Raw genomic sequence first — 112,870 nt, 5'->3', positions numbered from 1 at the left:
AGAAAAGCCAGAATAGCGTATTGAATAACCCCCAGAATATGAATGGATTAAAAGGAGTAGAAAATAGGCTGGCTAGTTTTCCAGGAATAGGGGAAAGACCGGTAAAGGGAAGAGCTATTGCGCTTAGGGTGCCATACCATGGGCTGCTAAGCATAGTTGTCCCCAGTACTTCAGATCTAATTTCATTGATTGGAACTGAACTTATACCAAGATAACTGATCTCCACCCCTATGAAACTCTGGTTCTTATATGAAACCCTGTTTGCTGAGGGATCATACTGTGCATAATAGTTGTACTTTGATCCTGTGACTAACGTGTGATTCTCAAATGTTGAAGATTTTCCATTGGTATAGGTCAGAGTGGACATTGTTATATTATTGCCAGGTGGGATGTGATCTAGAATACTGGTGAGTTGTGTTGTGTTGTAAATATGAGTACCGTTTATTGAGTAAATTATACTTCCCAGTGATATATTTTTGTAAGCGGAAAACCCTTTTATAGTTCCTACAACAACAAGGCCCGCTGGAACCTTCTCTTTCACAAGAGAGATCCCGTTAAATACGGTAACGTTAGTCATTTCTCCCGGCGTTATTGTTGCATTTTCTAGTATACTGTTCAGATCTTCACCAGAGAAGTTTCCGACGGAAGTTATCTCGCTTTGGGCTCCAATTTTGCTGTAGGCTGAGTTTGCCTGTACACTTTCAACGTATAAACCCTGGTGTATGGGTGTTGCAAGGGGTGCCATTGCAAAGAGGAGAATTAACAGGGCAACAAATGCTATAACTATATTTATCCCTGGACCCGAAGCAAATATCCTTCTTCTAACGACTGGATTCGCCTCAGTTACCTCTTTCTCATCAGGCTCCACAAATGCTCCTATTGGCACTATGAAAAAAAGGGCCCCCACAGCCTTCACAGTTATGTTATGTTTCCTTGCAACTATGCCGTGAAAAAATTCATGAATTACAACTGCGGCAATCAGCGAAAGTGTTCCATAAACTATTGGGATTGCAGGATTGATTCCCGGTAAAACCAGGTAAAGAAGAAGTGAAGGCGGTCTTACATTATGCTCAATGGTGGCCAGATAAGACCCGTATAGGAGAAATACCATTGCAATAACGGATGATATTATAACCAGAACCACTGATAAACGGGAGAAAATTATGCCCGGAAATTTTGATGATACCTTGTCCATTATTTTTCTGTTTTTTACAGCCTTCACCATAATGGCAGGACCCATGAATGAAAAATGTTTTGACTTTCTGATAAATGGTGCGGCTATAGCAAGTATAAGCACCCAGGCAATTATAATCAGTATTACAATCAAAATAGGATTGAGCATGAACAGGCATAATAGAACTTTCAATTATAACTCTTTTCACCTGACCCAATAAGGTAAATACACTAAATACCGATGTTCATATTAAAAAAATTCGTTGATTGCCTAATTAAAAAAAGTGTATACGAAATATTTAAATCCAGATTTAACTAATTAAAATCATGAAAACTACAATATCGCATATAAAGGCAGACATTGGAAGCCTCCCAGGTCATTCCAGTGTATACGAACCAGTAGTTCAAGAAGTTGGGAAATTTATAAAAGAACACGGAAACGGAATCCTGACAGATCATTTTATTTCCCACGTAGGAGACGATATACAGATAACTATGATACATAATCGTGGTGTGGATAACTCTGAAATCCATGAACTTGCATGGGACGCATTCATTGCAGGCACAGCAGTGGCGAAAAAAGTGGGACTGTACGGAGCAGGTCAGGATCTACTGAAGGATTCATTCTCAGGTAACATTAAAGGAATGGGTCCGGGTGTGGCCGAGATGGAAATAAACGCAAGAAAATCTGAGCCTTTTATCATATATATGATGGATAAGACCGAACCTGGCGCATTTAACTTCCCCATATTCAAGATGTTTGCCGATCCATATAATACTCCAGGACTTGTTATAGACCCAAATATGCATGACGGGTTCAAATTTGAAATATGGGACATAATTGAAGGTAAGAAAATATACCTCGACACACCTGATCATATGTATGATATCATGGGCATGATAGGCTCAAAGAGTAGGTATGTAATTAAGAGAGTATTCACAAAGAAAAATCATGAAAAACTTCCGGATGAGAACGTATCGGTTATAACTACCGATAAATTATCATTTATCGCAGGTGAATATGTCGGAAAGGATGACCCAGCAGGAATTGTAAGGATACAGTCAGGGTTGCCTGCTTCAGGTGAGTCACTGGAAGCATTTTCCCATCCGTATCTTGTTTCAGGATGGATGCGGGGATCATTCAATGGTCCGCTTATGCCCGTAGGAATGAAGAATGCAAACATGACAAGGTTTGACGGGCCACCAAGAGTTGTAGCACTTGGATTCGTCTTGAAAGATGGAAAACTCACAGGTCCTATGGACATGTTTGATGATCCGGCCTTCGATGGTGCAAGGAAAACAGCAGTTGATGTGGTGGATTATCTCAGAAGAATGGGTCCATTTGAGCCACACAGGCTTCCAGAAGATGAAATGGAATACACTTCTCTGCCAAAAGTACTGGAAAGACTGAAATCTCAGTTCCAGCATATAGATATGGAACCGGCAAAGAAGAAACTTAAAGTTTCTACAAAGGACTTTGATTGATCAAAAGTTAACTTTTGGTCTTTCTTTCTTTTAAAAAATTTCTAATATCATAAAAGAAAATATTATCATAAGGGCATGCCTCCAGGCAGGAACCGGCACCAACACATTTTGTACTTTTGAACTCGCCGGTCTTTATAAACTGACCTGCGAGGTCACCTAACCCAACTTCGCACGCTGATACGCAGTCCTTTGTGGGACATGTAACGCAGGTTTCTGGTTCCTTTACCTTCAGTTTGAACAGTCCAATCTTACTGAAAAAACCGACAAATGTTCCTGTAGTGCACCACCCATATCTCCTGCAGGGGCTCATCCCAACAAACGGTATTGATATGAAAAATATATACCAGAGAAAATTCCAAATAAAAAAGGAAAAGTAAACTGAAACATCAATTCCATAAAGGTCGAATGTTCCAATTTTGGATGTAGTAAAGTAGGATAAGATAGATACTGCAATCATTATTACCCAAAGTGAAGAAATAACCGAAATTACCCATCCCTTGAACCTGCTTCCGATATTCTTTCTGCTGAATCCTGATTCATAGTTGAAGGAGATCATAGACTGACTCAGGCTCCCGCCATACATCACTGCAGAAGGGCAAAGTGTGCTGCAATAACTTCTCCTCCCAAAAAGCAAAGCCAGTATGGCGTAAAGGGCATAACTTCCAAGAAGAGAGGCAACCATATATGGATATAGTGGTGCAAGGGCACCGACATTGGCCCACAGTGGAAGTTTGGAATATGTTGCATTCCCGATGAAATTTGGATATATGGTGGTATAAAGGGCGAAGGCTATGAGGGCAAGTGCAAGGTTTACCCTTTTTTCCTTCCACTGTATGGTTCTCATTCTGAATATGACAAGAGCGCCCATTTCTAATCCCATTATAGTCAAAAAGATGTAGTAGTTTGGAATTGCTCCAAAAATATAGAAAATGTCTACTATTACAGACCTGGTAGTGAAAACTGTCACGCCCCCCAGCATGTTGGAAAATATAACTAAGTTTTGAAAACCAGTTGCAAAAGAAGGGGCATATGCTTGAAATTCTATTGCTGCTGCAAGGAACCACTCCGAGATAAACGACGTAAGAAGAATCAGGAATACAAATTTTGGATTTTTTATCCAGCCTGTACGCTTTTTATCAGGTTCTCCTATGGGAAAGTGAATATGCAGATAAAATACCATACCTGCAACCATTGCTATTCCATACGGGAACCATCCAACGTAAAAGGGGCTGTGGTAAAGCGTTCCAATAAAAATTGAAGCGCTCATCAGGGTGTAAAGGAGGAAAATATTTCTCATCTTTCGCATATCAGTAAGGAATAGCGCTGTTCTGCCTTTTGAGATACGCTCGTAAAATATAACCATGAATGCGATCATGCTGCCTGTTCCAAGTATGATCCCCAGCAGAACAAAATTCTCGTTCCCCAGAAAAGTAGGGCTAAAAACGCTCTGTAACATTATACTCAAAGAGATTAGCCTGTTAAGTGAATTTTCAACAGTTATGGCAATAATCACTGCCATTTCAACAACCATTGGGACAATGAAAAGGTATGAGTTTAAGCTTGAACTAATAACCGAAAGAACATTGGAAAGCAGAGGATAATCAGAGGAAGTTGGGTAATATCCGAAAGCGATAAGCCTCAGAAAAATCCCCATTGAAACCTCATTGAACACTATAAGAAATATCAGTGTGTTAGAAACAGTCCGGTTATAGCCTATGAATTTTTTTGAAAATGAGATCCACAGGAGGTAAATTACAGCGATTGACATTTCAAACATTGATATGTTAAGCGCTATGACGGCATTCAGGAAAGTTACCGGAAATGCCAAATAATAAGTTATTGAATCAAGCATACTTGCCATCATTGATAGTGCTATGACTGCTATGGAAAAGTCACGGTATGTAAACCTTTTCCTTTTTTTAAGGGAGAAAAATATAAGATATGATATGAAGGCTGTCATCAAAATTTCTGTCAGTATAACAGCAATGAAGATTTTCATCCGGCAGTTAATGATATTATCTATTAATACCGTTTCTATAAGGTTTGGTTTATTTCTCAGGAACTATTATTCCTAAATGTGCTACTGAAACGGCAAGTATTTAAGTCATACAGAAATTAAAACCTATGGAATTAAACTATCAGGACATACTAAAGATGAATAACGAAGAAAGAAAAGACACAATTACAAAATTCCTGGTCGATCTGCTTGGAAAAAAAGAGGAAGACCAGATCAGCGAATTCAAAAAAATGATCGGGCATATGGTGAAGGAATACAGTGATGAAGAATACGTTGAATTTTGTGAGTTATTCCTTGAAATTATCTATTCAATGGATGAAAAAAATATAAAATCAATTATGGAAGCCAGACTGGAAGCGCAATTCGAAACCGAAGATTTGTTCCAACGAAAAATAGACAGTACAAACTTACTTGCGGCAATTAAGAAAATCCCCATCGAGGATCATATTATTGAGATTTTAAAAAAATACAAAATAATGCCGTAATGCCTAGGAATTGCTGAAATAATACCTTTTGGACCCTTTAAAAAATATAGGGAAAAAATCTATTTTTTATATTAAAAATGCGCTGTATATAATGCTTAAATACCAAGACAATACTGGAAAACATTAAATAAATTGGTCACAATACCTTGTTATGAAAAATGACCAAAGAGTTGTGGTCAGTTTATTGATAGTTGGTGTTATAGTTGGGGTTGCTTCATATTTCCTGTTATCCTTTCTAATGGCGGGGTTTTTTGCTGGGGATCCTGGTGTACAGGCAGAAAAAATATTGGCACCTTACATGGCTACTGGAATAGCTGTCACCGTTTTTACAATAAGTATGTTGTTCTACCCTGTCTACAAAAAAGGTGATAAGACACATAAGTGGGAGGATTACAGATGAGTCCAAAAGGGAAAACAGAAGTAATGTGGCTGTTGGGTGTTGCAGCAATTCTGATTGTATCAGCAGTTGTGAATATAGCTTTTATTGACTCACACACTTCAAACATAGCACAACCAACTGATCTTCAAACGGTACCTGCAAATTCAACAATTATAAATGTCACTGGTTCACAATGGGTTTGGGAATTCCAGATAGGAAACAAAACCTATTTCAATTCTGGGAATTCACATAGTGGTGCTCTGCCATTGATAGTTAACCATAATTATACTTTTGAGGTAACTTCGAAAGATGTTATTCATGATTTATTAATACCGGAATTTGGGGTTCAGTCATATGCGGTTCCAGGTCACGAGAACCAGGTTTCATTCAAACCTACCAAGTTAGGCTATTATTACTTTGAATGCGTTGAGTACTGCGGATTCGAACACTATGAAATGAGAGGTTATATAGATGTCACAAATGGAGGGGCGAGCTAAATGTCATTTATGCCATTTTCCTATTCAGCCCTTCCAGGAGTTGTCCAGGGCGCAACTCATTATGTACTTGAAGTAATGATAATCTTAACCATCCTAGGGGTCCTTACTTTTTACATTTACTATCTTATATCTTCAAGAAAAGAGGCAGTAGAAGATGCAGCTAAGGAAGAGGGATATTCTGACCCATCCGAATATGTAAGGGATAAGCTTTATGGAAGAAAAAGGAAAGCAGACTTTTCTATTTTCTTGTACGACGATGCAAAAAGCATTGGTTTGAGGTACCTCTTTACAGGTATAGCATTTCTTTTCCTAGCAGGTTCATTTGGTGTAATGATGCGGGTAAGTCTGGTAGACCCAAATCCTGTTGTTATAAGTCCTGTCCTTTATGATATATTCCTCACACAGCATGCAACCCTTATGATATACATGTTTGCAATTGGGGTTTCATTCGGCTTTGCTTACTATCTATTGCCGTCATATCTGAAACTTAAAAAAGACAACATGGGTACACTGTCATCTGTGGCTTACTGGATCTGGTTGCTGGGAGGAGCACTTTTTGTGGTATCCAGATCATCAATGAGGTGGTATATGTACCCCCCACTGGCCCTTCAACTCACGCCTTATGGTGCAGGTATGGCTAATTGGCTTGCAATTATTGCCATGGAGTTTATATTCGTTGGTATAACACTGGCATCTATAGTGGTCCTCAAAATTATATTTCTGGACAGGGCTGATGATATGCCTCTATCCAAGATGCCTATATTTGCATGGTCAATAGTATTTACGCTCATAATGATTGTATCGTCAGATCCACCATTGATGGTTGGACTGGGGATGCTGTTCTATGATTTCTTCAACCCGGTCTTTTTCACTGCATCTTCCAATACAGTACTGAATTTCGCAATCCTCTTTTGGTTCTGGGGTCACCCTATTGTGTATATAGCTGTACTGCCATTCTTTGGACTTATGTATGAGATCATTCAAAAATTCACGGGAGGTAAGGTTTACAGTTATTCTTCTGCAATAATAGGTATGGGTACTCTGCTTATATTCAGTGAACTTGTATGGGGGCATCACCTCTTAAATTCAGGTCTGGGTGTTGATTGGGTTCTATTCTTCACGACAACTTCCTTTGTGGTGGTTATACCGTCTGCCATATCTGTATTCAACTGGATTGCAACGCTATGGACTGCAGGTAAAATAAGGCTTTCAACCCCAATGCTATTTGTAATCAATTCAATATTTGACTTCGTTATAGGCGGAGTAGAAGGTGTAATGCTGGCAAATGACAGTTTCAATGAAATAGCCCATGGCACTTATTTCGTCACTGGTCATTTTCACTTTATATTTGTAGGTATGACTTTGGGAGTGACAATGGCAGCATTCTATATGTTGTATCCGACACTTTCAGGAGGCAGAGTTTATAACGAAAGGCTTGCAAAATGGCACTTTTATATAACTGCTTTTGGGTCTTTCTTGATGTCATTTGCATGGTCCTTAGGAGGTTTCCTAGGGATGCCAAGGGCTGTTGCGGGATATTTCCCATTTTTCCAACCATATCAGGACAGTGCTATCCTTGGTGGTGTGATAATAGGAATCGGTCAGTTGGTCTTTCTTTACAACATTGCTACCAGCTGGTTTAAAAAACCAGTCACAGATACAAACAATGCATTTGAAACTGTGGAGGATATTCCAGCTGCAGTATCCAGTGCAGTCCCTGCGGAATCTGAGAGTCAGGCAGCTAATGGTGGTGAATAAAAATGGAAGGAAATAAAGGCGGAGTAACATTGGCATTGGTAATAATTGTAGTAATTGCTCTAGGAATGACATATATACTTTCTGCTCCAACTATAGAAGGTATAACCCCAACAAATTTCAGCCATAAGTACGTGGCATATGTGAATCTTGGGGCGGATGCAAATGGCTGGGATTTCCCCGTTGGATCATACAACTTTGACAACGGCACAGTCAACCCAACATTCTATTTCAAGGTAGGGACGCTTGTATACTTCAATGTAACTGAAGAGGATGATCTTCCTCACACTCTCACCATTGGTTATGATGGTTCAGCATCTTCAACAATGGGTTCCAGTTTGATAGCAAATCCCGGTTTGATAAAGAAGAATCCAACTTCATATGAAATTACCAGTAAATCATATACAGCCATCACAACATCACAGCTAACACAGGTTCCGGGCCATACTGCATCAGGTAAATTTCCATTTAATACAGCCGGCGTATACACATACTGGTGCACTGTGCATCCCACAACCATGTACGGTCTTATAATTGTAAATGCAACATCGTCTGGTACAAGCATACAATTTCACCAGCTAAACAATTCCCCGGTACCTCAAAATTGTTTTAATTCACTACACTCATTTAATTTCAAATACTCGTCTACAATCCCACTTTCAATCAATTACACTAGAGGTGAAAACTTCGCCGAAGGGTGTTGCTGTTGCATTTGATTCCTCTAATAATTATACCAATCAATTACATTACCGGTGAAAACTTTGAAGATCAATGAATTTTTAAAAATTTCCAAGTTTGAAATAACTTTTTTAGTTGATATGGTTGCGGTTGCCGGCTTTCTTTCTGTTAAATCTAGTTTAAATCATTTTATTCTTTTAATCCCACTCCTCTTAGCCGGTACACTGGCTTCAATGTCTGCGTCTATTTTCAATAACGTCTATGATATGGATATCGACAAGAAGATGAAACGTACCTCCAGCAGGGAATCAATTATCAACAGTAAAAATTTTAAAACTATATCAGAAATCTCAGGGTTTATGCTTCTTGCAGCCCTTATCATAGGCATTGTTTTCATAAATGTTATAAGCACAATATTCATATTCGCGGGATTTGTAAGTTATGTAGCCCTATATACAATGTTACTGAAAAGGAGAACCAGTTGGAATATTGTTATTGGTGGCATTGCAGGAAGCTTTCCAGCACTGGCAGGTAGCACAGCCATTTTTGGAAATATCACTATTACATCAATATTCATAGCGTCTCTGGTATTCATGTGGACACCCACACATTTCTGGACTCTGGCAACAAATAATGTTGATGACTACACTGCTGCAGGGATACCAATGCTCCCATCAAAGATAGGAATAAAGAGAGGGGCATTCTGGATTCTTGTCAATACAGTTGTACTGGTTTCTTTGAGCATACTTCCCTTTTTCTTCCGGGAGATAAAGGTAGGGCTGCCTTATTACGTTCTTGCAATAGTTCTGGATGCTTATCTTCTCTACTCAGTTCTACAACCTTTCACTCACAATTACGCAAAGACATATTTTAAAAAAGCTTTTCATTTTTCCAATATTTACCTTCTTCTTCTGTTAATAGCTCTATTTTTTGTTAACGTTGTGTGAGTACGCCTATGGAGAAGAATAATATAAAATACATTGCTTTTTATTACGTATCTACCTCTCTTTATTTTATTCTGTCAATTAAGTTTAACATACTCCACGTTTCATATCTCGTTACGGACGAATTCATTATAATGGCTTCTCTTTTCTTTATTTTTCCTGGAATTGCGGTGTTCATCAACCATTTTCCTTTATTAAGAAAGTATTTCCTTTTTACCTCTATATTGCTGACCATTTTCCTCATAATGATCACATTCTTCTACACATACCTGCTTGTTTTTCCGGTTTTTTCATTCCTGGCTCTTCTGGAAATTATGAAAAACAGCAAAGAATACCTAAGCCGTGATTATAAGAAGTTGATAGCCTTCTTAGCTATATTCTCTTTGATATACCTGCTTGCAGATCTCATAAGGATGGGGAATGTACCGGCCTATGTAGGTATTACATTCTCTTCAATATATGACGATATATCGCCTATTGGAACACCCTTCTTATTTTATCAGGGAATAGTGATTTATGATCGCCTTTTAGTTGTTTCTATAAGTGGTGCAACATTTTTCCTTTTTACAGTGCTTTCAGCCCTGCTTACAGAAAACTATTTTCTAATTTTTTCATTTGCCGGAAGGGAGAAGCAGAATCTCATCAGCAGCACAGCTTCAGGATTAGTATCAGCTTTGAGCTGTCAGTGTGAAAGCCTAACAATATTTTATCCAACTTTTGTGGCATTCCTACTAACATTCGCAATCATTCCACTAATTGTTGAAAGTATTCTCTTCGCACTCCTGACAAACATTCTTCTAAATTATTATTTCAACCGCGGCAAACAGAATAAAATTCTTGAGAGTATGTGGCCCAAAGCAGGAAATGTGAAAGTTTTGCTGGGGGGCATAATCATACTTCTAGGAATGCCCATAGTTGAAACTATTGGAATAGCCTTGCATCTTGAGAAAGTCCTTTACTTTTATAGCTGGATTAATATGGGAATGTTTATTGAAGGGGTTTTTCTGGTAATTATCTTAAATTTCATCTTCAAACCTAAAATTGAAAAATACTCATTTCTGTTCAAATATGTGGGAATTCCCGCTTCCATAATTTTTATGTTTATTTGGTACGTCCCGTATTTTACAGCATCTGCTTACATAAATCCAGTAACTTTTTCATTAATGAGTATATCTTCAATATTGGCTGGATTACTAACAGGACTCACTTATTATTCTCTAAAGCTTGTAAATAGAAGAATTTTTTACGAATTTGTTGCAATGATGTTCAGTATGTTTTCCATAATCATATTTTATATTTCCATAGTGGCAGGCATTACTATATGGGAGGAATTTGGACTTGAACAGCAGGTTATTTTCAGCATAATAACATGGGCAGTATCTCTGCCTTTTATGTGGTTTGGAACGAATATAACTTTTAGTGATTCAGTTGGGAGAAAGCTTTATGGAAAAACAGAATCTGCATGAAGCTTTTTTATTTGTTACAATGCAGATCATTATTTTCTCTTTTTTTTACTTGAGTCTCTCCGCTTTCGCAGACATTTTCTTCTATCTCTATATGGGTATAGCCCCGGTCATCTTCGTAATTCTTATTTCAAAAATAAGGATACTGAGAGAGAATGCGGTTAAATCGCTTGCCTCTAAAGACATGATTATTTTCTTCTCAGTAATGGTAGTTTGGCTTTTTATTTACCCCATTCTGCATCAGTATCCCCCATATGTTCTGGAAATATCGTATTACCCCGTAATCCTTGAAGAAATAAACTTCAGGTTTATAATCGCAAGGTACATAGGCAAGTTCACGGGGTTAAGAAAGGCAACAATATTTCAGGCTGTTCTGTTTGCCCTATTTTATCTCTCCGTTCCAATTATGGAGCCCTATTCCTACCCAGGAATATATCTGCCTCTATTTATATTTGATACATTTGGTATAGGCCTGGTCTATGGTGCACTTTATTACATCAGGAAAAATATATACCTGAGCGCCTCTCTTCATCTTGCGCTATACGCCATCTCACCAATAATCCCCGCGGGATGGGGCTTTATTCCTTATACTCTCACCGAAGTATAAATATGTCACAATTCCTCGAATCATATGTTTCATTAACTAAATCTTGAGATTAAGGGATTGATTAAAATCCATTTTCAGTCTGCAAGGAGATCTTTTATGAACTGTGGAACTGGCACTTTGCTGCCATCCTTCATCGCCACTGCCACTGCAGTCCCATGGCAATAAACGTCTTTGCCCTGTTCTGATAATATAATGTGGTCAAATGTAAAGCTAGTTCTACCTACTTTTACTATTCTGGTTCTAAGTATAACATCGTCAAACAGGTGCAGTGTCTTTAAGAAATCAATCTCCATGTGAGCAATAACAAAATTAATAGAATCTACTCTGTAATCATCAGAGTTCAACCTGAAAAGTCCAATTCTGCCAATTTCGAAATAGCTCAGGAAAACAGCATTATTAACATGACCCAGACTGTCGATGTCACGATATCTAAGTTGAAGTTTTATCTCATGTACCTTCCTGATCATCTCCAAGAAATGTTTTCAAATGACTAAAAAATTGTGTTTTCCTTGCCAGCATGTCTTCTCTGGAGGTACCGGCCATGTTATGCAGGCTGGACCCGGCAATAAGATCATGATATTTTCTTGACGAAAGGGCAGAAGGCGTTTTAGAATTTCCAGAATAGAGAATAAACGTGGGTATTTCTACTTTTGAAAGCTTGACAGCAATTTCAGGAAAGAAAACAGGATTCAGCAATATTATTTTCGAGATATTGTAATTCTTTAAGTAGATCATTAAAGAGATGACTGCCAGTTCATCAAGTGCAATTAGTGTAATCTCAGGCGATTTATTAAACAAGGTCATTTCACTATAGATTTTGCCCAAAACCATATTTAGATCATCAAACTCCATAGTTCTTATCCTTTGAGTTTCTTCATTAGAGACAGCACAGAAAACTGCGTCATATCCCCATTCTCCAACTTTATCTTTGAACCGTATTCTTTGAAACTGTTCAATATAAATCTCCGGTGTGATCAAAAAAACAACTTTTTCTTTATCTAGATTTCCCATAACCTTAAATCCACAGTCATCTTTTTTTAATTCAGGTTCAGACATATGATATATCACTGTCATGGCATAACAAATTTTTAACGTTTGTTTGCATTCATTGGTCGACTGGACATGATTGATAAATTTTCTTCACTTGACATACATGCTTTCATAAACATAAATATGGACAAAATAAAGGGGTCTTTCATTAAAAAGATATATCAGGTCTCTCCCAAAATATTCCTGTTCAATCTTTATGGACAGGGTGAGGGTAAATTTCCATTTTATGTGGATCTGTCTAGAGTCATAGCATTCTACGATCCAGAAAGGCCGGAAACTCCATCACAGGTTACAATGGTATTGAGGAAATCGCTGTCAGAGAGGAGAATAGTAAATGTGGAACAGTTGAATTTTGACAGGGTCGTAAAACTAACTATGCATACAGGGCAGGAGATTATATTTGAACTTTTCAGAGAAGGTAACCTGATCGTTACCAATTCCGGGAAGATTGAATTTGTACTCAGCCCCAGGGAATGGAGAAATAGAAAATTGAAAGTCGGCGAAATATACATACCGCCTTCACAGAACGATCCTTCCAGTATGTCAGATGAGGAGGTCTGGGGAGTGCTGAACCAGAGCAAAGCTTCCCTGGTGCAGACTCTAGCCACGAGAATGAATCTTGGTGGAGAATACTCGGAGGAACTCATATCAAGAATTGGGATGGAGAAAAGTGCAATGCCTCCGTTTGAAAAAGTTCAGACCGATAAAATCCTTGAGGGCATAAGATCACTTATGCGGGAAAGCACTCTGAATAAATCTTATATTTACTCTGAAAAACGGCTTTTTTCTCCTGTTGAAATGAAAAGCATAGTTTCAGAAGTCCCTATTGTTTTTGAGAACTTCAACAAAGGCCTTTCTCATTATATATTAAATTTCAAGCCTCTGGACAGGGAAAAGAGTCCTCTGGAGAGGAGGATTGAATCACAGCAGAGGAGTATAGAGGAATTCAGGAAGATAATGGAAGATGAGAATAACAAGGGCAAGATAATTATCTCCAATATGCCTCTAATAAACAATCTCCTCAGTAGGATAAGGAGATATGAGAAGGAAAAAGCCCTCAAGTTTCCTTTGAAGATGGAAGGGATGGACATAGATCTTGCAGATCCGGCAAAGAAAATAGTCCAAATAGACCTCGGCGGTGATCGGGTTGAGCTATTTTACAACAAATCTCCTGGTGAGAACTCAAGCTATCATTTTGACAGGTCAAAGGAATACAGATCGAAGATTGAAGGCGCGCTTACAGCTATACAGGAAACACAGAAAATGATGAACGTTAAAAAAGTCGAGAAAAAGAAAGCCAGAAGCAAACAGTGGTTTGAAATCTATCACTGGTTCATAACATCAGATGGATTTCTAGTAATAGGTGGAAAAGACGCAAAATCCAACGAAAAAGTCGTAAAAAAACACATGGGTGATAACGATTATTATGTTCATGCAGACATACACGGGGCACCAAGCACCATTGTAAAAGCCGAAAATGGGGTTAAACCAAGCGAAAAATCTCTCAATGAGGCATGTGCATTTGCACTTAGCTTTTCAAGGGCATGGGCCGCAGGTATGAGGTCAGGTTCTGCATACTGGGTCACTCCACTACAGGTAAGCAAAACCCCCGAATCTGGAGAATTTATATCTACTGGTTCCTGGGTCATCAGGGGAAAAAGGAATTATATATTCGACCTTCCACTTGATCTCGAAGTCTCAACCATAAATTACAAAGGAAATGATATTCCGGAGATTGCCCCGACAGGTGTGATCAGGAAGGAAGAAGGTAAAAATATTGTCAGAATAACACCTGGAGATGTAAAGAGAAACGTCATAGCCAGGGAGATATCAAAGATCCTTGGAATTGGAGTTGAGGAAATAGAATCAATACTTCCCCCTGGTTCATCTCAAATTATAAGTTGAAAGTTTATCTTATGAGGCTTTTTAGGTGCTCAATTGAACTTACGTCTCGTGGGTCCATATTTCTTATCATAGCAGTTTCAAGTGAAATATAATCCCCGAAATGAATAAGGTAAAACATTTTCTCTATGTCATCAATCCCCAGAGGCTCAACTTTATGGAATGTCGTTGATGTGACCTTCTCTGTTGCATCTATTCTTCTGCTTATTTTTCCGGAAGAACCGCCGAATGTAATAAAGAAAAAGGTCTCCTTCAGATAGGTATCCCTGAGAGACATTGTATCGTTGTGATTAAGTTCAGGGAAATAATTGTTTATTGCCATTAATTTTGAATTCTCATTGAACTGTGTCTTCCACCTGTAAGCCACATACCTAAATGGCGAAAACCCATAAATTACAGGTATCTTCTTTTCATTGGCAATTTCTTTTCCAAGTTGGGAAGCTTCTTCATGATGTAGATCAACCCCGTTAATTAAATTTGAAATGCTATTCCTTTTTTCAGCGTCAATATTTAGAAAAGTGTTGAGAAGCGGCATAAGCATGTATCCTATGGCAGATCTCGGCTGCAATCCGGATGGGATCACGATCCTTTCATTACTCAGCTTGGAGAGATCACCACCGCTTGTGATTACGAACACATGTGCCCCCTTTTTCAGAGCCTGCTTAGTGCATGAAATGGCCTCCTCTGTATTACCAGAATAGCTTATTCCTATAAACACAGTATTTTTTCCAACAAAATCAGGTATGTCATAATCGTCAAGACATATTACGGGTTTTAGGTGGTATAGTTCGGAAAACAGCTTCCCAACTATTCCTGATCCACCCATACCGGAAATCACTATATTATCAAAATGTTCCGGAATTTTGAATGAATCACTTATAAGGACTTGGGTCTTCAGTGTCTTTAGTTCCTCAATAAAATCCATTTAAACACCATCATTTAAGTCAAAACGGATGAATTACCACAAGGTAGCCAAAGACAGCTGTAACTACGGCAGAAATGGTAAGCGCAAACAATATTTTTTTATCGGTATCCATGATATTTGATTTCTAAGAAGTATAAATCGTTTATCCACAGACAGTTAATATTTCTGACTAAAACTTCAGAAGAACCGTGAGAAGGTTTTAACAAGGTTTATTATTGCTTTCCGTCGACTACCAAAACATATATACTTTGCAATGTATTTCCCTTCTAAGCAATAAAGAGGATTTAGTTTAAATAAATCTTTGGCATTAACGCGAAGAAAAAAGAATATTAGGTGAAGATAAATGGCACAACAGAAACCACACATGAACTTGGTTACGATAGGGCATGTCGATCATGGAAAGTCAACACTTGTAGGAAGACTTCTCTTTGAGCACGGAGAAATTCCAGCCCATATTATAGAGGAATTCAAAAAGCAGGCAGAAGAGAAAGGGAAAGCAACTTTTGAGTTCGCATGGGTTATGGATAGATTCAAGGAAGAGAGGGAAAGGGGAGTTACAATTGATCTGGCTCACAGAAAATTTGAGACTGACAAATATTACTTCACCCTCATAGACGCACCAGGGCACAGAGACTTCGTAAAGAACATGATTACAGGTACAAGCCAGGCCGATGCAGCAATGCTTGTTGTATCAGCAAGAGATGGCGATGGTGTAATGGCACAGACAAGAGAACATGCTTTTCTGTCAAGGACACTTGGTGTTCAGCAGCTGATCGTACTCATAAACAAAATGGACGCAACTCAGCCCCCATTCAGCCAGGAAAGATATGAAGCAGTTAAGAAAGATGTTGAAAAACTTCTTGCCTCAATAGGGTACAAGAACGTTCCCATTATACCGATTAGCGGTTACAAAGGAGACAATATTCTCAAGAAATCAGAGAATCTTAAGTGGTTCAATGGACCAACACTAATACAGGCACTTGATGAACTGAAAACTCCAGAAAAACCAACCAGCAAACCGCTCAGAATACCTGTACAGGACGTTTACTCCATTACTGGTATTGGAACAGTTCCAGTTGGAAGAGTAGAAACTGGTGTCGTAAAAGTTGGTGACAAGGTAATATTCCTTCCAGCTGACAAGCAAGGTGAAGTAAAGACAATTGAAATGCATCACGAAAATATGCCAACCGCTGAACCAGGAGACAACATTGGTTTCAACGTAAGGGGAATTGCAAAGAATGACATAAAAAGAGGGGATGTATGTGGCCCAGTAACCTCACCGCCAACAGTTGCCAAGTCATTTACTGCACAGATAGTTGTTCTGAATCACCCCAGCGTAATAGCTCCAGGTTACAAGCCGGTATTCCATGTGCATACAACACAGATTGCGTGCAGATTTGATGAGATAGTAAAGACACTCAATCCAAAGGATGGAACAACACTTAAGGAAAAACCTGACTTTATAAAGACAGGAGATATCGCAATAGTTAAGATCGTCCCTGATCGTCCTTTTGTGATTGAGAAGGTGTCTGAATTTTCTCAACTTGGAAGATTCGCAATAAGGGATATGGGACAAACCGTTGCCGCCGGTCAATGTATTGATATAGAAACAAAATAAGGTGAAGACATGGCATCATACAGGGCAAGGATCTCATTGAGCGGCACTGAACACAAAATAGTCGACGTAGTATGCGACGAAATAAAGGGGATAGCTAAGAGAACAGGCGTAGAGGTCCACGGTCCTGTACCTCTCCCTACCAAGAGGCTAGTAGTACCAGTAAGGAAGAGTCCTGATGGAGAGGGATCACCAACATGGGACAGATGGGAAATGAGGGTTCACAAACGACTCATAGATGTGGACGCAGATGAGCGAACACTAAGGCAGTTAATGAGAATCCCAATACCAGATGGAGTTCAGATAGAGATCCAGATAAAGAGTTAACAAATTTTTTAAAATCATTGTTAAATAATTGTTTTTAATACCTAAACTATTAAAATTTAAAGGTGAATTTATGGGGCGAAAGGAAGATAATATCGAAAAAGCAACAAAACTTATTGAAAAACCTGAAAAAATAAGGAATATGGGAATAGCGGCTCATATTGATCATGGTAAAACAACATTAAGTGATAATCTCATAGCCGGAGCTGGAATGATGAGTGAAGAACTGGCCGGCAAACAGCTGATGCTGGACTTTGACGAACAGGAGCAGGCTAGGGGAATAACGATTAACGCAGCAACTGCTTCAATGGTTCACGGTTTCGGGGACAATGAATATCTTATCAACCTGATCGATACTCCAGGGCATGTGGACTTTGGCGGAGACGTAACAAGGGCAATGAGAGCTGTGGACGGAGCCATTATCGTTGTTGATGCGGTCGAAGGTGTAATGCCTCAGACTGAGACTGTAATACGGCAAGCCCTAAGAGAAAGGGTGAAGCCCGTACTGTTCATAAACAAAGTTGACAGGTTAATAAATGAACTTAAACTCAACGGAGATGAAATGCAGAAGAGATTTCTGAAAATTATCACTGATGTTAACAGGCTTCTTGGAAAATATTCTCCACCGGAATTCAGGGATTCATGGCAGGTAAATGTTCAGGATGGAAGAGTGGCTTTTGGATCGGCATATCATAACTGGGCTATATCAGTACCAGCAATGGCTACATACAAAATAACATTCAAGGATATCGTGGACATGGTCAGGGAGGGAAAGCAGAAAGAACTGGCCAAGAAAGCACAGCTTCATAAAATTATACTGGATATGGTTATAAAACACCTTCCGAATCCAAAGGAGGCCCAGAAATACAGAATACCTCAGATATGGAAGGGAGATATAGAATCTCCAATTGGAAAAGCAATGGCGAACTGTTCATACGACGGACCTGTAAGTATGATGATCACCAAGATCATCGTTGATCCTCATGCCGGTGAAATTGCAGTTGGTAGAGTTTTCAGTGGAGTTTTGAGGAAAGGAAGCGAACTGTATGTTTCTCTTGCAGGAAACACAAAATACAAGGTGCAGCTGCTTTCCATGATGGTTGGACCTGATAGAATATCGGTTGACGAGATGGCTGCAGGAAATATTGCTGCGGTGGTAGGCCTAAAAGCCGCCATAGCCGGTTCCACTGTGTCATCAATTCCAGATATGGATCCGTTTGAACCCATGCAGCATTATACAGATCCAGTTGTGACACTTGCAATTGAAGCAAAACATACATCGGATCTTCCAAAACTTATAGATGTTTTGAGAAGTGTTTCAAAGGCAGATCCATCCATACAGATAGATATTAATCAGGAAACCGGAGAACATCTAATTTCTGGTATGGGAGAACTTCACCTTGAAGTTACACTCTACAGAATCAAGAATGACTACAAAGTTGAAGTCCAAACTTCAGAACCTCTGGTGGTTTACAGGGAGACTGTGGACAGAAAAGGCGGGCCTTTTGAAGGAAAATCACCAAACAAGCATAACAGGTTCTATTTCGAGGTTGAACCTCTTGATGACAGCGTACTTCAGCTCATAAAGGATGGAAAGATACCACAGGGTTCAAAATTCAAGGACAAAAAGGCATTACTGGAACTACTGGCAACAACATCACTTACGAGGGAAGAGGCGAGAGGCCTTGAGGCTGTTGATGGAAATAACATTATGGTTGATGTTACCAAGGGTATTCAGTATCTGGATGAAACAATGGAGCTGCTCATTGAGGCATTTGGAGAAGTTATGCGCCGTGGACCTCTGGCAAACGAAAGAGTAAGCGGTCTAAAGGTAAGACTTGTTGACGCTAAACTGCATGAGGACAGTATTCACAGAGGGCCGGCTCAGGTTATACCTGCTGGAAGAAACTCAATATACGGTGCAATGTGTCAGGGAAGGAGAATACTCATGGAACCAATTCAAAAAGTTTACATTAATGCTCCTCAGGAGGTCCTGGGTTCAGTCACAAACGAAATCCAGCAGAGAAGAGGAGTGGTTGAGGAAATGAACCAGGAAGGGGAGGACATAGTTGTCATAGCAAATGTTCCTGTTGCCGGTATGTTCGGATTTGCATCAGCAATAAGGGGAGCAACTGGCGGTAAGGTTCTGTGGAGTTCTGAAAACAGTGGATACCAGAAAGTACCAACTGAAATGCAGAGGGATATCGTGGCAAAGATACGGGAAAGAAAGGGTCTCAAGCCAGAACCATACGATGAGGCCTATTACGCTGGCCTCTGATTCCAATTTTTTTTAATATGAAAGGAATCTGTTATAATTGTGGGAGTAGCAGGAAGGGCATAGAAAACATTTGCTCAAACTGTGGATCCTTTTTTACACTGAAACCGGATTTTAAGTTCAGAACTTCCATAAAGGAAAACTATCCCTATATATCAGATTTTATAAGCCTTGGGGAAGTTGAGACTCCAATTTTAAACCTTGATGGATTTTCTCTTAAGTTGGACTATTTCTCACCCACCTTCTCTTATAAAGATAGGGGATCCAGATCTCTCGTATCCTATTTGAAAGACGTTCTTCCGGTGAGGGGCATCACGAAAATAAACGAGGATTCATCAGGAAATGCCGGTTCTTCAATGGCTGCCTATGGCAGAAAAGCTGGTTTTGACGTTAACATCTTTGTCCCCAGTAAAACAATGCAATCCAAGGTTAATCAGATCAAAAGCTACGGAGCCAATATAATAATGGTCAAAGGAACTCGAGAGGATGTGCAGAAATCGGCAGAAAATGCTCATGGTTTTTATGCAAGCCATGTCCTCAACCCAGAATTCAGGGACGGAATAAGGACACTCGCCTATGAGATATTTATGCAGTCGGAACATATGCCGGAAAGAATATTTGTTCCGGTATCTGCCGGAACTCTTCTGCTTGGGCTAGTTTCAGGATTGGAACATCTGGTGGAATCATGTGAGATTAAAGAGGTTCCAGAGATCGTTGCAGTCCAGACTGAACTGGTATCACCTCTATATTCTGAGGTTCAAAAGATACCATTTGTTGATCAGCCAGACAAAGTCTCAATAGCAGATGCTCTGGTTTCAAAAAGGCCACTTCTTTTAAAGCCAATGGCGGAAGCTATTGAAAAATACGGGAAGTGCGTAACTGTCAGTGATCCTGAAATAATTAAGGCAAGAGATGATATGGCATTATCAGGAGTCTACGCTGAATATAGTTCGGCAACTGTTTTTGCAGCCTTCAGAAATTTAAAAAGAAATAAGAAGAGCCTTCTGGTTATAACGGGTAACGGTCTAAAAACTCCATAAGGTTATTCATCAACCAGTTCAGGCTTTACACGGTCCTCTATCTTTTCTCCGTTTACTATGAGTGTATACCTGAGGTCTGCACCACCGCGGTTAACAATTATTGAAACACTGCAGTATTTGGTAAGAGAGAGATTTATGGCCTTTTTAACTTTTAATGGGTCCACTTTTCCATTTATATCATAAGTTATGTTAACAAATTTTAATATTTTTGGATGTTCATCATTCCTCTCGCCATAAACAGTTACATTATAGCTGTCGGGATTAATTCTCATCTTTTTAAGGATGGAAACCACATCATCACTGGAGCAGGTGCCCATTGCAAGAAGCAGCATCTCTGTGGGGCTATAGTGTTTTTCCTGCCCTGATATTGAATTTTTGAAGTAGATAGAATCTTTATCCAGTGTTGTTGTCTGAAAGCCCTGGGTGGCATCAAGTTTAAAAGACACTTCCATTCTTAATACGCCCCCTCAATCTTTCTCTTGATCCTGAACTGTTCGCAGTGCTTTACCAAGTGCCTTTAATGCATTCATAACAGCAGTAAGTCCAGATGAAATTTCAGGGTCTTTCATTAATGCCAATAGTTTGAAAATAGAGAAACTTTCAGGGTTCTTTGCCCCCGTCACCATTGCGTCCATTATACTGTCTGTGTTAAACATAACTGCCTTTACCGCATCTCCTGATTTATCACTGGAAAGTGCATGGATAAGGCTGGAGAAAACATTCACAGATTTTATGAGGCCAATGGTAAATTCCTTGGAGGTGAAAAGGTTCATTATATACTCTATGTCAGCAGGCATATAATCAGATGTCATATTTTCTACAATATCTATAAAACCTGCATCAGAAGCTCTCTTCATTAAATCTACCACTTTAAGAAGTGAATCCTTGTTTTCCATCAGTCCTTCTATTAAAGGCTCGATATCATCTTCATCCTCGTGATTTTCCTTGGTTTCAACAGTCTTTATCTTATCTACCATATTATTCACCTCACAAAACTCCTCTGACAAGGCTTGAAAAGTATGTATCAGAAGATGTATACTTCAGTAGGAAATCGGATTTATTGGGAATGGTTGTATTGGGTATTTTCTCATAGGAAGAGTGCACGGTAAATGCCTTATCTATTCCAGCCAGAGTGGTTAAAGATAATTTTCCATCATATTCAAAATCGTACAGGCCCCCTACAACCTCATGGGCAATCCTTGATGCCAGGTATGTTGCCTGATAATGGGCTCCTGATCCTGTTTTAACAACTGGAAGATTGGCAGTGTCCCCTATGGCAAATATATCATCGAATTTCCCATAGTTGAGTCTCCTCTTATCCACATCCATATACCCGAAGTCTCCGGCCATTCCAGATTCCTCAATGAATTTCTGTCCACGATGTGGAGGTGGCATTACAAGCAGCGAATATTTCTTGGAATCTCCATTTTCAGACACTATCTCCTTGTTTTTAGAGTTAATCGACTTTGGTGCAAAACCAGTAGCGTATTCTATATTACATTTCTCAAACGCCTCTTCTGCAAAGCTGGAAATTGCAGATACCTCAGATACATTCTCTTCCGGCGTTGTATATGTAATGGACACTTTATCCCTTATACCTCTCTGCTCCAGGTGCCCATTCAAAAGCAATGCAAATTCCACCAGCGAAGGTGAATACTGCAAGGGGCCTTTAGGTTGTGCAATAAGAACGTTTCCTGATGATGTTGTGTCAAGCGCCATTTTTAGCTCCATGGATTTATTCAGATCAAAGAAATGTTTTGCCTCTCCTTCATAACCTGGCATCTCCTCAGGTGCCAATCTGTTGCCTGTGGCAACTATGAGATAATCATAGACGAAGGTCTTTCCAGATTTGAGATGTACCACCCGGTCTTCATAATTTATTTTTTCTGCTTCATCTCTGAGATAATCCACACCACCATTAAGGAGAAACTTGGAATTTTTAAGACTTCCTCTATAATTCTTCAGGCCGAATGAGACAAAGAGCCCATCCGCCTTGTAAAAATGCCTCTGCGAATTTCCTATTATTGTTATTTCGATCTCGCCGGGAACAGTAACTTTTCTGAGTTTGTTCGCAAAAGTTATGCCCGCACTTCCATCTCCGAGTATTACAACCCTTTTTGCCAATACCATCTGATCACCTTGAAATCTATATACTACATGCGCAAGCGCATTCATTGACCCCTAATTTTTATTATGCGCTCACGGTTTTTATTGTGTGGTAATCTTTTGAGTCTTTATAGTTTTTTTCCACGATTTATATTCGCGACATTGCTAAATACCTTTTTGAGTGAGTGTTGAAATCATCTATAAACATATTGGAGGCACAACAAAAGTCACAGGCAGTTTTAGAATACAAAAAAATAGCAGGTACAGATACAACTGTCTGCCATATAACAATATTTTTATACTTCATCATAATGATTATTAATAATGGATGTAAACGGTATTATTGTCATAATCCTTGCATTTGTGGATGGGTTATTCTTCGGGCTCGCAATTAAAAAAGGAGTGGTATCTTTTGTTTTGCTTTTCGTTGCTTTCTTCCTTGCTGCCTATGTGGGATTTTCATTCATTCCAAAGATATCTTTCTCGGGTATAATTTCAAAGATTATATCTTACCTGGTCAGTCATATATCAATAATAACAAATTCATTGGCCATAGGTACAGCCGGATCCTTTTCCCTGCTTATAGTATTATTCATAGTCGGTTTGGCAGTGGGTTTGTGGAAAGGATAAACAGCTTTTGACATTCAGGTTAGAAGAAATCTTACTTTTTGACATTCAACTCTCTATGATTGGTTTTTAAAAAATAGAGGGGAATAATAAGATTTATGAGTGATCCTTGATTACGTTATTCAACCTAGCATGACCTTAATCATAGACGGAGTGATCCATCATCTGGATTCCGATTTAAGCCATAAACTGGCTTCCAAGACATATCTATCAATCCCCAAGAAAGTAATAGGCTTCACATACAATGCAGTATCCGGGTCAATAGCAAGCGGGCGTTTAACTGATATATCGCCATGTCTGGAGAGAGACAGAGCCACTGAAATCGCTGTTCCTAAACTTGAAAGTCTTATTGGCATGAAGATTGATACTATTTACTTTCCAGGTAAGGAAGACTTTGATTTTCTTTTTATATCAGCAAAAAACTGGGAAATATTGAAGGAATATGCTCTTTTTCCTGAAGAATACAGTGTGAGGCTTGAACTAAACACACTGGTGGTTAAGCATAAGAAATACAAACTATATTCTAAGGGTACTGTTGTATATAAGACATAACGGTTAAAATCAGATTGAGGTAAAAAAATGGAAAAATATGATACAGACCGGGAACTGGAACAGGTTAAAAAAATATTGGAGATTGCAATCAAATACGAAGCCATGGGTGAAAAGGACAAATCGCAGATATATTATCTCAAGGCGTACAACGCAATGCTGAAAGTCATTGAGAAGTCAGAAGGTGAAACAAGGCAGAAACGTATTAAGCAGAGCGAAGCAATAATGAAAGCCTACCGGAACGTAAAGGGTAATGCTGAACCGGTAATGGAAAACAAGAACCAGAATGCAGGAGAGAAAATCCTGGAGGAGATAGGGCTTGAACGACCAATGATACCAAATATTACATTCAACGATGTTGCCGGCCTAGAAGATGTAAAGAATGAGATAATGGCCAAGATCATATATCCCATGAGAAACAAGGAACTTTCGGAAGAATATAACGTACAGTTCGGAGGCGGCATGCTCCTTTATGGTCCACCAGGCACTGGAAAAACTCACATTGTTAAAGCCATTGCAAATGAAGTCAAGGCCATGTTCATAAATGTGAATCCTTCATCCCTATACAGCGAATGGTTTGGTAAATTTGAGAAGAATATAAGTGCACTTTTCAAGGCGGCTTACGAGCTTTCGCCTTCGATAATATTCTTTGATGAAATAGATACTCTAGTCCCAAAGAGGGAAGGGACAAAGACCGATGTGGTAAGAAGAGGCGTTTCTCAGCTCCTGACAGAAGTGGGTGGCATAAATGCACAGAAAGGAAAGAATATATTCATCATTGCAGCCACAAACAACCCATGGGAGATAGATGACGCAATTTTGAGGCCGGGAAGATTTGATGTAAAGATTTACGTTCCACCGCCTGATGAAAACGGGAGGAAGAAGATATTCCAGTTGAACCTTTCCAAGGTGAAACAGATTGGAGATATCGACTATGACCAGCTTTCAAGGATCAGCAAAGGATACAGCGGTGCTGATATTGAATTCGTCTGCAAGAAGGCAACCCAGAATGTTTTTATGGATGCTGTTAAAAGCGGAAATAAGCGGCAGGTCAACACGGATGATATTATTGCAGTGCTTATGCAGGTAAAGCCTTCTATTGATCCAAAAATAATTACGAGATATCAAGAATACAAATCATAACTGCAGTGAAAGGTTTAGATTATTCTTTTTTCTAAAGTCTGTTCTTGACTATTTATACCTCTTAACCTCACAAAAGAAAACATTTAAAAGTCAGATTTGTATGTTAATTTAGTTCTTATGGTCTCAATAAAATTTGGAAAGAGTGAAGAGGAAAAACTTATAGAAAGAAGGTCAAGAATCAGCAAGTGGAAATCTGATATCGACAGAGCTATAAGGCAGTATGAGAGAAACAGGGATTCAAATATACAGAACGCCAAAATTGCCATCAAGGATAATAATTTACCAAAGGCCAAGTTATTTGGAAACAATATAATGTCTCTTGAAAGTGCCATTAAAGGCCTTAAGGATTATAAACTGTTCCTGGAAAATATAGATCTTAACCTCCAGTTTTCAAAAACAACAAAGGATATATGGGCATCGCTTAAACAGGGTTCCGAAGACCTTGTTAAAAGCCAGCTCTCAGAAAAACAGATGGCCCAAATGCAGACCAGCATAGATAGAATTGTAACTGCATCTGACCAGATACAGGAGAGACTTAGCGGACAGCTTGACCAGATCTCTACTGCCGTCTATCAGAGAGGGGAAATAAATCCTGAAAGCGTGGATTCTATACTTGAAAAACTGTCAGGTGAATCAGGGGGACAGAAAACAGAAAAGGAGAAGGAAGCAAAAAGCCCAGAGGATCAGAAAATTGATGATATCCTAAAGGGCCTTATGAAAGAATAAGTATATTTCAATACCAAATTATTTTATAAAGTCAAGTTAACGATTCAGTTTATTTTGTATATGAAGTCGGGATAAACAAACAATAATAGGAGTTTTTAAATAAATAGACTCGTTAAGTATTACCATATGAAAACCGATGATGGAAGAAACATTTCTAAAAATGACTATTTTCAGGAACTTAAGACAGAGATAGATAAATTAAGGAGTGCAAACCTGTCCTACGACAATCAGGTAAGGATGCTCAAGGCAGAAAATGATACACTTAAGAAAAAGAATATTGAGAAGACAAATGAGATGGGCATCCTCAAAGAAAAACTAGAATCTTTTGAGTCCACTAGAGATGTTGAAAGGAGCGAAAACAAAACACTTCTTGAAAAACTCAAGTCAGTGGTCCAAAAGAATCAAGAACTTGAAAAGCAGCTTGAATCCTTGAGTGAAGTTGTTTCGCAGCTTGAAAACATGAAACAGGAAAATGCAGATCTTCTGGAAAAAATTGAAAAACAGGAGATTGAATTGAAACAATTCACTGAACGGAACTCTGAACTGGAGATTGAAGCATCTCGTTCTATGGAAATAGAGGAAGCCAATACTCTTCTGAAAAACCAGATCAAGGATATGGAAGAAAGAGTTCAATTTCTTCAAAAGAAGGAGGAAGAACTTGAACTTTGCAATCTCTCCGTTAAAAAGAAGGATTTTGAGTTAGGTCTCTTGAAAGGGCAGGTTGATGATGCTAAACTTGCCCTGAATATGTGTAAGGAAACACTGGATTTCTTTAAGGGTATACCAATGGTGATAGACAGTACTGATAGGAAACTTGTAAATGTTTCAGATACTCGAAAACCAAAAAAAAAGTTAGAGGGCTTGAATTGTTAAAGGATATTATTGTTAAGTAATACCATAATACCCTATTATTGTCTGTGGAGAAACTCTACACCATGAGAGATGCATGATATTGCAGATCCATCTTACAACACTGAGAACATGGGACAGAGAAGGAAAGATCAGGTGTGTTAGAATGCAGAACAATTTTCTCAGGATACCCGAAAGTGAGATCAACAGAATACTTGGCATTAAGAAGGGTAGGATCAGCTGCATATATGCAAGAGTTTCATCCAATGGGCAGAAGGAAGACCTTTAAAGGCAAATAGAAAAGCTGGCACAATCATCACCCGGGTGAGAAATCACTGAAATTGTGGAGATTGACAACCAGGAGATATTATCAGCCAATGAGATCCTCACGAAACATCTCATATCCATAATCAAATCCCTCTTCGCAAGTCTATACGGCCTAGGATGGCATAAGATGAAGATCATACTTGAGGCAGTAAATTCTTAACATGACTATGCAAAGGATCACGTCAATCCTGTATGCAGATCATCCGTTGCAAGGATACAGAAAGACTTCTTTCACAGGAGAGAGAAATTGCAGAAACAGCTGAGAAATCCTGAGAAGAGATACAGAAAACTCAAAAAGGCAAAAAAAAGGGAGAGAAACAGTATGGAGGATGCAATGCACATGGCATGGGAAAAACTGGTTAGCAATAACCTCCATATATATTTTGTATTTAAGGATCTGAAAATAATAAAAAAGGCAATAATAGAGGAAAGAAATTCTGGAATACATGAACAGAGGTCCATATAGTGGATTTTAGAAAATAATTGAATACAAGTGGGAAAGAAAAACAATATAATTGAAAAAGAGAGGAACTCCATCCCAATTTCATGCATGCAGTGGCAAATTAAGGCACCCTGCCTGAAAGATATTTAGATGCGATAACAGTGATCTGGACTGCGACAGGAACAGTTATGCACCTGGCATGCCTGAAGCAGGTTGGACTGAGACTGCTTATGCTGGGAATGAAACTGGTGCATAACAATTCGCAAGGTTTTAAGAACGGATGAAACAAGTCTTGTAGAATCAAAGAAAATTTTAAAAGGCGGCTTATAAAATCAAGAGAATTGGCAATATGTATTATTAGTCCATATATCTTTAAATCCTTTTTTAATACTATCAATTGTAAAGATAAAATTAAAGGATTGGTTGTCTCTGGATGAGAATCTTCATACGTCTGCTGGTGGCTGTTTTTCTGTTTGCAGTCATAGTCTCACTTCCATTAGCCAGTGCTGACGTTATGATACAGTCTTCAGTAAATTTAAAAACCACAGTCGACCATAAATATGTTGAGATATGCCAGTTATCACAAAACAACTGCAATAACTTGGAGAACTACACGCCAAACAACAATGCATCTCTAGGATACACTGGAACATTGACAATAAGCCAAAATTACTGGCAGGAATATTGCTGCTATGGTGAAGATTACAACTATTTTCTGGGTATCTGCAATCCATTCAACCTATCCGGAAATTTCACAATGTACTTTACTTCAACGTGCAACATGGAGATCACCCTGACCCACCAGATCAAACAATGCAATCAATCCAGAACATATACAATAACAAATGGAACGCAGATATCACTGAAACTTTATCCCTCAGATGAAGTTTCCTATTATATTAGTGTAAATTATGAGGGTCAAATACCATGCAATCAGTCCTGGATCTCAGCTGAAATCTTCCTGGGTTTTGTTCCATCTTAAAATTATTCTTCCTTTATTAGAAATGTTTTCAAAAGTTCCTTGTCGGTTCCGTTACTTTCCGAAAATCCTTTTATAATGGAATCAGCCAGTTCCTCTTTTGTCGGTAATGTATGCGAAATCTGAACGAAACTCAGCAATGATCTCCAGTTCATGTAGGCACGCAATGTTTCAATAAGAACTGATAATTCGTCCTGTGAAAGGGAGGCTGTGTGGGTCATGAACTCACTGCTGTAAGTCTCGGCTTTATCGTCCGATTTCTCCCCAAGTTTTGTATCGGACCTGATCATCTTTAGGAGTCTCATTTTTTCAACTGCACCAATAAAGGCCAGAATCTCATTATTTTTCATATTTACAACATTTTTTCCAATGATCCTGAACCTCTCCTTCCTGATTATATTTGGAATAATGTCAAGAAGTTCACTGTGCCCGAAAACGATATCGTCATCATTTTCGCTTCTTTCCATCACCTCCGGCTGGGACCATGCGTTTAAAACATACTCTCTAATGCGAAGAATAGAATTCTTTTCAAAATCGGAAATCATACTCTTGAGTTTATCCTCTTGAATATTCATCTCCATTTCAATGCCTGCATGGTAAATATTATCCTCATCCAGGACTGATAAGAGGTCATTGCTGTTATACTCTCTTCCATGTTCCCTCCTGAATCTTTTCAAAATCTTCTCCAGTTCATTTTCAATTATCCTTTTCACTTCGAAACTGAAATACCCGTAAGCTACATTCTCCATGCCGGGAACATTGCACTGGAAATTGCACAGCGGCACAACGCACTCTATTGAAAGTTTACACCATTGCATAATTTCAGACACACTGTACCCTTTCTTTATTCTGTCCAGAATTTTTTCATAGGATCTATTTTTTGAGTTTTCAAGAAATTCTTTAATCTCATCCTCTGTTAGTACTTCTTCCATTCCTGCTTTTGCCATATCAGAAATTATATTTTTTGCATTATATTCCACAGGTATGTATCCTGCAATATAACTCATTTTTTTGTATCTGTCTATTATGAAAAAAGAACTCCGTTCCTGCATTGAAATCGCTTCCAATTTTATAATATGGTAAATAGCATTTCTGGCCTGATATTTAAAACATATGAACTAAAAATCCACTGTATACAAGAAATTTAAAATTCAAGTTTAAACAGCAGCTTTACAGACATTGTCAAGCACAATGTTCCATTCAGGGATTTTGATGGAGAGGTTGAACACTTTCTTCATAAACTCTCTGCTGTACATCTCTGGGATCAGAGCTTCAAATCTTAATATTCCGTTCTTTCTGGTAAAATATATCCCAAAATTGGGAAACGCAACGTGTTCGCTTAGAAATATTATTTCATTAAGCATATCATTCTCGAAGCTTACTTCTGATATTTCATCATCGGCTGCCTTTCCCTTTACATTTTCTAAAACTAAGGCATTGGAGGGCTTCATGTAAAGGTTGAATGGTATTTTTCTGTTTTCGTTTATATATCTCACTTCTCCGGAAAAGTCCCCTTTCATAAGGTGATTGCCATCTCTTCTTCCCTCTATTTCAGGTGGAGTAAATCTGTATGATATATGCATCACTTTGAAAAGTCTAAAGAATTTTTTTGCATTTTCAATGCTATGCCTGTTTTCACCTACATAGAGGACTGAGTTTATCTCAGGAAATGCTTCCGAGGATATGAGGTCTGAAAATTCTTTGAGATATTTTCTATGGAACCGGAGATGAATGAAGTGGTGGCCGTCCATTACATACTGGAAATCCAGTACAAGCGATGGCACCAGAGTGAGCTTCCTGAAGAAGTTGTACTCTTTATAATAGTTGCTGTTCGAATAGATGGTTCGGATATTCCCTTTTTTCCTCGCTTTGTTGGCTTTCAGGAACAGTGACGTATCTCTATCCTGTTCTTCCATCTCCTCAAAATAGTAGAGAAAACTTTCCCGGTTCTCACCAATAGTCAGAACGGCAGGAATTGTAATTCCTTTCTCCCTGGAAAATTTTTCCACCGGAAAGTCACCTGTAGCTGTTATTATGGCTTCCATGCCAAGTCTGGAATTATAATCGTTTTCAATAATCAACCCACAGTAATGCAGTGCCTTAATAAATATTTCTCACCGATTCGCATGAAAATTCCGGTTTTAGTGGGTCTTTTCCTGCCCTGGTCTCCTTATAACCATTGGATCAGGATTCCAGGAAATTGCCATTATTCCGCCAAGGAAAACAAGAATGAATCCAAAGAATAGTCCTCCGGAGGTACCCGCCCAGCTGAGAAATGAGCAGACGAAAATAATGATTCCCCAAATAACATGCCTATTTTTATTGAAATAAAGCAGTGAACTTGAAATAAGTATAAGCAGGCCAGAAAGAGTTCCAGTTATTTCCAAAAGCAGATCAAATGAAGTGTGAGTGGTATGAAGCAAAACAATCAGGCCAAATATTCCCACGTATGCAATTATTATTCCGCCTATTGCAGATACAATTGCAGCGTCATATGGCCAACCTTTGCGGAACACCATAAAGCAGTATGGTCCTTAACTATTTAAACAAAACCACTTTCTTAATGAAAGGAAATGCTGAAAAAAATGAGATTTTGTCAATATAAATCTTCCCCCCCCCCGGAAGCCGGGATGTTTGCGGACAACCGACAGCCGGGTTAGGAGAAAGATTGAGGCGTCTATGTTTATTGCAGCGTGATTTCATTGGTTACAAAGGCATTTGGGGCAGTAAACTGAATTATTGCCTGGGCACCGACTTCCGGTGTTACCTGCCCTGAAACCGGCATGTTCTGTGTGATATACCCACCGAACGTGTTTGTTACGTTAAGTATTATTGCGGCTGTGTCGCCTGGAGATATAACTGGGTACTGGTTATCTACTGAGTTTGTTGAGTCTTGCACCACGATCACACCGAAATCTGTAGCGTCATGATGCGACGAGCTCAGGTAGCTCCATTGCTTCTCGCTGAAGAGGTTCTGTGTCCCGTTAATGGCTGTATTGTTGTATATTGAATCATTGTAAACCAGAATGGCAGTTACACCATTAACCGTAAGTGTAACACTGGCATTTCCCAGGTTTATAGCTGAACCTCCAGCATTGTTGGTTACAAAGATTGCCATGAGTGATACACCTCCAGCTTCCGCCGGGTGTGATGGATCATAACCCAAAATCTGTGTTATTGTTATGCCGCTGGAAACCTGGTTTATGGTGGTGGTTCCAGTGGAAGTGGCCTTTTGCTGAAGTATACCCGCGGTGTGGATGAGGACAGATGCCGCAACAGCCGCCACAAGAACCATGGCTATAAAGACTATAAGTACGCCTATTCCTGTCTCTGCTTTATCATCAGGGTCCCTGCTGAACTGCCTGGAAATGGCTTTTCTAACATGCCTGACATATGTATTAATCTTCATCTATACGCCTCTTTCTATTGTTGTACGCTGTTATGTATATTATTATGTCAGTATATAAACTGCCCAGCGTAAGGAACGAGAAAAATTTCGCATTTTCAGCATACTGATTTTCAGCATATGCCATTAAACGGCACTCCATTTAATACCTACAGATAAGCAGGTAAAAGATTGTACAGAAAAAGGTTATGACTACATGAAAGGTATAATTATTTGGTAACATGTTAAACACAGATGATAAGAGATTTATAATCCAGAGTGTGGAGAACGGATACAAGGTCAGCGATCTTGCAAGAATGTTCAACGTAACCCCAAGGAGAGTGCAGCAGATACTGAAAGAGGATATAGACGAAGAACATACCAAGAAACGGTATTCATCATTAACCGACGAGGATGTTCGCGAGATAGAGAATCTATGGAACAACTATAAGGTTGGGTCCAGGACAATATTTTATCTCCTCAAGAGCAGGGGAAGGTCAATATCTTACTACCAGATCTATAACTACATGAGGGGAAAGAAGATGATACGGACTAAATATTCAAAGGAAGGAGAATTATCCAAATCGGAAATTGTTCCCCCCTCACCACAATATTCATGGACTATCACCAGACCGGTATGGATTATCCATATGCCGTTGTATGTGTTGATATGTCAACAAAGAAAATACTCTCAATGGTTGAAACCAGAAAAATCACCAAAGAGGTAATGGAAAAGAATATAGACGCACTTTCAGAATTCAAGAAAAGCAGCAACCTTGAGATACAGAAAGTCTACCTCAGAAGTGGCATACTCAGCATACTGTTTGGTGCAACGGATGTGAAATTCTACTTTTCAAAAAAGGGTGTTGAAAACGTAGAGAGCGACAAGCATGGAAACAGAGTTCACCTTGCGCTGTCAAGACTGTGGCAGAACTATGACAGATTCAGATGGACTTTCAACTCCCCGGAAAATTTCATCTACTGGTACAATAACAGGCCTATAATAAGCAAGTCACAGAACAGGGTAACAACTCCCAATGAAATCATGGAACAGTACCTTGAAGAGCAAAACCTTTACACTTCTCAGAAAAAGGACCTGCCCAAACTTTCCTGATTTTGATTTCACAATTGCAAGGTTCAATCCATCTCTTTTTCTGAAACAAGAGGAGAGGAAAAATTCACTCCCCATGGGGTCTCATAAGTCTTGAATGGAACATTGAAGACTTTCCTGAGATTTTCCACCGTCAGTGTGCTGGAAGTTGGGCCCTGATCCACCAATTCCCCTTTCTTTAACATTATGACAAAATCTGATATGGCTGAAACTGCAGAAATATCATGCATTGCAAGCACAATTGTCTTTCCCTTCTTTCTGAGTTGGCGCAGGACTTGATAAACAAGCATCTGATTGTCAACATCCAGAAAGTTGGTTGGTTCATCCATTATTATAATGTCAGAATCCTGGTAGATTGATGCGGCAATTGTCACCAGCCTTCTTTCCCCTCCACTCAGAAAATTGAAATCTCTGTAAAGGTAAGGTGTTAGCCCAAATATTTCAAGGGCCTGAAGCATGGAAGCTTCATCGTGGTCCCTGGCGTAGCCTGAAACCATCATAACATCCTTCACTGTGAAACTCAATGGATCATTTATCTCCTGTGTAACAAGTGACATTTGCCTGGCCAGATCTACAGGCTTTATTTTCCAAACATCCCTGCCGTCAAGTGTTATTCTCCCTTCCAGGGGTTTAATATCACCATGCATAAGCCTGATGGTGGTGGACTTTCCAGATCCATTTTTTCCCATTATGGCCGTTATTTTCTTTTCCGGTATTTCTGTATTGATAGGACCAAGTTTGAACCGTCCTGCCGAGTATGTAGTGGCAATGAACTCAATTGCCATATCTTCCACCTGACATCTTCCTCATTATGAGAAGGAAGAAAGGAACTCCTATTATACCAGTAATAATACCTATAGGTATTACAACACCCACAACCGATCCCCTTGCAATGTCATCTGCAAGAATAAGAAAGATGGCCCCGGTTAATGCCGAACCAGGGAGTACAAATCTGTTTGAACCTCCAAAAATCATCCTGGCAACATGTGGCATTATGAGCCCTACAAAACCTATAAGGCCGCTGATGGAAACCACTGCAGACACACTCAGTGCAACCAGGAATATTGAGATTGCTTTTGTTCGTTCAACATTAACCCCAACTGATCTTGCATGAGTATCCCCCATCTGGAGTGCGTCCAGCTCTTTGTACTGTGTTCCCAGGATAACCGAACATAGTACAACCACAACGGTAACAGGGAAAAGTTCCAGCCAGTTGATATTCTCAAGTGAACCCAGCAGCCAGAAGAATGCTTCATCCTCCAGGTTGATATTTGAAAATAAGAGCAGTGCAACTATTGCAGACAGGAAGAAAGAAAGCGCCACACCTGTTAATAGCATGTATGTTGGATGGGCTTTCCCTCCACGCAGTGCAAACATGTAAACAACAATTACCGATGCCATTGCAAAAATAAAAGCAAGGATCTGCTGACTATATAATCCAAAGAAAGTCAGTCCAAGTATTATGGTCATGACTGCACCAAGGGCCGCACCACTTGAAAGACCTATTATGTAAGGCTCAGTGATGGGATTTCTAAATATGCTCTGAATCACAGCACCTCCAATACCAAGAGAAGCACCGACAACAAGGCCACCAAGAACTTCAGGTTCCCTGATTGATGCAATTATCGTATACTGGATTGCAGTATAATTCTCAGGTATATATCTGGAAAAAAATGGTATCTGGCTCCCGTAAATCTGAAGAACCGACATGAATGAAATATGCACTGAACCTATAAATGTTGAAAAAATGACTACCAGTAGAAGAAGTACAGCAAGGAAGAACATGGTGAGGTATTTTGTCCCCTCATGTCCCTGCATGTAAGTTCTGAAGGTTCTGTAGCTGATCATTTATAATCATCTCACCCAAGTGGGTCGGGGCTGTACTGAACCTTTACGGGAAATGGAGGAATTGTAACATTTCCGTATGCTTTGTCAACCATCCACTGTATCATGTAGATATCCCTGAAATCAGGCTCATCAAACGCATTGGGTGGAGTCACATAAATTTTATTATCTTTTACTGCCGGAGTACCAGCAAAAGGTGGATCGTTGAGCCTGTCGAGGTTCACATAATCATTTACAAAAATTATCTGCGGGGACCCATTTGCGATTTCACTTGCCGAGATTTGGTAGAAGCCGCTGGAGTAATTTTTTGCTATGTTTATAATATCAGAGTACTGAAAATACTGCTCTTCAAATGTATTGTTCCCAGTTGTCCAGAGAGAATCCTGGCTGAGATAGTAGAATCCCCTCAAAGGTTTTCCATTTGCTTTTAACGTGGCATTTTGCTTCAGATCCTTCAGGGAGGTATTCATCCAGTTATTGATCAGTGTTGCGTTTTTTTCAGTGCCTGTAAGTTTTCCCAGAAACGTATTCTGCTTTTCAATGATCTGCATGCTTGTTCCAGATCCTGCACTAAGGAATATGTAGTCGATACTTGCATTCAGGACCTCGGATATCTGCCCAGCTGAATAATTTGTGAAGGAGATAACGGCCTGTGGGTGGAGATTTATTATCTGCTCAACATCCATGGCCGGGTAATCGGTCACATTGGGGAGTGTTTCATTAGGGGGATAATAGTCATAGGCGTTTCCCCCAACAAGGTCTTTATAAGATCCAAGAGCGTAAAGAGTCGCAGTTGCAGCCGGATCCAGGGAAACAATCCTTGTTAAAGGGGTGGAGGAATTGTATCCCGTCTGTATAGTTAGAATTACCCCCTTTCCTTTGAGGTTAGAGGCATAATGTATGTAGCCTAACCCGCTTCCAAGCAGCACAAGAACCACAACTATTGCTATTATTGTTTTATTTTGTCTATTCATATTGTCACCAAATACACTTGAATAAAGTGAAGTTTACTGTAGTATATTATACTTTTCAAGTTTCCATGCCAACATAAATTCTTAATCCATCTGTAATTTGCTGTTAGTTATGGTTGAAGGAAAAATAGGTACCGTAGGGTCTGTCATGCAGTCAATCGGATCAGTTGGCCCTATGTTGAATGTCGTAGGAATATTTGCCATTATATCGGCATTCTGGAGGCCTATATGGGAGGTTGTTCTTTTTGCCTTCTCAATCTCATTCCTAACCGTGTATACACCAATGAAGATATCTGAGAAAGTCACCAGCAATGGAGGCTACTACTCTTTCAACGGTATAGCCGGGCATAAGTCTGCAGGTGTTTTTGTTTCATATATTTATATGGCATATGGTTTCTTAGCTCTGCCGGCAATTACGCTTTTCATGTCCGGTGTTTTAATATCAGTCTTGCCGGATGCTTCAGGAATAATGTTCTATTTTATTCCGCTGATTGTCATTTTCATTTCCGGTATGGAGGTATTTATAATATCAAGGGGGATGGGAATCTCCATAAGATACATAGAAATATTCGGTTTTCTTGAAGTCGCTTTCCTTATATTTGTCAGTTTTCTTATGATATTCCACGCTGATTCTTACTTTTCGAGAAGTAGCGGACCCTTCCTGGGATCAGGCTTCTGGGAAGGGACTCTATTTGGAATTCTTATGTTTTCCGGGGTTGGTTCTTCAATATTTATATCGGAGAATACAAAGAACAGCAAGTTTTTGACGGGGAGATCTATTATAATTGCATATCTGGCTACAGGTGCTGCAATGGTATTTGCATCATATGCAGTTCAATCTTTCATCGGTCCTGATATAACTGGATACAACGGCAATCCATTCATCCTAATCACGCTTATACGTTCAGCCTTTGGAGGTATATTCATGGATATTTTCCTATTTTTCGCACTTATGAGTTCTGCGAATCTTGCCGTATCATACCTGAACGCCTTCAGAAACTCAGTCATGAGTATGCATCGGGATGGAATATTCCAGAGGAAAAGCTTTGGAAAAAAGAAATTTTCATCCTTTTATATCTTAATTTTTCTTATTAATGGATTACTTACTATATCCTTCTATTTCACACTTGGCAGCTTCGAAGGCTTTGTAGTGATGAGTGGATGCGTATCACTTCTATTTCTTTCAATACACTCCATTTCAAATATAACGCTTACCAGGTTTTCCTTTTCCCGCAGAGAAACAACAGGAAAAATTATCCCACCAGCCTCCACAGTCTTTCTAGCATTCATAATGGTGATGTACCTGTCGGGTTCTGGCCTGGAAACTGCCATAACCGATGCATTTTATGGCACCATAGTTCTTGCTTCATTAATGTTCCTTGCAGTTATGAAAATATACAGGAAGAATCAATATGCCACTATAAATTTTATAGAAAATGATCAGCGGTCTTTCGACTGATTTCCAGTTTCAGCATTCTGAGATCTTCTTCAGTGTTTATGTTCACAGAAAAACTCTTTTCAGAATTCATTTCATAATATTCCATTATTGCATCTCTTTCCGGGATTCTTGTAAAAACTGAGATTCCAGAAAATGAATTGTTCTGCAGCAGATCTATAATGGGTTTTGAAGGTTCCGGCAGAGATACGAGAAGATCCCGGAACATGTCCAGATCAGTAAAATAAATATCAGACCCCATGACTACAGTTGGAATTCTGTTTACCATAGAAATTGATTTTCTCAGGTCGCTTATGTAATCGTTACCATCTGTAATTATAACTGATATATTCTTCAGGCGGCAAAGTTCAATAGTCCTCCGGTGGAATAATGTGGTGGACACAGAAATGAAATCTGATACAGTTCTCAAGGAATCTATTAAGTTTTCAAGAATGCTCTTTTCGTTTATAATTTGCATACATTTTTCAGCATCTCCAAATCTTGTGCCTTTGCCACCTGCCATGATGAGAAACTGTATTTCCTGGCTAAAATGTTTCATCCGTTCAACCCCAACTGTCAATTTTCCAACCTTATAAAGATATTCCTGGGATCAATTTATCATATATGGAATATCTAATTTAACCACCATCTCATTTCTTACTCTATTTTGACCATTCTATAAATTGTATTTAAATCATACAAATTCTTTATCTATTCCATGGTAATATAGGATTACTAGGGGAGCTTCTAAGAGGCTGAGAGGACGAAATGTCGACCCGTAGAACCTGAACCAGATAATACTGGCGGAGGGATTGGTGATGGAAATTATAGGATCATATTGGAAATACAAAAACAGTAGAATTGCCTGCAATAACATGTGGATATTCATATTTTCAAGGGGGTTTCTGTGATGTATTCAAGAAGCCAGAATGCCCTTATTCTGTCCACTACTTCCAGTTTCTTTCTGTGGGGGATAATTGCTACTATAGGTCCCCTCTCACTGTCTTTTCCTTTCCTTTCGGGGGTATCTGTTCCTATAAGAACACTGATTCTTTCCACCGGACCGGTATTTGTGCTTCTAGGCAACCTTTCCATGGGTTATTTTGCGGACAGAGTAGGGCGAAAAACCGTCTTTATAACAACAATGATCTCTTATTCCATTGGTGTAATTGCGATTACCTTTGCAAATACTCTCCCAATGTTGTTGGTGGGCCTGATTCTTTCACAGTTCGGGGTTGGTGGGGAGGAGCCATCATCGTTAGCCCTGGTTGCAGAAGATTTCGATGCAAAAAAGAGGGCATCAGTTCTGACACTTGTTGCTAATTTCAGCAATATAGGGAGTTTTTTCATTTCAGGCATTTTTATTGTTGCAGCATCAGCAACAACATCCCTAACAGGTTTGTTCAACATCATATTTCCCTCAGACTTTGCTTTAAGTGATGATCTTTTCAGGTTTGTGCTGCTGCTCTCTTCAATAGTGCTGGTTGGCATAATGGTCTATTCCAGAATCAGAATCCCAGAATCTTACAGATGGCTGAATTACAAGGGGAGAAAGGAACAGGGGTTAAAGGTAAAACAAAGTCTTAACCTGGAAGGATCTGAGAATAACATACAGCATAAATCCAAGTTTATAAGTATGTTCTTTCTTGTCTCAATGGCCATATCGCAATATCTTACCTTCGGTCTCATGGCCTATATAATCGGGCCAACCGAATTCTCAGGAAGCGAGAGTTCAGAATTGATTTTCTATGCTCTTCTGGGGGCTTCCATCGCAGGATTCATAGCCATGCCTCTGGTCTCAAGGAACAGGAAATCCTATACGTTTTACGCATATATGGGGGGTTTCCTCTCTATGGTTGTCATATTTGCCCTTGTTAACTATCTGTCAAACCTTCTCATATTCATTCCACTTCTCATTGTGAACATGGCATTCAGTGAATTTGCCTGGGCTTCAAGAACAACGCTTGAACCTGAATTGCTGGCCATAAAGCACAGATCTTTCGGGATTGGAATTATCAGAATGTTTCCCATGATTCTTTACATAGTTTCCATATCATTAACAGCAAATTTCAGTATTTATCAGTTCATACTTTACAACCTGGGGCTTTGGTCACTTGGGGCTCTTGGAGCTGCTATCTGGATGTTTTACGGCACAGAAACCAGAAACATAAGCCTTGACTATTAGATCAGATGGATATTAAGTACTGACAGTTGAGGAAATACTCCAAGAAACAGGAAAGACGCATAAAAAAACATTCTGAATAGTTCTCCTGTAAAACCAAGAATGTCTCCATTAACACCCTCAAATTTCTTTGTTATTTGTCTTGCCACACCAATTAGAATCAAAGAAGTTACTGCAAATGCAATTGCGATGTAGACATCAAGAAACAGTGCAATAAAAATAAACGGAGCTATATTTGCTACAAGAACAGCACTCTTTCTTTTCCTTACTTCTTTCTCAAAAAAGTGGGCCAATCCAGAACCGAATGATTCTGAACCGGACAAGTACATTACATACCACGACTTTGAAAATATCTCACCAAAGATGACAGCAAGAATAGCTTGGTAGAAACCCATCTGAAGGAACGAGGCAAGAGATACTGAATATATGACGATAACCCATCCTATGGCTCCTGCACCTATATAATGGTCTTTCAGTATCTCTCTTCTCCTTTCTACGGTTCCCCTGAACATCAGGGCATCTCCTGTATCTATAACTCCATCAAGGTGGGTGAATCCATACAGTATAATTATGCAGGCAAAACCAACCACATATCCTTCATACCTGAAACCTGCAAAATAAAATACTGAGATAACTGCTGCAATCAAAGTCCCCACAACTCCGCCAACAAGACTGAAAAAGTACACTGATTTTTCATCCAATTGGCTGCTGCCTGACGGTATTACAGTGAAAAAACTAATTGCATTCCTGAAAGAAGGCATAATCCCAGTATAATATTATGTCTCCTAATAATTATTTCACGAGAGAAACACTTCAGGCTGTTGGAATAAAAAAGATAGTAAGTGTTAATTTATTTTTAGGATTAAATGAGGTTGAGATATCTTAATGACTTCTTGGCATATCACCTTTGAAATGATCACTGATACATCTGAACCCGCAGATCACGGGGGAAACATTATCTCAATTGCAAAAAAAACTGGCAAGGATATCAATGATTTTCTGGATTTCAGTTCCAACATAAATGAATTGATTGACCCTGCAATCTATGGATATTCAAAGATGGTACATAGAATAGAAAAGTGTAACTATTTTAGATATTACCCTGAAACAGACTACAGCGACATCGAGGATAAGTTTGCACGAATGAATGGTGTTGAGGCAGATATGATAGCTGTTGGCGCCGGTATGACGCCTCTTATTTACAGGTCACTTGATATCTCCAATGCCTCAAGATCAATTGTTCTGTATCCGTCCTTTTCAGAATATGAGAGGGCATTGAGATCCCGAAATATAGCTATTACTCCTATTCCTTCAGATATTGTGAGGAAGAATCCTGAAATACTGAAGTCTTATTCATATGATTTTCTCTTCATTGCAAACCCTGATAATCCCACCGGAACACTTACAGATCACTCTACCTTAAGAAAAATCCTAAAACTGTCGTATGATAAAAACGCAACTGTATTCCTGGATGAAGCATTCATAGAATTCTGTACTGGGTTAGAATCAGCATCTTCAATGGTGAGGGGTTTCCCAAATCTTATAATCGGGCGCACTCTTACAAAGATCACCGGTTATCCGGGTCTGAGAATCGGTTATACCATTTCGTCCAAAAAAATAGCATATGAAATTAAATCTGGTTTAGAAAGCTGGTCCATAGGTCAGGAAGTCTTGGAATTTTGCAGGCATCTGGATCTGACTCATGTCATTGATTCCATAAAACCTCTTGAAAAAGAGAGGGAATATATGATAAAGAAACTGAAGGAAATGGGTCTGGATACAGTGGGATTACCATCTGCCAACTATATCACATTCAGATGTAGTAAAGGATCCAGACAGGAATCTCTGGAGGATTTTCTTGCGCAAAAGCTCATCATAATCAGGAATCTTAAAAAATACAGGGGTATGGACAGTGACACATTCCGGATTTCAATAAAGAGCAGAGAAAAGAATAATATTCTCCTTCGTTCACTAAAAGAATACTTATCAATGCAATAGTCAATGGCCATCTGAGTTTGAACACATCTCTTCAAGACCGTTATAAACTGTCATAGAGATTTTCTTTCCAATCTCTGTTAACCTGCCTCCATAATTGTCCCCACCCCGTGCAGGAATAAGAAAGAGAGAGGTTGTGTCTGTTGAAGTTCCAGGTGATATCCTTCCGGTTGTCTTATCCCTTATTTGAAAATCATTTAGAGCCTGGCTTTTTGCTTCAACAATGGACTGAAATAGATTCAACCCACCGGCAGCTGAAAGCCCATAATCGGTGAATACCGCTATATTTATTGTCCCAGGAGAAATAAGGCCATCTCCACCAATCGACAGGGCATTTCCAAAGCATGCAGTTATAGAGGCCAGAATGAATATTCCACTGTCAGAGAATTGCTTCAGATACGCTTTCTCAATATTGCATGCTGTAATTGTTACCAGGCATTTTTCCTTTGGAAGACCTTCCTGATCCAGAAATGATCCAATCTCTTCAACAGGATCGTAATTGTATTCTATTGGTACCTGTCTGTTTATGTACATTTCAATCTTCTTAAATCCTCCATTGAATGGAGCAGAAGAAATGGCATCTACAGGTTCATTGAATTTCAGGAAGTAAAACTTTTCGCCATTGCCATATTTACAATACCTGTTTGATATGAAACCCATGCGCTAGAAACAGGACCTGGATAATATATTTAATCTTGGAAAAGCCAATCCTTGTCTTGCTTATACTCTGAATGCAATATTTATACATGCCTGCATTATTCTGCGATATTGAACCAAATTCTCTCAACAGTTCCTGTGATAATCCTGCTTATTTCCATTCTAGTGGATCAGCTAATGGGTGAACCGAAAAACAGTCTTCATCCGGTGGCATTTATAGGAAAAGCCATAGAAAAGGCTGACCCGATTTTTCGGCACCTAAAACCTGAAAAATTTGGAGGCCTGATCATGGTTCTCTTTCTTACTTCAGCTATTGTCATTTTTGTACTGGCTATTCAGTATATTTCTGCAATTTACATTTTCCTTTACATGGCGATTTCTGCCATAATGCTAAAATTTAGCTTTTCTCTCAGATCAATGAAGGATCACGTCATTCCCATTATTGAATCAATCGAAAATGGCAATCTTGATGAAGCAAGGCGAAAAACCTCCATGATTGTGCGGAGGGATACTTCCGCCCTGGATTCCCATCTACTCTGTTCAGCTGCTATAGAAACAATTGCAGAGGGCTTTGTGGATGGTGTCACAGGACCGCTTTTTTATTACCCTTTTCTCGGGGTGGCTGGATCATTCATACAAAGAATCATCAACACATTTGATTCAATGATAGGTTACAGAGATGAGAGAAATCTGAGATTCGGATGGTTCGCAGCCAAATCTGATACGGTGCTGAATTTTATTCCAGCCAGACTTGGGGCATTCTTTATATGGACTGCTTCAAGAATGAGGGGGCATAAGACTTATTTCAGATCCATTTTTGCCGAAGCTTCAAAAACTGAGAGCCGCAATGGCGGTTGGCCAATGGGTTCAATGGCAGTATCACTTAGGGTAAAGCTTGAGAAAAAGGGACATTATGTTCTTGGAAATACTTCCAGAACCCCTGATACAGAGGATGTTCGTGAAGCTTTAACCATATATATGCTGGCATTCTGGCTATATGCCATTATATTTTTAATTCCCGTTACAATTCTGGTTTTTCTCACAATAAATTCCATAATCCCTTTATTTATCTGACATTTTTTTCACTTTTGGAATGTGGTTTTCCTCAAAGTTTTTATAAACGTTGAAAAGCAGGCAATAAGTGAGTAAAACTAAATAAGAAAACATGGTGTTAATTTATAATTGTTGTTCAGATTATGGAAAACGGTGAACCATATTTGAATAAGAATATTTTGGAGAATTTGGATCTGAGAGATACTCTTTTTACTCTTCTTGCCGGAAGCACGGATGTGTCCAGGATAAGGGGAATCACATCTGCAGGTGCATCTCCTGAACTCACGATGCTTACTCCTGTTGTGGATTCTGAGATAATTATTGGAGGACGCCCTGTGATTATCAATGAACCTCCAATGACCCCTGAAGGAATCCCCACACCTGCAATAGTAACAAAAGCATGCCTTGATCTTGCCGGGGTCAAATCAATGTCTGTAAATGCGGGCTATTCAGTATCTCCCAATGTTCCCTTTTGGGATACAGGGCTTCATCCTGCCATGAACCCGGCTGAAGCCAGGGCGCTTCCGGATTTCAGGAAGGCATTTGATGCCGGCATGTATCTTGGTGAACTTCTGGATGGGAGATACGGTGTGATTGTACTCGCCGAATCAGTTCCAGGAGGTACAACCACTGCCCAGGTCGTTCTCTCATCCATAGGGTCCAGAGTAATCACAAGCAGTACAATGCCATCAGACCCTTTACAGATTAAAGGTGAGGTTGTAAAAAAAGCCATTGAGAGATGCGGATATTTTGTAGAAAACCCTGTTATGGCCATAGAAGAGTATGGAGACTATATGATGCCGCTGGCACTTGGGATATCCAGATCTGTAAAAGAATCTGCAATTTTGTTTGCAGGCGGAACACAGATGTCAACGGTTTACTATTTGAATGACAAAATTAACAGGAATTCTTCAAACAGGTTTCAGGTCACAACCAGCTGGCTAATGGATCACCGGAAGGAGACAGTTGAAACTCTTGTTCCTTCAGGTAATTTGATTGTTTCCCATGTATCCTTCTCCGAAATGGAAGAAAATGGGTTGAGACTCTACGAAAATGGCCATGTGAGGGAGGGGGCAGGAATGGGGGCCGCCTTATGGCTGGCTTCTATAAAAGAGAAAAACTCAGATAAAGTATATTCGGCAATAGAGAAGTATTACCGGAAATTGATGAATTAAAATTGTACAATATCTATTCCATATTGTTAATTATTAATGATCTGTTCAACATTTCAAGTCTGTTCAAAATTTCTGGTAATTTTATTTTCAGTCTGTATACATACTTGTATTTCCTGCTGGCTAATATGTTTCTAATCTCCATCCTCTGGACAAAACCTTCAGCCATCAAATGTTTCATTGTTGAATTCACTCTGTTCGATACCATTCCCAGAAGATATGATATCTGAGCTGCATCACAATATTCCACCTGATCGAGAAGGGCTATGATTTTTGAGGGATTTTTGCTCATTCCAAGATCTCTGAGCATATCGAAAACGTGTTCTGCCTTCTCTCTATCCATTTTTATTAATCATGCTTTTAGATATATATTAATATTGTGCTTATTTTTAAAATGGGTCTTTTACAAAGTATAAAATACGTTAAAAAAGGCTATTTATACAATACAATCCATATTGTAAACAAGCCAATGCAAAAATTTTCTTGCGAAAATTTCCATGCAGGATTCATGCACCGGTGGGTGAAAAAGATCAAGATTAGATCAAGGTTTTTTATATAATTTATTCCATGGGAGAATCTTAAATCTTTGTATGGTTGGGTAATGAAAAAATCTCAAGTTCAATATACCAAGTAGTTATGATAGTCCAATGAAAGTGGAACGCATAAAAGGTTTCAGAGATCAGTATCCGGAAGAGATGGAACCAAGGAAGAAGATGTTTTCAATCGCAGAAAACACCGCTGAACTTTTTGGGTTTGGCAGAATTGATTTTCCAAGCCTTGAGTATTTGGATCTTTATCGTATAAAATCAGGAGATGAACTCTTAAACCAGACATTCTCTTTCACTGACCGCGGAGGGAGGGAAGTTACCATGCTTCCGGAAGCTACTCCCTCAACAGTTAGGCTTCTTACGTCCAGGAAGGATATCCCCAGACCTGTCAGGTGGTATTCACTTCCAAAAATATGGAGATACGAAGAGCCTCAATCTGGAAGGCTCAGGGAGCATTTTCAGTTTAATGCAGATATATTTGGTGTTGATACACCGGAGGCCGATGCCGAGATAATAAACCTAGCAGGAAGTATACTTACAAATCTCGGGCTTGGATCCGCTTTCAGCATTCATATAAACGATCGAGTGGTAATGGATGGAATCCTCAAATATCTTGGAGTGGAAAACACAGAACGTGTATTTACCATAATAGATCGTTTCCATAAAACAACGAGAGATGAATTTCTTCTTCTGCTGAGGGAAAATGGTGTTTCTGAGAAAAGTGCATCCATTTTACTTAAGCTGGTCGAGTCCCCTTTCGAAATAGGTGAATTAGGAGGGAAAATATCAGATATTGTTGGAAAATCAGAAACACTATCCGAGAGGTTGGACAGACTCACAAAAACCTGCGATATCATAAGGAAGTATGGGAAAGCAAATATCATGGTGGATTTCTCAGTAATCAGGGGTATATCGTATTATACTGGAATTGTATTCGAGGCATTTGATAGGCAGGGTGAATTTCGTTCCATCCTTGGTGGAGGAAGGTATGATAACCTGGCATCCTTGATGTCAGGGCAGGAAATACCCGCAGTGGGATTTGGGATGGGTGATGTGGTCCTGGAACTTCTTATGAGGAGAGAAGGTAAATGGGGATACAACAGGAAGGATTATACCTACGTTCTTTGCTTTATGGGCGAAACTCTTCAATATGCACTGGAAGTGGCTGATAAGATTAGGAAAAATGGTGTTATATGTGTAATGGACCTTTCCCCCAGAGGTCTTTCAAAGCAGATTAGATCAGCAGAATCCCAGGGTTTCCGCTATATTCTCATAATAGGAGAAAAGGAGAAGGAAAGGGGAACTGTTACAGTGAGGGACCTTAAGGAGAGTTCACAATCAGAGAAAACTCTTGACAGTTTTATCAGCGATGCCAAAAAAACAGTTAAATCTGATATCTGAACAATTTTATTTTATAGAACTTTCTATCCATCACCACAAAAGGAAACTTTCTTTGAGTGCTCTGCTTTGTATTTTTGCACTCTCATGGGTAATGTGCAGGAATAGTTTAAGAAGTATAGCGGTAGGTCTATTTCAGTATCTTTGAAACCATGGCTAATTAGCAATTTTCCCAAATATGAGAAAGAAACTGTATAAAAGTGAAAAGGTCCAGAGGATTAGCATAAACAATCTGTGGCAGTGTAGCAAACTCAGGAACGCCAACGCAAATGACATGGGTTTTCAAAAACATACCTAAACAATTCTGCCGAGAGTAGAAAAATCCGAAGAAAAATTTATAAGTGTAGAAAATCTATAGATATTGGTGTTAACGTGTCCATAGCTTTTGTACTTGTAAGTACGGTTCCCGGCAAGGAACATGAGGTATATAACAAAATTTCAAAAGTAAACTACGTGGTGGAAATCCATCCTTTATTCGGGGAATACGATCTTATAGTAAAGATTGACGCAAAGGACTACAGTGAGCTTGGAAAAACCGTGATAGAAAATATTAGGACTATCGAAGGTGTTATAGATACCAAGACACTTACTGGAATAAAATTATGAGGTGCATATATTGATTAATGTCTATACGGGTTTTAATGCAGAAGTATTTTCTATGGTTATCTTGGCACTTATAGCTCTCTCGCTTTTTGTGTTGGGAATTCTTACTGCATATTTTGGCAGCGGTAAAAGTAGAAGTGTCGGGGCAGGACTTCTTGTTGTGGGTGTATTCATTGGCTTTCTGACGGCATATCTGAGCAGATATACGTTCCACCTGGGACTGGTTCAGAATGTTATTTACGGAACTCTTTTCTACGTGATCGCTGCAATCATCGGGGCTGTAATAGGGTTGCTTGTGTTTCTTGGCGCCATTATGAAAACCTGATTTTACAAAAATTTACATTCATTGATCTTTACTTCTCTTTAGGTTAATTTATTCCGAATATTGTGTTGTATATATGAAGATACCATATACATATGTGAGAAAAAAAAAACTAAAAGTGTAAATTTTTTTCATCGCAGGAAATTAAGGGAATTGATCTGTATAGTGAGGCGGTTGTTGAATCTCCTATATAAGATAACTGCACTTAAGATTTCTAAATTAACAGGGTTATAGAAAAAAGTAAAAAAAAGATTTAATTGAAAATCTTTTTCATAACCTAAATAAACTTGAGAGATTCATAGGATGCAAGACTCAGACTGTGGATATAGGGGAAGAAACAATAGAAAAGGTTAATTCTACCACCACTTCAACTGTGATTTCCAACTTAATGCCTCAAGAAACATGGAAATACTGAACAGGTTCCAAAATTTCAGATCGTTGTCAGCCAACCAATTATTGGGTTCTATAAATCCATGCATGTGTGGATGGAGGGGTAGAAGACTTATATCCCAAAATCATACAGTAATCAGCAGAGGACTCATTCAGGTGGGGATGGATACAAATGTTAGATGCAGCAAAGTTTATCGGTGAAGCAGAAAATGAAATCTTAACAAAACTTAACGGCAAGGGAATACTTGCTTGTTCAGGTGGGCAAGACAGTACGCTTCTTGCAGTTCTGGCCAATAGGGCAGCGGGAGATAGGATACTCACGGTTTTTGTTGATACAGGGTTCTTGAGAATCGGTGAAAAAGAAAGGGTAAAGGAAATTTTTGAAAAGTTTAAACTTAATTATCTCATCATTGATGAATCAGAGAAGTTCATTTCTAGATTAGAAGGGGTCACAGAACCGGAAGAAAAGAGAAAGATCATTGGGAAGACTTTTATAGATGTTTTTGAAGATGAAGCTAAAAAATACGGTGCAGGATCACTTTTGCAGGGTACAATAGCACCAGACTGGATAGAGAGCGGTGGAGGCGTTCGAGATACAATAAAAAGCCATCACAATGTGGGGGGTCTTCCGCTGAACATGAAGCTCAAGCTCATAGAACCTTTAAGAGATCTATACAAGGATGAAATAAGGGAAATTTCCAGATATCTTGGCATTCCTGAAATAGTTCAACCATTTCCAGGACCAGGACTCGCAGTCCGGATTTTAGGTGAAGTGACAAGAGAGAAACTTGAAACTTTGAAACAGGCAACGGAAATTGTTGAAAAATCAGTGGAGGAAAACGCCAGATCGTGGGATACTATGCCATGGCAGTTCTTTGCAATTCTCCTTCCTGTAAAAACTACGGGAATCCACGGTGACAAAAGGACTTATGGTTATACAATAGCAATAAGGATGATTGATTCAATTGATGCAATGTCAGGAACATTCACAAAACCTCCATGGGAATTTTTGGAAAATCTTTCAACTGATATCACAAACAGGGTAAAGGGAGTGAATCGCGTTGTGTATGACGTGACAAATAAACCGCCGGGAACAATAGAATGGGAGTGAAACAGTTCAACTGTTCCCCATAGTGATCCAGTTGTTCGCATAAGTTATATAGTATTCTATGATTTACCCCGTGAATATTCAATGATGGCAGAAGAGCTTTTAATCTCAGAGGAAGAGTACCAGAAATCAGGCGTCCATATCGGAACTCAGGTTAAATCCAAGGATATGGAGAAATATATTTTCAAGATCAGAAATGACGGTCTTTACATTCTCGACATCAAAAAAACAAACCAAAAGCTTATTGAAGCAGGTAAAATGCTGGCAAGATTCAAGCCGGAAGACATCCTTATTGTCGCGCAGAGGCAGTATGCATTCAGGCCTGTTTCAAAATTCTCTGAAACAGTTGGTGCATCGTCCATAGTTGGTAGATTTATTCCCGGTACCCTTACCAATCCCCAGCTCAAGGGCTACAGAGAGGCAAAGGTTATTGTGATCACTGATCCCCTGGCGGATACTCAGGTTATGAAAGAAGCCAAGATGATAGGTGTTCCCATAATAGCACTCTGTGATGCTAACAACCAGACAGATTTCGTTGATCTTGTGATACCTACAAACAATAAGGGAAGAAGATCACTTGCAGTTGTCTACTGGATTCTAGCCAGAGAGATACTCAAGAACTCGGGAAGAATATCATCGTATAACGATTTCCAAAGTACCATAGATGATTTCGAAGCACAGATTTAAACTATATTTATTTTTTATCCATCGGTTTGTTGATCCTTTAAGGGATCTCTTATTCTTTTGATTTCAACAAATAAGAGCCTATTCTCAATAAAACCGCAAAATATCATCCTCTTTCTCACTCCATTGGCCACTCTAACAGCCCTGCTTATCTTATACCACTCCTCTGGTCCATCAAGGTAGTGAATAAGGAATTCAGCATGTTCCTGTATATTTTTCACATATGCACGGAAGTGAGCACCATACTTGAATCCACTCTTGACTATGAATCTTCTGTCAATGAGCTCGCCGTAAATTCTGTTCAACGACCTATCTTTGTCATCAGATTTATGGTAACCAGTCTCAAAGTCGCTTAAAATTCTCAGGTCCTTGAACCGCTGCCCATACCAGTCTGGAATATCTTTATTGTCAGTTACAAATCTACCTCCGACTTTTTCAATTTTTATGTCATCAGGTATCTTCTCCTCGTTCATACCATTCATTTCCTCCGCTGTAACAAGAAAAGCCGTGATGTCTCCGTCTTCATCAAGTGTAAAATAGTAAGCTGGAGTATTGGAGTAAAGGTAGGAAAAATCAGTTGTGCTATTTTCTCTCCTTACAATAATAGGACCCATATAATCGCCACGAGGCGATTTTCTGGCAAACAGCATGTCGTTTTCTCTTTTTACATAGTATCCTCGAATTTTCAGTGTTTCATATACTATGTAAAGTTCACCCTCTCCATCATCCTTAAGGAGGTCCCGTAAAAGGTTGGTAGATTTTCGGTAAAAGGGATTAACAGGATCAATTCTTTTTTTGTAATAAAGGAAGACGCACTCAAAATTGTTAAGCACCAGAGAACCGTCCACCATCTTTCCCAGTTTGTAATGATTCTGGAGAAAAGATGGGCTTTTGTTTCCGGTTATATTAAATAGAATGCCGGAACAGATAGCCCCACCCATCCTACTTCCTCTTGGAGGCAACTTTTTCCAAAAGCCTTGAAGAGATCTGTTCCAAGACCTTTGGCACATCATTTGCGTTCTTGGCTGTGACAAGGAAGCTGAGAGCTCCATATTTCTTTGCAAGTCTGTCAAGTTCATCTTGCCAAATAACAGCTTCATATCTGAGATCTGTCTTTGTTCCAAGCACTACAACAAGAGGTTTTCTTTCAAATCCACTAATAAACTTTAATATCTCTTCAGAATATTTTAGTGAATCTTTCGATGTAACATCTGCAGTTATGAGAATTGCAGTCGATCCCGTCAGGAATTTTTCGGTTTTATCCGTTTCTTCCAGCTCCTGAAATAGGAAGTCCACACTCCTTGTACCTCCATTGTAAGGCACAGTTATGCGTTTTCTAAGGATCATCTTCTGTGTACTTGCAGGGTTGTCTGAGTCGTAGACTATTCTTGAAATTAATGAACTTTTGCCAGATCCAGTTGGCCCGACAATACTAACTTTCCACGTCAGACGATCAGTATCCATTGCTCTTTGATTAGTACCTATATATTATATTTTTTCATAGAAGCCTAATTTTTCAGATATCCTGTGAATCAGTAGCAGAGTTAATATTTACCAGCTTAAGTTTATATGTATTCTGGGCATGTTGTCATGGGGAATCATATGAAATATAATTTTTCTGAAATGATTGGTTTCATGAAACCATCTGAAATAAGGGAACTCCTGAAGTATGCCTCCATGCCAGACTTCATTTCCTTCGGTGGAGGTATGCCAAATCCTCTTTCATTCCCTATGAATGAGTTGAGAGAAATCGTGGACGAAGTTATTGACGTTAACGGTAAATATGCGCTTCAGTACGGTAACACTGGAGGATTACCAGATCTGAAGACAGAAATCAGTAAAATGGTACTGAAAACAGAAAAAATCAAGACCGAGGAGAAAAACATCATCGTTACATCTGGATCCCAGCAGGGTCTTTATGGGTTGGGAAAAATATTTCTTAACCACTCTGACAGCTTAATAGTTGAGTCACCAACATATGTAGGAGCAATATCAGCTTTCAATGCAAATGCTGGAAAAATGATTCCAATAGAGATGGACAGCGAGGGAATTATAGTAGAGAAGGTGGAAGAAAAGATCAAATCTTTGAAGGCAAATTCCAATCTTCCAAGATTCATATACGTAATTCCAAATTATCAGAATCCAACAGGGCACACACTTAGTCTGGAAAGGAGAAAGCACCTGATGGAGTTATCAGAAACATACCAGATTCCACTGGTGGAAGACAATCCGTATGGCGAACTGTGTTATTCAGGAGAAAAGATACCAAGCCTGAAGAGCATGGACAAGTCAGGTGAAAACGTGACATATCTCGGGACATTTTCCAAAGTAATGTGCCCCGGTTTGAGAATCGGTTATACTATTGCACCTGAAGCCGTTGTATCTAAGCTAAATCTCCTGAAACAGGCTCTTGACCTATCATCCAGCACATTCTCCCAGTACGTTGCATACGAATATCTGAAAAAGGGAGTTATATACAAACAGGTTCCAAAGACTGTGGAACTTTACAGGAAGAAGAGAAACATAATGCTTAAAGCGCTGGAGGATTATTTTCCCAAGAATTCAACCTGGTCAAAGCCGGACGGAGGAATGTTCATATGGGCAACTCTGGACAAGAAGATCAATACGAGTGAAATGCTCAAGACTTCAATTGAAAACGGCGTTGGCTATGTAAGTGGATTGGCATTCTCTCCAGACGGAAGCCACACCAGCAGCATGAGACTTAACTTTACTTTCTCAGAGGACGAGGAGATTGTCAGAGGAATAAGTAAGTTATCGAATACAATTAAAAATGTTTCTGTCAGAGCCACCCCGGCCTAACCATTTATTTATACTACTATATTTTATAGATATTTTCCTTGAGTTTACAGCATTCATGATCATCTAAGCTTTTGGACTCAGATCTTCTAACGTCATCAACCGCTGAATTCATGTGTTTCATTATGTGGAATCAATACCATCTTTGATTCAGCATCTGTGTCATGTAATTTTGTAGATGCTACAAGTTGATGTTAAATATCCATGGATACTCATCTCATATCAAGCGCTTTGTCACAAATGCTTTTGTAATATAGATCAAGGGATTTCTGTTTCCTGTCAAATTCCACATGATCCACTCCGGATCTGTCGATATCATATATAACCGTGATATAGCGAAGATACTTCCCATATGATTTTTCATCTATTCCCATGCTTTCATGTATGGATAAATTTCTTTCAATACACCAATCCACAGATCTCTTCATGATCCCATGTGCCTGATTCCATGTGAACCAGAGGATAGTTGCAGAGTTCTTGATGTCCATGTTTTTCATGATATATACAAGGGTAAAACGTGTTGAAAACCGGGAATGCTTCGCCCACTGTGGAGGTGTTGCCTGAAGCTTTCCATGATCAGTTCATTTCACTCTGGGTATATGGTCATGAATGCATACATGATATACTCCACTGTCCAGATCCCTACATACTCTCTCCTTCATATGATCAAAGATGCAGTATTCTTTACTGCAGATATGACGCTGCCATATGCAGTTTTCCTCATGGTCAAGATGGGCATCCATTCTAAGGTTATTTGGAGTGAGGGTGATCTTTGAGAGAAAATACGGTATGGTGATTGAGTATAGGTCTTCTATCAATTTTCTTAAGCACATGAAAATGCAATGGAATACCCATTACTATTCTATCCCAAATATTGTAGGGTGAACAATAATCTGTAAAACTTTTAATATAAAAAAATATGTATAAAAATAGACTTGATAATTAAAAAGAAAATATTTGGAAAATCAATCTCTGTTTTTTGAAAGTAAAAACGCTATTGCAAAGGGGATTATCATCCACAGAATACCAGCAATTATGAGAGTTAATCCACTGATCCCAAAGTCTGATGGTACAATTGTCTGTGACGATATTAGGCCAATTTTATGAGTGAACATTGTCTGTACAAGAGAAGAGTACCCGGCTGGACTGGCGTAGTTGAATGCTATTGTTCCATATACGTATGCTGTGCTACTGGAAGATACTTTTAAAGCTGAAAGCACTGCTATCGGGATTATTGACCAGAATAGATCCATTACTACAAATAGTGCTATTGCCGCTCCAAGAACCGCACCCTGCGATTTTGCGATGTGTGAAAACATATACACTATGGCAAGGAATGCCACGCCTTCAACAAGATAAGTCCAGACAAAGTAAAGACTGAACTTAGTGGAAAGATACATTCCAAAGTAATGATGTAAAATCAGATCAGAAAATATCATGGAAAGCCCGACTGCAATGAAAATCGATATGGCATTGGATGTAAACCTTGAGGTGATCAAACTCCCTCTGGTTACCGGTCTCTTAAGAACGGATTCAAGTACCCCGCTTGTTCTGTCTTTACCATATGTCAGGTATGCAGCAAACACAGCCAGAATCGGTATAAGAAAACCAAGTATTTCCGTTGTTCCTTCAAATACTAACGACTGAAGTGAACTTTGTGTCATGGGTGTGTAATATGTCAGGGGAATCCCTCTACTGGTTTTCCCGATCACTACTCCGGAAGAGTTGGTAGCGACAGCTCTATATGTAGTGTTGTGGTCAGCATATGTAACCGGAGGATAGATGTTCTTTATGTTGAATCCAGAAATGTCTGTGTAACTGAAAGAAGGACTTTTTACAATTTCACTGGAAGTCAGGTTTGATTTTCCAATGTAAAAATTTATTGAGGGGGACTTTGCGCCATTTGATCCGACATACATCAGTTCATAACCAAATTCTGTTGTGTTTGTCGGATTCACAATTCCCGGTATAATTTCAAGTCCGGAAGGTATAGTGATTTTTGATATTTCTATGGGTATCTGATGTGTAGAAAGGGGGACTCTAAAAATAACATAGGAGTAGTTTGCGTAAACAAAGATTGGTTGTGTACCACCTATTGGTATAGTTGCGTTTGCAAAACCGCTGGGTCCAGACTTCGCTGAATAATATGTTCCATTGTATTCATAATAAGCAGTTATTTTAGAAACAGGCTGTCCATAGGCATTGTGTGCATAGCCCACCATTGTAAGGTTTGTTCCATTTGCAAAATAACCATAGCTTACCTGCGGCGTGCTGGGGACCGGAGAAGGTGAGTATGTTGAGGCTGCTCCATAAGCAAGTAAGGAAGATAGTCCCACTATTGCAATGATCATTATTATGACAAATTTGCTGGTCAGTGTTCTCTTTATTTCGTAGACTATGGGCTTCATTTCATCCCACCTATCAGGTTAAAGAAATACTCCTCGAGACTTTCTCCAACTGGATCAAAACGTACAATACGGTAACCTGATTTAACAAGTTCATCTGGAATGGATGGGAGATCTGTTTCTGGTATTTTCAAGTCGCGTATCATGGATTCATTATCCTTTGTTTCCACATCCCCGTATTTTGCAAGTATTTTTTTGCAGTCTGCGTTAAAATTTTCAACGGTCACATGCACTACTGTTTTTCCAAGGGTTTTCATTTCGCTTCTCTTTATGGTTTTTATAAGCTTCCCATGATCTATTATGACTACTCTGTCAGCCATATCCTGTATCTCACTAAGAATATGGGATGAAAGCAATATTGCTTTGCCTCTCTTCTTAAGTTTCATCATAAGATTCCTTACGAAGAGAACACCCTCAGGATCAAGTCCATTAAGTGTTTCATCAAACATAACGTTCTGGGGGTCGCCTATAATTGATTCAGCAATTGAAAATCTCTTTTTCATTCCCTGGGAATAGGACCTTAATTTTTTATGGAGGTGTTCCTTCAATCCTACCTGTTCCAAGAGACTCATAATCCTTTCTTCGGCCTCCTTTCCTTTGAGGTTATAAAAACCTGCAAAATAATTCATAAGTTGCAGAGGAGTCGCATTAGGTTCGAAATTAGGTAATTCCGGTATCCACCCAACGTTAGCAGCCGCTTTAACTTTGTCCTGCACTATATCATAACCATCTACCATTATTCTTCCGGATGTTGGAAGAATTATTCCAGAGGTCATTCTTATGGTGGTGGTTTTTCCAGCGCCATTAAGTCCAACAAGACCCAGAATTTCCCCGTCCTTTATGCTGAATTCCAGGTTGTCAACAGCTGGAGGGTTTTTAGGCGTGTATATTTTTGTTACTGATTCTATATCTATCATTCACATTCTTCCAGTAAACCCGATATCGTTTTCGATATCTTAAGAGTTTTTCTTCAAACTATCCCTATTACCTCATACTCTGGACATTTTCTAAAACCCCTATTTATTTTCATGTATTCCATAACCAATTCAGAATTCACATGTTTTTAATAATCCATATAACATAGGATAAATTGCATAATTAATGACCTAATTATTCATGGGCAATTTATCACTTCTCATGTACATAATAAATTAAGGTCTCATTGAGAGATACAATCAGTTGAAGAGGTTTAAAGACAGAGTTGCTTATATGAAAAATATAATGGATTGGGATAGGATAAAACCCATATTGAATAATCTTTACAGGAATGATACAGGAAAATATGGAAGACCAAACTTTGATCCCGTATTCATGATATTTATGATAATCATGATCCTAAAGATCATAATGATCCTAAGATCATGATCCTGCAATCCCTGTATGGCCCTGTTGATGAGGCAATGGAAATGGAATCTCTATTCCAATATCATGTTCATCAACATTTGGGAATATCCTGAGACCATGCGCATCACTAGAAAAAGATCAAGATGTAAAAGACCATATTCTGTCATAAAGGAAATATTCCATGGTGTCCATGTATTTGTAATTACAGTATCAAGGGTAAATTCCAAAAAACATGTTCATGTGCCATGTTCACAATATCATGTGCATGATAAGAATGAAAAAGAGGAGAATGATAGCATGAATTATGGAATTATAGTAGAAAAAAGAATAAAAAGTGGAAATTGAAAATAAAAAACAATCATTCATGGATGATACGGCAAAGAATTCATAACATTTTACCTAAACATGAAAAGAGAGGCAAAATTAATAGGTTGTTGGGAATTACTTCATGATACAAAGCATGACTTATAAGAGAAAGAAGGGACTACAATGAAAAAAACTATAGTGGTAATAGCGTTTGTTATAGCTGTCGCAGTTGTGGCATACGCAGTCTTTCCAATACTGGCTTCCACAAATTTATCATCCCTTAAGGTGGGAGATAACTCATACGTATACGCATCGGTTGAAAGCAGAACCAGTATTCTTGGTCTTAGCGGCTTCACATTAAATCAGAGTTCTACACATGTATTCGTAATATGGAATGGAACACTTCCAGCGGTGGGTGAGAAGGTTCTGGTTCATGGAGAGGTTAAGGGATTAGAGTTGTCAAACGTTTCCATAATATATATTTCAGCAACTTCAGTGTACTATTGGCCATTCTGATGAATAGATTTGTTTTTCTGTAGCCTTATTGGATAATTCATGATAATGTACCGGGAAGGGGGGACTTCCGTAAATTTCTTGACGGTGAGTCAACATGGAATAATTCTTAATACAATTAATGATTTAGATCAGTGAAAGCTGTATTAGGAGGCTCATTTTCAATACTTCACAAAGGACACAAGGCTCTTATACAGAAAGCATTTGAGGTTGGAGATTCTGTTATTCTTGGGCTCACCACTGACGAGTACGCGAAGAAACATAAAATTTACAAGGTAAGCTCCTACGTGAAACGGGAGAAGGCGTTGAAGAAATACATGGATTCTTTCAATAAACCATACGTCATAAAACCTCTGGATACCAGGGAGGGAGGACTGACCTCTTCACCGGACCTTGACATACTGGTTGTTTCACAGGAAACAGCGGGCAATATTAGTGGAATTAATGAAATCAGGCGGCAGAACGGGCTTAAACCTCTTGCAATAAAGGTTGTCCCGTTGGTTCTTGCGGAGGATCTTTTTCCCATAAGTTCTACAAGGATAAACAGAAGGGAGATAAGGAAGAATGGTAACCGTATTCTTCCAGTGAGAATTAGCATATCAACCGGCAACGACCTGAAAGTTGAAGCTGCAAGAGATTCAATAAAAAAAATTATGAAGAATTTCACAATTGAAAAATTCAGTAAGTATTCCCTTGAAACAGATCAGCCCTTTGGAGTCGACACTGAACGTCTTGCAACTTCAAGGGCAATGGCGGGTCTCAGGGATAACGACTATTCCATCGGGGTTGAATCTGGCATTTTCTATAACAGTTTTAACAATATTTATTACGATGTACATGCGGCTACAATTATAGACAGGCAGAGCAGGCTTACTATAGGTTACAGCAGCGGGTTTGAAATTCCTTCAGATATAATTGCATTAATTAAACGTGGAAACAGTGAAGGGGATGCCTTTTCTAAAATTTACGGTATTACTGTGAATGAGATGAAAAATGGTATTATTGGAAAAATATCAGAGGATATGTTAACAAGACAGGAACTTGTATCAGAAGCTATTAGAAATGCAATTATACCAAGATTGGCACCATCTTATTACCACGAGGAATGGGATTCACACTACAATCCATGAAATTTAGCATTTGTTGGGATAGAAACACATAACAGTTAAGTATTCAAGATCAATGTTTTGCTGTTAACTATGGTAACGAAAGAGGAAATACTTGAAGAGATGAAGCAGGTATCTGATCCTGAAATAGGCATGGATGTTGTCAATCTCGGACTGGTATATGATATTACAATAAATGGCGACAGGGTTTACATTAAGATGACAATGACTGCTCCTACATGCCCTGTAACACCATGGATTCTATCAGAGGCACAGAGAGTTGTAGAAAATATTCCCGGAGTCGAAGCTGCAGATATAGAACTGGTCTGGGAACCTCCATGGAATCCAAACATGATGACAGACGAGGCTAAAGAAGCCCTCAATATGTGATTCATAATAATGGATCTACATCATAAAATCTTGCTTTTACAATTTAATTGGGTTCCTGAGTTTTTGATTGCCGGTCAAAAATCTTTTATAAAGCGGAACGCATTAGGAAGAACCGGACTAGACTGGGGAGTCAGGCACTCTCTGTAACCCGAAGTCTATATGCGGGAGCGACTGCCTGAAGAGGCCAACCAGACTTCTGCCAGGCCCTGTGGAATCAATGAAACTCTGTCCCTTTGGATCGTGGGTTTACCTGGTCAGATTCAAAGGAAACTGACTGGATAATTTGGCAGGAGAATCCGCCAGAACCGGAAGGGGGCAACGGTATCCTGGACCATCGATGCTGAAGGGGTGCGGGGTAGAGAGGAATCAGGGGGCACCTGTCAGGACATCTGGACCGATTCAGGTGTGTCCGGTATTTACCAATAAATTGAATTTTGAGGCTTATTGATGGAAAAATTCAAGGTTATTCAGGACCCCCTTAACGGACCAATAAAGGTTGACAAACTTGCACTTGAGTTAATGGACAGCACCTATTTCCAGAGACTGAGGTATGTCAGGCAGCTTGGTCTCTGTTACCTTGTCTTCCCAGGAGCAAATCATACAAGATTTGAGCATTCTCTTGGCGCGTACCACCTTGCTTCTGAAGCCTCCGAGGCGTTCGGCATCAGGGATAGGGATATATTCCAGGTATCGGCCCTTCTCCATGATATTGGGCATCCTGCAATGAGCCACAGTGTTGAAAGTTACTTTGAGAAATTGACAGGCATGGATCATCTGGAAGCATCATGCAAAATAATACAGGGAAAGGAACCATTCGGAGACTCTCAAATACCTGAAATATTGGAAAAATTCTCCATATCACCAAGCGAGGTTGCTTCAATAATAAGTGGAAAATCGTCCACATATCCTGTAATCTCTAAACTTATCAGCGGTCCAACTGATATAGATGAAATGGATTATCTCAGGAGGGATGCCCTTTTTACAGGGGTTGCAATGGGGCACATCGATCACAGAAGGATATTCAATGTAACTTCCATTGATGATAACTCCTTATACATTGAGGAAAAGGGAATCCCTGCCGCAGAATCACTTCTTATAGGGCGAATACTAATGTACAATTCTGTATATTTTCACAAGACCGCAAGAATAGCCCAGCTTATGCTTGAAAAGGCTCTGGAGATTTCGGGCGGGGAACTGGGAAACCCATTCCGCATAACAGATCACTATCTTATGGACAAACTGCTTACTAATAAAAAGGCAGGTTATATATCTAAATCTATAATGGAAAGAAGACTCTACAAACCTGTTCTGAAAACCTCATATAGCAGGGAAAAACTCTCATCTATAAAGCAGGGGATAGGCGAACTTGGATTGGATGTCACGGAGAAGACCATAACTGACATAATACCTCCTCTTGACTTCATCGGAGAAGGGAGGATTAAATCTTCAATTCAGGTACTGGTCGGTGGAAGAAAAGTGGATATAAAGGAACTGTCACCTCTTGTAGCCGCACTCTATGGAACAATGAAAAAGAGGCATATTCTTGTATCTGCTGACGTATCAGTTAAAAGTAGAGTTGAAAAAACACTGGGGAACATATGAACTACTCATTTTTTTTCATGAACTTATGCATCCTGATAGCTCCTTTTGAACCTCGAAAATATTCTGTATAATATGCGGGAAGATAATCCAGAACCGTATATCCGTTCTTTTTATAGAATCCTATGGCCTCATGGTTTCTGTCCCTCACTTCAAGTATAGAATGAAGGTATCCCCTTTTAACCATCTCTCCCTCAATTCCCCCGATTATCGCCGTACCTATTCCCATGCCATGAAAATCTGGGTCAACAGCAATGCTTTCAATGTCTGCAGAAAATTGGTCAAGTGGCATTGCTACAGCATAACCGACAATTTTTCCTTCTTCTTCTGCGATAACATTGAAGCTTCCTTTTTTGTTAAATATTCGTTTAAGCATTCTCCTGCTGTAGGGACCCACTTCAAAAGCTCTGAGTTCAAGTTTCTCTATGGCTGGCAGGTCATTATCAGCAAAGCTTCTTATTTTCAACATTATGAGAGGTGACAGGAGTATGTTAAGATTATTACTCAGATTTGAGTAATTACCTAAATTATTATATTCAACTTAGGGATAATGTATCATGTTCAATAGAGAAATAGCCGATCTCAGATCAGGAAAACCCATAATGATATTTGATTTCAAGGACAGGGAAGGAGAGACAGATCTTGTAATACCTTCACAGTTCGTAAATACTGAAATTATAAGATTTTTCAGAAAGCAGGGAGGGGGTCTTATTTGTACCACTATGAAAGAAGAAATTGCAAGAACTCTCCATCTTCCATTCCTGGACGATCTGTACAGAAAGTTCCTTTATCAAGGGACCAGGCTTGCAGACGCATCAGATATGAAATATGACAAAACAAGTTCCTTCACAGTTACAATAAACCACAGGGATACTTTTACAGGCGTATCTGACCATGACAGGTCAAAGACAATAAATGAATTCTCAAATTTTATTTCGGAGATGAAACAGTTAAAAAATGATCCTGGGGTGGAATTTTCAAAACGCTTCAGATCTCCAGGGCATGTTATACTTCTAATAGCAAGAGAGGGCTATTTTTCTGTAAGAAAGGGGCATACTGAACTCTCCACCTACATGGTTGAGAAGGCAGGGTTGATTCCTTCAGCTACCATAGTGGAAACGCTTTCTGATAGCGGCAAATCCATGTCAAGAGACGAGGCTATGGAATTCGCCAGGTCCAACAAACTAAATTTTATAGATGGTTCAGATATAGTTTCCGAGTGGCTTGAAGACGAAAGTAATGGCATCGGGAGTATTCGATATAATACACCTGGGGCATATACATTATCTCAGGGAATCAAGAAAATTGGGTGATGTCCTGGTGGTTGTTGTTGCCAGGGACAGTACGGCAGAAAAGAGAGGAAAAACCCCAATATTCAACGAGGACATGAGGTTGAAACTGGTATCTGAGCTTAAACCTGTGGATCAGGCGATTCTTGGGCATCACGGTGACATGTTTCAAACTGTGACCGAAGTAAAGCCCAATATAATCACACTTGGGCATGACCAGAATTTTGATCCCAATTACATAAAGCAGAGGTGTGGAGAAATGGGTCTGGATATAGAAGTTCATAGAATATCAAAATACACATCGGAACAGTTTGAGAGTTCATCGGAGATAAGGAAAAAACTTCTGGAAACCATAGAGGGTTCACTTTGAAGTTGATAGGGCTTGTGGATACAACATTTGCCAGATTTGACATGGGACGATCCGTAATCCAAGAGTTGAATGCAACCGGCACCGGATTCAGAATTATGAGATACACAGTGCCGGGCATAAAGGATATTCCTGTTGCAGCAAAAAAACTTATAGAGGAACAGGGATGTGACATTATAGTTGCATGCGGAATGCCTGGCCCTAAACCTGTAGATAAAATATCAGCCCAGATAGCTTCCACTGGAATAATGCAGGTTCAGATCCTCACCAACAAACACATCATAGAGGTATTTGTCCACGAGGACGAAGCAGAGGGCCTGAAAGATCTTGGCATTCTTTGTGACAGAAGGGCCAGGGAACATGCTATAAACGCATACCATCTTCTCTTTGATCCTGAGTACCTTACAAGATACGCTGGTAGGGGGCTCAGGCAGGGGTACGAGGATGTAGGATCAACAGATGATCCTTTAAAAGGAGGAATAAGACACTAGGTGATTTATATGAAAATAGGAATAGTTGTTTCGGAATATAATTATGATATAACAATGATGATGCTGCAGAGAGCAACAGAACACGCTAAGTTCCTTGGGGCAGAAGTAACCAGAACATTGAAGGTCCCAGGCACATTTGACATTCCGCTGGGCGTCAAGAAGCTTCTAGAACTTCCAGATATAGAAGGGGTTGTAACCCTCGGCGCAGTAATAAAAGGCGAGACTGATCATGATCAGATCATAATGCAGAATTCTGCTAGAAAAATTGAGGATCTGGGTCTAGAATACTCGAAGCCTGTTGCACTTGGGATTTCCGGACCAAACCAGACAAGGCTACAGGCAGAAGCCAGGATAGAGACAGCCAGAGATGCTGTGGAAAGCGTTGTTAAGATGATTAGAAGGTTGAAGGAACTCTAATCTTTAATCTTTACACTTTTTCGAAATAATTCTATGAAAAAAATTTCCATTTTCTATGCATAAATACTTTTTGATATGCTTTTTCTAACAGATCCAAAAGTAGTAAAGATTGATGCATACGCATTATGGGGGTGTATACTCTCATCGCTTTCTGATGAGACTTCAATTTCTGTGTCATCCGGAAATCCACTGTATTTCCTTACAGTCTGAAAAACTACCTCTCTAACTAAGTCCTCAACAAATTTAGGGTTGATATGGGCATTATAGACTATATTGGCCTCATCTGACCTTTTCAGCAAGGGAAGAAGCGGGCTTCCAAAAACATTTTCAATAATCATTATAAGATCGTCAATCTCCACAGGATAGGATGGTGAAGTCTTTATTGTCAATTTTACTTTATTCCTCTGATTGTGCGTTACACTAGGTACTGAAGAAAGGAACTCCGTTTCCATCTTAAATTTATCCATAAGGATTGCCCTTGTCCCCTCCATGGCACAGGGACATGCATTCATGCCGTTAACTTCTACGCCAATTGATTCTGCAGTGGATTTCCCGCGCACTGTCTCTGCTTTTCCATGGATTCTGTACTTTACCATGGATTCCTTCCCGCTTTCACTTCTCTTGGGGGTGAAATAGTCCGATTCTATGGACACAGTTGACATGTTGGAGTATGGAATCTTTTCCAGTAACTTTTCAGAAAGCAACTTTGCTACAGTTTCAATTCCATCTATTTCCCCTCTTCCAAGAATGTCATTGACGGCCTCCAGATTTCTTGAAATGTCTGCTCCTTTTCTGTTAGCCGGTATATCTACTGAGAGATCTATCCTCGCAACCAGATTTATGGTCTTTCCGGGGCGTTTCACCAGGATTGGGTAGTAAACACCCTTTACTCCTACTACCTGTATGGGAATCTGGTGTTCCGGAAGTGAACTCTGGACGTCTGGATACTCTATCAATTAACCTGATTCCCCCTTCCACTCTCTTCATATTTCTGTCTTATGGCTGTTTCAAGTTCCTTGTATTTTTCCTCAAGGGTTTTCTGCTGTTTTTCCAGAGTCTTGAGCCTGATCTCACTGAGTTCTTTCTGCTCGCTGAGTTCGTCTATAAGTTTCTTTTTTTCTTCCACCTTGTATAGTATATTCCCAACGCTTTTAAAAACGGAGGTATCATCAGAAATCTTTCCAAGTTCACCAAGAGTCTTGTCAAGCTCCTTAACCCTCATGTCCAGCTGGTATCTCTGATTGGCAATCTGCTCAATCTGGGTTTCAATCTGCTGAGCCTGCTTAAGCTGATTCTGAATATATGCACTTAGGTTTGGTTCCATTTCAATTCACTTCCTCAATTCTTTTAATGATTATAAGCCATCTGGTTATTGATCTTACTGCTGCCTTGAAAGACGTCATATCAGGAGATTCTATATCAATATGGTAGAATTCCGAATCATTTGAAATATCCATGTGCGATCTTCCAACAACGTCCTTCACTTCCAGATCAATTATCTGCCTTAGATTGCTAATTTCGGTTAAAGGTATGTCAAGACGAAGCTTCATCAACAGATAGGTAGTCTGAATGAACTTATAAATGATTCACAAACTCCTGTCTGAAGGGTCATCATATCCCTTAGGATGGATATGAATTGTGTTATCAATGCCTCTCTCTTCGTTATCATTCGCAGTAAAACCCCCTGGACTGCATGGATTAAGCCTGAGTTCCAATACTATACTTCTATGCCGGAATGATGAAGGTGGTTTCATCCTGCATCATAATCTGTAAGTGTTGATCCATGAAGTCAACTGAATTATTGTAATCTGTTCTCTAAGGAGTTGTTATGCCAACAAATCTGGAAGATCAAGTGTGAAAGTTTTAGGATGGATCAGTTGAAAACAATGCAGGCAAAGATTAAAATTGTAATTAGTATTCATCGGACGGGCTCGTGGCCTAGTATGGATAAGGCACCGTCCTTCTAAGTCGGTGATCGTGGGTCCAAATCCCACCGAGCCCGTTCTGCTGAGTTTCAAACAGTTTCTTTATTCAAAAATATCCCAGGGGTTTGTTGTTCACTGGGTAATTGCACTGAATCCAATTGGTGAAATCACTGCAATAGTCCCCTGGGTTTTGCTGTCAACAAAAGCTATCCTGGTGAGATAAAAGTTTGCCAGATGCATTGAGAATATGAACCGAAAATCAGTTGTTATATCTCCCGAAGGGTTAGATACATTGAGGGTTGTCAATTTCCCGAACACCGGCATGTCATTTGCTGTTACTGAAACTGTAGTAATGTTCCCAATGCTGTTTGTTACTACAAGAGTAACGGAGTTAACCGGAATATTTGTGTTTATAGACTGGACATAAATGGCGTAAGTTCCATTCACGTACCCTCCATTACCGTCTATAACCGTATTATTGCTGATATCAAAGGAAGCCTGGGGGGTTGAATATGCAGTTGTAGGTACGTATCCATTAAGGAGGGTGTAAAGGGAGGCCACAAGCGTCACTGTAATGGCTACAAGAAGAATTGTCCCAATTATAGGTGAAACTGCACTGTCCTTTCTCAAAACAACCCCCTTCATTAAAATCCACCCATTGACCATCTTACCTGCATAGTTATCTTCATGATTACAGGTAAATAAATCAGCATAATGGTATATAAATTTATTTTCCTTAGGCTTTCTGCATGAAAACTCCACGATAAGGTAAAAGAAGACTAATTGTGAAAGGTAAATTCCCCATCTTATAGGTTAAAAGTCAAATATTATATGTCTCTGATCAATTTACATACATGAGTTTCCATATACAGATTGAGGGATTGAAATATGGGGATGATATGCCCAGAGAATTCACTTGTGAAGGAAACGATACGTCTCCTGCAATAAAATGGTCTGACCCACCAGCATCCACAAAGTCATATATTCTTATTTTCGAAGACCCTGACGCCCCCAGAGGGGTTTTTGTCCACTGGGTTGCATACAATATTAAACATACTGTTACTGAACTTCCTCGCAACGTGAATAAGGTTGAGAAACCGGAACTTGGGTTCACACAGGGGAAGAATGATTTTGGTAAAGTTGGCTATGGGGGGCCATGCCCACCAGGAAAAAGTAAACATCACTACATTTTAACCTTATACGCAACCCTTCAGACCGAAGAACTTCCACCCCTTCTAACAAAAAAAGACCTTGAAAAAATAATTAAGGATAAAACAGTGAAACAGGCATCTACCATGTTATTGTATGGGAAATCTTAAATCCAAATAAAATTCTTAGAATACCGAAAGCTTCTCGTTGAACCAGTATCTTTCTTCAAGAGTGCACAGAAGAACTTCATTCCTTCCAGGAGATGCTGATCTTATATTGTTCAGTATGGATTCGTTTCTGTTTTCCCAGGTTGCTTCCTCAAGATCATAAAAAATGGTCGCCCTGAGTCTGTGCTTTGCTTTGTACATGGTATCGGTGAGATCAGAATTTACAGTTTCAGGGCTGTTCCAGTATCCTTCAAGAAAAGATCTTATTGACGTATCGATCATTTCAAGCACATTTCTCTTGATCTGAAAATCAATCCTGTCACTATTTTTCTTCATATACTCGGCTTCAGTTAAAGAGTACTTTGAATTATCAACCCCAACAAATTTCAACTTCTGTTTAATTTCAGGTTCATCTAATATTCCCTGCACCGTCGGGCTTATATCTCCATTCCCGGTTCCAATTGTACATAGAATCCTTTCCGGTTTATATGAAGAAATATATTCCACTACGTCCTTTTCTGTGTAGCCCTTAATCTGTTTGATGTTATCTGGGTCAAGCGCTATTATTATCATATGCTCATCTCAAATGCCTTATTAGATCATAAACTTAGCCACTGTCATTGAATGTAACATGAGAGGGTGAAGGCTTAATTTATATCCCATATATATTGGCACAATGGATCAGAACCAGATCATTGTCATTGCATCTTATTCTGTTGTTTCGGCAACCGCCATCCTTATATCCATAATGAAATGGGGCAGGTTTTATATCTCAGCCATAATAATTGGATCACCATTTCTGGCATTTTCCATCTATATCTGGCAAAGCCCTATTGTCATCCCACTTTTTGTATTCGTATTAATCGCTTCATCTCTCCTCTACAACAGGTTGTTCTATCTGGCGTTTGCAGGAATAATAACCTTATTTTTCGTTAATCTTGCAGGGATGGTTTTCCCTGTTTCATGGAACGGGTTTGATTTTATCATATCAATTTCCATAATCGTTAGTTTCTTCTTCAATGAAAGGCTGAGGAATATTAACCGAAACAATGAAAACGCAAAGGGTGGAAGCAGAAAGAACGAGATAGTCAGGGATATTGTCCAGACGGGAGGAGGTGTGGTTATGTTGATTATCTTTTTTTATTTTGGAAAAGCTACGGCGCAAATCCTCATAACGTTCATAGCACTGGACCTATTTGCATTAGGCAATTACCTGGGTATCAACAAAAACAACATACTTGCCAGAACCCTCTGGTTCTTTGAAAGGAGAGGCACAGGTCTGGGGATTGGCGCAATATGGTTTGCAACAGGTGTGCTTTTGGCATTTGCACTTGTTAACAGCTTTGCAACCCTGAGTGAAATATTCTTTGTTCTGACAATCGGTGATTCACTTGCTACAATAGCGGGAAGTTCTATAAAGTCTCCAAAACTCCCCTATAACCGCAGAAAATCAATTGCAGGTTTTACAGCAATATTCCTCAGCTCTGCAATTTTTGGATTTATTGTCATGGGGGTTACGGGAATAGCAATAGCATTCATCGGTTCCATTGCGGAATCTATCTCAAAGTATCCATTTGACGATAATCTGGTAATACCACTGATCATGGCAGCGGGTTCATACCTTATTTAGAAAATCTTCTTGACATAGGAGATTTCCTTCTGATTCTGGTTTTTCACAAAACCAAGGTCCTCATATACGCTCATGGCAGGATTTCCAACAGTTGCCCATAATGAGAGTTCTTCATATTTCATATCTCTCAGGATGTTGATGGATCTGGAAAGCATCTCGGTAGCAAGGCCGTTTCTCCTGTATTCCCTTTTCACAAATATGTCAACAACAAGTGGAACCTTTTTCCTTGATAGGGGAAAACCGTCGGTGATGATGCAGGATCCGGCTAACTGATCCTTATGGCGAATAAGTATACTGGGCCTATTCAGTATTTCTCCATACATCCCGCTGAATATCTTACGAGTAAAGTTGCTTCCTTTATCTTTGTCAAGTTCGTGGAAGAGAATAAAATCCGGTGTATCCCGGTATGCCTCGTACTCTTCTTTTAAAAATTCCTCAATGTTAAATTCAGACAAATCCACAGCCATGAACTCAATGGGGAATTTCTCGTCGAGGTTAGTTGCGTCACGGAGTTTCAGAGTCATCCCGTATCTTTCTATCCTATCATATTTTCTCCCAATGAGGAAGTTCTCGCTTTCCTTTCCTCCGTTGAAAACATCATTTATAACCACAATTCTTTTCCTGTTTCTGGCTAAATTTTCTATCCAGGTCACAAGATTTTCAATTCTCTCTTTTTTTGAGAATTCTTCAGAGATGAAACCAATATACGCATAAAGCCTATCCTTGAAATCGGGATTTTCCAGCAGATAGGCATAAGCTGCAACATTGTTTCCCTGAAGAACAATTCTCGAAGGTATGCGATTTTCATTGAGATTGTTAATGATGTAACTATAAGAACCTCTTATTGGAATGTCAGGATAAATAGTTTCTAGATGGCTTATGTAGTTTTCAAGTATGGGATTCCAATCAACTTTAACATTTGTAAGTTCCATGCTTCCATGATTAAATTATGCCTTAAAGATTTTCATAAAAAAATCGATCATTGCTTTATATTTCAGGCGCAACACATTAATACGGCTCGGGAGATACACACTAAGCTGATAAAAATGGTACTGGAAACTGATCAGGAAAGGACGGAACACTTCAACAGAATGTCTTTGAAGTTTTCCGAATTCTACAAAGGCAAGACCATGGTAATACCCAAGGTACCAATAAATAATCTTGGATCTTTTTCATACTGGTATACCCCAGGAATTGCCGCCGTATCAACACACATATCAAAGGATATTGAGAGTTCATTTGAACTGACCGGAAGATGGAATTCAGTTGCTATACTCACTGACGGGACAAGGGTACTGGGGCTGGGAAACGTTGGACCTGAAGCGGCCATGGCCGTAATGGAAGGAAAAGCGCTGATCTTCAACTATCTTGGGGGTGTCAATGCTGTTCCAATTCCAATAAGAACCAAAACAAAGGAGGAATTCATAACAGTTGCCAGGGCACTTGAACCCTCTTTTGGCGGATATAACCTGGAAGATATAGAATCGCCAAAATGCTTTTTTATTCTTGAGCAGCTGCAGAAGGATCTTTCCATACCGGCATGGCACGACGACCAACTTGGTACGGCTTCAATCATTCTCGCAGGACTCATCAATGCTCTCAGGGTTGTAGGAAAGAAAATCGAAGATTCTAGGATTGTTTTATTTGGTTCAGGTGCAGCTAATATTGCAGCAGCACATCTTCTTATGGCTGCTGGTTTCAAAGCTTCAAATTTGATCATTGCTGATAGCAAGGGTATACTGCATCCTGAAAGAGAGGACATGGATACTCTCATGCTCAACAACCCATGGAAATATAAACTGGCCATGTTAACCAACGGAGAGAGAAGAGAAGGCCCCTCAGAAGAGTCATTCCAGGGGGCTGATGTCATAATTTCTGCTGCGCGTCCAGGACCAGACACAATAAAACCGGAATGGATAAAAAACATGAACAGTGACCCCATTATATTCGCACTGGCAAATCCTGTGCCGGAGATCTGGCCAAACGTTGCAAAGGAAGCAGGGGCAAGGGTAATCGCAACTGGAAGGGGGGACTTCCCCAACCAGATCAATAACAGCTTGATCTTTCCCGGAGTATTCAGGGGGGTGCTGGATGCCAGATCACGTGGTGTAAATTTTAAAATAATGGTGAAAGCTTCTTATGAAATAGCCAATTTTGTAAAAGATCCGTCAGAAGACAGAATAGTTCCCACCATGGAAAATTGGGAACTATATCCGCAGGTGGCATCAGCAGTAGCAAGGGCTACTGTTGACGAAGGTCTTGCCAGGAGAAATAACTCTACTGAAGGATTTTATAAAATAGCAAGAGAGATTATTGAAGAGAACAGGAAAGCATACAGGAAGCTTGTTGACGGAGATATAATAAAAAAATTGCCGGAGATGGATTAAATGGAAGATAAAGTCGAACTAGGAAAACTGGAGGAAAAGGATGTTGAAAAGGTGCTGGATCTGGTTATGAGGCTGAAAAAGCTCAACCAGGAGTTTGATTCAACATTTGAGGTAAACGAGGAATCCAGGGAAGATGCGTTAAAGTTGCTAAAAGGGATAGCAAAAGACAGTGAGTGTTATTTTGCGCAGGTTGCCCGATCAAGGGGAAAGATAGCAGGAATTATAGTGGCCGAATTCAGAAATAGAGTGTTTTATACACCTACCATAGAGGCAAGGATACTGGAAATTTACATAATGCCGGAATTCAGGAGAAGCTCTGTGGGACAGACACTGGTGGATTCTCTTTATGCAGAATGCAGGAAGAGAAATATTGAACTGGTTACTGCTGAATTTCCCTCTTTAAATATTATAGCTTTGAATTTTTATAAAAAGATGGGATACAGAGAGATCGTAAGCGTATATGGAAAACAGATCAGGAAACAGTAGGGGCGATAACAGCCCCTCTGCAGCATACCTGATCACTGTACATCACGGACTCGCCGGGATTTGAACCCGGATTATAGGCTCCGGAGGCCTATGTGATATCCCTTACACCACGAGTCCTCAGCTTTTATAGCCTATCTTTCGCAATAGTTCCCTTCTATTTATTTTGTCCTTTTCCGCTTCCACCCCAAGAGGTGAAAAACCGTCAATAACACCCATCACCCCATTGCCGTTTTCAGATTTCGCCAGTATCACCTTAATGGGGTTGGCAGTTGCAGCAAAAACAGTACCCACCTCCTGGCACAATTTGATCTGATTCAGGATGCTTATTGGGTATGCGTCTTTGATAATTATGATGAAAGTATGCCCAGATGCAATCCTTTTCAGGTTTTCAACTGCATCTTCCACCAGTTTGTTGTCATTTCCTTCATACCTGATCAATCTTTCACCTGATGCCTCAGAGAAGGCAATTCCATAACGGCAATTGCCGATGGTAGTACTTACGATCTCCATCAGGTCCTCCACGGTCTTTATAAAATGTGAATAGCCCAGTATTATATTGGATCCTGAAGGTACTGTCAAATCTACGGTTTCAAATATGGTTTCCATGGAAACAGATAAATTAAGGCCATATAATCTCTTCCAACCATACCTCTTCCTGAGGTTGGGAAAATGGAGAAATTGATTATATTCAAACATCAAAATTTCAAATTTTTTGGTTTGAAGCATGTTGCAATCCCTGTGCTTCAGTTTAAGAATTAACAGGCCCTCATATTTCTTTTAAATTTATTGAAACCTTTTAAACGTGATTGGCATTAAAGGATCGGTCATGGATTTTTACGAAGAGATTGTTCAAAAAATCAATTCCGGTGCCATAGGAAACAAAAAAGAGTTGCAGAATGAAAAGATAAAGCTGGCCAGGAAGGCAGGTCTGGATTATATCCCAGGTGATGTTGAGATACTGAATTCCGGGCATCATATAGACAGTGAATATCACAATCTTCTTAGGATCAAGACAACAAGAACTGTCTCTGGAGTTGCAGTGGTGGCTGCAATGACATCACCTGAACGCTGCCCTCATGGAAAATGCATATACTGTCCAGGCGGAGTGGACAATAACTCTCCCCAGGCCTATACAGGCCATGAACCAGCGGCTCTAAGAGGAAGGAACAACAACTATGATCCTTACAACGAGGTATTTAGCAGACTCAAGCAGATTGATCTCATAGGACACGACACATCAAAGGTTGATCTCATTATAATGGGTGGAACTTTTACTGCCCGCACTCTGGAGTACCAGGAATGGTTTATCAAAGGGTGCCTTGATGCAATGAACAGGTCCATATCCGCCGACCTTCAGGAGGCAATAAAGGTAAATGAAACTGCAGAGAGAAGGTGCATAGGCCTTACAGTTGAAACAAAACCGGACTGGTTTTTAGAGAAAGAGATTGATGCAGCTCTGTCTTACGGAACAACCAAGGTGGAACTTGGAGTACAGAACATCTCCGAAGAAATACTCAGGAAGAACATGAGGGGCCATGGTATTGCCGAGATAGTCAAATCTACGCAGCTTTCAAGAGACGCCGGACTGAAAATAGTATACCACCTTATGCCGGGAATGCCCGGATCAACATTCCATCAGGATCTTGAGAGTTTTAGGACAATGATAAATGATCAGGCGTACAAGCCTGATATGCTGAAGATCTATCCAACACTTGTTGTTAAGGGAACTACAATATACAGGATGTGGAAAAATGGAGACTACGTTCCCATGGACACCGATACAGCAGTAGATCTCATTGTTGAAATGATGAAGATCATGCCACCATGGATAAGGATACAGAGAATGCAGAGAGATATACCTGTTAAATTCATAGAGGCAGGAGTTAAAAGAAGCGATATCAGGAACATGGTGGAAGAGAGGATCAGGGATGAAAAAATTCAGACCGGAGAGATAAGGATAAGGGAGATAGCAAACGATTCTTTCGGAAAATCTCAATTCTCACTGATAAGAAGGGATTATGATGCTTCCGGTGGAAAAGAGATATTTCTATCATACGAGGATTCAAACGGCAAGATAATTGGTTTTGCCAGACTCAGGATACCGTCAGAAAATGCACACAGAAAAGAGATGGCATCCTCCTCTGTAATCAGGGAGATAAAAGTTTTCGGCAATGTTGTGCCAATAGGATCACACAATGATCAGAAATGGCAACACAGGGGTCTGGGAACAAGCCTTATAGCTGAGGCAGAAAGAATATCCCGGGATGAATTCGGCATGGACAGGATACTAGTAATCAGTGGAATAGGTGTAAGGGAGTATTTCAGGATGAGAGGCTATTTTCTGCTTGGTCCATACATGGCAAGAAATCTTCTGTAGGTTTCAGATGTGCAGCATAAGGGTTGCATAGGCAAATACGGCAAAAAAAGCAAGTCCAGCGGCAAGCGAATAGGCGGGCATTTTTCCCCTGATTATAAAAGGTATGTACATGACTGAAACAAATACGGTTGCAACAACGCTGAAATAGGCCGCAAAATCCACTTTCCATGGTATGAGTAGCAATACAAGCCCGGGGAATATGGTTGTAAATATGACTTTTTCACCCACAAGTGATGCCAGAGCTGTAGTATCCTTCCCTCTGTAGGCCCAAAATGACGCAGTGAGAGTTTCTGGAATTATTGTTGCAACCGGAACCAGGAGGATGGAGAGGGACATTGGTGATATGGATGTCAGCAGAGATATATCTCTTATTGAGGAGACAAGGAAGACTGATCCATAATAGAGAACCACAGAGGCAATAGAGATTTCCAGTATTGCAGCCTTCCATGCCTTTATTAAAGACGATAAGATGGGTCTGCTTTTTTCAATAACTTCTTTAGATTTTCTGTTTCTTGAGCTGATTATAAAATATATAAAGTAAAAGGCTATCAGGCCAATTCCAGTAAAATACTGCACATCCCTTGTAAAGAAAAAGACAGGTATGACAAGAACGGGGAAAATTGCAGCATTAAAGATGTATGGAATGATCAGATTCTTCTGGAGTAATACTGTTGTTGTTTTCCTTCTTTTTTTAAAGAAAGCCAGGACTACCGCCGTAAGGACAGCACTGTAGCCAACTGTTGAGGCCATAAATGGCTCTCCAAATATGGTTCCAATTCCAATCTGATCTCCAGCTGTGTTCCCGACTGCGAATATTGCAACAAGGATCACAACAAGCTCAGGAAAGGATGTGAAGATGGGGGATGCTATGCTACCTGTGAAAGTCTCAGACCAGCCCAGGTGCGTTTCTATGTATTCAAGCCCGTCCACAAACAGATACGATGCGAATATGACTATTGAAATGCTCAGCAGGAGAATCAGGTACGGACTGATCACCGTTGCTTATGATCACTTAGGTATAGTTTTTTGCTTGAATATTACTCAGTTTAGTCTTTACACATATTAACACGAAACCAACCCATCTTCCCAAGTGGATGTTAGAAGGCTAAGCAAGGTAGTGAAAAACTTCTTTCCAAGCAAATTTGAGACTTTAACAAGCCTGGACGAGAAACCTGGGGATGCTTTGCCTCATATAGTTGGGAAAAAAGACATTTTCAACTTAAAATTGGTAAGGCCGAATTTTACAAAAAATTTTTCTTCTGATATTTTGCTTCCGTTCTAATCCTTATGATAAAAATGTAAAATTGGAGGAATTTATTTCGTTTTTGCGGATCATCTTCTCCAATGCCAATTATGCTATGCCTATGACGCATATTTCAAAACTCTCATTTACAATATACCAGGCTTAATTATTTAAAAGAGTCTCAGAATACAAATAAATAGCACTTCCAGGAAGATGTATATGTTTCCGAAAGCATAAGATAGGAATGAGAAATTTATATATGCCTGAAAAAGATTAAACTTGGACCAATTTGGCAATAGGATACGTAGTTCTGGGAATCATTACACTTATTGTTACTGTGTACCTTATCTACACAATAGTGGGAGCTGAAAAGTTTTGAGTCTAGTGGTCTATGCCACCACTTCAGGTAACACATATTTCTGGAGTGGATTTTTCGCCTCCAATAGGGAGCTTTCCGGGTTTTTCATAATACTTATCTATATTGCCCTTATCTCGGTTTTTGCCTATCTCATCTCAACCTATATTTCCAAGCTATACCGGGATGAGAGAACCTGGTTGACACCAGTATCCGGGCGAATTGTGTCATTTTTTGAGAAGCTGTTTGGTGATGAAGCAAAAAAGCAGATGAAGTTCAGGGAATATTTCACTGTCCTTGTAGTTTTTAATCTTTTTGCAGGCATTATTGTATTTATTGCAATTTTTTTTCAGAATTTTCTTCCATATTCTATGGCCAATAACCATTTCAATCTTAGTCTGACTTTCAACACAGTTGTAAGTTTTCTCACAAATACTAATCTTCAGCACTATTCAAACCCATCAGATTTAAGCTACTTCAGCGTGACATTTGGAATCACCGGTTTGATGTTCCTGTCAGCCGGTACTGGTTTTGCGGCCTCAATGGCATTTGTAAGGGGCATACTTACTGACAAGGGAACAATCGGAAATTTCTTTCATGATTTCCTGGTGTCAATATTTTATCTCATTCTCCCCCTGACACTTATTGTAAGCCTTCTCCTCATACTGGACGGGGTTCCACAGACAATACAGTCTTACCTTTCAGTGCATAATCTCATAGCTCCAGGTTTTCAGTACGTGCAGCTTGGACCGGTAGGGACATTTGAGGCAATCAAGAATATTGGAACAAATGGTGGGGGATTCTATGGGGCAAATGCAGCATATCCATTTGAGAACCCAAACTGGTTTTCCAATCTCCTTGAGGTCATATCATTTACCATTATACCTCTTGGTGCTATTTTTGCACTGGGAAAAGCACTGAAGGAACCAAGGTTTGGAAGAATGCTTTTCACGGTCATAATGGCTATTTTCATGTTCTCGGCATTTTTGGTATTTTTCAGCGAATATATAGGAATTCCTTCTATGTCCAACCTAGGTCTGATATATACGGGAAATTTGCTGGGCAAGGAAAGTTATCTTGGTATAGCACAGTCATCAATTTTTTCAACCGGTGCAACTATAACATCAACAGGTGCGGCCAATGGTGCTCTCCTCAATTATACCCCCTCCGGGCTTCTTGGAGTCATGATTCCGCTTCTTCTCAACGATCCTCTTGGAGGAGTTGGAACTGGAGTTCTAAACATATTCATGTACGTAATATTCACCGTTTTCATAGCCTCACTCATTGTGGGAAAATTGCCGGAACTTATGAGCCTCAGAATAGGTTCAAAAGAGATCAAGTATTCAACCCTCAGCCTCATTACTCATCCTCTGTTGGTGATGATTCCCCTTGGTGTAACTCTGTTACTTCCACACTTTCTTGAAACATTCATAAACAGCAAGTCGTCAGATCTCACATCCCTGCTTTACGAGTTTGGTACTTCAGCCGCAAACAATGGATCAGAAATTGGAGGTTTCTTTACAAACCAGTCTTATTTCAACTATCTTGATGGGGTCATAATGATCCTGGGAAGATTTCTTCTTATTGGATTCCAGCTTGTTATTGGGCAGTCATTTGCCAATAAATCACCAAAGATAGAATTCGGAAGGACCATTGATCCGGGATCCTATACGTTCGCATTCCTTCTGCTTGTCATAATGGTTCTCCTGGGCTTGCTTTCATTCTTCCCGGCGCTTGTTCTAGGTCCTGTATTATCATTTGCCAAGGATTTTAATCTGTTCATAGGGGTGTTCATCAGATGAAGAAATATCTGGAAATACTGGTACTTACGCTTAAGAATTTCAGCCCTGATCGCGAGGTAAAAAATCCAGTTATGTTTCTCACAGAGATTTCCACAGTGGTTGCATTTTTTATAACCATATTTCCATCTGCATTCAATCTTCCTTCGTCCCCAGATTACATGCAGTTTTACATTTCAGTTGTCGTTCTCCTCTTCCTCACCGTATTCTTCTCTAATTTATCATGGGCAATATCAGAAGGGAAAAGCCAGTCAATAGCATCCTCCCTTCAGAAATTTAAGAAGGAGACTGTTGCACACCTGAAGAAAGGAGAGACACTGCAGGACGTAAAATCCTCGGAACTGAGGAAGGATGACATTGTTGTTGTAAACAAGAATGAAACAATACCCATGGACGGAGAGATAATAGAGGGTTCAGGATATGTCAACGAAGCAAACATTACGGGTGAATCCAGGCCTTCTCTGAAAGTTCTGGGTGACAGTGTAACCGCAACTACCACACTTGTCACTGATCATATAGTTATACGTATCACTTCAAATCCAGGGGAAACCTTCATTGACAAGATGATAGAAATAGTCAGTTCCGCCAAGCGTGAGAAGACTCCAAATGAAATTGCACTGACAACCTTCCTTTCAGGTATAACACTGGTGTTTGTTATAGTTGCCGCCCTGATATTCTCAATGGGATATTTCTTCCTGTCTCCAATTGATATTATGATAATTATCGTCCTTCTTATAGCCCTGATACCAACCACAATAGGCGGACTGCTTCCTGCTATTGGAGTTGCGGCCATAAATAAAGTCTCTGAATTCAATATAATTGCTAAAAGTGGGAGAGCTGTTGAGAATGCGGGTGATATCGACACAATAATACTTGACAAAACCGGAACTGTAACTATGGGTGAAAGGGAGGCCACAAAATTCTATCCAAATACCGGAATCAGTTACGAGAAATTCCAGGAAATGTGTCTGTTGTCATCGCTTCAGGATCAGACCAAGGAGGGGATGTCAATTGTCAAGCTGGCAAAGAGAGAAAATCCAAAACTTCCTGAAAAACTTGAGGGGTACAGATTTGAGCCTTTCTCAGCAGAAACAAGATACTCAGGCATATTCAAAGGAGACGATTATGTGGTCAAAGGTGCACTGAAGACACTCAAGAGCAAGTATAATCTTCAGGACACTTTCATAGAGGCACTGTGCAAAGAGATATCATCCAGAGGTGGGACTGCATTGCCTGTAGTTAGCAATGGCAAATTTGCAGGTGTTATTGAACTCAATGATATTCTTAAACCTGGAATCAAGGAGAGACTGAGCAGCCTGAAGTCAATGAACATCAAAACCATAATGTGTACAGGTGATGATGAGGTTACTGCAGCATACATAGCAGGGGAAAGCGGAATTGATGAATATATATCCAACAGCACGCCAATTGACAAGTATGAAGTGGTCATAAGGGAGAAGGAAAAACAGAGGATGGTTGCCATGGTGGGTGATGGAACAAACGACGCACCGGCCCTTTCGAAAGCTGACGTTGGTCTGGCTATGAACAATGGTACTCAGCCCGCAAAAGAAGCTGCAAACATGATAGACCTCGACAGCGATCCCACCAAACTGATGGATGTAATCTTCATAGGAAAGCAGATACTTATCACCAGGGGCGCGCTGACAACTTTCAGTATTGCAAATGATATTTCAAAATACTTCGTCATAATACCTGCTATGTTTTTCTTTATGCCTCAGCTTGCATTCATAAATATACTGGATCTGCAGAATCCAATAGTTGCAATAACAGCAGCCCTCATATTCAACACAATCGTAATTCCTTTCCTTATTCCTTTGGCTCTCAGAGGGGTAAGATTCAGGCCGTCTTCCCTTAACAGCCTCCTCAAGAGGAATCTTCTGATTTTTGGATTTGGAGGAGTGGTGCTTCCCTTTATTGCTATAAAGATTATTTACATTATATTGAGTGCAGGAGGCGTGAGATGGTAAAAAAAGACCACAAATACAGATTTATTTGGAAAAGCGCAGTATTTGTTTTGCTATTTTTATTCCTCCTTGGATTTGTCTTTCCCACAGTTACAGCAGTGATAACAGATAAGGCTCTCCCCTGGCAGTCTGATGGAGAGCCGGTTGAAATCAATGGAACAGTTTACGATTCAGCTATGCTTGCCAGAGCTTTCAATAACTCTTTTTTCTTCCAACCAAGGCCATCCGCAATAGACTACAATCTATCGGAATCTGGAAGTACCAGTTACTCTCTTGGAAATCCTGCCCTCTTGAATCAGACTGAAGCATTGATTCAACAGTTTCTCAAAGAGAATCCAACAATAAATGTATCGCAGATTCCCTATGCCATGGTATCATATTCTGGTTCAGGTCTGGACCCGGACATTCCACTCCAGGGTGCAATAATACAGATTCCAAGGATAGCAGTCAGCATTCACGAGCTTGCCTTAAAAGGCAATGTAGACATTTCAAATCAGTCCGTTTCAGCATTTCTGAACCATACCATAAACTCAGACAAATTTCAGAATTTCCCAATCTTTGGAAGCTATGAAGTGAGTGTTGTAAGCCTCAATTTTGCCATAATAAATTATATGATTGGAAATGGAGTTATATCCTCATCATTTCTTAACTAGAATCTGATCGCATACACTATCTTTTATGATTGATTTTATATTGGAGTTAAGGCGTAGGTTGTTACCCTTCTTGGTCACACCAAGGACCACTGCGTCGGGTGATATTTTTGATGATACACGTTTAACCTCTTCGCTTATTGAAGTAGCAGAACCGCTTTTCATGATCTCTATTTCATCACCGTAAATCTGGGAGATCTGACCCATATTATCAAAAAGTACATTGAATCCGTGAGTGACTTTTCTATCATATTTTCTCAGGTCGACAAAGACAAGTTTTGAATTGGTAGCCTTCTTAAGTCGTAAACTAAAAGAAACAGCAGTTCGGGTATTGACCTGCTCAGATAGGGGAACCATGATCTTCCTGTAGGGGAAATTGGAGTTCTTGATACTCATAATTGCGCTGGGAATCTTAGAGTTTTTCAGAATGTAATCTCCTATACCACCAAACACCGATGCTGATAGGGGTGATCTCTTGTGAACCGCAACAAGCATTGCGTCATAATTATGGGAGTTGGCTTCCGCTACAATTCCATCCTTAATTGTTCTATAAGTCTTGACACGAGGGATAACCTTTATATTGCGTTCTTTTCCCTCTTCATAGGCGTCAGTTACTAAACGTACCTTATCGCTCCATGTAAGCTCCCTGCTTTCATCCTTTATAGTCAGAGCGATAATTTCCGAATTATAAATTTTCGAAAGACTAAATGCAATATCGAGAACCCTTCTTGATCTTTCTCCTTTTGCCATAGGGACTAGAAGCCGATCCATATGAAACGTATAGGTTCTGGAGGTCTCAAACATATTTAAATAACCAAAACTTAAATATAAGGATTTCTATTGATTTGTAATTTTTTTCTGTTCACTCCACTTAGTGGAATTTCTCAAATTGTTAGTGCAGAAGAGGTTTTAATGTTCACCAAAAAGTAACATCTTTCAACTCTGGAATGTCACTTCTTCTCAATTGATCCATTCATGAATCAAAAATAGTAGAAGTTTACTATTACTAATTTATATCAAACTTTTCCCCCATTACCTTCTTCAGCACAGATTTATATTTACTCAGTGTAACTTCATCAAGTTTTGCATTACTTTCAAAGCTGTTATGCATAAGCCTGTATTCAAGAGTTTTATCACTGGTATCTATCAGGAGTTTTGGAGAATTTCCAGATTTAGCCAAAATCAGAGACACCTTCTTTATGCTGTTGTATGGATAGACATGGAATAAATCTGGATCGTTTTCCATATCGCTGTCAAGCGACTTCTCCATATCCATTCCTCTCATCTCAGCCTCCTCGATGATCTTTTTCTGGTCTTTTCTGTTTCCTGAAATGAGTTCATAGTCTCTTTGCTTATTTTTCCCGTCATAAGCCAATGGATCAGTATTTATGTAATTCCTGAGTTCCTTTGACAGTTCTTTCTTTTTTACAACTTCGCATTCAACCATATAAGTTTTCATGAATACCAGATGACAGACTTTAGTTCAATTTTCATATGTCAATGCGTTGTCCACGGATCCCATTATTTCTTGCATATTTTAACATTAATCCACCTTATTTATATTTTGCTTAGACAAAATTTATCGGGAATTTTCTTCTGAAAGATGTGGGGATAAAGGTGAAATCTTTATGTTTAGTTGCGTCCATAAAGTCTAATGGCTGAGTGTGGTAGGCAAAGAACCTTGAGATAGAAGGACATTAGATCCTGTTATTTTCACCTCCGCAACCGTTTATACAGGAAGACTCTTTATTGAGGTATAGGAGGTCACACTTCCAAACCATAACTCCAGGTCATTAGGTCCATTAACCAATTTAAAAGACTCCTCTGGAAGTTATCATCTCCCTGATGCTTAAACTTCGTGGCTTTAGCAATAAAGCTTTGATCCAGATCCCTTTGGTTGCTGGATTACATTTCAAGCCTGACCTGTTTTGCATGTCTTTTACGGCAGGTCACCAACCCTTCTGCGGTGGACTTATTCACTCATGCCTGGAAACTCGTATTTTCTGAAACAATTTCATATTTAGAATTATTTTCAACAACATAAGTCATGGGATAAGTATGATATGATAACCTTGTTATAAGCAAAGTTAACAATATGAAAAAGCCTCCGGTATTGTCTTTTAGTTTTTCCTCTGTAATACGAATCATGAAGAATAAGGTAGATATGTTTCTCTGAAAAACGTGCAAAAATACGGGTATTTTCATATGTCCGTTTTCTAAATCACCCAAAGAAAACTGTTTAATACTGTACTCAATTGCACATCCATTGGAAATAAACACGGTATCTATATCATCAAGAAGGATAGAAGGCTATTCCAATGTTAAAGAGCTTCTCAAAGATGACTCAGATGAACTCTTCATTGTAGATTTCGATGCCATTAAAGAAGGAAAATATAATTTCAAGCTTTATACTGAATTTGCAAAGTTCTTCCAGATAACTGTTATGAATTTTCCCAGGAGACAGGGTGATCTTATAGATTCAATGATTTCAGGATGCGAAAACGTTGTTCTGGGTGGGCACATTCAGGATAGAGATATTTCATCCTTTATTGAGATAACAGAGAATCTGGTGATGTTCGACATAGACAAGTTTGCTATTTTCTCAAGTCTGGGGGGAAGCATGTTCCTGACCAGGCGAAATATCATGTACCCTTACAAAAAAATATACACATATGGTATAGGTCTAGGACTACCCCGCGAAATAATACTCAGGAACTTTCCTGAGGACAAATTTATGGAAAGTTTGGATTTTCAAGGATAGTAAAAGAGGGGAAATTAACTTACCAATGTCCAAATCTTTCCGGCAAAGGTTTAGATATGTACCGTAAATTATCCCAACAGGTTCATTCAATGTTAGATATTTCTGTGAATATAAAAGGGTTGAAACTCGAGAACCCGTTCATTCTGGCATCGGGCATACTTGATGAAAACGGGTATACTATGAAAAGCATTCTGGATCAGGGTGCCGGTGCTGTTGTAACTAAATCAATAGGACTGGAAGATCGCACAGGATACAGACCCCCAATTGTAGTGGAGGTTAGTGGAGGTCTACTTAATGCTGTTGGGCTTTCAAACCCTGGAATAGAAAATTTTGGAGAAGAGGTTAAAATTGCGTTAAAGGCTGGAAAACCCCTTATAGGTTCAATATTCGGATCAAACACTGAGGAATTTCTGCACCTTGCAAAAAAGATGGAATCTTACGGGGTAATGGCTGTTGAACTTAACCTATCCTGCCCTCATGTAAAGGGATTCGGTTCCGAAGTTGGAAGTGATCCAGATCTTGTTGAGGATATTGTGAAAGAACTGAAGGAAAAAATAAAAATACCTGTATTTGCCAAATTGAGTCCCAATGTAACGGATATATTGGAGATAGCAAAGGCAGCTGACAGGGCTGATGCACTTGTTCTCATAAATACGGTAAGGGGCATGTCAGTGGACATATATGCCAGGAAACCAATACTCACAAATAGATACGGCGGACTTTCAGGAAGATCCATAAAACCAGTTGGTGTCAGATATGTCTATGAGGTCAAGAAAGAGACTGGAAAGACAGTGATAGGGGTAGGGGGGATTTCAGACTATACAGATGCTGTGGAGTATATCATGGCAGGATCCTCGGCTGTTCAGATAGGGACTGCACTCTATACTGAAGGAAAGGAAATATTCAAGAGAATCAGTGAAGATCTAAAAAATTTTATGAAAGCTGAAAAATTTGAAACAGTTGAAGAGATGGTAGGTGCAGCACTGTGATGATCAGGTCTAGGATAACCAGGGTTGAGAGGCAGACACCAACCGTAGTAACGCTGTTTTTCCAATGGGAAAAGACTGTACTCCCTGGTCAGTTTATAATGGTGTGGGCACCAGGTGTTGGGGAAGTGCCAATGTCTCTTTCACACATTCAAGGTGAAAAGGGAATCACTATCAAGAGCTATGGTCCTACGACAGAAGCCATAATAAAGAATAAAGAGGGTGAGTACCTATTTTTCAGGGGTCCATACGGAAAGCCCTTTACCCAAACACAGGGTAAAAGGCTGATTATAGGTGGTGGTTCAGGAATGGCCGCACTGAGGCCGTTGATCCATAAGGAATCCTATGGGATTATCTCTGCCAGAAATAAAAGCGAAATACTTTTCTCATCACTTTTCAGTCCTGGGAAAGCCACAATAATGACAGACGATGGCACTGCAGGGAAAAAGGGATTTCCGGTGGATGCACTGAAAGAGATGGATCTCTACCCATTTGACATGATCTATGTATGCGGTCCGGAAGTTATGCTTAACTCTGTTTTTCAATATATTAAGAATATGGGTTTAAAGGCAGAGTTTTCCCTGGAGAGGATGATGAAGTGTGGAATAGGTGTATGTGACTCATGCTCAATTTCCGGTTTCCAACTTTGCAAGGATGGGCCGGTTTTCCAACTCAATATCATGAAGAATATGGAAGAGTTTGGCGTTTGGAAATTGACGGAATCAGGTAAAAGAGTAAAGATTTGAATTTGATCGAAAACTATCCATGCATACCCATTGTACAAAAACACTTATCTATTGTATACGATATTAGGCTTGCTAATGGAAAAAGTTCTTACTCTGGTCAATTCACTTAAATATGTTAGATCTTCGCTAGTTAATGATCCCAATAAAGGGGAATGTTTCATTCTATATGGTACGGAAGGATCAGGTAGGAACGTTTTGCTGAATATGATCAGCGAAGCAGGAAAAGCAGAAGGATTTGAAGTATACCGGGCAAGGACATATTCGCAGAATGAAATAATAAAATATCAATCGTTCAATGAGATAATCAACCAGATAGAGAAGATATCTAAAAGAAGGGCAATGAATGAAATTATTGATTTTTTTTACAGTCTTTTCGACAACACAAATGAAAGAAAAATTCTCATAATTGTGGACGGAATCGAAAACATGAACGAATCTTCCAAAAATCTGTTTCTATATCTCTCTAGGATGACAAGAAGGTCAAATTTCAAACTTATAGGTTCATTCGAGATGAATATTGAAAGGATAGGAACCAGCTCACAGCGTTTCCTTGATGTTATAGTTTCTGAGGATTATCTCAAGATAATAGCACTGCAGAAGGTTGGAATAGAAGATTTTAATTTTGTTCTCAAGCACTGGAAATTCAAACTTCCTGAAAGTTTTATTCTTGAACTTTATCGTCTTGTAAATGGGAATATCCAGTTTCTTACATACGTACTTGCCTATTACGAGGAGGAGGGAATCATCAACAGCAATAAGGAACTTGAAGAGGCCACATACCGTTTTTTCCCCATTCCTCCAAGAATAGAGATGTACTACACACGATTTCTTCATTCTCTTAGCGATAATGAACTGCAGCTTACCCTTATTCTAGCCATAATTGGGGGAGAGGTAACGCCTCGCTTTCTGGCTAATATGTTATCCATGAAGGAGGATTCAGTAGAGAAATACATGAAGAAGGCTGAAAAGGCCGGAATTGTTTTTAGGAGTGACCACAACTTCAGTATCAGCTCAAAAAATACAAGTGACTTCATAATCGAAAACGTGCCAAAGTTGAGAGGAAAAAATCTATCGCCAAAGATAAGTGAAACTAATCAGTTCCTAGAACTTCCTATTCTGACAAGGTTGCGTATTCTTTTTTTCATGAGGGATTATTCCAAAATAGCATCAATCCTTGAGAAAACATGGAAGGATATAGTCGCAGAGTCTAATTCACAGGATTACCTCCTGGAATTTCTCAAGGAGATCCAGGGGCGTTTCGATGATAATTTGAATATGATTATTGATCGGCTTATATTTCAATCTTACTTTATTTCCGGGAAATATGACGAAGCAATTAAGAGTTATAATAACTTAAAATTAAAAGAGGGGGATATAGAACCAAGAATATTTATTTCAAACATTTACTCAAGACTGGGGCGAGATGACGAATCACTGTTGATTGCGGACACCCTCCTCAAGGAGAAATCTCTCTCTGAGAAAGACAAATCCAGAATTTTAATATCAAAAGCCGAAACATTTTACAGAACGAAAAAGCATAATGAGGCTGATCAGGCAGCAAAAGAGGCCCTGAAAATAGCCACAGAACAGAAGGACGAGGGATTAATGGCAATGGCATACAATATTATGGGGAATCTTGCCATAGAAAAATTCCATCTTGATGAAGCTCTCTCATTTTACAATAAATCAATGGAGATAAACAAAAGACTTAGGAAATGGGATCAGATTTCTAGAAACCTCAACAATATTGCAATACTGAAAAGTTTTAAAGGGGAATTCAAAGACGCAATAGAAATATTCAAGGAACTTATAGAGGATTCGTATCTAACTGGAAATATAACAACCCGGGCATATGCAATGTACAATATAACTGAGATATATCACATGATAGGGGATAACGATCTATGTCAGAGTCACATACCACAGGCTATAAAACTTGTCTCCATCTCCAATGATAAAAATCTTGCATATCTGTTTAACAGATTTTTAAGCATTTTTTACATGGAAAATCTTGATTACGCAAAATCAAAAGCCGCTATTCAAGAGGCAATATCAATAGCTGAGTTTACGAAAATACCAGATCGTATTGCGCTTGGCAGGGCAATCCTTAAGGTTATAGATTCGATTTTCACTCAGACCAGGGATCACGATACAGATAAACTTTTGACTGCAGATTATGAAATTAATGATGAGTTCCTTCCAATTTTCTATTCAATTTCGTCCATATATTTTCTTATAAACGGTGAAATTGATAATTACCAGATATCACTGCAAAAAGGTACAGAAATATCAGACCTTGTGGGGGATTTCTATGGTTCCAGGCTGGTTGAAATAGCCAGGGTTCTGGGGCTCTATCTTAAAAGAGAATTCAAAGAGCTGGAAAGTTTCCTTAAGACCATTCCCCCGCCAAATACTCCCGTATTACTTTACAACAATGTAATAATTAGTATCCAGGAATGCCTGAATTATATTAATACTGGAGAGAGACTGAAAATAAATGATAAAATTTCAGAATTCAGGCCAGAGGGTGGTCTCAGTACACTCATCGTCCAGTCAATCTACCTCATGGCTGATTATCTCAAAAATAACAACAGGGATAAATTCCAACTTGCCATAAATATTATAAGGGAAGCGGGATTGACAACCAAATTAGGAATTAACGATGGAAACTCAAAAGGCAAAAAATAGGTCTGTGGAGGAGAACTGCATATTTAATGACCATGGGAGATGCAGATTCAACGAAAGTTATGAAACATCCTGCAGCCTATGCTTTAATTTCTGCACCACCATAAAGTTCTCAGAAAGCCTTCCCGCCAGATCTATTTACACCATTTTTGATTATCTGAAAGCAAACGGAAATTATGGATTAAAATTCAATAATGATAATTCCACACAGGGTACTCTTTTCTAATGGTTTTAGTTAATATCATTTTGGTTGAAGAGATGAATTTTAAGTTAAGCCTTTCGTGGAAACTGAATTTGGACTTCATTAGGAAAATCTAGAGAGAAGATGTCAGGTATGATGGTTAGATATTTTGACAGATCATGAAACCAAAAGTCGAACTGTAAATTAACCAACACACTATAATGGTAAATAAAAGACACGCATTACAGTAATGGGCTTGTGAGGTAGCTAGGATATCCTGTTGGCCTTCGAAGCCGAACACCTGGGTTCGAATCCCAGCAAGCCCGCTGAAAGTTTTGTTTAAAGTGAACAACTGCGGAAACTCCTAAACTGTCTATCAGTAATGATTTGGAACTGGATCAAGGGAAGATGGAAATTCCTTCACAGAGGTAATTCCTTTGGTCGCGTGGAAGAAAGAACTGAATTGAATCAGTTCAAATAGACTATTTCAAAGAACTGGATTTTATAAGTTTTATTTCATAACCTGCATTTTAAAGGGATGCAAAATATTTAATTATAAATGATTATTCCATTTGTACGAATAAATTCCTACAAAGCATAACTGGAGGATACTCGAAAATAAAATTCCTGCGATTCTCTCTCCTCTTCTTTGCGATTTTAGATGCGGCCGCGCATCTGTATGCTTCTCCATCCACATATCCCTATGTTACCTTCTGGTTGGAAATAGAGGTATCAGCATTTATAGTCATCTCTGTTGTATTTCTGCTTGGGCTTAGAATATGGTATCTGCCATCTATTATTTTCACACTTTTCAACCTAATCCTTTATCTGGTTTCTGGAATTGTTGCAATTCCTCCAATATCTCCAGTTGCCCTTACAGGGCATATACAATTTGCTGACTACTCTTTTGGGAGATCTTTTTCCCTGATCGCATGGCTTTACATAATAATAGTTGGTCTATTCGCCTTAAAGGTAGATAAAGGATCAAGACTCAATGATTTGCTCAAAGAAGACAAGACGTGAAAAGAAGTTACGGCTTTAGAGGGGATTTAATCAAAACAGTTTGGAACCCATTTGTATCTCCATATCCATTGATCCGAAGTATGATCAAAAATTACGGTTTAGTGAAATTCACTATTTACAGGAGAATCATAGTAAACCTTTTAAATATAGAGGGAAGGAAGTGAGATTTTAAATCTGCTATTTTGAACTTTGTGTGGCAATTGAAAGTTACATTCGCATTTTATAAAGAAGGTGATATGAATTTGATAAAGAAAAAGGAAATTAAAAATTAGAATAACCTCTTGTGGCTTTCATCATAATATTAAATAAAATTTAAAAATAAACAAGGGGTCATTATACATTCATAAACCATATCTTTAGTAGAAGAACTTTAATTTATAAAGAGTATTATCAACAACATTTTTGTTTGATAAGTTCAGCACCTGTCCAGGTGCGGCAGTATCTTTAAATCTATTATTATTGCCAGATGAATTCCGGCTTATGTTCCCTTATAATTAAAATTTAGATAAAACTCAGATCCTCCTTTATCGTTTCAGGCAGGCATCCACAAAACTTGGAATTACAGAGGGATGGCAAATTCAACGAGATTGAACTTATTAAAAAATAATTTTCAATAAACAAAAAACTGAGTCATTGAAAACGATTTAAGTTAAAAAAGGCTCATCCTACAATATTGGGGATAGAATAGTAATGGGTATTCCATTGCACCTTCATGTGCTAAAAAAAATTGATAGAAGACACATACTCAATCATCATATTGTATCTTGTCTCAAATATCGCCCTAGTTTCGGATAGCCTTAGGCTGGATGCCCATCTTAACCATAAAGAAAACTGCAGATGGCAGTGTCCCACCTGCATGGAATTATAATGTCATCAGAATAATATACATGCATGAAAATGCGAAAAGAATAAAACAATTATAGATTTTCCCTGAGAGGTTTCTTATCGATCTTTCCAGTGCTTGTCTTAACAAATTCCTTAACCACTCTATATTCATCAGGAAGCCAGAATTTGGAAACTCTCCCAGCTTCCACATAGGTATCAAGATGCTTTTTGACCTCTTCCATATTGAATTTAGGTGTGACTGTAACAAATGCTATGGGCCTTTCCCCCCATTTCTCATCCTTCTTTCCAACAACTGCAACTTCATTAACACCAGGTGCTGTGCTTATGAGATCTTCCAGAATTAATGTCGGTATGAATTCTCCTCCGGATTTTATGGCATCTCTTTCTCGGTCAACTATGGATATATACCCATATTCATCCAGAACCGCAAGATCTCCAGTGTGAAGCCATCCATTCTTCCAAAGTTTTTCTGTTCCCTCGCTATCCTTGACATATTCATCCGTAAGCCACGGGGTCTTGACAATGATCTCTCCAATTGTCTTGGAATCTCTGGGCACATCCTTTCCATCTTTTCCCACTACCCTAAGGTCAACTAAACTTATGGGAACTCCCGTCTTAATACGATAATCTGTTCTTTTCTGGTCGTCCATTTCAATTATTCTCTTTGTAAATGTTGAAAGGGTTAGTATGGGAGCAGTTTCAGACATACCGTAACCGGCGATGGTTTCAATTCCAAGGGTTCTCGCTTTTTCCGCAAGACCTCTCAGAAGTGTTCCTCCTCCAACTATTATCTTCATATGGTTATCAGCAAGAATTTTTGAGGCATCAGGATTGGTGATGAGCATATACAGTATGGAAGGAACCATTGCGCTCAGTGTAACTTTTTCCTGCTTTATGGTCTTGAGTATTGTTGGCACATCGTATCTTCCTGGAAGTACATATTTCATCCCTTTCATTATAGAGGTATAAGGCATTCCCCAGGAATGTACATGGAACATTGGGACCAATGGCATTATTACATCTTTGCTGTTAAGGCTAATGGGGGGATCGCTGAGAGTTGAGGTTGCGGCGAGAGTGTGTAGCATTATCTGTCTGTGAGAGAAGGATACGCCCTTAGGAAGGCCAGTTGTACCTGAAGTATAGAATGTGGTTGCTATGGAATTTTCATTGATCTCAGGTAACTTTATTCTTGCTTCATCGTTGACAAGAGTGTCATAATTCACCCCTGGTTCAAGAGTTTCAGGGACTTTTCCAGTCTCTGAATAAATTATCCATTTTTTGACAAAAGAAAATAATGCTTTGTTTTGCGCAACAAGCGGCACAAATTCATCCCTGATTATCACATATCTGTCATCCGCGTGCTGCATTGTGTAATATATCAGCTCGGGAGGATATCTTATATTCACAGTGTGCAGGACTGCACCAGACATGGGGACAGCATAATATGCTTCAAGGTATCGGTTTGTATCCCAGTCAAGAACTGCAACTTTATCGCCTTTCTGGACTCCCAGCTTAATTAGGGATGAAGCAAGGTTGTAGACTCTCTCATTAAACTTCTCGTATGTAATGCTCTCCTTTCCCTGATAGGATATTATCTGGTCAGGGTTGTTCCTGACTGAGGCTGTCAGTATCTTATCTATAGTGAGTTCATATCTGTGTTCCATGAAATTATATAGAACGGAAAGCCTTAAATCTTTCTAGATTCCATCGTGTAAATGAAAAGAAAAGGCACTCTTTAGGGTCATTGATATTCTTAATTAAGGGTGAAAGTTTGTGCCTAGGATTCTATACCGGAATTCCATGTGAAAACTAAAGCCATATTTTAAAGCATAAATCTCCGCAGAAAATAAAGTAAAACTGTTGAAAACTCTTTCTCAAATGCAGGATGGGGATAGGTAAGATCAAATAGATAAAATCCCAAGGTCTGCGTAACGTGTTTGTATAGAACTCACATTCATTGAATGGAGATCCACCACCGAGATTCTTCCGGAATATATCATGGTCTTAAGGGGTAAGTTTTTGAAATACCAGGAGGTATTATTCTTGACAGGAGAATACTGAACTGAGGAATTATACTGTGAGTAGAGGGAAAAATTCCAGGCAGAAACAAATGGAGTCTCTACTGTAAAGTTCAGGCTGTTCAGGTAAATACTGTTCACGTAGGAAATTGTTCCGTTTAATGCCGATTTTTCATTCCTGGAAAAATGGACATATGATGAGTTCTCAGTAAGGAGTTCAAGAAGTGTGGGACCATAACCGGAAGTTGAGAAATCTGGACCAACAATGTTCACCGAGCTCAAAGAAATTGAAACCGATCCAGAATTATTGATTGCATCTATGGGTAACGGCCCATAACCAGATGCGGGCTGTGTCAACCCATAATCTGCCAGAAAATATCCATCCTGAATTATGAAATCGACTGGATTAATGAACTGGGTGTTGCCGGAACTGAATATTGTTCCTGATGAATACTCGCTTAAGTTAACAGTATAGGTGTGTTTTACCCCTGTTGAATTTGTATAGTTAACAGTATATGTTATATTCATGAAAGAAAAGAAACCATGGGGTTCAAAATTGAGTGATGTATCAGAAGGGCCGGTAAAAGGCGAAACTCCCTTTATTCCTATTGATACAGGGAATGAAACCGCACTCCCCGAAACAAAGTTAGTGCTTGAAAGGGAAGATGCGATTGACATCATTGAGGACTGGGAGGCTGCTTGATAGTTCTGTTCATTTGAGGTTGAAACGTCAGGAACATACCACATAACAAAGGCGGTAAGAAGTGAAACCACAATTGCGAAGATTAGGATTGTTCCTATTACTTCAGCAACTGCTCTGTCCTGATCACGCCTCCCAGGACACCTGAATATTTTTTTAAGATTCAATGAACACTTAAACAGCATGGTGAATTATAAAAGTTATTGCTTTTATGAGTATTTTATAATTTCTTCACACTGATCTCAAAAATGTGGGGATATGGTAATATGTCAATGGCAAATGTTCCATACAAAATTTTAAGACTTAATACACATAAATGTACTCATGGTGGTTTCTCCTCTGGAATACAGGTATGGCAGGCCGGAAGTAAAGGCAATTTTTGATGAGGATTCAAGGTTGAAATACCTCCTTAAAATTGAAGTTGCACTGGCTCAGGCAGAGTCAGAACAGAATCTAATACCTCTGGAGGCATTTCTGAATATAAAGGAAGCTGTAGATTCAGGAAAAGTTAAACAGGCAAGAATCAAAGAGATCGAGGAGGAGACCAGACATGATATGATGGCTCTCATAAGGGCATTAACAGAGGTGAGTGGCGAAGGTGGAAAGTATGTTCACTTCGGGGTCACATCCAACGACATACTGGATACGGCAACAGCCCTTCAGTTAAGGGACTTCACACGGTTTCTAATTGAGGACATTATTGAACTTCAGGGAGAATTACTTAAAAAAGTTGAGGAAAATATTCATACCATAATGTTGGGTAGAACACATGGTCAGCATGCAAGCCCCATAACCTTCGGGCTTAAGATGGCGGTTTATCTGGCAGAAGTAAACAGGCACTTACAGAGGGTTATGCAGGGGAGGGAGAGGTACATAGCTGGAAAGATACTCGGCCCCGTAGGCACAGGTGCTTCTCTGGGAGATGCGGCATTGGAAATACAGGACAGAGTTATGGAAATTCTGGGCATTAAGGCGGAAACAGGGGCAACACAGGTAGTGAATCGTGACAGGATCATTGAATTTCTCTCCATAATCAACAACATCGTCACAACACTTGAAAAAATAGCCACGGAGATAAGGAATCTTCAGAGAACAGAAATTGATGAGGTATCTGAATATTTCGACATGGAGAAACAGGTTGGATCAAGCTCGATGCCAAATAAGGTGAATCCTGTTAACTCTGAAAATATAGTCAGTCTCTCAAGATTTATTCGCAGCCTTATAATTTCTGAATATGAAGCAGCAGTAACATGGCACGAGCGCGATCTTACAAACAGTGCATCAGAAAGGTTTGTTATTCCTTACGCATCAATATTGACTGATTATATACTCAAAAGAATGTCAAAAGTCATATCCACACTGGTTATTAAGAAGGAAAAAATGCTGGAAAATCTGACCTCTGATCCACTGGTCATGGGAGAAAACATAGTTTCCACACTCACGGAAAATGGTGTTCCAAGGCAGGATGCTCATGAAATGGTAAGGACTTCTGCAATGGAGGCATATAAGACAGGAAAATCATTCGAGGAAATCCTAATATCCAATGGAATATTGAGGTACATCTCTGAGGATAAATTAAAGCATACGCTTGATCCCAGAGCTTTTACCGGGCAGTCTGAGAAGATATGCCTCAATATTATCCAATCATCCAAACTTCTGTTGCAGGAAGTATACAGAGGGATCTGATGAATAGTAACCTGAAAGAAGAGAAAACAATAATGAAGCACATAATTGCCGATCTTTCAAGAGAGGAAAAATCAATTTCAGGCCTTCACAAATCACTTGAGGATCAGGGGATAGTTATACATCGTCTCGTTCTTACTGGATATTTAAGGGCACTGGTTGATGTTGGATATCTCAAAGAGAAAGAGATCAAACCATCCAGAATATACTCTGTACTCTATAACAACCACCAGGATATCTATGAAACTGTAGGTTCAGCATCCATGATTTATGATGAGGAGAATGCTGGAGACAATGCCCTTCGCATGCTTTTCTTCCTTTTCAACCGGCCTCTGTTTCTCAGGGAGATGGAGAGATGCGGTGTTGAACTGCCCAGAAATTATAAGCGTGTAACTTCTCAGAAAAGAATGGAATATATAGAAAGGCTGGGGGAAGCTGGAATTAAGATACCTGCCAGCAATATGATGATGGAGCCATTGAGTTCCGATCCAAATGTTACATTAAAAATACTGAGGGAAATGATAAATCTATCAATGGATCTTAAAAGATATGTGCTTGCCATGCCTGATTATTCACAGAAAACACTTGATTGATCTTATTCATTCTAAGTTTCTGTTATTCTGGCCTTATTGATAAGCAAATATCCATGCGACCCTTCCCACACCTTTTCAGATTCTTCTATAATCACTTTTTTTCCCGGGCTTAACCCTGTGACGAATGTTTCGTACTCCCCTCCCTCTCCTGTTAAGTTTATTCCATAACGATCTTTTTTTTTCCTCAGCTTTTCAAGATAACTTATATCAATGTTCATCCCAAGATCGTCAATATCAAACCCATCAGCAGATACAGATACGATAATGGGATTTATACCTCTCATTATTATTTCTTGCAGTTCCATCTCCTGGTCCTTTTTCCACAATGGTGTGAACGACATTATACCCAGATCAGAACAAGCAGCTTCTATGCGTGTTTTCTGGTATTCAGAAGCTATGGCGCCTGATATTACTGCCTCAACCTGATCCCTTTCAACCATTTCGGAAATCAGTTCCCATAAACCATTCTCTGAAGTTTCAATGACCTTCAAATCAAGCAGGGAAGCCGCATAGTGAGACATATGTGCATTTGGGTAATGAAACATATAGGAGAATTCTTCAGGTATAACTGTTATCGCAGCAACTATTTCAAAGCCCTGTTCCATTGCAATCTGAGCCGACAGAAAAGAATCCTTGCCTCCTGAAAAGAGGGAAACAGATCTCATAGATTCATCATCTTCAGATGGTAATTTCTCATTAAAATAAAATATGATGGCTGAAAAAATTACATGCCTCGATATTTCCAATCTGGCATTGTCTATACTCACTTTGTTTCTTCCTTCCTTTACGCGGTTGTTATGGTTAAAAATTTTTATGCAGAATTTCATTATACCTGAAAAAAACATACATAAAAGATTTACCTGGGCCTGAAGAATCCTATGGTACAGAAGGCATTCCATCTGGCAGTACAGCACTTCTCCATACAGTCACGCTGTTTAAGCACAAGGACAATGGATATTTTGGTGTTTCATGCATGGTAATAGATGCAACAATGGATGGTTCTGTAAAAGATCACAAACTTACAATTGAAAGCATAAGGAGAAATCTCCGAATAACAAGGAAATAATCAAGATGCAAAAGACCATATTCTATCATAAAGGCAATATTCCATGGTGGCCATGTATTTGTAATTACAGTATCAAGGGTGATGGTTAAGAACATGTTCATGTGCCTTGTTCACAATATCATGTGCATGATAGGAATGAAAAAGAGGAGAATGATAGCATGAATTATGGAATTATAGTAGGAAAAGAATAAAAAAGTGGAAATTGAAAATAAAAAAACAATCATTCATGGATAATACGGCAAAGAATTCATAACATTTTACCTAAACATGAAAAGAGAGGCAAAATTAATAGGTTGTTGAAATTCTTCTTGCAATTAATCCAAAAGTTGTTTTATTAACTTAGTATTGGCTTACTAAGCTTAAAGAAGATATGGGGTCTGATACTGAGTTGGCAAAAAATTATATCTACATTGATGAAAGCGGTGATCTCGGACTGTCGGGAAAAGCTTCTAAAGTACTGGTAATTTCGGCATTGATCTCGCAATGTCCAAAGCAATTAGACAGGATAATTACAAATGCCAGAAGGAATAAATTCAAAAAGGAGTTAGCAAAAGCAAAGGAAATAAAATTTAACAAGTCAAGTCAGGAACTAAAAGAATGGTTGATAAGAAAACTAAATGATGCAAATGGATGTTGGGCAACCCATTGCATTCTAATCAAAGAAAAGGTGTACAGCCCATACTTAAAGAATGACAAAAATAAGTTGTATAATTATGTAGCCGGATCAATAGCTGATAACATTAAATTAGATTCTTACGATGTCGAGGTAAGGATCGATAAATCAAAGAATAAAGCTCTCCTTCGAGAGGATTTCAATCAATATTTTGAAGTTAAATTGAGAAATGGCTCCAATATACGTAAACTTGACATATTCCATAGCCATTCTAAAAATTTTAGCGGAATACAATTAGCGGATATATTGGCAGGATCAACATATCAGAAATATAACAACTCCAATTCATACTTTGTAGATGTTATAAACCAAAAAACCTTTCCCAATTATTTTTTGGAATTATGGAAATAATAAATTAAGCCAGAGCCGGTTGGTACTGTTTTTCTTGCACCTCAAGGTACATTCGACCAACCGGTCTTATCTGTATATGTAGTATTATTAAAATTATTATAAACTTTTTTATTGGCTGGTTAATAGTGAATAGAGAAGGAAGAACTCAAAATCATATTTTCTATACCTCACAAAGCGTTATACATTTCCATGCCAGTACGATATTTCATAAATTCTATAATTAGATGAATAAAGAAATGATCAAGAAAATATTGATCACGCATAAAATTCAAAAGATTTTTTACCCATATTGTTATCACAAAGCATGTCAGTTGATGTGGGAGTAGTGGCTCCCGATTTTGAAGCATTGGATACAAAACTGAAAACAAGGAAGTTATCAGATTACAGGGGATCGAATGTTGTACTTGCGTTTTTCCCCGGCGCTTTTACCAGTGTCTGTACTAAAGAACTCTGTTCATTCAGGGACTCAATGGCAAACTTCAATAAACTAAAGGCAAAAGTTGTGGGAATAAGTGTAGACGCACCTTTTTCGCTGGCAGAATTTGCAAAGGTCAACAAACTTGAATTCGACCTACTCAGCGATGGAGACAGGAAAATAAGCACAACTTATGGCGTTCTTCACCACGATTTTGTTGGAGCCAAAGGACTTACTGCATCCAAGAGATCGGTTTTCATACTGGATAAAAACGGCATTGTAAAATACAAATGGGTCAGTGAGGATCCTGGAAAAGAACCAAATTACAAGGAAATAGAAGAAGAGATCAAAAAACTCAATTAAAAATTTTAAAATTGAACTGAATATAGTTTAACGTCTTTTCCAACTTTTATCTCTACTTTTTTTAATTGTGGGGTTTTACCAATATCCAGGCTTATAAGGTTGAAGCCCTCAATTTCTCTTTCCATGACATTACCCTCTGAATCATATAATACTCTCTCTTTTCTAGGAGATTCAATTGCCAGGAATGCTTCCTTTATTATTCCGGTCAGGGATATGCTGCAAATACCTTGACAGGCGGGAAAGCCGCTTCTATCCAGAATCCATTCACCGAAAAGAGTCACTGAATTATCGTCATTGGAATATACAATTTTTTTGAAACTGGATTCTGCTGTAAAATCTTCGCTTTTTAGAATATACTTCATCTCAACAAAATGAATATTCCAGAATTCACCCAGTGAAGTCTTTTTCACTCCAATTATTTCATCTATTTTTTCTTCAATTGATCCTCTATTTTCGGACCCGCTGGATTCTTCCAGGATATTACCATTTTGGTCCATTATGATAATGTTTGGTAAAAACTGGTTGTTGAAATATGTCCACAGATAAAGATCATTATCCACCACAGAGCAGATATTTATTTCATAATGCTTTAAAATCCATGTAACATATTTTCTCTCTTTCTCAGAGGCTGCTTCAGGTACTATAATCCCTATAATTGATAGTCCCCCTTCCTGAAACTCTTTTTTCCTCATGGAGAAATAATTTGCAAGCCTAATTCCTCTGATGTCTGAAGGAGACCAGAAAAGTATGACATAATATTTGCTATTTTTTTCCAAATCGCAGTTTATAACTTCACCTGAAAGTATCTCCTCAATAATTGATCCCATGGTAGATCATTACATTTCCAGTCATAAAAATTGTTTAATCCATGAAAGCAATCAGGTTCAATGAACAGAGACGTAGCCAGAAGAATAATTGCTCTTGTGGCCACAGAAAGGAAAAACAGTCCAAACGGACTTACAAGACAGGATTTCATCACTACAATAGCTTATAAGAGGAAGCTGATGGATCCTGATATGATAGAAAAATTTATTCAGGAAAGCATAAAAGAATCTCTTCTTATTGAAAAAGAGATGAAGATTTTTCCCAATTTCAGTACATCTGGTATAATAGTTCCGCTGGATTTCCAGATAAATCCAGATCAGTTATTTGCAGAAAACACTGATAAACCAATTGTGGACAGGATGCTTGATGCAATTTCCGCATCAGGGAAAATGACAAAGAAAGAGGCAATATCAAGATCCAGGGAAATAATGGAGTACATGAAACTGATAAATTTTGAAGTTGCACTTATGGCAGTGATGTCTGAGGAAGGGATAGATATCCGCAACTTCCTAAAAGAATACACTGTGCAGTACAACAAAGAATGAATTTACACAGAATCGAGTCTCTGGGCTATCTTCATGGCCTGATCGACATCTTCCTTTTCCATGGCCATATCGCTTGCCAGGTCATACATGAATTCCATTGATTTTACAAATTCTTTCCTCTCTTTTTTGTTCTTAATTTTTGAACTTATTTTATCTATGAAATCCAGAGCTTCCATTGAAAGTTTAAACGCTTTGTCAGTGTCTTTCTCCCTTTCAATTGATATTTTCCCCCTCATTGCCTCGAAATAGTTGTCCCAGTCCTCCACTTCCTTTGATATTTCAAGAACTTTATTGTAAATCTCTAGTGCTTTTGCTGTTCTTCCCTTCCAGTTGGAATAAAGCTCTCCAAGGGCATTGAGGCTCATTGAATACAGTACAGGATCTTCGGCTTCATCAGCCTTTTTTATTGCTAAAGAGAAGAATTGATCGGTCTCTTCAAGTTTCTTTGCATCCATGTAAATGTATCCCAGATTAAGATAATCCATGACTATCATATCAGTTTCTTTCAACTTTTCATGTATTGCAAGGGACTCCTTTCCAAATTTACCTGAATTTTCTGTATTTTTTGGCTCAAGTGCATAATATGCCTGTGAAAGTTTGTAGCATAATTCCGCTTTATCGCCATTATCCTCTTTCATCAGTTCATAGGCCTTGGTGTATTCTCTGATAGAATCCATGAATTTGTCTTTTTGCAGAAAAGTATCTCCACTCTTTATGGCCTGTTCTATTTCATCCATTTGATCTAACTCCTTTGGGGTATATTGCCTATTTATCAATAACTCGTTTATAAATTGTTGTTTTGGAAACATTAATTTAGGTTCAAATGTGACAGGAATATCAATGAAGCTGCATTAAAACATGAGAATGGTCCTATGGAAGAATTTATTGTTCTCTGATCTAAAAGTACAGTTGACATGAGGTTTAGTTTTGCCCTTGATTGAAACCATAATTTCAGCTGGCACTTATCAGACAAGTTCTTTGCACCGGTTGTTGATCAACAGTTTACTCATCTGATTTATTCCGCATCTCCTTGACAATTCTCTCTGCAGTTTTCCTATTTATTGTGCCTTCTTTCAGCATCTCACTGACAACTACATCAACCTCTTCAGGTCTTGATCCAGCTTCCAGTGCAATATTTCTGGCATGGAGTGACATATGGCCCTTCTGTATGCCTTCATCGCACAATGCCCTTAAGGCTGCAAAATTCTGTGCAAGTCCCACTGCGGCGAGAACATTTGCCATGTCAGAGGAATTTTCAACCCCGAGAATCTTTCTGGAAATCTTCGCCTTTTCCACTGTACCGGTTGTACCGCCAACTGTGCCAACAGCCATTGGTATTTCAATGCTTCCCACAAGATCCCCGTTTTCGTCCTCCTCAAACTTGGTGAGAGATAGATTGCCTGTCACATGGCCGTAGGTGTGTGCATTTGCCTCAACTGATCTCCAGTCATTCATAGTTGCCAGTATAACAGCATCAATACCGTTCATTATTCCTTTATTGTGCGTTGCTGCCCTGAAAGGGTCGATATTTGCCAGTTCACTGGCCTTAACTATATTTTTTACAATTTGCGAACCTCCTACCAGGTCCTTCCTAAATATTGCCTTTGATCTGGATATCCGCCTGACTGAAAGATTACTGAGAATCCTCAAAATAGACCTTCCACCAGTGATCTTTTCTACAATTGGTGCAACGTATTCGCACATGGTATTTACCACATTAGCCCCCATTGCATCCCTTACATCGACAAAAATATGCACAACAATCATGTCATTAATTTTGTTGAAGGTTCTAATTTCCATGTCTATTGCACCGGCTGACATCTTAGACAGTGTCTGGCTCCTTGTATTGCTCTCCCTGAGTATTTCTTCCTTTTTCAGCGAAAGAGACTGAACTGCTTTTTCCAAAGATGGGATGTCAACTATCTGTATCTGTCCAATCATAACTGGACTGGTGGATTCTGATCTGAAGCCACCACTTTCCCGGGCAATTCTGGCAGCATTGGAACAGGCGGCTATTACCGATGGTTCTTCCACTGCCATTGGAATGAGATATTCTTTTTCGTTAATGATAAAATTTGTGGCAATACCCAGTGGAATCTCCATTGTGGAGATAACATTTTCAACGAGTTTATCTGCAAGTTCCATTTTCATTGATCCGGTATTCCTCAAAATCTGTTTCTCACTTTCATTTAAATCAGAAAAACAACCCACTATCTGAAGCCTTTCTTCCGGTGTTTTCTTATAGAATCCTGATATTTTTGAACTTTTTTCCATACGTACCTGTAAATGTCAGATTCATATAAGATTTGGTTGATATGCAAGACAAAACAGAATCATACGCAAATTAACATATAATTCATGGTGTTAACCTACTTGAATAATGAATAGATGGGTAGATGTAATCAGGCCAATAAACGGAATAATGGGTATATTGGCTACCATTGTATCGGCCATAATCGGCACAGGTCTTGATTTTAGCCATTTTTATCTCAGCATTTTCTCTGCAGCCACTATAGTTTTCTTGGTTATTTCTGCTGGAAACATAATGAATGATGTTGTGGATATTGACACTGACAGGGTGAATCATCCGGAGAGATCACTGGTAAAGTTTCCGGAAATGATCCCAGATGCAAAGATGATCTTCATTATATTCTTCATAATTTCCCTTGTTCTATCCATACTGTTCATATCGCCAATAGCACTTGTTCTGGTCGCTGTGGCTGAAGTTCTGCTTATCACATACGAGTTGTATACAAAAAAACTGGGACTTACCGGAAATATCACCATCAGTGTGCTTGTTGGTCTCATATTCATATTCGGAGGCATAGCTGTGGACTCTGTTGTGAGGATGTTTCTTCTCTTCGGGATGGCATCACTGGCAAATCTGGCACGTGAGATTACCAAGGATGTTCAGGATATGGATGGAGACGTGGACAGAAAAACACTCCCAAAAAGATATGGAAAAGAGGTCTCCTCAGTTTTTGCAGCATTTTTCACCGTGCTGGCAGTAATCATATCATTTCTTCCATACTATCTCAAGATATTTTCCATCTACTATCTGCTTATTGTTCTGGTTTCAGATATTTTCTTCATGATATCAGTATATGTGCTATTCGGTGATCCGGAAAAAGGGCAAAAGATTTCAAAGTATGCTATGATACTGGGGCTGGCTGCGTTCTTTGTAGGTGGTCTGGCATGAAAGTATATGATGAGATAATGGCTAAACTTAAAAACGACAGGATTCACATGACGCTAATAGATCCAGCCTCACAGGATGCAGGAAAGGCTGCATTAATTGCCAGAAAGGCCGACCAGGCAGGCACAGACTTTTTCATGATAGGAGGTTCCACAGAAATTGACGCTAAAAGCATGGACTGCACAATAGCCAAGATAAGGGAGGTAACGGACAAGAAGATCATAATATTTCCAGGTTCTTCATCCATGCTGAGTACCAAAGCTGATGCTATTTATTTCATGACCCTTTTGAATTCTAGAAATCCGGAATTCATTGTAAAGCACCAGGCAAAAGCTGCCCCAATACTGAGAAAGGTAGATATGGAAACTATCTCAATGGGATATTTGATTTTAAAGCCAGGTATGACTGTTGGAAGAATAGGGGAGGCAGATCTTCTGGATGAGGAAAAACCCGAAGAGATCATCTCATACGCCATTGCTGCGGAAATGTTTAACCTAAAGCTCCTGTATCTGGAGGCAGGAAGCGGATCACCAAGTCACATAAAACCGGATACTGTGAGAAAGGTGCGTGAATCTGTAGAACTTCCAATTATAGTAGGTGGAGGGATAAGAACTCCTGAAGCCTCCAGGAAAATCGCAAAGGCAGGTGCTGATATCATAGTTACTGGAACTGTCGCTGAAAAGTCATCCAACATTGAAGTTGTCCTGGGGGACATCATAAGATCCATAAAGAGATCCTGAAACTGGAAGATTTTATAGTTTCTCTACAATACTGTCTCATGGTTACTTTCAGAGTTGAGGTCAGGTATCTACCAGGGGTGGAAGATCCTGAGGCTTTGACTGTCAGGAGGAATTTAAAGATTCTGGGCTATAATTCTGTTTCGGATGTAAAGATGGCAAGAATTTACGATCTGATCTTCGAAAATGAAAAGGATGCCCTTATACAGGTTGAAAAACTGGCAAGAGATCTACTTTCCAATCCTGTGATAAACAGCTACACAATCACAAAAACAGGTGAATGAATGGATACAAAAACCCGTTTCAGGAAATCGGTGGGCATAATCGGTCTGGACAGTTCACAGCTCAAGAAGTTATCAGATGAGATGGGTCTAGGGCTGAGTCAAGACGAACTCCACATGCTGCAGAGCTACTTCCAGGACCTCCACCGGGACCCAACTGATATCGAACTTCAGGCAATGGCACAGGCATGGAGCGAGCACTGTTGCTACAAATCATCTAAATTTTATCTGAAGAAGTACCTGTCAGGATTGAAGACTCCATACACAATACTGGCTATGGAGGACGATGCCGGAGTGGTTGAATTTGACAGTGATCACTCATATGTTGTAAAGATGGAGAGCCATAACCATCCAAGTGCAGTTGAGCCATATGGCGGTGCTGCTACAGGTGTCGGTGGAATATTGAGAGATGTGCTCTGCATGGGGGCTCAACCTGTTGCACTGGTGGATTCACTGTACTTCGGAAAACCGGATGAACCGGTCAAGGGAGGACTTTCCACACGCTATATAATGAATGGAATAGTGTCAGGCATAAGGGATTATGGAAACAGGGTTGGGATACCTACAGTTGCCGGTTCCATAGATTTTGATGGATCATTTTCAGGAATTCCCCTTGTAAATGTTGGTTGCGTGGGCATAATGAAGAAGGAAAACCTCTCACGGAGCAGGATAAGTAAAATTGGAGATCTTCTGGTGCTGGCCGGGGGACGAACCGGAAGGGACGGAATCCATGGCGTTAATTTTGCATCGAAATCCATGTCTGGAAACACCGAGGAGAGCAAAAGGGCAATACAGCTTGGAAACCCCATAATCAAGGAGCCGCTTATACACGCCGTACTGGAAGCCAATGAAGCTGGCCTGATCGACGGGATGAAAGACCTGGGCGGAGGAGGCTTGTCAAGCTCCGCAGGCGAGATATGTTTTGCAGGAGGTACATCTGCTGAGATCGATCTTGCAAATGTAATCCTGAAGGAAGATTCAATGGAACCTTGGGAGATATGGGTCAGTGAAAGCCAGGAGAGGATGCTGCTTGCAATTGATCCTTCAAATCTCCAAAAACTGAAAAAAATATTTGAATTATGGGATGTGGAGTACTCTGTTATAGGGACAGTTAAAGAGGGGGAGAATCTTATCCTGAAGTTTCACGGTGAAGAGATACTCAATCTCGATTTATCCTTTTTAACATCCGGACCCATGTATTGCAGAAATTTTATAGAAAACAAGGTAAAAGCAAACCAGTATCTTATGCCCCCTGAACCTTCAGATCTCAATGAATTTGTTGTAAAATTCATGTCTTCATACCTCAACTCTTCAAGATTCCCTGTCACAAGGCAGTATGATCACACTGTAAGAGGAAATACGGTGGTAGGACCAGAACAGGGTTACCCCAATCATGAGACCCACTCAGACTGTGCCATAATAAAACCGGTTCATACATCCTTTAGAGGACTGGGTATTACTTCAGGTTCACTGAATAGGATGGTTAAAATAGATCCGTATAACGGTACACTGCACACCATGTGTGAAGCCTACAGGAATCTTGTGGCGGCAAGGGTCAGACCACACGCTGTTGTGGATTCGCTGAATTTTGGCAACCCAGAGGAACCGGAGGTTATGGGCCAGCTGGTATCATCAGTCAGGGCCATAGGTGATTTCTGCAGACGTTTCTCCCTCCCCATTGTTGCAGGGAACGTATCTCTTTATAATCAGTCTGCCCATAAAAATATAAAACCAACTCCAACCATTATGATGACAGGTATAATTGATGATGTAAGGAACTATGTCCCATCATTCTTTACCTCTGAAGGAAAAGACATTTATGTAATAGGGGAACCTCAAACCAATCTCGGAGGCAGTGTATATCTGGAGTTCCTGGGTATGGAAGGGCAGAGCATAGCACCACTTGATTTGAAAGAATTGGAAAAAATAACTTATGTACTAGAAAAGATACAGGATTCTGGCATAGTGGAAGCATGCCATGACATCTCTCAAGGAGGGCTATTTTCATCAATTTGTGAAATGTCATTTGGCAACCGAATAGGGGTTAAGGCAGACATTTCATGGGTCTCCGGAGAACGCACTGTGCACAAACTGTTTGCAGAGGGTGGCAACAGGTTCATAGTGCAGATTGATAGGAAAAATGAGGAACAGTTTCTCAAAGAAGTGGAAGGAATTCACCATACTTTTCTTGGGACAACAGATGGAGACAGGATCATAATTACTGATGATGGAAGAGAAAGAATCAACATAGAAATAGAAAAAATAATGGTTCCATGGGAAAAAGGACTTGAAGAATATTTTTGAAACCAGATCCCATGAACCATGAAAACCCAGTTTGAAATGGAATAATTATATCATTTGCAACAATAGGAGTAACATGGATGATTATCTGGATGAAAGTATCTTCCTGAAGGAACATGATGTGACAATTAAAGTGATCTACAGGCTGAATTTTGATGCTGAAAAATTTTGTGGGTATTCTAAGATCTTCAAAGGAATTCCAGAAAAGGAGGAGGAAAGCTTTGAGATTTATATGGAAAATTATGAATGTGGAATGGATCGCCAGAAGGTCATGGAAAAATTCAACAAACTTGTTGAAGAGGTTAAAACGGGAAAAATTGATGTGGAATTCTGAATAACAGAACCGGTCATATATTTACAAAGAGGCTTATACTGGCCCCATCTGACAGTTTCAGTTTTTCGCGCAGATAGAAAGGAGATATTATCTCAAGTACATCACTGTAAACAGATCTTTCAGGAAGTATGGCTGCGCATTGCAGTCCTTCAATACTTCCTAAGAACGCCTTTACGGGTCCAAATGTCCTGTCATCTGTAACAAACCCGTCAATGTGAATTCCCGTTGAATTTCGCAATCTTCGAAGTTTTCCCTCGTTCTCCGGATCTATTTTAACGTTAAGGGTACCAAGGAATGGTATAAAACCAAGTTTTTCCTGAAACTGGATAATGTAAGATTTGCGTGATATGTAGTATCTGCCCTCTCCCAAGCCACTGATGACATTTCCACGTATTTCCATGGTTTTCTCTATTTCAAGAACTGAAGCCAAATCATTCATCTCATAAAAGAGTATATCCAAACCGGCATCAGTAATGGATAGGTTCTGTCTCCTGTCCTTTATTTTCCTCTGAAGGAAACCTTTATCTATGAGTTTAAGAATGATTCTGGAGGCGGATTGCTGGCTAACAGAGAGTTTTTCTCCAAGCTCCCTTGATGATAGTGAAATCCATGGATTTTTTCCCATTATACGCTTGATGGTCTTCAATGTCCAGTAATCATAAGGGTCTATGCTTTTCATTTTAGTGGGTATAGCCAGAAACATAATATGTTTATGCGAAACTTCAGTTGAATCAGCGGAATGATCTAAAATTCCAGTATGTCAGCATTTTTCTCGCAGTAAACATCATGCACCTTAAACCATTTTCATGAAGTTTCATTGCCAGATTTTTATCATTGGTTACCACGTATGCCTGGATCTCTAAAGCTGTGTTAAATACGCACAGATCTCCTTTTCCCTTTGATTCTACCACTGTAAATCTCTGCAGCATCATCAGGGCAGTTTTTGCATCAATGTTGCCCGTTGATAAACCTCTCAATTCGTCAATAACACATTTGGGTACAATTATTTCACATCTGCCCAGGAGATAGGTAACCTGGTCCAGCAGATCCACATGAGATTTTACTGAGTAAATAAGGGAGTTTGTGTCCAGCACAACCTTTTTTGCAAAATCATCATTTTTCACGGTCTACAACTTCTGCTATGGCTGTATTTTTTCTTATTTTTTTTATTAGGACCTTTACTGTTTCACCTTTCTTCACACCGGGGACAAAAATATTGTATCCCCTGAATATGCCTCTGCCCTCACCTGAAGGACCAATGCTTGTAATCTGTATTGTATACTGCTTGCCCTCTTCTATATTGGTGTCGTTTTCCTTTGATTCTCTTCCCAACCTTATGGGGTGCTGGGCTCCGCATGCCTTGCAGACAAGTACAGTGGTTCTTCCAACCTTCTGAAGCTCTGTATCCGGTGAATTGCACTCATAACACATGACAAATGTGTCCATGTACATGTTCATTTTTGACATGAACTCTTCCAGTGTAACCTTACGGTTTATTATGAGTCTTTTTCCATTTAGAGTAAGTCCGATTCCAAGCTCACCCATGAGGAATTTGGTTATGTGCCTGGGATCTCTATTAATTAAGCTGAGCATATCTCCAAAATTTCTCACAATGGTCACTTTTCCCTCATAAATAATATCGGGATCAGGTATCCTCAGTCTGTCCATATTTTTGTTTGATTTTGATAGAATCTTTTCTCCCCTCTTCAAAAGGGCTTCGTAATTTTCCTGAACCATAGCATGTTATTAAACAGCTTTATTAATACTTTGACTGTTTTCTTGAAAACAAGTTTTTTCAATATTTCAAAAGAAGATTTTTAAAAATATAGGGGGATGGTCTAAATCTTAAATATAAATATATAGTAAATGCAATAAAGATGTACATGCAATATAATGTGTATGACAATTTTAAGCATTTAATGCTACTATGTTATATTTATTCAAGAAAATATTCTATTATTGTGTATATTTAATAATATAATATGAGAAACTCTGTACATATCTTGTCCATACATTACAAAAATTTAAATACTTCCATACGAATAGAAGGGTGAGGTTAAATCGATTGGACGGGAAGGATACAAAACTTACAATCCGCATATCGGAGGCTGATCTTGAGGAAATTGATGAATTTCTTGAGAAAAACAGCAGTTTTGGAAGCAGATCAGAATTTATCCGCCACGCAGCAATCGATTTTATATCAAAAAGCAGGGCACATTTTGTTCAGCCTTCAGAGACCAATGTAAACGTAAACAGAAAACTGCTGGAAACACTTAGCCTTGCAGTCGAGAAAGGATACTTCGGTTCAATCAGTGGGGCCCTTGGCGAAATAATCAATTACTCTACGGAGAAGGGAATCATTTCAGAACTGATAGCAAAAAGGCGCCGTGAATACAGAAATCTGGAAGAGAGTGTCTCAGACATTTTCAACGAAGATCTGGGCATGGAGAAGGGAACTAAGGAACAAAACGATAAAAAAAATGGGGGAATTTAGATGGAAAACGAATTTTATAACAATATGGGAAAGCAGGCGCGGGAAATAGTAAAAAACTACTATGCGGATCGTGCCGATAATACAATCATATCATTTGGAACAGCAGGAAGGAAGATACTTGAAAATATCGTACCGTTGGAATTTAGAAGGGCAGTTTATCATTCAGTCGTAAAGAACGAGAACGGTTATCATGTGAACAGTCATGCTTACGGGAACGAAGACATGCTGGATATCGTCGGGCCTGAGAACATGGAAGTTCAGCTTGTCAGCAAGTTTCAGTATGATCAGGAGAGGGCAAATAAAGTGAAAATTGTGGAAAGAGACCCTGTAAAAATAGGTGAAACCATTATAGACTACAATCCACAAGATTTTTCTCCCTCAATCACAGCCAAAGAAATATTTTCGCAAATGGATAAGTCCAACTCATTCATACTTGTAAGTGGCTTTGGAGGGAAGTTCGCTCAGCCCCTTCACATAGCATTTTCCAAGCTTCTTGCCAGCAGAAATATAACACATTTCAACTTCGTTGTCAAACCCTCATTGAACAGCTACTTGAAGAGAAATGTTGCAGAGGCGGGTATAATGGAACTGACAAGCATAAGCCATTATTTGAGGGAATACGACAACGATATTTACCTGGGCCCTTTAAACGGAACCACAACCCAGATAATGGAAAAAGTAAAAAATCTTAATATAAGAATAGCCCGGGATCTTGAGGTTGTATCAACAAGGATGTCTGGTGCTCTTGAACTTCTCAGGCTCCAGCTGATATCCTGAATCAGGAATCAGCCATTTATTTCATAGGTTGTTAAGTATATCCTTCTCCTGCATATTTCTCTCGCAGTAGTAGCATCTGAGAACCAATGGCTTTTTTGACGAAACATAGAACTCGCTGGGAACAGGCTCCTTTGAATTAGTTATGCAGTTGCGGTTTGAACATTTTATTATTCCGGTCACTCTCTCCGGAAGATCAACCCTGAACTTCTCAACCACTTCATAATTCTTGACTATGCTTATTGAAGCTTCAGGTGCAATGAGAGAAATTTTGTCAACCTCAAATCTCTCAAGGTATCTCCCCTCTATCTTCACTACATCCTTTGAACCTATCCTGCCACTTGGAACTCTTATTCCAACACTAACTGTCTGGGATCCCTTCTCATCTATTTTCAGAATTGCAAGAACCTTGATTGCCTTACCTGCAGGAATATGATCTATTACTGTCCCTTCTCTTATCTTTGAAATTTTCAGCGTCTGTTCCATTTTTTTCACCCCAGTATTGTTGATACCAGCGCCATCCTTACCGGCACTCCGTTTGCAGCCTGTCTGAAATATGCAGCTTTTTTAGAATAGTCAACCTCAGAGGCTATCTCATCTATCCTTGGAAGAGGATGCATGATAATAGCGTCTTCCTTCATCTCTGCAACAGCTTTTTCATCAACAGAGTATGAACCAATTACACTCTGATACTCATTCAGGTCAGTGAATCGCTCCTTCTGTATTCTGGTTACATAGAATACATCTGTTTTTTTCAATACTTCTGACAGGCTGTCTGTAACATTGACTTCGAAACCCCTTGGCAGCCTTGCAAGTATATGTTCAGGTATTCTGAGAATCTGGGGGGAGACAAGGGTGATGCTCACCTGGAATTTCGAAAGGGCAAGTATAAGTGAATGGACAGTTCTTCCATACCGCAGGTCTCCTATCATTGCTATATTGAGACCATCTATCTCACCTTTTTCCTTCTTCATTGTATAAAGATCCATAAGGGTCTGGGTAGGGTGCTGTCCAGATCCGTCCCCGGCATTGACAACCGGTTTTGAAGAAAACCTGGAGGCAAGTCTTGCCGCTCCCTCCATTGGATGCCTAATTACTATTATGTCAGAGTATGATTCAGCCATTCGAATGGTGTCAGCAAGTGTTTCCCCCTTGGCAATGGATGAACTTCCTGTATCCGAAACTGTTATGACAGAACCACCCAGTCGGTTCATTGCACTTTCAAAAGAAAGCCTGGTTCTGGTACTGGGCTCATAGAAAAGTGTAGCCATGATCTTTCCCTCCATCAATCTCAGGGGTTTTTGTTGTTCAAGTAGCCTTGACATCTCATCTGAAGTTTCAAAAATCTCACTCATATCCTCTTTTGACACATCGTCAATAGAGACAACGCTCCTGTTTTTTAACATCGGGGATGAATATAGGTACTGTTTTTATATACCTTTGCCAGAAAGAGTCAAAGTGCCTTACACATGTACTGCTAAAACCCTTACAGTAAAAATACAACAGACATATCTGCGACCTCTAATGTATGCCCAAGGTACTGAATCTATCCTTACTGAAGATATCACACCCATTTTCTATTTTCAAACCTGTTACTGAAAACTCAGTTCTCCCGAAATGAAGTATGCCTACACTACTTAGAAACCGGAATACTGCATCGAATGATGGAATATCAGTCCTAAATGTTTTTCCAAGATCCCTGAGATCTATAAAATATCTGCATATGTCTTCATTACGCATCATTTCAAGAAACTTTTCAAGTTTGACCTGGTCTTCAATATATTCAGGAACATTCATCTTTGCCAGAATATTGTCATTATTGATCTTTCCAGTCCACAAGGGCCCTTCTTCAATTGAGGGATAAATGGAGGATATCTCCAGGTGTTTGTTCAGGAAGCCAATATTTTTAAGCATTTTATCTGATCCAGAACTCCCCTTAAACACTTTAATTATGACTCTGTAATAGTGAGATTTCCAGAAAGATATCTGTGGTTCCAAATAGCGATCAAATACAGCTGCCCTTCTTGCCAGATACGCAATAAGCGTTCTTATTCCAGCTTCATGTCGGGTGGAATCGTTGGGGAGATGAGCAGCATATCTTCGAAATGTCTTTGATGGAAAAGACCCGGTCAAAGCTGAAAGATCGGTTGCGGTAAATGCAACATAACCTCCATTTCTAATATTCCTTAATGCGTCGTCCGCGTATCTAACAACTGATCCGTAAGGGTCTACGTCAATGAAATCATACGGGACTTCCCTTACTTCACTGCTAAAATCTTTCAGTTTAAGGGTAGCTGAACTTTTATTCAGTACAGAGTTTCTTTCCAGATATTTAAAGGATTCAGGATTCTTTTCACAAATCGTTACCTGGGATCCCGTTTCTTTCTCAACCCTAAGACCTCTTGCCCCAGTAGATCCGAAGCCATCAAGAAAAGTCTTTATTCCAATCTGTTTGATAAATAGTACCGTAAGGTCTCTGTTTATGATCTGTGACCTGTTATAGAAACCGGCTCCAACTTTACCAGGTCCATTTATCTGGCTATTCTCGGGAACATGGATCTGGACAAGCCCCTCTTTTATTAACAATCAGCTACCTTCTTCTCCCTTGATAACTCTTACCACCCTGAAGGGGAGTAGATTTCTATTTATAGGCGTGATATCAAAGACCCTTATTCCTTCCAGTGCCTTTATCTCTTGCAACACTGGGTTCCTGGATTTCTTGTGCAGTGTAACGACAAGAGGTTTCTCAGACTTAAGTGTTTCCCCAATCTCTTTTTGAATATTTTTGGTAAGATTTTCCAATTTTCCAACTTCGTCTATAACAATTACGTCAGCTTCTTCCCTTGCTTTCTGGAGACTTGGTATGAGTATCTCCTCAAGCAGCCTTGTATCTACCCCGAGTTTGTCAATTTTTACCCTTGAAATTATATCAGAATCAGCGAAAATGACCCTTTTCTTGGTGTTGATATCAAAGAGCGAATATCCTTTAAGCTTTCCATGTTCGACTATTTCTTTTACAAGCACACCCTGAATGGTCATGCCGTCGTTGATCAGCATATCCATTATCTTTTGAAGTGCTTCTGCCTTAATGCTTCCAACTGGTCCAGTGATTCCTATCTTTACTGCCACCATTTCAATCACCTTCCAGATACATGAGGGGGTAATCCATATCAGGGACATATCTCAATCTCGCCTTTACTTCTTCTTCCCTGTACTTTATGGTGAGGCTTACATCCATCATATCTCCACTGAGTGTAATGTATTTGTATACCCCTTGTCTTTTATTAACTATGTCCCTGTCTATCCGAACTTGAGCTTCCTTCACGAAGGGCTGAACCAGCACACTTTGTCTGATAGCATTCTCAAGGGATTCCAGATTAGTCAGATTTATGGGGATTCCCACGTACTGGTGGTATATAGTTCCCAGTTTAATCCCCGCCTCGAATGCTGCTCTTTCTCTATCTGTGCATTTAAAATAATGTTGGGCCGGGTCTTGCATATTCTACCTATATGTCAGGAAGTTAAATAAACATTTATCGAAATCTAAAAGATGGGAATTAAAAAATGCATAAAAAATTGTAAAAAGCAGGTTATAATGCTACATCATATCATGTTGCATATATTTCTTAATATTGCAGGCTATTTTTGCTTTTAACTTTTAAAAATATAACTTTCTCCCAAAATGTTCAAAGAAAAATAGCCCTGGATTTGACTTATAGTCAATTATTATTAATGGTATACATATAATATATAAATTAATAATTTCATGGAATTTTTAGTTAAGTACCATATTAAAATCTTAAAAATTGATCTTAAATCTGGAAAACAAACTCTTACAATAATTCTGGTTATACAAGAAATTATAAAATAAAATTACAAAAAATTTTCACAGCATATATTTTTATAATCATTAATATATGAATTATTACGACTGATCATAACGCCATCCCAACCAAAATTTTTAAGTCGGGTATCTACAAAAAGCTTCTTGAAATAGAGAAAAATATCCAGAGTTTGAAAGGATCAATTCCATTTACTATATTTGAATATCTGCAGGGAAAAATGGAAGAGAGGATGAGAATATTGGAATTTCCACTCTGCGAAAATACTGAAATGAAGATAATGTTTACAAATGGACTGATTGTTCCAAATGTAGAACAGGACTCTATTAATGCAAGAAATGAAGACAGAAAACTCACAGACTATGTTTTTCAAAATATGTTTCGGCCAGTGATATTATTATTGACCCTGAAAGAGTTACAGGATTATACGACCAGGACTATTTCAGGAAAGTATCAAGAAATATTTCTGTATTGGAAAAATCGCAGAATGGTCCTAGGATATCTTTTCAGGAAATAGTGGGTCTTCTGGTTACAAAAATAGACGATTTTGAAAACATGTACCGAAGAGATCTTACAAAAATAATGGGAAATCTGGAAATCCTTAATTTTAAAATGGATTATATATATAAAATCTTTGAAAACGAGGATATTAAAAAAAAAGGAAAAATAATCCTCAGATAACATGGGAAATAACTTTACATAAACTATCAGAAAACGCAATTCTTTAAATTCAATTAACTTTTGCAATACTTGCTTGATTTTTTTACAGTGAAACGGTGATCATAAAAAGTATTTCATAATGTTTTTAAGAATATTGTTTTTAAAAATATGGGATAGATGCGTTTCATTCATCTTGAAAATCCAGCTTGTGGAAAAAACACATGACCAGCTGTACCAATAATCCTGCACATACAATGACTGAATCACAGGATTAAAATTATATAGAATTCGCTTAGAAAATTCTCCTGTTATTACAAGCATATACCATTGAGGTTCTGATGATGTTACGAAAACGATAAAAAGATATATCTGGGTTTCAATTACCCATAGTATTAGAGAGGTAAAGAAAAATCATGATGAAGAATAATGATGAAACCAGAACCAAGGTCCAGTACGGTGGCTTTTACAAAATACTTGGGCTGTCACTTGTTGTTGTAGGGCTGGCATTCTATTTTGCCTGGTCCATAATGTACGGCACCTGGTTCGATATAGGTTTATATTCATTCGTTATTGTACTGATTGTTTTCGGACTTCTTTCCATTGCACTGATAGATGCAAAGGAAAAAGAAGGCATACAATGAAATTTTCAGCTTTGATTGAAATACTATAATTTTATTTGAATTAATGTTTATCCTGCCTTTCTGCGTTCCTCTTTCGTGCTTATTATCCTGAGTTTTATGAGCCTCTTTCTCTTTATAAGAAAACATTCTGAATAATCTATAGTTTTACCTCCAAGGAGGGAGTGAAAATCAGGTTCCTCAAATCCTTCAAGATTAAGCATTTTAGCATATTCCCCTTTCATTGACCTTGTTCTGAAAACAAATATTGAAGCTGTGTTGGCGAGAAGGGACCGGTTTTCCTGATGGAAGAAAAGATCATCCAAACTCTGAGTTATGGAGACTATGGAAAGCATATAGTGTCTTGAATGTCTGCTCAGGTTGGAAAGTATTCCTGAGGTGTGTCTGTTGGAAAGCGCCAGATGGGCTTCGTCTATAACCAGCATCTTCCGGGTCTCCGGGTTATTAACGGAATAGGCAAAGATAGAAAGAATAAGTTCCGGAAGGAGGCTATTGGAGGTTTCCTCTTCCAGGATATTTGTCTTAAAAATGACCACTCGTGTATCATTGCTCATCCAGGACTGAGATTTGATGATATTGAAAGTTTTCGAACCTTTGGAATCCATCCCGTATTTGCTCCAGATTCTGTGAAGTATATGGGAAATCGTAGTGCCTGAATTTTCCTCGGAATAAAATCTGATATCATTTTCAATATCTTTCCTCATTCCGTCATCTCCATATATTGTACCGGATATT

128 protein-coding genes, 3 tRNA genes, 1 other RNA gene and 1 riboswitch (2 of these 133 running past the window's edge) are annotated in these 112,870 nt (G+C 39.2%); of the genes, 79 read left to right on the top strand and 53 right to left on the bottom strand.

Annotation, left to right across the window (positions count from 1 at the left end; translation table 11 throughout):
* Positions 1-1,342, bottom strand: the 5' portion of a protein-coding gene (locus OXIME_RS05075; protein ID WP_393970771.1) for a site-2 protease family protein. Its footprint begins 212 nt before the window's first position; 1,342 of the gene's 1,554 nt are visible here — the first part of the coding sequence; its start codon is at positions 1,340-1,342; its stop codon lies off the left edge, out of view.
* A gap of 158 nt (positions 1,343-1,500) precedes the next feature.
* On the opposite strand from OXIME_RS05075, the gene fbp reads away from it, so the two are divergent.
* Positions 1,501-2,658 carry a fructose-1,6-bisphosphate aldolase/phosphatase gene (gene fbp / locus OXIME_RS05070; RefSeq protein WP_393970770.1) on the top strand — a complete coding sequence of 386 codons (1,158 nt, stop codon included), beginning with the start codon at positions 1,501-1,503 and terminating at the stop codon, positions 2,656-2,658.
* Between the two features lie 7 nt (positions 2,659-2,665).
* Here the strand turns inward: fbp and OXIME_RS05065 are convergent, their stop codons facing one another.
* Positions 2,666-4,657: a 4Fe-4S binding protein gene (locus tag OXIME_RS05065; RefSeq protein ID WP_393970769.1), complete on the bottom strand. Its 1,992-nt coding sequence runs from the start codon at positions 4,655-4,657 to the stop codon at positions 2,666-2,668.
* A gap of 125 nt (positions 4,658-4,782) precedes the next feature.
* Between OXIME_RS05065 and OXIME_RS05060 the strand changes: the two genes are divergently transcribed.
* From OXIME_RS05060 to OXIME_RS05025, 8 genes are all read left to right on the top strand, one after another.
* Positions 4,783-5,160, top strand: coding sequence for a hypothetical protein (locus OXIME_RS05060; RefSeq protein ID WP_393970768.1), 378 nt, complete (start codon positions 4,783-4,785; stop codon positions 5,158-5,160).
* Between the two features lie 151 nt (positions 5,161-5,311).
* On the top strand, positions 5,312-5,560 hold the full coding sequence (locus tag OXIME_RS05055) for a hypothetical protein (protein ID WP_393970767.1): 249 nt from the start codon (positions 5,312-5,314) through the stop codon (positions 5,558-5,560).
* Entirely contained in the window at positions 5,557-6,036 is a 480-nt protein-coding gene (locus OXIME_RS05050) for a hypothetical protein (protein ID WP_393970766.1), read from the top strand. Before OXIME_RS05055 ends, OXIME_RS05050 begins: the two co-directional genes overlap by 4 nt.
* Complete coding sequence (locus tag OXIME_RS05045) at positions 6,037-7,794, top strand: cbb3-type cytochrome c oxidase subunit I (RefSeq protein WP_393970765.1); 1,758 nt, start codon at positions 6,037-6,039, stop codon at positions 7,792-7,794. It abuts the gene before it with no gap.
* Positions 7,795-7,796: 2 nt separating this feature from the next.
* Positions 7,797-8,507: a hypothetical protein gene (locus OXIME_RS05040; RefSeq protein ID WP_393970764.1), complete on the top strand. Its 711-nt coding sequence runs from the start codon at positions 7,797-7,799 to the stop codon at positions 8,505-8,507.
* 45 nt (positions 8,508-8,552) lie between these two features.
* Positions 8,553-9,416 (top strand): heme o synthase, encoded by an 864-nt coding sequence (gene cyoE / locus OXIME_RS05035; RefSeq protein WP_393970763.1) that lies wholly within the window; start codon positions 8,553-8,555, stop codon positions 9,414-9,416.
* Between the two features lie 8 nt (positions 9,417-9,424).
* Positions 9,425-10,879, top strand: coding sequence for a hypothetical protein (locus OXIME_RS05030; RefSeq protein ID WP_393970762.1), 1,455 nt, complete (start codon positions 9,425-9,427; stop codon positions 10,877-10,879).
* On the top strand, positions 10,857-11,483 hold the full coding sequence (locus tag OXIME_RS05025; RefSeq protein WP_393970761.1) for a CPBP family intramembrane glutamic endopeptidase: 627 nt from the start codon (positions 10,857-10,859) through the stop codon (positions 11,481-11,483). Before OXIME_RS05030 ends, OXIME_RS05025 begins: the two co-directional genes overlap by 23 nt.
* A gap of 74 nt (positions 11,484-11,557) precedes the next feature.
* Here OXIME_RS05025 and OXIME_RS05020 read toward each other — a convergent pair whose 3' ends face one another.
* Positions 11,558-11,950, bottom strand: a complete 393-nt coding sequence (locus OXIME_RS05020; protein WP_393970760.1) for an acyl-CoA thioesterase — start codon at positions 11,948-11,950, stop codon at positions 11,558-11,560.
* Positions 11,931-12,539 carry a hypothetical protein gene (locus tag OXIME_RS05015; protein WP_393970759.1) on the bottom strand — a complete coding sequence of 203 codons (609 nt, stop codon included), beginning with the start codon at positions 12,537-12,539 and terminating at the stop codon, positions 11,931-11,933. Before OXIME_RS05015 ends, OXIME_RS05020 begins: the two co-directional genes overlap by 20 nt.
* Positions 12,540-12,605: 66 nt before the next feature.
* Between OXIME_RS05015 and rqcH the strand changes: the two genes are divergently transcribed.
* Positions 12,606-14,438, top strand: coding sequence for a ribosome rescue protein RqcH (gene rqcH, locus OXIME_RS05010; protein WP_393970758.1), 1,833 nt, complete (start codon positions 12,606-12,608; stop codon positions 14,436-14,438).
* Positions 14,439-14,442: 4 nt separating this feature from the next.
* Here the strand turns inward: rqcH and OXIME_RS05005 are convergent, their stop codons facing one another.
* A complete protein-coding gene (locus tag OXIME_RS05005) occupies positions 14,443-15,360 on the bottom strand; it encodes a bifunctional phosphoglucose/phosphomannose isomerase (protein WP_393970757.1) in 918 nt (305 codons plus the stop codon).
* A gap of 343 nt (positions 15,361-15,703) precedes the next feature.
* On the opposite strand from OXIME_RS05005, the gene tuf reads away from it, so the two are divergent.
* The 4 genes from tuf to OXIME_RS04985 all read left to right on the top strand — a co-directional run bounded on the left by tuf (position 15,704) and on the right by OXIME_RS04985 (position 20,614).
* On the top strand, positions 15,704-16,978 hold the full coding sequence (gene tuf / locus OXIME_RS05000) for a translation elongation factor EF-1 subunit alpha (RefSeq protein ID WP_393970756.1): 1,275 nt from the start codon (positions 15,704-15,706) through the stop codon (positions 16,976-16,978).
* Positions 16,979-16,987: 9 nt separating this feature from the next.
* Positions 16,988-17,302: a 30S ribosomal protein S10 gene (rpsJ, locus tag OXIME_RS04995; RefSeq protein ID WP_393970755.1), complete on the top strand. Its 315-nt coding sequence runs from the start codon at positions 16,988-16,990 to the stop codon at positions 17,300-17,302.
* A gap of 70 nt (positions 17,303-17,372) precedes the next feature.
* Positions 17,373-19,577 (top strand): elongation factor EF-2, encoded by a 2,205-nt coding sequence (locus OXIME_RS04990; RefSeq protein WP_393970754.1) that lies wholly within the window; start codon positions 17,373-17,375, stop codon positions 19,575-19,577.
* 17 nt (positions 19,578-19,594) lie between these two features.
* Positions 19,595-20,614 carry a pyridoxal-phosphate dependent enzyme gene (locus tag OXIME_RS04985; RefSeq protein ID WP_393970753.1) on the top strand — a complete coding sequence of 340 codons (1,020 nt, stop codon included), beginning with the start codon at positions 19,595-19,597 and terminating at the stop codon, positions 20,612-20,614.
* Positions 20,615-20,616: 2 nt separating this feature from the next.
* Here OXIME_RS04985 and OXIME_RS04980 read toward each other — a convergent pair whose 3' ends face one another.
* Genes OXIME_RS04980 through OXIME_RS04970 form a run of 3 tightly spaced genes read right to left on the bottom strand, consistent with a single transcriptional unit; the run spans position 20,617 to position 22,744 of the window.
* Positions 20,617-21,066: an OsmC family protein gene (locus OXIME_RS04980; RefSeq protein WP_393970752.1), complete on the bottom strand. Its 450-nt coding sequence runs from the start codon at positions 21,064-21,066 to the stop codon at positions 20,617-20,619.
* A 15-nt stretch (positions 21,067-21,081) separates the two neighbouring features.
* Complete coding sequence (locus OXIME_RS04975; RefSeq protein WP_393970751.1) at positions 21,082-21,591, bottom strand: DUF1641 domain-containing protein; 510 nt, start codon at positions 21,589-21,591, stop codon at positions 21,082-21,084.
* A gap of 10 nt (positions 21,592-21,601) precedes the next feature.
* Entirely contained in the window at positions 21,602-22,744 is a 1,143-nt protein-coding gene (locus OXIME_RS04970) for an NAD(P)/FAD-dependent oxidoreductase (protein ID WP_393970750.1), read from the bottom strand.
* Positions 22,745-23,044: 300 nt separating this feature from the next.
* Between OXIME_RS04970 and OXIME_RS04965 the strand changes: the two genes are divergently transcribed.
* The 9 genes from OXIME_RS04965 (at position 23,045) to OXIME_RS04925 (ending at position 28,365) form a co-directional block, all read left to right on the top strand.
* Positions 23,045-23,350, top strand: coding sequence for a hypothetical protein (locus OXIME_RS04965; protein WP_393970749.1), 306 nt, complete (start codon positions 23,045-23,047; stop codon positions 23,348-23,350).
* A 99-nt stretch (positions 23,351-23,449) separates the two neighbouring features.
* Entirely contained in the window at positions 23,450-23,899 is a 450-nt protein-coding gene (locus OXIME_RS04960) for a hypothetical protein (RefSeq protein WP_393970748.1), read from the top strand.
* Between the two features lie 27 nt (positions 23,900-23,926).
* Complete coding sequence (locus OXIME_RS04955) at positions 23,927-25,039, top strand: ATP-binding protein (RefSeq protein ID WP_393970747.1); 1,113 nt, start codon at positions 23,927-23,929, stop codon at positions 25,037-25,039.
* A gap of 117 nt (positions 25,040-25,156) precedes the next feature.
* The gene (locus OXIME_RS04950; protein WP_393970746.1) at positions 25,157-25,765 is read left to right on the top strand and encodes a Snf7 family protein; all 609 of its coding nucleotides are present in this window, start codon (positions 25,157-25,159) and stop codon (positions 25,763-25,765) included.
* A 126-nt stretch (positions 25,766-25,891) separates the two neighbouring features.
* Positions 25,892-26,638, top strand: coding sequence for a hypothetical protein (locus tag OXIME_RS04945; RefSeq protein ID WP_393970745.1), 747 nt, complete (start codon positions 25,892-25,894; stop codon positions 26,636-26,638).
* Between the two features lie 79 nt (positions 26,639-26,717).
* Positions 26,718-26,903, top strand: coding sequence for a hypothetical protein (locus tag OXIME_RS04940; RefSeq protein ID WP_393970744.1), 186 nt, complete (start codon positions 26,718-26,720; stop codon positions 26,901-26,903).
* 285 nt (positions 26,904-27,188) lie between these two features.
* On the top strand, positions 27,189-27,407 hold the full coding sequence (locus OXIME_RS04935) for a hypothetical protein (protein ID WP_393970743.1): 219 nt from the start codon (positions 27,189-27,191) through the stop codon (positions 27,405-27,407).
* 137 nt (positions 27,408-27,544) lie between these two features.
* Positions 27,545-27,667, top strand: a complete 123-nt coding sequence (locus OXIME_RS04930) for a hypothetical protein (protein ID WP_393970742.1) — start codon at positions 27,545-27,547, stop codon at positions 27,665-27,667.
* Positions 27,668-27,816: 149 nt separating this feature from the next.
* On the top strand, positions 27,817-28,365 hold the full coding sequence (locus OXIME_RS04925; protein WP_393970741.1) for a hypothetical protein: 549 nt from the start codon (positions 27,817-27,819) through the stop codon (positions 28,363-28,365).
* 2 nt (positions 28,366-28,367) lie between these two features.
* Here the strand turns inward: OXIME_RS04925 and OXIME_RS04920 are convergent, their stop codons facing one another.
* The 5 genes from OXIME_RS04920 to OXIME_RS04900 form a co-directional block, all read right to left on the bottom strand.
* Positions 28,368-29,414 (bottom strand): hypothetical protein, encoded by a 1,047-nt coding sequence (locus tag OXIME_RS04920; RefSeq protein WP_393970740.1) that lies wholly within the window; start codon positions 29,412-29,414, stop codon positions 28,368-28,370.
* A gap of 105 nt (positions 29,415-29,519) precedes the next feature.
* A complete protein-coding gene (locus OXIME_RS04915; protein ID WP_393970739.1) occupies positions 29,520-30,443 on the bottom strand; it encodes a hypothetical protein in 924 nt (307 codons plus the stop codon).
* A gap of 60 nt (positions 30,444-30,503) precedes the next feature.
* Complete coding sequence (locus OXIME_RS04910; RefSeq protein ID WP_393970738.1) at positions 30,504-30,881, bottom strand: DUF6114 domain-containing protein; 378 nt, start codon at positions 30,879-30,881, stop codon at positions 30,504-30,506.
* Positions 30,882-31,045: 164 nt separating this feature from the next.
* A complete protein-coding gene (locus tag OXIME_RS04905; protein ID WP_393970737.1) occupies positions 31,046-31,771 on the bottom strand; it encodes a flagellin in 726 nt (241 codons plus the stop codon).
* Positions 31,761-31,895, bottom strand: coding sequence for a hypothetical protein (locus tag OXIME_RS04900; RefSeq protein ID WP_393970736.1), 135 nt, complete (start codon positions 31,893-31,895; stop codon positions 31,761-31,763). Before OXIME_RS04900 ends, OXIME_RS04905 begins: the two co-directional genes overlap by 11 nt.
* Before the next feature lie 94 nt (positions 31,896-31,989).
* On the opposite strand from OXIME_RS04900, the gene OXIME_RS04895 reads away from it, so the two are divergent.
* Together OXIME_RS04895 and OXIME_RS04890 are read left to right on the top strand one after the other, a co-directional pair.
* Positions 31,990-32,475, top strand: a complete 486-nt coding sequence (locus OXIME_RS04895) for a hypothetical protein (protein WP_393970735.1) — start codon at positions 31,990-31,992, stop codon at positions 32,473-32,475.
* Positions 32,442-32,861, top strand: a complete 420-nt coding sequence (locus tag OXIME_RS04890; protein WP_393970734.1) for a hypothetical protein — start codon at positions 32,442-32,444, stop codon at positions 32,859-32,861. The genes OXIME_RS04895 and OXIME_RS04890 overlap by 34 nt, the downstream gene beginning before the upstream one ends.
* A 23-nt stretch (positions 32,862-32,884) precedes the next feature.
* Here the strand turns inward: OXIME_RS04890 and OXIME_RS04885 are convergent, their stop codons facing one another.
* The 3 genes from OXIME_RS04885 to OXIME_RS04875 are packed head-to-tail and all read right to left on the bottom strand — an operon-like array spanning position 32,885 to position 35,677.
* On the bottom strand, positions 32,885-33,643 hold the full coding sequence (locus OXIME_RS04885) for an ABC transporter ATP-binding protein (RefSeq protein WP_393970733.1): 759 nt from the start codon (positions 33,641-33,643) through the stop codon (positions 32,885-32,887).
* Positions 33,633-34,706 (bottom strand): FecCD family ABC transporter permease, encoded by a 1,074-nt coding sequence (locus tag OXIME_RS04880; RefSeq protein ID WP_393970732.1) that lies wholly within the window; start codon positions 34,704-34,706, stop codon positions 33,633-33,635. The genes OXIME_RS04885 and OXIME_RS04880 overlap by 11 nt, the downstream gene beginning before the upstream one ends.
* Before the next feature lie 11 nt (positions 34,707-34,717).
* Positions 34,718-35,677: an ABC transporter substrate-binding protein gene (locus OXIME_RS04875; protein WP_393970731.1), complete on the bottom strand. Its 960-nt coding sequence runs from the start codon at positions 35,675-35,677 to the stop codon at positions 34,718-34,720.
* Positions 35,678-35,786: 109 nt separating this feature from the next.
* Between OXIME_RS04875 and OXIME_RS04870 the strand changes: the two genes are divergently transcribed.
* Positions 35,787-37,133 (top strand): APC family permease, encoded by a 1,347-nt coding sequence (locus OXIME_RS04870; protein WP_393970730.1) that lies wholly within the window; start codon positions 35,787-35,789, stop codon positions 37,131-37,133.
* On the opposite strand, the gene OXIME_RS04865 is transcribed toward OXIME_RS04870, so the two are convergent.
* Positions 37,102-37,668: an NTP transferase domain-containing protein gene (locus OXIME_RS04865; RefSeq protein WP_393970729.1), complete on the bottom strand. Its 567-nt coding sequence runs from the start codon at positions 37,666-37,668 to the stop codon at positions 37,102-37,104. The genes OXIME_RS04870 and OXIME_RS04865 overlap by 32 nt on opposite strands.
* A gap of 168 nt (positions 37,669-37,836) precedes the next feature.
* Positions 37,837-37,940: riboswitch (TPP riboswitch) on the top strand.
* Positions 37,941-38,019: 79 nt separating this feature from the next.
* Between OXIME_RS04865 and OXIME_RS04860 the strand changes: the two genes are divergently transcribed.
* Positions 38,020-39,294, top strand: a complete 1,275-nt coding sequence (locus tag OXIME_RS04860) for an MFS transporter (protein ID WP_393972252.1) — start codon at positions 38,020-38,022, stop codon at positions 39,292-39,294.
* Here the strand turns inward: OXIME_RS04860 and cobS are convergent.
* Positions 39,291-40,052 (bottom strand): adenosylcobinamide-GDP ribazoletransferase, encoded by a 762-nt coding sequence (gene cobS / locus OXIME_RS04855; protein WP_393970728.1) that lies wholly within the window; start codon positions 40,050-40,052, stop codon positions 39,291-39,293. The two genes, OXIME_RS04860 and cobS, sit on opposite strands and share 4 nt — an antisense overlap.
* Before the next feature lie 151 nt (positions 40,053-40,203).
* On the opposite strand from cobS, the gene OXIME_RS04850 reads away from it, so the two are divergent.
* On the top strand, positions 40,204-41,289 hold the full coding sequence (locus OXIME_RS04850; protein WP_393970727.1) for an aminotransferase class I/II-fold pyridoxal phosphate-dependent enzyme: 1,086 nt from the start codon (positions 40,204-40,206) through the stop codon (positions 41,287-41,289).
* On the opposite strand, the gene OXIME_RS04845 is transcribed toward OXIME_RS04850, so the two are convergent.
* Positions 41,290-41,946, bottom strand: coding sequence for an adenosylcobinamide amidohydrolase (locus tag OXIME_RS04845; protein WP_393970726.1), 657 nt, complete (start codon positions 41,944-41,946; stop codon positions 41,290-41,292).
* A gap of 108 nt (positions 41,947-42,054) precedes the next feature.
* On the opposite strand from OXIME_RS04845, the gene OXIME_RS04840 reads away from it, so the two are divergent.
* Together OXIME_RS04840 and OXIME_RS04835 are read left to right on the top strand one after the other, a co-directional pair.
* Positions 42,055-43,017 (top strand): cobalamin biosynthesis protein, encoded by a 963-nt coding sequence (locus tag OXIME_RS04840; RefSeq protein ID WP_393970725.1) that lies wholly within the window; start codon positions 42,055-42,057, stop codon positions 43,015-43,017.
* A 122-nt stretch (positions 43,018-43,139) separates the two neighbouring features.
* On the top strand, positions 43,140-44,171 hold the full coding sequence (locus OXIME_RS04835; RefSeq protein WP_393970724.1) for a nicotinate-nucleotide--dimethylbenzimidazole phosphoribosyltransferase: 1,032 nt from the start codon (positions 43,140-43,142) through the stop codon (positions 44,169-44,171).
* Positions 44,172-44,184: 13 nt separating this feature from the next.
* Here the strand turns inward: OXIME_RS04835 and OXIME_RS04830 are convergent, their stop codons facing one another.
* Positions 44,185-44,511 (bottom strand): hypothetical protein, encoded by a 327-nt coding sequence (locus tag OXIME_RS04830; protein ID WP_393970723.1) that lies wholly within the window; start codon positions 44,509-44,511, stop codon positions 44,185-44,187.
* A 304-nt stretch (positions 44,512-44,815) separates the two neighbouring features.
* On the opposite strand from OXIME_RS04830, the gene hisS reads away from it, so the two are divergent.
* The 5 genes from hisS to rpsB all read left to right on the top strand — a co-directional run bounded on the left by hisS (position 44,816) and on the right by rpsB (position 49,224).
* Complete coding sequence (gene hisS / locus OXIME_RS04825) at positions 44,816-46,117, top strand: histidine--tRNA ligase (protein WP_393970722.1); 1,302 nt, start codon at positions 44,816-44,818, stop codon at positions 46,115-46,117.
* 369 nt (positions 46,118-46,486) lie between these two features.
* Positions 46,487-46,720, top strand: coding sequence for an Lrp/AsnC family transcriptional regulator (locus OXIME_RS04820; RefSeq protein ID WP_393970721.1), 234 nt, complete (start codon positions 46,487-46,489; stop codon positions 46,718-46,720).
* Between the two features lie 10 nt (positions 46,721-46,730).
* Positions 46,731-47,042: a hypothetical protein gene (locus OXIME_RS04815; protein WP_393970720.1), complete on the top strand. Its 312-nt coding sequence runs from the start codon at positions 46,731-46,733 to the stop codon at positions 47,040-47,042.
* Positions 47,043-47,601: 559 nt separating this feature from the next.
* Positions 47,602-48,540 carry a glutamine-hydrolyzing GMP synthase gene (gene guaA, locus OXIME_RS04810; RefSeq protein WP_393970719.1) on the top strand — a complete coding sequence of 313 codons (939 nt, stop codon included), beginning with the start codon at positions 47,602-47,604 and terminating at the stop codon, positions 48,538-48,540.
* Positions 48,541-48,624: 84 nt separating this feature from the next.
* Positions 48,625-49,224, top strand: a complete 600-nt coding sequence (rpsB, locus tag OXIME_RS04805) for a 30S ribosomal protein S2 (RefSeq protein WP_393972251.1) — start codon at positions 48,625-48,627, stop codon at positions 49,222-49,224.
* Positions 49,225-49,238: 14 nt separating this feature from the next.
* Here the strand turns inward: rpsB and OXIME_RS04800 are convergent, their stop codons facing one another.
* Both OXIME_RS04800 and OXIME_RS04795 read right to left on the bottom strand, forming a co-directional pair.
* Entirely contained in the window at positions 49,239-50,162 is a 924-nt protein-coding gene (locus OXIME_RS04800) for a hypothetical protein (protein WP_393970718.1), read from the bottom strand.
* Between the two features lies 1 nt (position 50,163).
* The gene (locus OXIME_RS04795) at positions 50,164-50,685 is read right to left on the bottom strand and encodes a GTPase domain-containing protein (RefSeq protein ID WP_393970717.1); all 522 of its coding nucleotides are present in this window, start codon (positions 50,683-50,685) and stop codon (positions 50,164-50,166) included.
* A 171-nt stretch (positions 50,686-50,856) separates the two neighbouring features.
* On the opposite strand from OXIME_RS04795, the gene OXIME_RS04790 reads away from it, so the two are divergent.
* Positions 50,857-52,041, top strand: coding sequence for a PLP-dependent aminotransferase family protein (locus OXIME_RS04790; protein ID WP_393970716.1), 1,185 nt, complete (start codon positions 50,857-50,859; stop codon positions 52,039-52,041).
* Positions 52,042-52,057: 16 nt separating this feature from the next.
* Here OXIME_RS04790 and OXIME_RS04785 read toward each other — a convergent pair whose 3' ends face one another.
* Positions 52,058-52,162, bottom strand: coding sequence for a hypothetical protein (locus OXIME_RS04785; protein ID WP_393970715.1), 105 nt, complete (start codon positions 52,160-52,162; stop codon positions 52,058-52,060).
* A gap of 88 nt (positions 52,163-52,250) precedes the next feature.
* Complete coding sequence (locus OXIME_RS04780; protein WP_393970714.1) at positions 52,251-52,526, bottom strand: hypothetical protein; 276 nt, start codon at positions 52,524-52,526, stop codon at positions 52,251-52,253.
* A gap of 117 nt (positions 52,527-52,643) precedes the next feature.
* Here OXIME_RS04780 and OXIME_RS04775 point away from each other — a divergent pair, with 117 nt between their 5' ends.
* Positions 52,644-52,814: a hypothetical protein gene (locus OXIME_RS04775; protein WP_393970713.1), complete on the top strand. Its 171-nt coding sequence runs from the start codon at positions 52,644-52,646 to the stop codon at positions 52,812-52,814.
* 189 nt (positions 52,815-53,003) lie between these two features.
* Here OXIME_RS04775 and OXIME_RS04770 read toward each other — a convergent pair whose 3' ends face one another.
* Complete coding sequence (locus OXIME_RS04770; RefSeq protein ID WP_393970712.1) at positions 53,004-54,446, bottom strand: ABC transporter permease; 1,443 nt, start codon at positions 54,444-54,446, stop codon at positions 53,004-53,006.
* Positions 54,443-55,360 carry an ABC transporter ATP-binding protein gene (locus OXIME_RS04765; RefSeq protein WP_393970711.1) on the bottom strand — a complete coding sequence of 306 codons (918 nt, stop codon included), beginning with the start codon at positions 55,358-55,360 and terminating at the stop codon, positions 54,443-54,445. Before OXIME_RS04765 ends, OXIME_RS04770 begins: the two co-directional genes overlap by 4 nt.
* Before the next feature lie 262 nt (positions 55,361-55,622).
* On the opposite strand from OXIME_RS04765, the gene OXIME_RS04760 reads away from it, so the two are divergent.
* The 7 genes from OXIME_RS04760 (at position 55,623) to OXIME_RS04730 (ending at position 59,704) form a co-directional block, all read left to right on the top strand.
* Entirely contained in the window at positions 55,623-55,808 is a 186-nt protein-coding gene (locus tag OXIME_RS04760; protein WP_393970710.1) for a hypothetical protein, read from the top strand.
* Between the two features lie 15 nt (positions 55,809-55,823).
* The gene (locus OXIME_RS04755) at positions 55,824-56,132 is read left to right on the top strand and encodes a hypothetical protein (RefSeq protein ID WP_393970709.1); all 309 of its coding nucleotides are present in this window, start codon (positions 55,824-55,826) and stop codon (positions 56,130-56,132) included.
* 144 nt (positions 56,133-56,276) lie between these two features.
* Positions 56,277-56,609 carry a hypothetical protein gene (locus OXIME_RS04750; RefSeq protein ID WP_393970708.1) on the top strand — a complete coding sequence of 111 codons (333 nt, stop codon included), beginning with the start codon at positions 56,277-56,279 and terminating at the stop codon, positions 56,607-56,609.
* 131 nt (positions 56,610-56,740) lie between these two features.
* Positions 56,741-57,736: a pantetheine-phosphate adenylyltransferase gene (locus tag OXIME_RS04745; protein WP_393970707.1), complete on the top strand. Its 996-nt coding sequence runs from the start codon at positions 56,741-56,743 to the stop codon at positions 57,734-57,736.
* 69 nt (positions 57,737-57,805) lie between these two features.
* Positions 57,806-58,102, top strand: coding sequence for a metal-sulfur cluster assembly factor (locus OXIME_RS04740; RefSeq protein WP_393970706.1), 297 nt, complete (start codon positions 57,806-57,808; stop codon positions 58,100-58,102).
* A 110-nt stretch (positions 58,103-58,212) separates the two neighbouring features.
* Positions 58,213-58,517, top strand: an RNA gene (gene ffs / locus OXIME_RS04735) — signal recognition particle sRNA.
* 32 nt (positions 58,518-58,549) lie between these two features.
* Positions 58,550-59,704, top strand: coding sequence for an HD domain-containing protein (locus OXIME_RS04730; RefSeq protein WP_393970705.1), 1,155 nt, complete (start codon positions 58,550-58,552; stop codon positions 59,702-59,704).
* 1 nt (position 59,705) lies between these two features.
* Here the strand turns inward: OXIME_RS04730 and OXIME_RS04725 are convergent, their stop codons facing one another.
* A complete protein-coding gene (locus OXIME_RS04725) occupies positions 59,706-60,170 on the bottom strand; it encodes a GNAT family N-acetyltransferase (RefSeq protein ID WP_393970704.1) in 465 nt (154 codons plus the stop codon).
* 88 nt (positions 60,171-60,258) lie between these two features.
* On the opposite strand from OXIME_RS04725, the gene ribB reads away from it, so the two are divergent.
* Genes ribB through ribH form a run of 4 tightly spaced genes read left to right on the top strand, consistent with a single transcriptional unit; the run spans position 60,259 to position 62,265 of the window.
* Positions 60,259-61,014, top strand: a complete 756-nt coding sequence (ribB, locus tag OXIME_RS04720; RefSeq protein WP_393970703.1) for a 3,4-dihydroxy-2-butanone-4-phosphate synthase — start codon at positions 60,259-60,261, stop codon at positions 61,012-61,014.
* Positions 60,941-61,360: an adenylyltransferase/cytidyltransferase family protein gene (locus OXIME_RS04715; protein WP_393970702.1), complete on the top strand. Its 420-nt coding sequence runs from the start codon at positions 60,941-60,943 to the stop codon at positions 61,358-61,360. The genes ribB and OXIME_RS04715 overlap by 74 nt, the downstream gene beginning before the upstream one ends.
* Complete coding sequence (ribC, locus tag OXIME_RS04710; RefSeq protein WP_393970701.1) at positions 61,357-61,848, top strand: riboflavin synthase; 492 nt, start codon at positions 61,357-61,359, stop codon at positions 61,846-61,848. Before OXIME_RS04715 ends, ribC begins: the two co-directional genes overlap by 4 nt.
* Before the next feature lie 9 nt (positions 61,849-61,857).
* Positions 61,858-62,265 carry a 6,7-dimethyl-8-ribityllumazine synthase gene (gene ribH, locus OXIME_RS04705; RefSeq protein ID WP_393970700.1) on the top strand — a complete coding sequence of 136 codons (408 nt, stop codon included), beginning with the start codon at positions 61,858-61,860 and terminating at the stop codon, positions 62,263-62,265.
* Between the two features lie 53 nt (positions 62,266-62,318).
* Here ribH and mptA read toward each other — a convergent pair whose 3' ends face one another.
* From mptA to OXIME_RS04690, 3 genes are read right to left on the bottom strand one after another with little or no spacing between them, the layout of a single operon-like run.
* Positions 62,319-63,221: a GTP cyclohydrolase MptA gene (mptA, locus tag OXIME_RS04700; RefSeq protein WP_393970699.1), complete on the bottom strand. Its 903-nt coding sequence runs from the start codon at positions 63,219-63,221 to the stop codon at positions 62,319-62,321.
* The gene (locus OXIME_RS04695) at positions 63,218-63,589 is read right to left on the bottom strand and encodes a prefoldin subunit beta (RefSeq protein ID WP_393970698.1); all 372 of its coding nucleotides are present in this window, start codon (positions 63,587-63,589) and stop codon (positions 63,218-63,220) included. Before OXIME_RS04695 ends, mptA begins: the two co-directional genes overlap by 4 nt.
* Before the next feature lies 1 nt (position 63,590).
* Complete coding sequence (locus OXIME_RS04690; protein ID WP_393970697.1) at positions 63,591-63,818, bottom strand: hypothetical protein; 228 nt, start codon at positions 63,816-63,818, stop codon at positions 63,591-63,593.
* 374 nt (positions 63,819-64,192) lie between these two features.
* Here OXIME_RS04690 and OXIME_RS04685 point away from each other — a divergent pair.
* Positions 64,193-64,267: transfer RNA gene (locus OXIME_RS04685), tRNA-Arg, on the top strand.
* A gap of 55 nt (positions 64,268-64,322) precedes the next feature.
* On the opposite strand, the gene OXIME_RS04680 is transcribed toward OXIME_RS04685, so the two are convergent.
* Entirely contained in the window at positions 64,323-64,835 is a 513-nt protein-coding gene (locus OXIME_RS04680; RefSeq protein WP_393970696.1) for an archaellin/type IV pilin N-terminal domain-containing protein, read from the bottom strand.
* Positions 64,836-65,044: 209 nt separating this feature from the next.
* On the opposite strand from OXIME_RS04680, the gene OXIME_RS04675 reads away from it, so the two are divergent.
* Complete coding sequence (locus tag OXIME_RS04675; RefSeq protein WP_393970695.1) at positions 65,045-65,509, top strand: YbhB/YbcL family Raf kinase inhibitor-like protein; 465 nt, start codon at positions 65,045-65,047, stop codon at positions 65,507-65,509.
* Positions 65,510-65,524: 15 nt separating this feature from the next.
* On the opposite strand, the gene OXIME_RS04670 is transcribed toward OXIME_RS04675, so the two are convergent.
* Positions 65,525-66,079, bottom strand: a complete 555-nt coding sequence (locus tag OXIME_RS04670) for a hypothetical protein (protein ID WP_393970694.1) — start codon at positions 66,077-66,079, stop codon at positions 65,525-65,527.
* A 103-nt stretch (positions 66,080-66,182) separates the two neighbouring features.
* Between OXIME_RS04670 and OXIME_RS04665 the strand changes: the two genes are divergently transcribed.
* Positions 66,183-67,136: a diacylglycerol/polyprenol kinase family protein gene (locus OXIME_RS04665; RefSeq protein ID WP_393970693.1), complete on the top strand. Its 954-nt coding sequence runs from the start codon at positions 66,183-66,185 to the stop codon at positions 67,134-67,136.
* On the opposite strand, the gene OXIME_RS04660 is transcribed toward OXIME_RS04665, so the two are convergent.
* Complete coding sequence (locus OXIME_RS04660; protein WP_393970692.1) at positions 67,133-68,068, bottom strand: GNAT family N-acetyltransferase; 936 nt, start codon at positions 68,066-68,068, stop codon at positions 67,133-67,135. The two genes, OXIME_RS04665 and OXIME_RS04660, sit on opposite strands and share 4 nt — an antisense overlap.
* Positions 68,069-68,182: 114 nt before the next feature.
* On the opposite strand from OXIME_RS04660, the gene OXIME_RS04655 reads away from it, so the two are divergent.
* A complete protein-coding gene (locus tag OXIME_RS04655) occupies positions 68,183-69,523 on the top strand; it encodes an NADP-dependent malic enzyme (protein ID WP_393970691.1) in 1,341 nt (446 codons plus the stop codon).
* Positions 69,524-70,009 (top strand): GNAT family N-acetyltransferase, encoded by a 486-nt coding sequence (locus OXIME_RS04650; protein ID WP_393970690.1) that lies wholly within the window; start codon positions 69,524-69,526, stop codon positions 70,007-70,009.
* Between the two features lie 45 nt (positions 70,010-70,054).
* Here OXIME_RS04650 and OXIME_RS04645 read toward each other — a convergent pair.
* Together OXIME_RS04645 and OXIME_RS04640 are read right to left on the bottom strand one after the other, a co-directional pair.
* Positions 70,055-70,126, bottom strand: a tRNA-Arg gene (locus tag OXIME_RS04645).
* Entirely contained in the window at positions 70,127-70,615 is a 489-nt protein-coding gene (locus OXIME_RS04640) for an adenosine-specific kinase (RefSeq protein ID WP_393970689.1), read from the bottom strand. It lies immediately after the preceding tRNA gene.
* A gap of 196 nt (positions 70,616-70,811) precedes the next feature.
* Between OXIME_RS04640 and OXIME_RS04635 the strand changes: the two genes are divergently transcribed.
* Positions 70,812-72,386, top strand: coding sequence for a tRNA uridine(34) 5-carboxymethylaminomethyl modification radical SAM/GNAT enzyme Elp3 (locus OXIME_RS04635; RefSeq protein ID WP_393970688.1), 1,575 nt, complete (start codon positions 70,812-70,814; stop codon positions 72,384-72,386).
* A gap of 3 nt (positions 72,387-72,389) precedes the next feature.
* Here OXIME_RS04635 and OXIME_RS04630 read toward each other — a convergent pair whose 3' ends face one another.
* Positions 72,390-73,382, bottom strand: coding sequence for a sodium:calcium antiporter (locus OXIME_RS04630; protein ID WP_393970687.1), 993 nt, complete (start codon positions 73,380-73,382; stop codon positions 72,390-72,392).
* A 536-nt stretch (positions 73,383-73,918) separates the two neighbouring features.
* On the opposite strand from OXIME_RS04630, the gene OXIME_RS04625 reads away from it, so the two are divergent.
* Genes OXIME_RS04625 through OXIME_RS04610 form a run of 4 tightly spaced genes read left to right on the top strand, consistent with a single transcriptional unit; the run spans position 73,919 to position 78,421 of the window.
* A complete protein-coding gene (locus OXIME_RS04625; protein WP_393970686.1) occupies positions 73,919-74,008 on the top strand; it encodes a potassium-transporting ATPase subunit F in 90 nt (29 codons plus the stop codon).
* Between the two features lie 5 nt (positions 74,009-74,013).
* Positions 74,014-75,786, top strand: coding sequence for a potassium-transporting ATPase subunit KdpA (gene kdpA, locus OXIME_RS04620; RefSeq protein WP_393972250.1), 1,773 nt, complete (start codon positions 74,014-74,016; stop codon positions 75,784-75,786).
* Positions 75,783-77,771, top strand: coding sequence for a potassium-transporting ATPase subunit KdpB (gene kdpB, locus OXIME_RS04615; RefSeq protein ID WP_393970685.1), 1,989 nt, complete (start codon positions 75,783-75,785; stop codon positions 77,769-77,771). The genes kdpA and kdpB overlap by 4 nt, the downstream gene beginning before the upstream one ends.
* On the top strand, positions 77,765-78,421 hold the full coding sequence (locus tag OXIME_RS04610) for a potassium-transporting ATPase subunit C (RefSeq protein WP_393970684.1): 657 nt from the start codon (positions 77,765-77,767) through the stop codon (positions 78,419-78,421). Before kdpB ends, OXIME_RS04610 begins: the two co-directional genes overlap by 7 nt.
* On the opposite strand, the gene OXIME_RS04605 is transcribed toward OXIME_RS04610, so the two are convergent.
* Both OXIME_RS04605 and OXIME_RS04600 read right to left on the bottom strand, forming a co-directional pair.
* Positions 78,407-79,222 (bottom strand): universal stress protein, encoded by an 816-nt coding sequence (locus OXIME_RS04605; RefSeq protein WP_393970683.1) that lies wholly within the window; start codon positions 79,220-79,222, stop codon positions 78,407-78,409. The genes OXIME_RS04610 and OXIME_RS04605 overlap by 15 nt on opposite strands.
* A gap of 202 nt (positions 79,223-79,424) precedes the next feature.
* A complete protein-coding gene (locus OXIME_RS04600; RefSeq protein WP_393970682.1) occupies positions 79,425-79,865 on the bottom strand; it encodes a hypothetical protein in 441 nt (146 codons plus the stop codon).
* 819 nt (positions 79,866-80,684) lie between these two features.
* Between OXIME_RS04600 and OXIME_RS04595 the strand changes: the two genes are divergently transcribed.
* The 7 genes from OXIME_RS04595 to OXIME_RS04565 all read left to right on the top strand — a co-directional run bounded on the left by OXIME_RS04595 (position 80,685) and on the right by OXIME_RS04565 (position 86,800).
* The gene (locus OXIME_RS04595) at positions 80,685-81,179 is read left to right on the top strand and encodes a hypothetical protein (protein ID WP_393970681.1); all 495 of its coding nucleotides are present in this window, start codon (positions 80,685-80,687) and stop codon (positions 81,177-81,179) included.
* An 89-nt stretch (positions 81,180-81,268) separates the two neighbouring features.
* Positions 81,269-82,168 (top strand): dihydroorotate dehydrogenase, encoded by a 900-nt coding sequence (locus OXIME_RS04590; RefSeq protein WP_393970680.1) that lies wholly within the window; start codon positions 81,269-81,271, stop codon positions 82,166-82,168.
* A complete protein-coding gene (locus tag OXIME_RS04585) occupies positions 82,168-82,911 on the top strand; it encodes a dihydroorotate dehydrogenase electron transfer subunit (protein ID WP_393972249.1) in 744 nt (247 codons plus the stop codon). The genes OXIME_RS04590 and OXIME_RS04585 overlap by 1 nt, the downstream gene beginning before the upstream one ends.
* Before the next feature lie 75 nt (positions 82,912-82,986).
* The gene (locus OXIME_RS04580) at positions 82,987-85,599 is read left to right on the top strand and encodes a tetratricopeptide repeat protein (protein WP_393970679.1); all 2,613 of its coding nucleotides are present in this window, start codon (positions 82,987-82,989) and stop codon (positions 85,597-85,599) included.
* Positions 85,574-85,822 (top strand): hypothetical protein, encoded by a 249-nt coding sequence (locus tag OXIME_RS04575; protein ID WP_393970678.1) that lies wholly within the window; start codon positions 85,574-85,576, stop codon positions 85,820-85,822. Before OXIME_RS04580 ends, OXIME_RS04575 begins: the two co-directional genes overlap by 26 nt.
* A gap of 207 nt (positions 85,823-86,029) precedes the next feature.
* Positions 86,030-86,103: transfer RNA gene (locus OXIME_RS04570), tRNA-Arg, on the top strand.
* A gap of 391 nt (positions 86,104-86,494) precedes the next feature.
* Positions 86,495-86,800, top strand: a complete 306-nt coding sequence (locus OXIME_RS04565) for a hypothetical protein (RefSeq protein ID WP_393970677.1) — start codon at positions 86,495-86,497, stop codon at positions 86,798-86,800.
* A gap of 917 nt (positions 86,801-87,717) precedes the next feature.
* On the opposite strand, the gene OXIME_RS04560 is transcribed toward OXIME_RS04565, so the two are convergent.
* Both OXIME_RS04560 and OXIME_RS04555 read right to left on the bottom strand, forming a co-directional pair.
* The gene (locus OXIME_RS04560) at positions 87,718-89,310 is read right to left on the bottom strand and encodes a fatty acid--CoA ligase (RefSeq protein ID WP_393970676.1); all 1,593 of its coding nucleotides are present in this window, start codon (positions 89,308-89,310) and stop codon (positions 87,718-87,720) included.
* Between the two features lie 237 nt (positions 89,311-89,547).
* Entirely contained in the window at positions 89,548-90,549 is a 1,002-nt protein-coding gene (locus tag OXIME_RS04555; RefSeq protein WP_393970675.1) for a hypothetical protein, read from the bottom strand.
* 139 nt (positions 90,550-90,688) lie between these two features.
* Here OXIME_RS04555 and purB point away from each other — a divergent pair, with 139 nt between their 5' ends.
* Both purB and OXIME_RS04545 read left to right on the top strand, forming a co-directional pair.
* On the top strand, positions 90,689-92,050 hold the full coding sequence (purB, locus tag OXIME_RS04550; RefSeq protein WP_393970674.1) for an adenylosuccinate lyase: 1,362 nt from the start codon (positions 90,689-90,691) through the stop codon (positions 92,048-92,050).
* Entirely contained in the window at positions 92,050-92,640 is a 591-nt protein-coding gene (locus OXIME_RS04545; protein WP_393970673.1) for a hypothetical protein, read from the top strand. The genes purB and OXIME_RS04545 overlap by 1 nt, the downstream gene beginning before the upstream one ends.
* A gap of 11 nt (positions 92,641-92,651) precedes the next feature.
* Here the strand turns inward: OXIME_RS04545 and OXIME_RS04540 are convergent, their stop codons facing one another.
* Complete coding sequence (locus tag OXIME_RS04540; RefSeq protein WP_393970672.1) at positions 92,652-93,305, bottom strand: diphthine--ammonia ligase; 654 nt, start codon at positions 93,303-93,305, stop codon at positions 92,652-92,654.
* A 789-nt stretch (positions 93,306-94,094) separates the two neighbouring features.
* Here OXIME_RS04540 and OXIME_RS04535 point away from each other — a divergent pair.
* Together OXIME_RS04535 and OXIME_RS04530 are read left to right on the top strand one after the other, a co-directional pair.
* The gene (locus tag OXIME_RS04535) at positions 94,095-94,730 is read left to right on the top strand and encodes a DUF3800 domain-containing protein (RefSeq protein ID WP_393970671.1); all 636 of its coding nucleotides are present in this window, start codon (positions 94,095-94,097) and stop codon (positions 94,728-94,730) included.
* Between the two features lie 304 nt (positions 94,731-95,034).
* Complete coding sequence (locus OXIME_RS04530) at positions 95,035-95,508, top strand: peroxiredoxin (RefSeq protein WP_393970670.1); 474 nt, start codon at positions 95,035-95,037, stop codon at positions 95,506-95,508.
* A 5-nt stretch (positions 95,509-95,513) separates the two neighbouring features.
* Here the strand turns inward: OXIME_RS04530 and OXIME_RS04525 are convergent, their stop codons facing one another.
* Positions 95,514-96,335 (bottom strand): hypothetical protein, encoded by an 822-nt coding sequence (locus tag OXIME_RS04525; RefSeq protein ID WP_393970669.1) that lies wholly within the window; start codon positions 96,333-96,335, stop codon positions 95,514-95,516.
* A 60-nt stretch (positions 96,336-96,395) separates the two neighbouring features.
* On the opposite strand from OXIME_RS04525, the gene OXIME_RS04520 reads away from it, so the two are divergent.
* A complete protein-coding gene (locus tag OXIME_RS04520; RefSeq protein WP_393970668.1) occupies positions 96,396-96,878 on the top strand; it encodes a DUF2240 family protein in 483 nt (160 codons plus the stop codon).
* Between the two features lie 2 nt (positions 96,879-96,880).
* Here OXIME_RS04520 and OXIME_RS04515 read toward each other — a convergent pair whose 3' ends face one another.
* A complete protein-coding gene (locus OXIME_RS04515) occupies positions 96,881-97,615 on the bottom strand; it encodes a tetratricopeptide repeat protein (protein ID WP_393970667.1) in 735 nt (244 codons plus the stop codon).
* A gap of 265 nt (positions 97,616-97,880) precedes the next feature.
* Complete coding sequence (locus OXIME_RS04510) at positions 97,881-99,152, bottom strand: hydroxymethylglutaryl-CoA reductase, degradative (protein WP_393970666.1); 1,272 nt, start codon at positions 99,150-99,152, stop codon at positions 97,881-97,883.
* Positions 99,153-99,258: 106 nt separating this feature from the next.
* On the opposite strand from OXIME_RS04510, the gene OXIME_RS04505 reads away from it, so the two are divergent.
* From OXIME_RS04505 to OXIME_RS04485, 5 genes are all read left to right on the top strand, one after another.
* The gene (locus OXIME_RS04505) at positions 99,259-100,077 is read left to right on the top strand and encodes a UbiA family prenyltransferase (RefSeq protein WP_393970665.1); all 819 of its coding nucleotides are present in this window, start codon (positions 99,259-99,261) and stop codon (positions 100,075-100,077) included.
* Entirely contained in the window at positions 100,074-100,814 is a 741-nt protein-coding gene (locus OXIME_RS04500) for a geranylgeranylglyceryl/heptaprenylglyceryl phosphate synthase (RefSeq protein WP_393970664.1), read from the top strand. The genes OXIME_RS04505 and OXIME_RS04500 overlap by 4 nt, the downstream gene beginning before the upstream one ends.
* Before the next feature lie 38 nt (positions 100,815-100,852).
* Entirely contained in the window at positions 100,853-101,095 is a 243-nt protein-coding gene (gene purS / locus OXIME_RS04495) for a phosphoribosylformylglycinamidine synthase subunit PurS (RefSeq protein ID WP_393970663.1), read from the top strand.
* Positions 101,096-103,396 carry a phosphoribosylformylglycinamidine synthase subunit PurL gene (purL, locus tag OXIME_RS04490; protein WP_393970662.1) on the top strand — a complete coding sequence of 767 codons (2,301 nt, stop codon included), beginning with the start codon at positions 101,096-101,098 and terminating at the stop codon, positions 103,394-103,396.
* A 73-nt stretch (positions 103,397-103,469) separates the two neighbouring features.
* The gene (locus OXIME_RS04485; protein WP_393970661.1) at positions 103,470-103,727 is read left to right on the top strand and encodes a hypothetical protein; all 258 of its coding nucleotides are present in this window, start codon (positions 103,470-103,472) and stop codon (positions 103,725-103,727) included.
* Positions 103,728-103,740: 13 nt separating this feature from the next.
* Here OXIME_RS04485 and OXIME_RS04480 read toward each other — a convergent pair whose 3' ends face one another.
* From OXIME_RS04480 to OXIME_RS04470, 3 genes are read right to left on the bottom strand one after another with little or no spacing between them, the layout of a single operon-like run.
* Positions 103,741-104,406 (bottom strand): DUF120 domain-containing protein, encoded by a 666-nt coding sequence (locus OXIME_RS04480; RefSeq protein WP_393970660.1) that lies wholly within the window; start codon positions 104,404-104,406, stop codon positions 103,741-103,743.
* Positions 104,407-104,458: 52 nt separating this feature from the next.
* Positions 104,459-104,851, bottom strand: coding sequence for a PIN domain-containing protein (locus OXIME_RS04475; protein WP_393970659.1), 393 nt, complete (start codon positions 104,849-104,851; stop codon positions 104,459-104,461).
* Positions 104,841-105,464 carry a translation initiation factor IF-2 subunit beta gene (locus tag OXIME_RS04470; protein WP_393970658.1) on the bottom strand — a complete coding sequence of 208 codons (624 nt, stop codon included), beginning with the start codon at positions 105,462-105,464 and terminating at the stop codon, positions 104,841-104,843. The genes OXIME_RS04475 and OXIME_RS04470 overlap by 11 nt, the downstream gene beginning before the upstream one ends.
* Positions 105,465-105,792: 328 nt before the next feature.
* Here OXIME_RS04470 and OXIME_RS04465 point away from each other — a divergent pair, with 328 nt between their 5' ends.
* Together OXIME_RS04465 and OXIME_RS04460 are read left to right on the top strand one after the other, a co-directional pair.
* Positions 105,793-106,221 carry a ribbon-helix-helix domain-containing protein gene (locus OXIME_RS04465; RefSeq protein WP_393970657.1) on the top strand — a complete coding sequence of 143 codons (429 nt, stop codon included), beginning with the start codon at positions 105,793-105,795 and terminating at the stop codon, positions 106,219-106,221.
* The gene (locus tag OXIME_RS04460; RefSeq protein WP_393970656.1) at positions 106,222-106,998 is read left to right on the top strand and encodes a hypothetical protein; all 777 of its coding nucleotides are present in this window, start codon (positions 106,222-106,224) and stop codon (positions 106,996-106,998) included.
* Positions 106,999-107,019: 21 nt separating this feature from the next.
* Here OXIME_RS04460 and pyrI read toward each other — a convergent pair whose 3' ends face one another.
* The 5 genes from pyrI to OXIME_RS04435 all read right to left on the bottom strand — a co-directional run bounded on the left by pyrI (position 107,020) and on the right by OXIME_RS04435 (position 110,494).
* Entirely contained in the window at positions 107,020-107,481 is a 462-nt protein-coding gene (pyrI, locus tag OXIME_RS04455; protein WP_393970655.1) for an aspartate carbamoyltransferase regulatory subunit, read from the bottom strand.
* 5 nt (positions 107,482-107,486) lie between these two features.
* Positions 107,487-108,401 (bottom strand): aspartate carbamoyltransferase, encoded by a 915-nt coding sequence (gene pyrB, locus OXIME_RS04450; protein ID WP_393970654.1) that lies wholly within the window; start codon positions 108,399-108,401, stop codon positions 107,487-107,489.
* 115 nt (positions 108,402-108,516) lie between these two features.
* Complete coding sequence (locus tag OXIME_RS04445; RefSeq protein ID WP_393970653.1) at positions 108,517-109,581, bottom strand: tRNA (guanine-N2)-dimethyltransferase; 1,065 nt, start codon at positions 109,579-109,581, stop codon at positions 108,517-108,519.
* Positions 109,582-110,127: an NTPase gene (locus tag OXIME_RS04440; protein WP_393970652.1), complete on the bottom strand. Its 546-nt coding sequence runs from the start codon at positions 110,125-110,127 to the stop codon at positions 109,582-109,584.
* Position 110,128: 1 nt separating this feature from the next.
* Complete coding sequence (locus OXIME_RS04435) at positions 110,129-110,494, bottom strand: dihydroneopterin aldolase family protein (RefSeq protein WP_393970651.1); 366 nt, start codon at positions 110,492-110,494, stop codon at positions 110,129-110,131.
* Between the two features lie 814 nt (positions 110,495-111,308).
* Here OXIME_RS04435 and OXIME_RS04430 point away from each other — a divergent pair.
* Positions 111,309-111,518 carry a hypothetical protein gene (locus OXIME_RS04430; protein ID WP_393970650.1) on the top strand — a complete coding sequence of 70 codons (210 nt, stop codon included), beginning with the start codon at positions 111,309-111,311 and terminating at the stop codon, positions 111,516-111,518.
* Positions 111,519-111,910: 392 nt separating this feature from the next.
* A complete protein-coding gene (locus tag OXIME_RS04425) occupies positions 111,911-112,138 on the top strand; it encodes a hypothetical protein (protein WP_393970649.1) in 228 nt (75 codons plus the stop codon).
* 47 nt (positions 112,139-112,185) lie between these two features.
* Here OXIME_RS04425 and OXIME_RS04420 read toward each other — a convergent pair whose 3' ends face one another.
* On the bottom strand, positions 112,186-112,870 hold the 3' portion of the coding sequence (locus OXIME_RS04420; protein WP_393970648.1) for a helicase HerA domain-containing protein. The gene runs 935 nt beyond the window's last position; the window shows 685 of its 1,620 coding nt (coding positions 936-1,620); its start codon lies off the right edge, out of view — the gene reads right to left on this strand; it ends in the stop codon at positions 112,186-112,188.

It is taken from the genome of Oxyplasma meridianum (genome assembly GCF_038024865.1).
Taxonomy (GTDB): Archaea; Thermoplasmatota; Thermoplasmata; order Thermoplasmatales; family Thermoplasmataceae; genus Oxyplasma; species Oxyplasma meridianum.
This window is presented reverse-complemented; position numbering and strand designations above follow the sequence as displayed.

What these genes read in the sequence shown, in the direction of transcription:
- OXIME_RS04880 (WP_393970732.1), bottom strand. Translation starts at nt 34,706, where the DNA reads ATGATCAGCTACAGAACCTTCAGAACTTACATGCAGGGACATGAGGGG.
- OXIME_RS05025 (WP_393970761.1), top strand. Translation starts at nt 10,857, where the DNA reads ATGGAAAAACAGAATCTGCATGAAGCTTTTTTATTTGTTACAATGCAG.
- OXIME_RS04755 (WP_393970709.1), top strand. Translation starts at nt 55,824, where the DNA reads ATGGCCCTGTTGATGAGGCAATGGAAATGGAATCTCTATTCCAATATC.
- OXIME_RS04970 (WP_393970750.1), bottom strand. Translation starts at nt 22,744, where the DNA reads ATGGTATTGGCAAAAAGGGTTGTAATACTCGGAGATGGAAGTGCGGGC.
- OXIME_RS04835 (WP_393970724.1), top strand. Translation starts at nt 43,140, where the DNA reads ATGGAAAACGGTGAACCATATTTGAATAAGAATATTTTGGAGAATTTG.
- OXIME_RS05005 (WP_393970757.1), bottom strand. Translation starts at nt 15,360, where the DNA reads ATGGATTTTATTGAGGAACTAAAGACACTGAAGACCCAAGTCCTTATA.
- OXIME_RS04870 (WP_393970730.1), top strand. Translation starts at nt 35,787, where the DNA reads ATGGTTGAAGGAAAAATAGGTACCGTAGGGTCTGTCATGCAGTCAATC.
- OXIME_RS04780 (WP_393970714.1), bottom strand. Translation starts at nt 52,526, where the DNA reads ATGGACATCAAGAACTCTGCAACTATCCTCTGGTTCACATGGAATCAG.
- purB (WP_393970674.1), top strand. Translation starts at nt 90,689, where the DNA reads ATGGTGGTTTCTCCTCTGGAATACAGGTATGGCAGGCCGGAAGTAAAG.
- OXIME_RS04750 (WP_393970708.1), top strand. Translation starts at nt 56,277, where the DNA reads ATGAAAAAAACTATAGTGGTAATAGCGTTTGTTATAGCTGTCGCAGTT.
- OXIME_RS04900 (WP_393970736.1), bottom strand. Translation starts at nt 31,895, where the DNA reads ATGGCATATGCTGAAAATCAGTATGCTGAAAATGCGAAATTTTTCTCG.
- OXIME_RS04515 (WP_393970667.1), bottom strand. Translation starts at nt 97,615, where the DNA reads ATGGATGAAATAGAACAGGCCATAAAGAGTGGAGATACTTTTCTGCAA.
- OXIME_RS05030 (WP_393970762.1), top strand. Translation starts at nt 9,425, where the DNA reads ATGGAGAAGAATAATATAAAATACATTGCTTTTTATTACGTATCTACC.
- OXIME_RS04910 (WP_393970738.1), bottom strand. Translation starts at nt 30,881, where the DNA reads ATGGTGTTCCGCAAAGGTTGGCCATATGACGCTGCAATTGTATCTGCA.
- OXIME_RS04890 (WP_393970734.1), top strand. Translation starts at nt 32,442, where the DNA reads ATGGTTGAAACCAGAAAAATCACCAAAGAGGTAATGGAAAAGAATATA.
- OXIME_RS04655 (WP_393970691.1), top strand. Translation starts at nt 68,183, where the DNA reads ATGGTACTGGAAACTGATCAGGAAAGGACGGAACACTTCAACAGAATG.
- OXIME_RS04585 (WP_393972249.1), top strand. Translation starts at nt 82,168, where the DNA reads ATGATCAGGTCTAGGATAACCAGGGTTGAGAGGCAGACACCAACCGTA.
- OXIME_RS04830 (WP_393970723.1), bottom strand. Translation starts at nt 44,511, where the DNA reads ATGGATAGAGAGAAGGCAGAACACGTTTTCGATATGCTCAGAGATCTT.
- OXIME_RS05050 (WP_393970766.1), top strand. Translation starts at nt 5,557, where the DNA reads ATGAGTCCAAAAGGGAAAACAGAAGTAATGTGGCTGTTGGGTGTTGCA.
- OXIME_RS04675 (WP_393970695.1), top strand. Translation starts at nt 65,045, where the DNA reads ATGAGTTTCCATATACAGATTGAGGGATTGAAATATGGGGATGATATG.
- OXIME_RS04895 (WP_393970735.1), top strand. Translation starts at nt 31,990, where the DNA reads ATGTTAAACACAGATGATAAGAGATTTATAATCCAGAGTGTGGAGAAC.
- OXIME_RS04980 (WP_393970752.1), bottom strand. Translation starts at nt 21,066, where the DNA reads ATGGAAGTGTCTTTTAAACTTGATGCCACCCAGGGCTTTCAGACAACA.
- OXIME_RS05045 (WP_393970765.1), top strand. Translation starts at nt 6,037, where the DNA reads ATGTCATTTATGCCATTTTCCTATTCAGCCCTTCCAGGAGTTGTCCAG.
- ribH (WP_393970700.1), top strand. Translation starts at nt 61,858, where the DNA reads ATGAAAATAGGAATAGTTGTTTCGGAATATAATTATGATATAACAATG.
- OXIME_RS04850 (WP_393970727.1), top strand. Translation starts at nt 40,204, where the DNA reads ATGATCACTGATACATCTGAACCCGCAGATCACGGGGGAAACATTATC.
- OXIME_RS04730 (WP_393970705.1), top strand. Translation starts at nt 58,550, where the DNA reads ATGGAAAAATTCAAGGTTATTCAGGACCCCCTTAACGGACCAATAAAG.
- kdpB (WP_393970685.1), top strand. Translation starts at nt 75,783, where the DNA reads ATGAAGAAATATCTGGAAATACTGGTACTTACGCTTAAGAATTTCAGC.
- OXIME_RS04740 (WP_393970706.1), top strand. Translation starts at nt 57,806, where the DNA reads ATGGTAACGAAAGAGGAAATACTTGAAGAGATGAAGCAGGTATCTGAT.
- OXIME_RS04440 (WP_393970652.1), bottom strand. Translation starts at nt 110,127, where the DNA reads ATGGTGGCAGTAAAGATAGGAATCACTGGACCAGTTGGAAGCATTAAG.
- hisS (WP_393970722.1), top strand. Translation starts at nt 44,816, where the DNA reads ATGAAAGTGGAACGCATAAAAGGTTTCAGAGATCAGTATCCGGAAGAG.
- OXIME_RS04920 (WP_393970740.1), bottom strand. Translation starts at nt 29,414, where the DNA reads ATGCAGGAACGGAGTTCTTTTTTCATAATAGACAGATACAAAAAAATG.
- OXIME_RS04425 (WP_393970649.1), top strand. Translation starts at nt 111,911, where the DNA reads ATGATGAAGAATAATGATGAAACCAGAACCAAGGTCCAGTACGGTGGC.
- fbp (WP_393970770.1), top strand. Translation starts at nt 1,501, where the DNA reads ATGAAAACTACAATATCGCATATAAAGGCAGACATTGGAAGCCTCCCA.
- OXIME_RS04965 (WP_393970749.1), top strand. Translation starts at nt 23,045, where the DNA reads ATGGATGTAAACGGTATTATTGTCATAATCCTTGCATTTGTGGATGGG.
- OXIME_RS04610 (WP_393970684.1), top strand. Translation starts at nt 77,765, where the DNA reads ATGGTAAAAAAAGACCACAAATACAGATTTATTTGGAAAAGCGCAGTA.
- OXIME_RS04765 (WP_393970711.1), bottom strand. Translation starts at nt 55,360, where the DNA reads ATGATAGATATAGAATCAGTAACAAAAATATACACGCCTAAAAACCCT.
- OXIME_RS04905 (WP_393970737.1), bottom strand. Translation starts at nt 31,771, where the DNA reads ATGAAGATTAATACATATGTCAGGCATGTTAGAAAAGCCATTTCCAGG.
- OXIME_RS05065 (WP_393970769.1), bottom strand. Translation starts at nt 4,657, where the DNA reads ATGAAAATCTTCATTGCTGTTATACTGACAGAAATTTTGATGACAGCC.
- OXIME_RS04530 (WP_393970670.1), top strand. Translation starts at nt 95,035, where the DNA reads ATGTCAGTTGATGTGGGAGTAGTGGCTCCCGATTTTGAAGCATTGGAT.
- OXIME_RS04945 (WP_393970745.1), top strand. Translation starts at nt 25,892, where the DNA reads ATGAAAACCGATGATGGAAGAAACATTTCTAAAAATGACTATTTTCAG.
- OXIME_RS04775 (WP_393970713.1), top strand. Translation starts at nt 52,644, where the DNA reads ATGAATGCATACATGATATACTCCACTGTCCAGATCCCTACATACTCT.
- OXIME_RS04860 (WP_393972252.1), top strand. Translation starts at nt 38,020, where the DNA reads ATGTATTCAAGAAGCCAGAATGCCCTTATTCTGTCCACTACTTCCAGT.
- OXIME_RS04665 (WP_393970693.1), top strand. Translation starts at nt 66,183, where the DNA reads ATGGATCAGAACCAGATCATTGTCATTGCATCTTATTCTGTTGTTTCG.
- OXIME_RS04555 (WP_393970675.1), bottom strand. Translation starts at nt 90,549, where the DNA reads ATGCTGTTTAAGTGTTCATTGAATCTTAAAAAAATATTCAGGTGTCCT.
- OXIME_RS04600 (WP_393970682.1), bottom strand. Translation starts at nt 79,865, where the DNA reads ATGGTTGAATGCGAAGTTGTAAAAAAGAAAGAACTGTCAAAGGAACTC.
- OXIME_RS04510 (WP_393970666.1), bottom strand. Translation starts at nt 99,152, where the DNA reads ATGGAAAAAAGTTCAAAAATATCAGGATTCTATAAGAAAACACCGGAA.
- OXIME_RS04470 (WP_393970658.1), bottom strand. Translation starts at nt 105,464, where the DNA reads ATGGTTCAGGAAAATTACGAAGCCCTTTTGAAGAGGGGAGAAAAGATT.
- OXIME_RS05055 (WP_393970767.1), top strand. Translation starts at nt 5,312, where the DNA reads ATGAAAAATGACCAAAGAGTTGTGGTCAGTTTATTGATAGTTGGTGTT.
- OXIME_RS04975 (WP_393970751.1), bottom strand. Translation starts at nt 21,591, where the DNA reads ATGGTAGATAAGATAAAGACTGTTGAAACCAAGGAAAATCACGAGGAT.
- purL (WP_393970662.1), top strand. Translation starts at nt 101,096, where the DNA reads ATGGATACAAAAACCCGTTTCAGGAAATCGGTGGGCATAATCGGTCTG.
- OXIME_RS04790 (WP_393970716.1), top strand. Translation starts at nt 50,857, where the DNA reads ATGAAACCATCTGAAATAAGGGAACTCCTGAAGTATGCCTCCATGCCA.
- OXIME_RS04435 (WP_393970651.1), bottom strand. Translation starts at nt 110,494, where the DNA reads ATGCAAGACCCGGCCCAACATTATTTTAAATGCACAGATAGAGAAAGA.
- OXIME_RS04640 (WP_393970689.1), bottom strand. Translation starts at nt 70,615, where the DNA reads ATGGAAACCATATTTGAAACCGTAGATTTGACAGTACCTTCAGGATCC.
- OXIME_RS04505 (WP_393970665.1), top strand. Translation starts at nt 99,259, where the DNA reads ATGAATAGATGGGTAGATGTAATCAGGCCAATAAACGGAATAATGGGT.
- OXIME_RS05015 (WP_393970759.1), bottom strand. Translation starts at nt 12,539, where the DNA reads ATGTCTGAACCTGAATTAAAAAAAGATGACTGTGGATTTAAGGTTATG.
- OXIME_RS04485 (WP_393970661.1), top strand. Translation starts at nt 103,470, where the DNA reads ATGGATGATTATCTGGATGAAAGTATCTTCCTGAAGGAACATGATGTG.
- OXIME_RS04680 (WP_393970696.1), bottom strand. Translation starts at nt 64,835, where the DNA reads ATGAAGGGGGTTGTTTTGAGAAAGGACAGTGCAGTTTCACCTATAATT.
- OXIME_RS04925 (WP_393970741.1), top strand. Translation starts at nt 27,817, where the DNA reads ATGAGAATCTTCATACGTCTGCTGGTGGCTGTTTTTCTGTTTGCAGTC.
- OXIME_RS04605 (WP_393970683.1), bottom strand. Translation starts at nt 79,222, where the DNA reads ATGTTTGAGACCTCCAGAACCTATACGTTTCATATGGATCGGCTTCTA.
- OXIME_RS04725 (WP_393970704.1), bottom strand. Translation starts at nt 60,170, where the DNA reads ATGTTGAAAATAAGAAGCTTTGCTGATAATGACCTGCCAGCCATAGAG.
- tuf (WP_393970756.1), top strand. Translation starts at nt 15,704, where the DNA reads ATGGCACAACAGAAACCACACATGAACTTGGTTACGATAGGGCATGTC.
- OXIME_RS04500 (WP_393970664.1), top strand. Translation starts at nt 100,074, where the DNA reads ATGAAAGTATATGATGAGATAATGGCTAAACTTAAAAACGACAGGATT.
- OXIME_RS04985 (WP_393970753.1), top strand. Translation starts at nt 19,595, where the DNA reads ATGAAAGGAATCTGTTATAATTGTGGGAGTAGCAGGAAGGGCATAGAA.
- OXIME_RS04540 (WP_393970672.1), bottom strand. Translation starts at nt 93,305, where the DNA reads ATGAGATCTGTTTCCCTCTTTTCAGGAGGCAAGGATTCTTTTCTGTCG.
- OXIME_RS04795 (WP_393970717.1), bottom strand. Translation starts at nt 50,685, where the DNA reads ATGGATACTGATCGTCTGACGTGGAAAGTTAGTATTGTCGGGCCAACT.
- rqcH (WP_393970758.1), top strand. Translation starts at nt 12,606, where the DNA reads ATGATTGATAAATTTTCTTCACTTGACATACATGCTTTCATAAACATA.
- OXIME_RS04785 (WP_393970715.1), bottom strand. Translation starts at nt 52,162, where the DNA reads ATGAAACACATGAATTCAGCGGTTGATGACGTTAGAAGATCTGAGTCC.
- OXIME_RS04885 (WP_393970733.1), bottom strand. Translation starts at nt 33,643, where the DNA reads ATGGCAATTGAGTTCATTGCCACTACATACTCGGCAGGACGGTTCAAA.
- OXIME_RS04480 (WP_393970660.1), bottom strand. Translation starts at nt 104,406, where the DNA reads ATGAAAAGCATAGACCCTTATGATTACTGGACATTGAAGACCATCAAG.
- rpsB (WP_393972251.1), top strand. Translation starts at nt 48,625, where the DNA reads ATGGCAGAAGAGCTTTTAATCTCAGAGGAAGAGTACCAGAAATCAGGC.
- OXIME_RS04580 (WP_393970679.1), top strand. Translation starts at nt 82,987, where the DNA reads ATGGAAAAAGTTCTTACTCTGGTCAATTCACTTAAATATGTTAGATCT.
- OXIME_RS04950 (WP_393970746.1), top strand. Translation starts at nt 25,157, where the DNA reads ATGGTCTCAATAAAATTTGGAAAGAGTGAAGAGGAAAAACTTATAGAA.
- purS (WP_393970663.1), top strand. Translation starts at nt 100,853, where the DNA reads ATGGTTACTTTCAGAGTTGAGGTCAGGTATCTACCAGGGGTGGAAGAT.
- OXIME_RS04875 (WP_393970731.1), bottom strand. Translation starts at nt 35,677, where the DNA reads ATGAATAGACAAAATAAAACAATAATAGCAATAGTTGTGGTTCTTGTG.
- pyrB (WP_393970654.1), bottom strand. Translation starts at nt 108,401, where the DNA reads ATGTTAAAAAACAGGAGCGTTGTCTCTATTGACGATGTGTCAAAAGAG.
- OXIME_RS04545 (WP_393970673.1), top strand. Translation starts at nt 92,050, where the DNA reads ATGAATAGTAACCTGAAAGAAGAGAAAACAATAATGAAGCACATAATT.
- OXIME_RS04800 (WP_393970718.1), bottom strand. Translation starts at nt 50,162, where the DNA reads ATGGGTGGGGCTATCTGTTCCGGCATTCTATTTAATATAACCGGAAAC.
- OXIME_RS04650 (WP_393970690.1), top strand. Translation starts at nt 69,524, where the DNA reads ATGGAAGATAAAGTCGAACTAGGAAAACTGGAGGAAAAGGATGTTGAA.
- OXIME_RS04865 (WP_393970729.1), bottom strand. Translation starts at nt 37,668, where the DNA reads ATGAAACATTTTAGCCAGGAAATACAGTTTCTCATCATGGCAGGTGGC.
- OXIME_RS04525 (WP_393970669.1), bottom strand. Translation starts at nt 96,335, where the DNA reads ATGGGATCAATTATTGAGGAGATACTTTCAGGTGAAGTTATAAACTGC.
- OXIME_RS04695 (WP_393970698.1), bottom strand. Translation starts at nt 63,589, where the DNA reads ATGGAACCAAACCTAAGTGCATATATTCAGAATCAGCTTAAGCAGGCT.
- OXIME_RS05040 (WP_393970764.1), top strand. Translation starts at nt 7,797, where the DNA reads ATGGAAGGAAATAAAGGCGGAGTAACATTGGCATTGGTAATAATTGTA.
- OXIME_RS04460 (WP_393970656.1), top strand. Translation starts at nt 106,222, where the DNA reads ATGGAAAACGAATTTTATAACAATATGGGAAAGCAGGCGCGGGAAATA.
- OXIME_RS04520 (WP_393970668.1), top strand. Translation starts at nt 96,396, where the DNA reads ATGAACAGAGACGTAGCCAGAAGAATAATTGCTCTTGTGGCCACAGAA.
- OXIME_RS04955 (WP_393970747.1), top strand. Translation starts at nt 23,927, where the DNA reads ATGGAAAAATATGATACAGACCGGGAACTGGAACAGGTTAAAAAAATA.
- OXIME_RS04590 (WP_393970680.1), top strand. Translation starts at nt 81,269, where the DNA reads ATGTTAGATATTTCTGTGAATATAAAAGGGTTGAAACTCGAGAACCCG.
- OXIME_RS04770 (WP_393970712.1), bottom strand. Translation starts at nt 54,446, where the DNA reads ATGAAGCCCATAGTCTACGAAATAAAGAGAACACTGACCAGCAAATTT.
- OXIME_RS04845 (WP_393970726.1), bottom strand. Translation starts at nt 41,946, where the DNA reads ATGGGTTTCATATCAAACAGGTATTGTAAATATGGCAATGGCGAAAAG.
- ribB (WP_393970703.1), top strand. Translation starts at nt 60,259, where the DNA reads ATGTTCAATAGAGAAATAGCCGATCTCAGATCAGGAAAACCCATAATG.
- OXIME_RS05020 (WP_393970760.1), bottom strand. Translation starts at nt 11,950, where the DNA reads ATGATCAGGAAGGTACATGAGATAAAACTTCAACTTAGATATCGTGAC.
- OXIME_RS04670 (WP_393970694.1), bottom strand. Translation starts at nt 66,079, where the DNA reads ATGATAATAATAGCGCTTGACCCAGATAACATCAAACAGATTAAGGGC.
- OXIME_RS04575 (WP_393970678.1), top strand. Translation starts at nt 85,574, where the DNA reads ATGGAAACTCAAAAGGCAAAAAATAGGTCTGTGGAGGAGAACTGCATA.
- OXIME_RS04560 (WP_393970676.1), bottom strand. Translation starts at nt 89,310, where the DNA reads ATGGAACACAGATATGAACTCACTATAGATAAGATACTGACAGCCTCA.
- rpsJ (WP_393970755.1), top strand. Translation starts at nt 16,988, where the DNA reads ATGGCATCATACAGGGCAAGGATCTCATTGAGCGGCACTGAACACAAA.
- cobS (WP_393970728.1), bottom strand. Translation starts at nt 40,052, where the DNA reads ATGCCTTCTTTCAGGAATGCAATTAGTTTTTTCACTGTAATACCGTCA.
- guaA (WP_393970719.1), top strand. Translation starts at nt 47,602, where the DNA reads ATGTTAGATGCAGCAAAGTTTATCGGTGAAGCAGAAAATGAAATCTTA.
- OXIME_RS05060 (WP_393970768.1), top strand. Translation starts at nt 4,783, where the DNA reads ATGGAATTAAACTATCAGGACATACTAAAGATGAATAACGAAGAAAGA.
- OXIME_RS04990 (WP_393970754.1), top strand. Translation starts at nt 17,373, where the DNA reads ATGGGGCGAAAGGAAGATAATATCGAAAAAGCAACAAAACTTATTGAA.
- pyrI (WP_393970655.1), bottom strand. Translation starts at nt 107,481, where the DNA reads ATGGAACAGACGCTGAAAATTTCAAAGATAAGAGAAGGGACAGTAATA.
- OXIME_RS04715 (WP_393970702.1), top strand. Translation starts at nt 60,941, where the DNA reads ATGGCATCGGGAGTATTCGATATAATACACCTGGGGCATATACATTAT.
- OXIME_RS04660 (WP_393970692.1), bottom strand. Translation starts at nt 68,068, where the DNA reads ATGGAACTTACAAATGTTAAAGTTGATTGGAATCCCATACTTGAAAAC.